This window comes from Bradyrhizobium sp. SZCCHNR1098, assembly GCF_032489375.1.
Classification (GTDB): Bacteria; Pseudomonadota; Alphaproteobacteria; order Rhizobiales; family Xanthobacteraceae; genus Bradyrhizobium.
The window spans coordinates 167224-281646 of sequence record NZ_JAUEXY010000010.1; the positions used below are offsets into that span (position 1 = coordinate 167224).

101 protein-coding genes, 2 tRNA genes and 1 pseudogene (2 of these 104 cut by a window edge) are annotated in these 114423 nt (G+C 65.8%); 61 read left to right on the plus strand and 43 right to left on the minus strand.

From position 1 onward, the window contains the following. The 4 genes from aroQ to tcuA form a co-directional block, all read right to left on the minus strand. A protein-coding gene (aroQ, locus tag QX135_RS21800) for a type II 3-dehydroquinate dehydratase (protein ID WP_315755619.1) crosses the window boundary here: on the minus strand, positions 1–465 show its 5' portion. Its footprint begins 15 nt before the window's first position; only the first 465 of its 480 coding nucleotides appear in the window; its start codon is at positions 463–465; its stop codon lies beyond the left edge, outside the window. 277 nt (positions 466–742) lie between these two features. Next, the gene (locus tag QX135_RS21805; RefSeq protein ID WP_315774629.1) at positions 743–1417 is read right to left on the minus strand and encodes a DUF1236 domain-containing protein; all 675 of its coding nucleotides are present in this window, start codon (positions 1415–1417) and stop codon (positions 743–745) included. A 183-nt stretch (positions 1418–1600) separates the two neighbouring features. Continuing rightward, positions 1601–2698: a tricarballylate utilization 4Fe-4S protein TcuB gene (gene tcuB, locus QX135_RS21810; protein WP_316234274.1), complete on the minus strand. Its 1098-nt coding sequence runs from the start codon at positions 2696–2698 to the stop codon at positions 1601–1603. Beyond that, the gene (gene tcuA / locus QX135_RS21815; protein ID WP_315772232.1) at positions 2685–4100 is read right to left on the minus strand and encodes an FAD-dependent tricarballylate dehydrogenase TcuA; all 1416 of its coding nucleotides are present in this window, start codon (positions 4098–4100) and stop codon (positions 2685–2687) included. The genes tcuB and tcuA overlap by 14 nt, the downstream gene beginning before the upstream one ends. A gap of 203 nt (positions 4101–4303) precedes the next feature. Between tcuA and QX135_RS21820 the strand changes: the two genes are divergently transcribed. Further along, a complete protein-coding gene (locus QX135_RS21820; RefSeq protein ID WP_315772230.1) occupies positions 4304–4975 on the plus strand; it encodes a GntR family transcriptional regulator in 672 nt (223 codons plus the stop codon). Between the two features lie 122 nt (positions 4976–5097). On the opposite strand, the gene QX135_RS21825 is transcribed toward QX135_RS21820, so the two are convergent. Next, positions 5098–5862: a DsbA family protein gene (locus QX135_RS21825; RefSeq protein WP_315772229.1), complete on the minus strand. Its 765-nt coding sequence runs from the start codon at positions 5860–5862 to the stop codon at positions 5098–5100. Positions 5863–5990: 128 nt separating this feature from the next. Beyond that, positions 5991–7385, minus strand: a complete 1395-nt coding sequence (locus QX135_RS21830) for a M48 family metalloprotease (protein ID WP_315772228.1) — start codon at positions 7383–7385, stop codon at positions 5991–5993. Positions 7386–7537: 152 nt separating this feature from the next. Here QX135_RS21830 and QX135_RS21835 point away from each other — a divergent pair, with 152 nt between their 5' ends. Beyond that, entirely contained in the window at positions 7538–8737 is a 1200-nt protein-coding gene (locus QX135_RS21835; protein WP_315755614.1) for a pyridoxal phosphate-dependent aminotransferase, read from the plus strand. A gap of 12 nt (positions 8738–8749) precedes the next feature. After that, a pseudogene (locus QX135_RS21840) lies at positions 8750–8938 on the plus strand (cation:dicarboxylate symporter family transporter); the annotation flags it as partial. Positions 8939–9010: 72 nt separating this feature from the next. Here the strand turns inward: QX135_RS21840 and QX135_RS21845 are convergent. Then, positions 9011–12244 carry an Rne/Rng family ribonuclease gene (locus QX135_RS21845; protein WP_316180107.1) on the minus strand — a complete coding sequence of 1078 codons (3234 nt, stop codon included), beginning with the start codon at positions 12242–12244 and terminating at the stop codon, positions 9011–9013. A gap of 806 nt (positions 12245–13050) precedes the next feature. Here QX135_RS21845 and QX135_RS21850 point away from each other — a divergent pair. The 5 genes from QX135_RS21850 (at position 13051) to QX135_RS21870 (ending at position 20264) form a co-directional block, all read left to right on the plus strand. Continuing rightward, positions 13051–14376, plus strand: a complete 1326-nt coding sequence (locus tag QX135_RS21850; RefSeq protein ID WP_316180105.1) for an N-acetylmuramoyl-L-alanine amidase — start codon at positions 13051–13053, stop codon at positions 14374–14376. Positions 14377–14606: 230 nt separating this feature from the next. Further along, a complete protein-coding gene (locus tag QX135_RS21855; RefSeq protein WP_316234275.1) occupies positions 14607–17114 on the plus strand; it encodes a penicillin-binding protein 1A in 2508 nt (835 codons plus the stop codon). A 117-nt stretch (positions 17115–17231) separates the two neighbouring features. Further along, positions 17232–18366, plus strand: a protein-coding gene (gene prfB / locus QX135_RS21860; RefSeq protein WP_316159861.1) for a peptide chain release factor 2 whose coding sequence is annotated in 2 segments (ribosomal slippage) — positions 17232–17300 and positions 17302–18366 — 1134 coding nt in all. Because the reading frame shifts where the segments join, the coding sequence is not laid out codon by codon here. A gap of 2 nt (positions 18367–18368) precedes the next feature. Then, the gene (locus QX135_RS21865) at positions 18369–19250 is read left to right on the plus strand and encodes an NAD(P)-dependent oxidoreductase (protein WP_316180191.1); all 882 of its coding nucleotides are present in this window, start codon (positions 18369–18371) and stop codon (positions 19248–19250) included. 111 nt (positions 19251–19361) lie between these two features. Then, on the plus strand, positions 19362–20264 hold the full coding sequence (locus QX135_RS21870; RefSeq protein WP_410052059.1) for a DMT family transporter: 903 nt from the start codon (positions 19362–19364) through the stop codon (positions 20262–20264). A gap of 15 nt (positions 20265–20279) precedes the next feature. Here QX135_RS21870 and upp read toward each other — a convergent pair whose 3' ends face one another. Next, positions 20280–20915 (minus strand): uracil phosphoribosyltransferase, encoded by a 636-nt coding sequence (upp, locus tag QX135_RS21875; protein ID WP_315737785.1) that lies wholly within the window; start codon positions 20913–20915, stop codon positions 20280–20282. A gap of 53 nt (positions 20916–20968) precedes the next feature. Next, positions 20969–22696: a cation:proton antiporter gene (locus QX135_RS21880; RefSeq protein ID WP_315755609.1), complete on the minus strand. Its 1728-nt coding sequence runs from the start codon at positions 22694–22696 to the stop codon at positions 20969–20971. 25 nt (positions 22697–22721) lie between these two features. Here QX135_RS21880 and QX135_RS21885 point away from each other — a divergent pair, with 25 nt between their 5' ends. Continuing rightward, a complete protein-coding gene (locus QX135_RS21885) occupies positions 22722–23276 on the plus strand; it encodes a DUF3124 domain-containing protein (RefSeq protein WP_315798532.1) in 555 nt (184 codons plus the stop codon). 12 nt (positions 23277–23288) lie between these two features. Here QX135_RS21885 and QX135_RS21890 read toward each other — a convergent pair whose 3' ends face one another. After that, the gene (locus tag QX135_RS21890) at positions 23289–25439 is read right to left on the minus strand and encodes a PAS domain-containing methyl-accepting chemotaxis protein (protein ID WP_316180099.1); all 2151 of its coding nucleotides are present in this window, start codon (positions 25437–25439) and stop codon (positions 23289–23291) included. Positions 25440–26212: 773 nt separating this feature from the next. Between QX135_RS21890 and QX135_RS21895 the strand changes: the two genes are divergently transcribed. Continuing rightward, on the plus strand, positions 26213–27460 hold the full coding sequence (locus QX135_RS21895; protein ID WP_316180097.1) for a LysM peptidoglycan-binding domain-containing protein: 1248 nt from the start codon (positions 26213–26215) through the stop codon (positions 27458–27460). Between the two features lie 207 nt (positions 27461–27667). On the opposite strand, the gene QX135_RS21900 is transcribed toward QX135_RS21895, so the two are convergent. Further along, a complete protein-coding gene (locus QX135_RS21900) occupies positions 27668–29107 on the minus strand; it encodes a PLP-dependent aminotransferase family protein (protein WP_316180095.1) in 1440 nt (479 codons plus the stop codon). A 107-nt stretch (positions 29108–29214) separates the two neighbouring features. Here QX135_RS21900 and QX135_RS21905 point away from each other — a divergent pair, with 107 nt between their 5' ends. Both QX135_RS21905 and QX135_RS21910 read left to right on the plus strand, forming a co-directional pair. After that, on the plus strand, positions 29215–30342 hold the full coding sequence (locus QX135_RS21905; protein WP_316180093.1) for a pyridoxal phosphate-dependent aminotransferase: 1128 nt from the start codon (positions 29215–29217) through the stop codon (positions 30340–30342). Between the two features lie 249 nt (positions 30343–30591). Continuing rightward, positions 30592–31758: a trans-sulfuration enzyme family protein gene (locus QX135_RS21910; protein ID WP_315737794.1), complete on the plus strand. Its 1167-nt coding sequence runs from the start codon at positions 30592–30594 to the stop codon at positions 31756–31758. Here QX135_RS21910 and QX135_RS21915 read toward each other — a convergent pair whose 3' ends face one another. After that, entirely contained in the window at positions 31759–33117 is a 1359-nt protein-coding gene (locus QX135_RS21915) for a peptidoglycan DD-metalloendopeptidase family protein (RefSeq protein ID WP_316180091.1), read from the minus strand. 105 nt (positions 33118–33222) lie between these two features. Continuing rightward, entirely contained in the window at positions 33223–33924 is a 702-nt protein-coding gene (locus QX135_RS21920; protein WP_316180089.1) for a peroxiredoxin, read from the minus strand. Positions 33925–34438: 514 nt separating this feature from the next. Here QX135_RS21920 and QX135_RS21925 point away from each other — a divergent pair. Continuing rightward, positions 34439–38149, plus strand: a complete 3711-nt coding sequence (locus QX135_RS21925) for a DUF3971 domain-containing protein (RefSeq protein WP_316180087.1) — start codon at positions 34439–34441, stop codon at positions 38147–38149. A gap of 52 nt (positions 38150–38201) precedes the next feature. Here the strand turns inward: QX135_RS21925 and QX135_RS21930 are convergent, their stop codons facing one another. The 3 genes from QX135_RS21930 to tyrS all read right to left on the minus strand — a co-directional run bounded on the left by QX135_RS21930 (position 38202) and on the right by tyrS (position 42617). Beyond that, positions 38202–39899, minus strand: coding sequence for a methyl-accepting chemotaxis protein (locus QX135_RS21930; protein WP_315737798.1), 1698 nt, complete (start codon positions 39897–39899; stop codon positions 38202–38204). Positions 39900–40048: 149 nt separating this feature from the next. Further along, on the minus strand, positions 40049–41308 hold the full coding sequence (locus QX135_RS21935) for an MFS transporter (RefSeq protein WP_316180085.1): 1260 nt from the start codon (positions 41306–41308) through the stop codon (positions 40049–40051). 55 nt (positions 41309–41363) lie between these two features. Next, positions 41364–42617 carry a tyrosine--tRNA ligase gene (gene tyrS / locus QX135_RS21940; RefSeq protein ID WP_315774653.1) on the minus strand — a complete coding sequence of 418 codons (1254 nt, stop codon included), beginning with the start codon at positions 42615–42617 and terminating at the stop codon, positions 41364–41366. A 193-nt stretch (positions 42618–42810) separates the two neighbouring features. Here tyrS and QX135_RS21945 point away from each other — a divergent pair, with 193 nt between their 5' ends. After that, positions 42811–43914 (plus strand): anhydro-N-acetylmuramic acid kinase, encoded by a 1104-nt coding sequence (locus tag QX135_RS21945; protein WP_315798539.1) that lies wholly within the window; start codon positions 42811–42813, stop codon positions 43912–43914. 81 nt (positions 43915–43995) lie between these two features. Next, positions 43996–44673 (plus strand): glutathione S-transferase family protein, encoded by a 678-nt coding sequence (locus QX135_RS21950; RefSeq protein ID WP_316180083.1) that lies wholly within the window; start codon positions 43996–43998, stop codon positions 44671–44673. A 323-nt stretch (positions 44674–44996) separates the two neighbouring features. Here QX135_RS21950 and QX135_RS21955 read toward each other — a convergent pair whose 3' ends face one another. After that, complete coding sequence (locus tag QX135_RS21955) at positions 44997–45644, minus strand: alpha/beta hydrolase (RefSeq protein WP_008971476.1); 648 nt, start codon at positions 45642–45644, stop codon at positions 44997–44999. A 318-nt stretch (positions 45645–45962) separates the two neighbouring features. Beyond that, entirely contained in the window at positions 45963–46754 is a 792-nt protein-coding gene (locus QX135_RS21960) for a LytTR family DNA-binding domain-containing protein (protein WP_316180081.1), read from the minus strand. Positions 46755–46926: 172 nt separating this feature from the next. Between QX135_RS21960 and QX135_RS21965 the strand changes: the two genes are divergently transcribed. From QX135_RS21965 to QX135_RS22000, 8 genes are all read left to right on the plus strand, one after another. Then, positions 46927–48090, plus strand: coding sequence for a cysteine desulfurase family protein (locus tag QX135_RS21965; protein WP_316180079.1), 1164 nt, complete (start codon positions 46927–46929; stop codon positions 48088–48090). A gap of 84 nt (positions 48091–48174) precedes the next feature. Next, complete coding sequence (gene sufB, locus QX135_RS21970; protein WP_315798542.1) at positions 48175–49671, plus strand: Fe-S cluster assembly protein SufB; 1497 nt, start codon at positions 48175–48177, stop codon at positions 49669–49671. A gap of 113 nt (positions 49672–49784) precedes the next feature. Beyond that, complete coding sequence (sufC, locus tag QX135_RS21975) at positions 49785–50537, plus strand: Fe-S cluster assembly ATPase SufC (protein WP_316180077.1); 753 nt, start codon at positions 49785–49787, stop codon at positions 50535–50537. A 22-nt stretch (positions 50538–50559) separates the two neighbouring features. Next, on the plus strand, positions 50560–51873 hold the full coding sequence (sufD, locus tag QX135_RS21980) for a Fe-S cluster assembly protein SufD (RefSeq protein ID WP_316180075.1): 1314 nt from the start codon (positions 50560–50562) through the stop codon (positions 51871–51873). Beyond that, positions 51870–53117 carry a cysteine desulfurase gene (locus tag QX135_RS21985; RefSeq protein ID WP_316180074.1) on the plus strand — a complete coding sequence of 416 codons (1248 nt, stop codon included), beginning with the start codon at positions 51870–51872 and terminating at the stop codon, positions 53115–53117. Before sufD ends, QX135_RS21985 begins: the two co-directional genes overlap by 4 nt. Next, the gene (locus QX135_RS21990) at positions 53114–53485 is read left to right on the plus strand and encodes an SUF system Fe-S cluster assembly protein (RefSeq protein WP_315737808.1); all 372 of its coding nucleotides are present in this window, start codon (positions 53114–53116) and stop codon (positions 53483–53485) included. The genes QX135_RS21985 and QX135_RS21990 overlap by 4 nt, the downstream gene beginning before the upstream one ends. A 61-nt stretch (positions 53486–53546) precedes the next feature. After that, the gene (locus tag QX135_RS21995; protein WP_315737809.1) at positions 53547–53948 is read left to right on the plus strand and encodes an iron-sulfur cluster assembly accessory protein; all 402 of its coding nucleotides are present in this window, start codon (positions 53547–53549) and stop codon (positions 53946–53948) included. Positions 53949–54065: 117 nt separating this feature from the next. Next, on the plus strand, positions 54066–54617 hold the full coding sequence (locus tag QX135_RS22000; RefSeq protein WP_315737810.1) for a TfoX/Sxy family protein: 552 nt from the start codon (positions 54066–54068) through the stop codon (positions 54615–54617). 34 nt (positions 54618–54651) lie between these two features. On the opposite strand, the gene QX135_RS22005 is transcribed toward QX135_RS22000, so the two are convergent. Then, positions 54652–55719 (minus strand): diguanylate cyclase, encoded by a 1068-nt coding sequence (locus tag QX135_RS22005; protein WP_315737811.1) that lies wholly within the window; start codon positions 55717–55719, stop codon positions 54652–54654. A gap of 348 nt (positions 55720–56067) precedes the next feature. Further along, positions 56068–57528, minus strand: a complete 1461-nt coding sequence (locus tag QX135_RS22010) for a DEAD/DEAH box helicase (RefSeq protein WP_315772208.1) — start codon at positions 57526–57528, stop codon at positions 56068–56070. Positions 57529–58012: 484 nt separating this feature from the next. Between QX135_RS22010 and QX135_RS22015 the strand changes: the two genes are divergently transcribed. Continuing rightward, positions 58013–59512, plus strand: coding sequence for a caspase domain-containing protein (locus tag QX135_RS22015; RefSeq protein ID WP_410053227.1), 1500 nt, complete (start codon positions 58013–58015; stop codon positions 59510–59512). An 8-nt stretch (positions 59513–59520) separates the two neighbouring features. Here the strand turns inward: QX135_RS22015 and QX135_RS22020 are convergent, their stop codons facing one another. The 4 genes from QX135_RS22020 to parE form a co-directional block, all read right to left on the minus strand. Beyond that, complete coding sequence (locus QX135_RS22020) at positions 59521–60288, minus strand: glucose 1-dehydrogenase (protein WP_315774660.1); 768 nt, start codon at positions 60286–60288, stop codon at positions 59521–59523. A gap of 28 nt (positions 60289–60316) precedes the next feature. Continuing rightward, positions 60317–60502 (minus strand): hypothetical protein, encoded by a 186-nt coding sequence (locus QX135_RS22025; RefSeq protein ID WP_315712631.1) that lies wholly within the window; start codon positions 60500–60502, stop codon positions 60317–60319. A 202-nt stretch (positions 60503–60704) separates the two neighbouring features. Beyond that, positions 60705–61478: a porin family protein gene (locus QX135_RS22030; protein WP_315755578.1), complete on the minus strand. Its 774-nt coding sequence runs from the start codon at positions 61476–61478 to the stop codon at positions 60705–60707. Positions 61479–61716: 238 nt separating this feature from the next. After that, positions 61717–63780 carry a DNA topoisomerase IV subunit B gene (parE, locus tag QX135_RS22035; protein ID WP_316234277.1) on the minus strand — a complete coding sequence of 688 codons (2064 nt, stop codon included), beginning with the start codon at positions 63778–63780 and terminating at the stop codon, positions 61717–61719. A 270-nt stretch (positions 63781–64050) separates the two neighbouring features. Between parE and QX135_RS22040 the strand changes: the two genes are divergently transcribed. The 10 genes from QX135_RS22040 to QX135_RS22085 all read left to right on the plus strand — a co-directional run bounded on the left by QX135_RS22040 (position 64051) and on the right by QX135_RS22085 (position 73942). After that, positions 64051–64581, plus strand: a complete 531-nt coding sequence (locus QX135_RS22040; protein ID WP_315737817.1) for a DedA family protein — start codon at positions 64051–64053, stop codon at positions 64579–64581. Positions 64582–64831: 250 nt separating this feature from the next. Next, a complete protein-coding gene (locus QX135_RS22045) occupies positions 64832–65497 on the plus strand; it encodes an FMN-binding negative transcriptional regulator (RefSeq protein WP_316234278.1) in 666 nt (221 codons plus the stop codon). Beyond that, positions 65494–66486, plus strand: a complete 993-nt coding sequence (argC, locus tag QX135_RS22050) for an N-acetyl-gamma-glutamyl-phosphate reductase (protein ID WP_316234279.1) — start codon at positions 65494–65496, stop codon at positions 66484–66486. Before QX135_RS22045 ends, argC begins: the two co-directional genes overlap by 4 nt. Positions 66487–66603: 117 nt before the next feature. Continuing rightward, the gene (locus QX135_RS22055) at positions 66604–67830 is read left to right on the plus strand and encodes a threonine ammonia-lyase (RefSeq protein ID WP_315811099.1); all 1227 of its coding nucleotides are present in this window, start codon (positions 66604–66606) and stop codon (positions 67828–67830) included. Positions 67831–68077: 247 nt separating this feature from the next. Further along, the gene (locus tag QX135_RS22060) at positions 68078–69337 is read left to right on the plus strand and encodes an extracellular solute-binding protein (RefSeq protein WP_315811098.1); all 1260 of its coding nucleotides are present in this window, start codon (positions 68078–68080) and stop codon (positions 69335–69337) included. 1 nt (position 69338) lies between these two features. Continuing rightward, a complete protein-coding gene (locus tag QX135_RS22065; RefSeq protein ID WP_315811097.1) occupies positions 69339–70280 on the plus strand; it encodes a sugar ABC transporter permease in 942 nt (313 codons plus the stop codon). Beyond that, positions 70273–71121 carry a carbohydrate ABC transporter permease gene (locus QX135_RS22070; RefSeq protein ID WP_315798550.1) on the plus strand — a complete coding sequence of 283 codons (849 nt, stop codon included), beginning with the start codon at positions 70273–70275 and terminating at the stop codon, positions 71119–71121. Before QX135_RS22065 ends, QX135_RS22070 begins: the two co-directional genes overlap by 8 nt. A 22-nt stretch (positions 71122–71143) precedes the next feature. Further along, positions 71144–72241, plus strand: a complete 1098-nt coding sequence (locus QX135_RS22075; RefSeq protein WP_315811096.1) for a Gfo/Idh/MocA family oxidoreductase — start codon at positions 71144–71146, stop codon at positions 72239–72241. A gap of 10 nt (positions 72242–72251) precedes the next feature. Beyond that, complete coding sequence (locus QX135_RS22080; protein WP_315712128.1) at positions 72252–72896, plus strand: ThuA domain-containing protein; 645 nt, start codon at positions 72252–72254, stop codon at positions 72894–72896. After that, on the plus strand, positions 72893–73942 hold the full coding sequence (locus QX135_RS22085) for a LacI family DNA-binding transcriptional regulator (protein WP_316234280.1): 1050 nt from the start codon (positions 72893–72895) through the stop codon (positions 73940–73942). The genes QX135_RS22080 and QX135_RS22085 overlap by 4 nt, the downstream gene beginning before the upstream one ends. 9 nt (positions 73943–73951) lie before the next feature. On the opposite strand, the gene QX135_RS22090 is transcribed toward QX135_RS22085, so the two are convergent. Beyond that, on the minus strand, positions 73952–74350 hold the full coding sequence (locus tag QX135_RS22090) for an MAPEG family protein (RefSeq protein WP_315737826.1): 399 nt from the start codon (positions 74348–74350) through the stop codon (positions 73952–73954). 73 nt (positions 74351–74423) lie between these two features. After that, positions 74424–76229 carry a class I poly(R)-hydroxyalkanoic acid synthase gene (locus QX135_RS22095; protein ID WP_315772192.1) on the minus strand — a complete coding sequence of 602 codons (1806 nt, stop codon included), beginning with the start codon at positions 76227–76229 and terminating at the stop codon, positions 74424–74426. A 369-nt stretch (positions 76230–76598) separates the two neighbouring features. Here QX135_RS22095 and QX135_RS32455 point away from each other — a divergent pair, with 369 nt between their 5' ends. The 5 genes from QX135_RS32455 (at position 76599) to QX135_RS22120 (ending at position 81650) form a co-directional block, all read left to right on the plus strand. Beyond that, positions 76599–76787 (plus strand): hypothetical protein, encoded by a 189-nt coding sequence (locus QX135_RS32455; protein ID WP_409997747.1) that lies wholly within the window; start codon positions 76599–76601, stop codon positions 76785–76787. A 234-nt stretch (positions 76788–77021) separates the two neighbouring features. Then, the gene (locus QX135_RS22105) at positions 77022–78242 is read left to right on the plus strand and encodes an LL-diaminopimelate aminotransferase (RefSeq protein ID WP_315737828.1); all 1221 of its coding nucleotides are present in this window, start codon (positions 77022–77024) and stop codon (positions 78240–78242) included. 39 nt (positions 78243–78281) lie between these two features. Then, positions 78282–79601, plus strand: a complete 1320-nt coding sequence (locus tag QX135_RS22110) for a homoserine dehydrogenase (protein ID WP_316180053.1) — start codon at positions 78282–78284, stop codon at positions 79599–79601. 204 nt (positions 79602–79805) lie between these two features. Continuing rightward, entirely contained in the window at positions 79806–80807 is a 1002-nt protein-coding gene (gene glpX, locus QX135_RS22115; protein WP_315737830.1) for a class II fructose-bisphosphatase, read from the plus strand. Positions 80808–80930: 123 nt separating this feature from the next. Next, on the plus strand, positions 80931–81650 hold the full coding sequence (locus QX135_RS22120; RefSeq protein WP_316180051.1) for a haloacid dehalogenase type II: 720 nt from the start codon (positions 80931–80933) through the stop codon (positions 81648–81650). Positions 81651–81660: 10 nt separating this feature from the next. Here QX135_RS22120 and QX135_RS22125 read toward each other — a convergent pair whose 3' ends face one another. After that, on the minus strand, positions 81661–82749 hold the full coding sequence (locus QX135_RS22125) for a methyl-accepting chemotaxis protein (RefSeq protein WP_315737832.1): 1089 nt from the start codon (positions 82747–82749) through the stop codon (positions 81661–81663). A gap of 309 nt (positions 82750–83058) precedes the next feature. Here QX135_RS22125 and recJ point away from each other — a divergent pair, with 309 nt between their 5' ends. The 3 genes from recJ to QX135_RS22140 all read left to right on the plus strand — a co-directional run bounded on the left by recJ (position 83059) and on the right by QX135_RS22140 (position 87674). Continuing rightward, entirely contained in the window at positions 83059–84900 is a 1842-nt protein-coding gene (gene recJ / locus QX135_RS22130) for a single-stranded-DNA-specific exonuclease RecJ (protein ID WP_315798556.1), read from the plus strand. 376 nt (positions 84901–85276) lie between these two features. Beyond that, complete coding sequence (locus tag QX135_RS22135) at positions 85277–86233, plus strand: IS481 family transposase (RefSeq protein WP_316234281.1); 957 nt, start codon at positions 85277–85279, stop codon at positions 86231–86233. Positions 86234–86666: 433 nt separating this feature from the next. Continuing rightward, positions 86667–87674 carry a serine hydrolase gene (locus QX135_RS22140; protein WP_315737834.1) on the plus strand — a complete coding sequence of 336 codons (1008 nt, stop codon included), beginning with the start codon at positions 86667–86669 and terminating at the stop codon, positions 87672–87674. Positions 87675–87795: 121 nt separating this feature from the next. Here the strand turns inward: QX135_RS22140 and QX135_RS22145 are convergent, their stop codons facing one another. Next, entirely contained in the window at positions 87796–88197 is a 402-nt protein-coding gene (locus tag QX135_RS22145) for a hypothetical protein (protein WP_315737835.1), read from the minus strand. Positions 88198–88492: 295 nt separating this feature from the next. On the opposite strand from QX135_RS22145, the gene QX135_RS22150 reads away from it, so the two are divergent. After that, complete coding sequence (locus QX135_RS22150; protein WP_315737836.1) at positions 88493–89284, plus strand: NYN domain-containing protein; 792 nt, start codon at positions 88493–88495, stop codon at positions 89282–89284. Between the two features lie 190 nt (positions 89285–89474). Here the strand turns inward: QX135_RS22150 and QX135_RS22155 are convergent, their stop codons facing one another. Together QX135_RS22155 and QX135_RS22160 are read right to left on the minus strand one after the other, a co-directional pair. Further along, positions 89475–90707, minus strand: a complete 1233-nt coding sequence (locus tag QX135_RS22155) for a lytic murein transglycosylase (RefSeq protein ID WP_316234282.1) — start codon at positions 90705–90707, stop codon at positions 89475–89477. Positions 90708–90765: 58 nt separating this feature from the next. Beyond that, positions 90766–91311 (minus strand): MarR family winged helix-turn-helix transcriptional regulator, encoded by a 546-nt coding sequence (locus tag QX135_RS22160; protein ID WP_316234283.1) that lies wholly within the window; start codon positions 91309–91311, stop codon positions 90766–90768. Between the two features lie 53 nt (positions 91312–91364). Here QX135_RS22160 and QX135_RS22165 point away from each other — a divergent pair, with 53 nt between their 5' ends. Together QX135_RS22165 and QX135_RS22170 are read left to right on the plus strand one after the other, a co-directional pair. Continuing rightward, positions 91365–91835 carry a carboxymuconolactone decarboxylase family protein gene (locus QX135_RS22165; RefSeq protein ID WP_315737839.1) on the plus strand — a complete coding sequence of 157 codons (471 nt, stop codon included), beginning with the start codon at positions 91365–91367 and terminating at the stop codon, positions 91833–91835. A gap of 59 nt (positions 91836–91894) precedes the next feature. After that, positions 91895–92077, plus strand: a complete 183-nt coding sequence (locus QX135_RS22170; protein WP_315737840.1) for a hypothetical protein — start codon at positions 91895–91897, stop codon at positions 92075–92077. 91 nt (positions 92078–92168) lie between these two features. Here the strand turns inward: QX135_RS22170 and QX135_RS22175 are convergent, their stop codons facing one another. The 3 genes from QX135_RS22175 to efp all read right to left on the minus strand — a co-directional run bounded on the left by QX135_RS22175 (position 92169) and on the right by efp (position 94717). Further along, positions 92169–92432, minus strand: coding sequence for a hypothetical protein (locus tag QX135_RS22175; protein ID WP_316230794.1), 264 nt, complete (start codon positions 92430–92432; stop codon positions 92169–92171). A 62-nt stretch (positions 92433–92494) separates the two neighbouring features. Beyond that, positions 92495–94111, minus strand: coding sequence for a M23 family peptidase (locus tag QX135_RS22180; protein ID WP_316234284.1), 1617 nt, complete (start codon positions 94109–94111; stop codon positions 92495–92497). Between the two features lie 39 nt (positions 94112–94150). Beyond that, a complete protein-coding gene (gene efp, locus QX135_RS22185; protein ID WP_315712097.1) occupies positions 94151–94717 on the minus strand; it encodes an elongation factor P in 567 nt (188 codons plus the stop codon). A 138-nt stretch (positions 94718–94855) separates the two neighbouring features. On the opposite strand from efp, the gene epmA reads away from it, so the two are divergent. From epmA to QX135_RS22200, 3 genes are read left to right on the plus strand one after another with little or no spacing between them, the layout of a single operon-like run. Beyond that, positions 94856–95905, plus strand: coding sequence for an EF-P lysine aminoacylase EpmA (gene epmA / locus QX135_RS22190; RefSeq protein ID WP_316234285.1), 1050 nt, complete (start codon positions 94856–94858; stop codon positions 95903–95905). Beyond that, positions 95902–96996 carry a lysine-2,3-aminomutase-like protein gene (locus QX135_RS22195; RefSeq protein ID WP_316234286.1) on the plus strand — a complete coding sequence of 365 codons (1095 nt, stop codon included), beginning with the start codon at positions 95902–95904 and terminating at the stop codon, positions 96994–96996. The genes epmA and QX135_RS22195 overlap by 4 nt, the downstream gene beginning before the upstream one ends. A 36-nt stretch (positions 96997–97032) precedes the next feature. Beyond that, on the plus strand, positions 97033–97290 hold the full coding sequence (locus tag QX135_RS22200; RefSeq protein WP_315737845.1) for a hypothetical protein: 258 nt from the start codon (positions 97033–97035) through the stop codon (positions 97288–97290). A gap of 48 nt (positions 97291–97338) precedes the next feature. On the opposite strand, the gene QX135_RS22205 is transcribed toward QX135_RS22200, so the two are convergent. The 3 genes from QX135_RS22205 to QX135_RS22215 all read right to left on the minus strand — a co-directional run bounded on the left by QX135_RS22205 (position 97339) and on the right by QX135_RS22215 (position 100399). Then, on the minus strand, positions 97339–98424 hold the full coding sequence (locus tag QX135_RS22205; protein ID WP_315737846.1) for a 3-deoxy-7-phosphoheptulonate synthase: 1086 nt from the start codon (positions 98422–98424) through the stop codon (positions 97339–97341). A gap of 230 nt (positions 98425–98654) precedes the next feature. Further along, positions 98655–99242 (minus strand): HdeD family acid-resistance protein, encoded by a 588-nt coding sequence (locus tag QX135_RS22210; RefSeq protein WP_315737847.1) that lies wholly within the window; start codon positions 99240–99242, stop codon positions 98655–98657. Between the two features lie 128 nt (positions 99243–99370). Then, complete coding sequence (locus tag QX135_RS22215) at positions 99371–100399, minus strand: PrsW family intramembrane metalloprotease (protein ID WP_315737848.1); 1029 nt, start codon at positions 100397–100399, stop codon at positions 99371–99373. A gap of 776 nt (positions 100400–101175) precedes the next feature. Here QX135_RS22215 and QX135_RS22220 point away from each other — a divergent pair. From QX135_RS22220 to QX135_RS22235, 4 genes are all read left to right on the plus strand, one after another. Beyond that, on the plus strand, positions 101176–102324 hold the full coding sequence (locus tag QX135_RS22220; RefSeq protein ID WP_315755545.1) for a PLP-dependent cysteine synthase family protein: 1149 nt from the start codon (positions 101176–101178) through the stop codon (positions 102322–102324). A 185-nt stretch (positions 102325–102509) separates the two neighbouring features. Further along, positions 102510–103739, plus strand: coding sequence for a 5-aminolevulinate synthase (gene hemA, locus QX135_RS22225; protein ID WP_315737850.1), 1230 nt, complete (start codon positions 102510–102512; stop codon positions 103737–103739). Positions 103740–103879: 140 nt separating this feature from the next. After that, a complete protein-coding gene (locus QX135_RS22230; RefSeq protein ID WP_315774681.1) occupies positions 103880–104458 on the plus strand; it encodes a hemerythrin domain-containing protein in 579 nt (192 codons plus the stop codon). A gap of 172 nt (positions 104459–104630) precedes the next feature. Next, positions 104631–104756 (plus strand): hypothetical protein, encoded by a 126-nt coding sequence (locus QX135_RS22235; protein ID WP_315737852.1) that lies wholly within the window; start codon positions 104631–104633, stop codon positions 104754–104756. Positions 104757–105037: 281 nt separating this feature from the next. Here QX135_RS22235 and QX135_RS22240 read toward each other — a convergent pair whose 3' ends face one another. Further along, the gene (locus QX135_RS22240; RefSeq protein WP_315737853.1) at positions 105038–105790 is read right to left on the minus strand and encodes a hypothetical protein; all 753 of its coding nucleotides are present in this window, start codon (positions 105788–105790) and stop codon (positions 105038–105040) included. A gap of 199 nt (positions 105791–105989) precedes the next feature. Between QX135_RS22240 and QX135_RS22245 the strand changes: the two genes are divergently transcribed. The 4 genes from QX135_RS22245 (at position 105990) to QX135_RS22260 (ending at position 107350) form a co-directional block, all read left to right on the plus strand. Further along, positions 105990–106322, plus strand: coding sequence for a Rieske 2Fe-2S domain-containing protein (locus QX135_RS22245; protein ID WP_315737854.1), 333 nt, complete (start codon positions 105990–105992; stop codon positions 106320–106322). Between the two features lie 214 nt (positions 106323–106536). Next, positions 106537–106611 (plus strand) — tRNA-Glu (locus QX135_RS22250). A 168-nt stretch (positions 106612–106779) separates the two neighbouring features. Beyond that, entirely contained in the window at positions 106780–107037 is a 258-nt protein-coding gene (locus tag QX135_RS22255) for a PilZ domain-containing protein (RefSeq protein ID WP_315712079.1), read from the plus strand. A gap of 43 nt (positions 107038–107080) precedes the next feature. Beyond that, complete coding sequence (locus tag QX135_RS22260) at positions 107081–107350, plus strand: porin (protein WP_316180042.1); 270 nt, start codon at positions 107081–107083, stop codon at positions 107348–107350. 5 nt (positions 107351–107355) lie between these two features. On the opposite strand, the gene QX135_RS22265 is transcribed toward QX135_RS22260, so the two are convergent. After that, entirely contained in the window at positions 107356–107997 is a 642-nt protein-coding gene (locus QX135_RS22265) for a glutathione S-transferase family protein (RefSeq protein WP_316180041.1), read from the minus strand. A 267-nt stretch (positions 107998–108264) separates the two neighbouring features. Further along, entirely contained in the window at positions 108265–108717 is a 453-nt protein-coding gene (locus QX135_RS22270) for a VOC family protein (RefSeq protein ID WP_315737857.1), read from the minus strand. Positions 108718–109308: 591 nt separating this feature from the next. Between QX135_RS22270 and QX135_RS22275 the strand changes: the two genes are divergently transcribed. Beyond that, on the plus strand, positions 109309–109611 hold the full coding sequence (locus tag QX135_RS22275) for an HU family DNA-binding protein (RefSeq protein ID WP_172109121.1): 303 nt from the start codon (positions 109309–109311) through the stop codon (positions 109609–109611). A gap of 468 nt (positions 109612–110079) precedes the next feature. Here the strand turns inward: QX135_RS22275 and QX135_RS22280 are convergent, their stop codons facing one another. Further along, positions 110080–110205 (minus strand): hypothetical protein, encoded by a 126-nt coding sequence (locus tag QX135_RS22280; RefSeq protein WP_316180038.1) that lies wholly within the window; start codon positions 110203–110205, stop codon positions 110080–110082. Between the two features lie 131 nt (positions 110206–110336). Between QX135_RS22280 and QX135_RS22285 the strand changes: the two genes are divergently transcribed. Continuing rightward, positions 110337–110621 (plus strand): hypothetical protein, encoded by a 285-nt coding sequence (locus QX135_RS22285; RefSeq protein ID WP_315737859.1) that lies wholly within the window; start codon positions 110337–110339, stop codon positions 110619–110621. A 62-nt stretch (positions 110622–110683) separates the two neighbouring features. On the opposite strand, the gene QX135_RS22290 is transcribed toward QX135_RS22285, so the two are convergent. Beyond that, positions 110684–110848: a hypothetical protein gene (locus QX135_RS22290; protein ID WP_315737860.1), complete on the minus strand. Its 165-nt coding sequence runs from the start codon at positions 110846–110848 to the stop codon at positions 110684–110686. 373 nt (positions 110849–111221) lie between these two features. On the opposite strand from QX135_RS22290, the gene QX135_RS22295 reads away from it, so the two are divergent. From QX135_RS22295 to QX135_RS22305, 3 genes are all read left to right on the plus strand, one after another. Beyond that, positions 111222–111983 carry an SIR2 family NAD-dependent protein deacylase gene (locus tag QX135_RS22295; protein WP_316180035.1) on the plus strand — a complete coding sequence of 254 codons (762 nt, stop codon included), beginning with the start codon at positions 111222–111224 and terminating at the stop codon, positions 111981–111983. 200 nt (positions 111984–112183) lie between these two features. After that, positions 112184–112837: a cold-shock protein gene (locus QX135_RS22300; RefSeq protein ID WP_315737862.1), complete on the plus strand. Its 654-nt coding sequence runs from the start codon at positions 112184–112186 to the stop codon at positions 112835–112837. A 162-nt stretch (positions 112838–112999) separates the two neighbouring features. Then, positions 113000–113076, plus strand: a tRNA-Pro gene (locus QX135_RS22305). A 316-nt stretch (positions 113077–113392) separates the two neighbouring features. On the opposite strand, the gene QX135_RS22310 is transcribed toward QX135_RS22305, so the two are convergent. Beyond that, positions 113393–114085: an ABC transporter ATP-binding protein gene (locus QX135_RS22310; protein WP_315774692.1), complete on the minus strand. Its 693-nt coding sequence runs from the start codon at positions 114083–114085 to the stop codon at positions 113393–113395. Next, positions 114082–114423 carry the 3' portion of an ABC transporter permease gene (locus QX135_RS22315; RefSeq protein ID WP_315737864.1) on the minus strand. 894 nt of this gene lie beyond the right edge of the window, so the window shows 342 of its 1236 coding nt (coding positions 895–1236); its start codon lies beyond the right edge, outside the window; it ends in the stop codon at positions 114082–114084. The genes QX135_RS22310 and QX135_RS22315 overlap by 4 nt, the downstream gene beginning before the upstream one ends.

The window sequence follows — 114423 nt, forward strand, 5'->3', positions numbered from 1 at the left end:
CGTATCGGCTTTGGCGCCGATCTTGGCGGCGAGGCCAGTGATCGCGAGCCGGTAGCCGTCGATGCCGAAGCCGCAGATCGAGGCAAACGCCGCCTTCGCGGTGAAAGAATGGTGCCGAAAGCTCTCGCGAGCGTGGATGTTGCTGATGTGCACTTCAACGGTGGGGATCTTCACCCCCATCAGCGCGTCATGCAGGGCAATGGAGGTATGAGAGTAGGCGCCGGCATTGAGGATGATTCCGACCACACCGCGGCTGCGGGCCTCATGGATGGAGTCGACCAGCACGCCCTCATGGTTGGACTGCCGGCACTCCGCCACCAGGCCGAAGCGGGCAGCCGTCTCGACGCAGAGCCGTTCCACGTCGGCGAGGGTGGCGTGGCCATAGGTCTCCGGCTCGCGGGTGCCCAACAGGTTGAGGTTGGGTCCGTTGAGGACATAGATCGTGTTGTGAGCGGCGTCGGCCATTCCCATCCCGGCGGTGTGGCGGCAGTGGGCGGCGTTATAGGTAACAAAGCCGCCAAGGGGAAGCCTTTCGGCAGCCAGGCCGGCCGTTCGAGGCTTGGTCCGTCACACGAAAAAACCGTCTTAAGTGTGCGAAATCGCTGATTAACCAGGTTTGTCCACCGGGCTGCACGGGTTGCGTGTGATCGCCCTTGCGTGCTCTTTGCGCAATAGATTGGCGCAATAGAATGGGGCGGGCATTGCTGCCCGCCCCATGTCCTCATCGCCTGCCTGGTCGGGATCAGGCGTCGAGAACTGCGACGATCTCGTGGGTGCGAGGATCGATTACGATGATCTGCTCACGAACCAGGATGAAGTCATATCCGCGCCATTCCGGATAGATCGTCACGACTTCGGCCGGGAGCCGGTGGAAGTGAACGTCGCGCGGCACCCGGGTCCCGACCGAGATGTTGAAGTTCACGTTGGTCACCGGCTCGACGCGCTGGCTGCGGATCACGCTGGTGATCTTGGTGCGCTGCTCGGTCGTGAGCTTGGCGCCGGCGCCGGCCAGTCCGGTGGTGGTCTGCGACCGGTCGCTGCCGGTCTTGGTTTCGGCGTTCGTGCTGGTGCCGCTCTTGCTGTCGCGGCTCTCGGCCTTCATGCTCTTGGAGCCCGCCTTGTCGCTCTCGGAGGTCGCGCCCTTGGCAGTCGGACCCTTCATGCCTTCCTCGGCGCGCTGGCCCTTGGTCGCACCAGACTTCTGATCCGACTGGCTGGAGCGCATGTCGGACGCGCCGCCGGCCGCAGGCGAGGCGCTGTCGCGATGCATCGTGCCGCCGGGCGCGTTCATGCCGCCGGCTGCGCCGCCGGACTGTCCAACTGCGCCGCCCGCACCGCCGGCGCTCTGCGCATGAGCAAAACCTGCACCCGCCAGGAGCGCGATTGCAGCAACTGATACCATCAAGCGATTGGTCATCCTCTATCCTCCTCGTATTGGCACTGCCCGCGCCGACAACGGCAGGAGGTAGGAGTCGTTCCGTGCGTCTCCGATCGTTCCGGAAAAATGTCGCAGATCGCAACTTTATGAACGGATGCTCAGGGTCATGAATGCTGCATGACGACGGCGATCAGTTGCGCGTTGACGGCGACCTCGCGCGAGCTACGCGCCGTGACGTTCGCGCGCGTAGCGGAGGAGCGCCAAGAATCGATAGAGGCCGTGCACGAACTTGCCATAGGGCATCGTGATGAAGATCGCGAACACCGCACCGAGATGGACCGCGAGCAGCACGCCCATCGTGCTGGTCTCGCGAAGCACGAGGAGAGCGAGTCCGGTCGCGCCGGTGAGGACGAGCATCGCCAAGAACGCGACATCCATGCCGCGGCTGCCGCCGTCCATCATCGCCGGCTCACGCCTGAGCTTGGCGGCGTAGAGTCCGAGCGGACCGACCACGATGCCGAATCCGCCGAGCGTGCCGAGCACGACGGGCAGATCCCACAACGGATAGGGCGCCTCGCGGTGCAGAAGATAGTGATAGAGCGTCGCGACGCTGGTCGATGCGAAGCAGAGCACGAAGCCCCAGAACGTCAGATGGTGATAGAACCGCCGGGTGTCGCGCGGCCGCTCATCCTCGTTGTAGCAGCCGACGCCGCCGCCATCGAGATAGCGCAGGCTGCCTGCGTCGCGAACGGCGCGCAGCAGTGGACGTGAGCGCGTCAGGGTCGAGCTCGGCTCGCCGATGTCATTCCAGAAGGCCCGAGCGCCCATGATGATGGCGATGATGGCCCACAGGAAGGCGGCGCCGAACAACAGCGCCATCGTGTTGTGAGGCATGAGCGCGTAGAACGATCCCGGGCCGTGCCGGCTTGCAAACAGCGCGGCGGGATCGTTGAAGGCCACGAAGCCGAGGACGAACGCGGCCATGCTGATGACCGCGATGAGCGATATGGCAAGGCCGTTGCGCCTGAACAGCGGCGCCAGCGCGGGCGGCCAGGCATAGTCGGCGTAGCTCTCGTGCCGCACCCGGGCCAGAACGGACGGGACGCGAACGTCGAATTCGTGCGGCGGCGAGAATTGGCAGTCGACGTAGCAGGCGCCGCAGGCATGGCAGAGATTGGCGAGATAGTTGAGGTCGCCGCCGGTGAAGGCGTGGCGCATCTCCATCGCCGGAAACACGGCGCAGAGGCCCTCGCAATAGCGGCAGGAATTGCAGATCGTCATCAGCCGATCCGCCTCGGTCAACGCCTCACTGCGCTGCATGTGTCGCTGCTCCCCGGCCCGCGATGCGGCCGAACACGCTGCCGATCGTCATGCCGATGCCCGCAGCATAGCCGCGGCCGAGCACGTTGCCGGCCATGATCTCGCCGGCGGCGTACATGTTGTCGGCTGGCCCGCCGGCCTTCATCATCATCCTTGCCGCTTGATCGACGCGCACGCCGAGGTAGGTGAAGGTGATGCCGGGCCGGACCGGATAGGCGTAGAAGGGCGCTGAATCGAGACGGCGCGCCCAATGCGATTTGGGCGGCGCCAAGTTCTCGGTGCGACAATCGTCCAGGATGTCGGGATTGAAGCTGCCGTCGCGCACCGATGCGTTGAATTGCGCGACGGTGGTGGTCAGCTTGTCGGGATCGAGGTCGAGCTTGCCGGCGAGCTCGGTGATGCTGGCCGCCTCGATCGCGGGGTAGAGCGATGGCATGAACAGGTTCGCCGATTTCGCGTCGAAGATGATGTAGGCAATCTGGTTCGGCTGGGTCGCGACCAGGCGGCCCCAGATGGCGTAACGCTTCGGCCAGACATCCTCGCCTTCGTCGTAGAATCGCTCAGCGTTGTTGTTGACGACGATGCCGAACACGACGCAGTCGAGCCGCGTGATGATGCCGCCGTCATATTTGGGCGCCCGCGCATCGATCGCCACCGCATGGCATTGGGTCGGGTCGCCGATACTGTCGACGCCGGCGCCGAGCAGCATGTCCAGCACCGCGCCGCGATTGTTAGGCGTGCCGCGGATCAGGAAGTTACGGGCGATCTCACCCCAGCCCTCGACCAGCTTGTCGATGTTGGATTCGAAGCCGCCCGCGGCCGCCACCAGCGCCTTGCCGCCGATGCGCATCCTGCCGTTGCCGTGCTGCACGATCGCCGCGCGGAAGCGGCCGTCGTCCATCTCCAGCCCCACCACCTCGGCCTCGTAGCGCACGTCGACGCCGAGGAGCTCGGCGGTGAGATACAGCGCATTGAGCATCGCCCGGCCGCCGCCCAGGAAGAACGAGTTGGTCCGTCCTAAGCTCAGCGTCCCGCCGAGCGAGGGCTGGAAACGCACGCCTTGTTCGACGATCCAGTCGAGCATGTCCTTGGACTCGCGGATCATCAGGCGCGCCAGTTGCTCGTTGGTCTGGCCTTCGGTGACGCGCAGGAGATCGTCCCAGAACTCGTCCTCGGTGTAGGGGCCGCTCAACGTCGCGGTCGCCGCGTCGTGGGCGCAGCGCATGTTGCGGGTGTGGCGCGTATTGCCGCCGCGATAGAACTTCGAGGCGGCCTCCAGCACGATGACTGAGGCCCCGGCTCGCCGTGCCGCAATGGCGGCGCAGAGGGCCGCGTTGCCGCCGCCGGCCACGACGACGTCGTAGGTCACGGGATGGTCGACGATATCGCTCTGATCAGTCATCGCAGGCCCTTGCGAACGCAAGGCGGCAGGCCCTGGATCGGCGTGCGTCCGCACAGCCACGCCATCGGCATGCCAGCCGTCGGCCTAGCGATGATGGACAGTGCTGAAGTGCCGGCTGCGGAGGCATGTGTTCGTATACTATTGTATACGAACACATGCAAGAGATACTGTTGTTCGGAACAAGGTTGTGAGACAGTGACCCCATGTCCTCGGAATCGCCATCGCTCACCATCGATCGTGACAACGTCTCTCTCGGCGAGGCGGTATTTCGTGCGCTGTGCCATGCGCTGGAGAACGGCCTCTATCGCTCCGGCGATCGACTGCGTGAGGACGAGGTCGCCCAGAAGCTGAACGTCAGCCGCACGCCGGTCCGTGAGGCCTTCGGCAAGCTGGTGGCCAAGGGGTGGGTGCAGCCGGCTGGTGGCCGCGGCCTGATCGTGCGAAGTCTCGACGAGAATGAAATCCTCGAGCTGTACGCGATGCGGGAGATTCTCGAAGGCGCTGCGGCCCGGCTCGCGGCACAGTATGCCGTGCCGGCCGAGATCGCGGCGCTGCGCGACATTCATGCGCGCTTCGTCAGCGGGGAGGGCGACGCCGTCGAGCTCGCGCGGCTGAATCGGCTGATGCACGGTGCGATCCAGCGCGCCGCGCGCAACCGCTATCTCGATGCCGCCCTCGAGGACATGCATGTGGCGACAGCGCTGCTGGGAACCACAACGTTTGCGGCCGAAGGACGTCAGGCAACGGCCGCGGCCGAGCATGGTGAGCTAATCGAGGCGATCGCGATCCGCGATCCCGATCGGGCCGAGGCGATTGCACGCGGCCACATCCGCGAGGCACTTCGAACCCGGCTCGGCATGAAGCTGACGGGATAGGCGAGGGCGGCGGCGCCACCGGTCTCTTGCTTCTTCACCGGCTCACGGCAAAAGCAGAAGGCCGGCTGATACAGCCGGCCTTCGATTGATCTCGTGATGGCGAGACGCTTTGACAGATATGCTCAGCAGCTCGCCTTGCCGCAGCGGGCCGTGCTGATCTTCTCGCGCAGGCCCTCGACGCCGACGGCGCCGATCACGACCTGCTTGCCGATCACGTAGCTCGGCGTGCCGTTCATGCCCATCTCCTCGGCGAGCTTGAAGTTCTCCTCGATCGTCGCCTTGGCCTCGGGGCTTGCCATGTCCTTCTCGACGCGGGCCATGTCGAGGCCGAGTTCCTTGGCCACCGCGAGCGCGTGGGCCTTGTCGGCCTGGCCGCGGCCGCCGAGCAGCTTCTGGTGGAAGTCGAGATATTTCTGCGGGGCCTGCATCCGAACGGCAACCGCGACCTGCGCGGCCTCGACGGAGCCCTGGCTCAGCACCGGAAATTCCTTGAGCACGACCTTCAGCTTCGGGTCGCTCTTCATCAGGTCCATCATGTCGGCCATCGCGCGCTTGCAGTAGCCGCAATTGTAATCGAAGAACTCGACGAAGGTGACGTCGCCATCCTTGTTGCCGAGCACGACACCGCGCGGCGAGTTGAAGATCGTCTCGGCGTTCTTGCTGATGCTGGCCTCGTGCTTGGCCGCCTCGGCCGCCGTCTGGCGCTTCTGCAGCTCGGCCATCGCCTCTTCGAGCACCTCGGGATGCGCGATCAGGTAGTTTCGAACGATCGTCTCGATCTCGCCACGCTGGCTGTCGGAGAAGCTCTCCGCCGACGCGAGCTGAGGCACGCCGCAGAGCGAGAGCGCGAGCAACATCGCGGGAATGAGCGTGCGGACTGACGGCATGAAGGAGGTCCTCTGGGTCAAATGATCGGGTCCTTGTCGATGGTCGTGATCGGTATCTCGATATTCTGGATCGGATGATAGCAGTAATTCAAAACTTCAACGGGCGCCAACCCCCGCTGTCCGACACACTACTGGCCGGAAAGCGGCTTTGCCGTGACGATGTCGTCGGCCTTGACCCAGCCCGGCGACCCCACCGCGAAGCGGGTTTTCGCACGCGAGGCAAGCTCGCGCGCCGTCTTGTTGTCGCCACGCAGGAAGGCGGCCTGCGCCGAGGCGAGATCCGCCTCCGCATAGTCGCCCTTGCGGCCATAGGCCATCGCGAGCTGGGAATAGCCGAGCGGTGCCTCGGATTCGCGCGCGACTGCCGCGCGCAGGATCGAGATCGCCTCGTCAGTGTAGGCTTTGTTCTCGGATGCCACCAAGGCCTGACCAAGTAACATCTCGATGAGCGGAGCGTTATTGGACAGGTGCACCGCCTTGCGCAGCGGGGCGATCGCCTCAGTGGGACGACCGCCCTCCAGCAGGGCCTGGCCACGGACCTCGTAGAAATAGGCGTTGTTGGGCTGCACCTGGATCAGGGCGTCGATCTGGCTCAGGGCGCTGCGCAGGTCGCCATGCAGGTAGGTGGAGATTGCCCTGGCGTAGCGGGCGGGCAGGCTGGTGTCCGACAAGGGATATCGCCGTGCCACCGTGTCCGGCCGTTCCATGAAGGCCGAGATCTTGGCCCGGACCATGTCGTGGCGGAGCTGCAGCGCGGGGTCGTCCTTCTTGTCCCAATAGGGGCTCTGGCGCGCGAGGCCCTCGAGCGCCTCGACGCGATCGGCCGGCATCGGATGTGATTGCAGATAGGGGTCGGCGCCACGTGCGGCGAACAGGCTCTCATTGGTGAAGCGCTTGAACGTCTCGTACATGCCCTTCGGCGATTGCGCTGCCGCAGTGAGGAATTTCACCCCCGCACGGTCGGCGTTCTCCTCCTGCTGGCGCTGATACGACAACAGCGAGCGGCGGATGACCTCGCCCGGCGCGGACAGCGTCGCGGCGCCGGCATTGGCGAGGCCGCTGCCGCCACCGCGCGCGCCGACGGCGAGGGCGCCGGCGCCGAGAATGGTGGCGATGATCATCTGGGTCTGGGCAGTGGCGAGCTGCTGGCGCAGCTTGGCGAGATGGCCGCCGGCGAGATGGCCGGTCTCGTGCGCGAGAACGCCGATCAGCTGGTTCGGATTTTCCGACTGAAGGATGGCGCCGTAATTGACGAAGATGCGGCGGCCGTCGGCAACGAACGCGTTGAAGGACGCATCGTTGATGATGACCATCTGGATGTTCTGCTTTTCGAGTCCGGCGACGCGCAGGATCGGCCGCGTATATTCACGCAGCAGCACCTCGGTCTCGGTGTCGCGCAGGATCGGCGGTCCCTTGCCTTGCTGCGCCGACGCAGGCGCGAGCGGCGCCAGCGTCACGGCCGCAGCGACGACCGCGGCAAGCCCGCCGGACAGTTTCTTGCGAAGCACGATACGGAGCGACATCAGGCGATCTTTGCAATTGGCGCGAGGCTCGAGACGGGCTATTGCCCACCAAACGGCGGAATGCGGCTCATCTGCGGCGAATGAGGCCCATGGGCTGACCTCGACCGGTTCACGGAGCGGGTCCGAACAGCCGGGGTCAATAGCAGATATCGATGGTGGATGCGACAGTGATACCGACATTGGAACAGCGGATCGCCAACCTGACGGCGCCGTCCGCGCGCAGCAATGTTCCGCCGTTCATGGTGATGGACGTGATGGCTGCGGCTGAGCGTATCGAGGCGGGCGGCGGACATGTCATCCACATGGAGGTCGGCCAACCTGCGGCGCCTGCGCCGCGAGCGGCCATCGCGGCCGCGCACGCTGCGCTCGATCAGGCACGCATCGATTACACCTCGGCGCTCGGCCTGCTGTCGCTGCGACAGCGAATCGCGCGGCACTATCGCGAGACGCACGCTTGCGAGATCGATCCGGCGCGGATCGTGATCACGACGGGATCCTCGGCCGGATTCATCCTGGCGTTCCTGGCGATGTTCGAGCCCGGCGATCGCGTGGCCGTGACCGTGCCTGGCTATCCGCCCTATCGCCACATCCTGACGGCGCTGGGCTGCGAGCCGGTGCTGATCGAGACCACGGCGGAGAACCGCCACGCCCTGACCGGCGAGGCGCTGCTTGCCGTTCATCGAAAGACGCCGCTGAAGGGCGTGCTGGTGGCAAGTCCCGCCAATCCGACCGGCACCATGATGTCGCGTGAGGCGCTGGGCGGTGTCATCGCAGCCGCACGCGACGCCGGCATCCGCTTCATCTCCGACGAGATCTATCATGGTCTGGACTACGCGTTTCCGGCGGTGACGGCGGCGGAGCTGTCGAGCGAGGCCCTGATCATCAACTCGTTCTCGAAGTACTTCTGCATGACCGGCTGGCGCATCGGCTGGATGGTGGTGCCGGATGCGCTGGCGCGGCCGATCGAGCGTCTGCAGCAGAACCTCGCGATTTCGGTTCCGACCCTGTCGCAGATCGCTGCGGAAGCGGCGTTCGACGGCCGGACCGAAATGGAGGCCATCAAGCACGGTTATCAGGAGAACCGCCGCATCCTGATCGAGGGTTTCCCGAAGGCCGGCCTGACCCGCTTTCTGCCCGCCGACGGCGCGTTCTACCTCTATGCCGACGTGTCCGACTTCACCTCCGACAGCTTCGACTTCGCCAAGCGGATGCTGGAGGAGACCCATGTTGCGGCCACGCCGGGCGTCGACTTCGATCCGATCCACGGCCGCAGCTTCGTGCGCTTTTCCTATGCGCGTTCGGCCGAGGACATGCGCGAGGCCGTCTCCCGGATCGCCCGCTGGCTCGCGTAGGGCGGGCAGGGCGTCGGCGCGCTGGGGCGCGGCGACATCCTGCAGGTGCTGCTGTTCGCGATCCCGTTCGGCTTCGCGCTGATGGCGCGCGGAGAGCGCAGTCAGCGGCCGCGGGACGTGATCGACGATACGTCGCATGCGGTGTTCGGCGTCATCGCCATCGTCATGAAGGCGGCGCCGATCGGCGCATTCCGCGCCATGGAAGAACGTCATATGAAAACGCCCGGCCATCTGGCCGGGCGTTTTGCATTGAAGCGTCGGAAAGCGGGGGGCTTACTGCCCGCCACCGAAACGGCGGGACCACCAGCCGGCCCGGCGGGGGGCCGCAGGGGACGAGGAATCGGTGGCCGCCGGCTCGGACGCAGCGACGTCGACAGTCGGAGCGGGCGCGCTGCTCTCGGCGACGTTGACGGCCGAAACCGCGCTCTCAGGCCTGGGCTCGGTGAGGAAGCTGACCTTCTCGCGAACCGTCGAGCGGCGCGGGGTCTTCTCGGATTCCGTCTTCGGAGCCTCGGTCTGCTGCACTTCGGGTTGTCGAGGAGCAGCCTGGGGCACGGGCACGGAGGCGTCAGCGATGGGCTCATCGGCCTCGGTTGCGGTCGCCGCATGGACCGGCGCCGCGGGTTCGGCCGGTTCTTCCTCGTCGTGGCGGGAAGCGCCATTGCCGTCGAAATCGGCCACGGCGGCTTCTGCCTCCGATGCCGAAGCCGGCGCGAGCTCGTCGCCGATTGACGCGGCGAGACCTTCTTCCGCGCCACCGCGCCGACGGCGACCGCCGCGGCGTCCACGCCGGCGCGGACGCCGCTCACCGCCAGGCTGATCCGTCTGCTCGCCTTGGGCGAACGCAGGCTGTTCCTCCGACTCGTCGTCTTCGACGTCGGAGTCCTCGGCTGACTGCTCGGCGGCAAGGCCCGGCTCTGCGGGCTGCAGTCCGGCCGTTCCTTCAGGCAGCGTGCCCTCGCGGGTCTCGCCGCCGCGGCCGCGCCGGCGCCGTCGCCGCTTGCGGCGCGCGCCGTCCCGCTCGCCGTCGGCAGCGCTGCCGTCGGCGGCGTCCTCGGACAGACCTTCGGTCTCCTCGGTCTCGACCTCGGATTCCGTCTCGATGTCGAACGTCTCCTCGTCGTCGAAGACTTCCTCGGCCACCAGCGGCGGCGCGGAGGCCTGCGCCGCGAGCAGCGCCTTGGCGGCCTCGAGCGTATGCACCTGCTCGCCGCGATCGATGATGAAGGATTGCTGGCCGCTCACAGTCGGATCGGCGATGACCGCGAGCGACACCTTGAAGCTGTTCTCAAGGTCGCGCAAATGGCCGCGCTTGTGGTTGAGCACGTAGAGCGCCACCTCAGTGCGGGTGCGGACCACGAGGTTGTGGGTCGCGCCCTTCATTAGCGTCTCTTCGAGGCTGCGCAAGAGCTGCAGCGCCACCGAGGATACCGAGCGCACGTGGCCGGTGCCGCCGCAATGCGCGCACGGCTCGGTCGAGCTTTCCAGCACGCTGGCGCGGATGCGCTGGCGCGACATCTCTAGCAGACCGAAATGCGAGATGCGGCCGACCTGGATGCGCGCGCGATCCTGCCGCAGGCAGTCCGACAGCTTGCGCTCGACGGAGCGGTTGTTGCGCTTCTCGTCCATGTCAATGAAGTCGATGACGATCAGCCCGGCGAGGTCGCGCAGCCGGAGCTGGCGCGCCACTTCCTCGGCGGCTTCCATATTGGTCTTGAGCGCGGTGTCCTCGATGTGATGCTCGCGCGTGGCGCGGCCGGAGTTCACGTCGATCGAGACCAGCGCCTCGGTCTGGTTGAGCACGATGTAGCCGCCCGAGCGCAGTTGCACGGTCGGCGAGAACATCGCGTCGAGCTGGCTTTCGACGCCCATGCGCGAGAACAGCGGCTGGCCGTCACGATACTGCTTCACCGCCCGGACGTTGGTCGGCATCAGCATCTTCATGAAGTCGTGCGCCTCGCGGTAACCGGCTTCGCCGGCCACCAGGATTTCGTCGATCTCCTTGTTATAGAGGTCGCGCAGCGAGCGCTTGATCAGCGAGCCTTCCTCGTAGACCAGGGTCGGGGCCTGCGACTTCAGGGTCATGTCGCGGACCGTTTCCCACAGCCGCAGCAGATATTCGAAGTCGCGCTTGATCTCGGGCTTGGTGCGGTTGGCGCCGGCGGTGCGCAGGATGACGCCCATGCCCTCGGGCACGTCGAGGTCCTGCACCACTTCCTTCAGCCGCGAGCGGTCCTGCGCCGAGGTGATCTTGCGGCTGATGCCGCCACCGCGCGCCGTGTTCGGCATCAGCACGGCGTAGCGGCCGGCCAGCGACAGATAGGTGGTCAGCGCGGCGCCCTTGTTGCCACGCTCCTCCTTCACGACCTGCACCAGCATCACCTGGCGGCGCTTGATGACCTCCTGGATCTTGTACTGGCGGCGCGGGCGGAAGGTGCGCTCAGGCACTTCTTCCAGCACGTCATCGCCGCCGACGGATTCAACGAGCTCTTCCTCGATCTCCTCGCCGTCGTCCTCGTCGTCCTCGTGGTCGCCGGACCCCGATTCGGCGCCGTTGTCGTCGCCCGGCACGATCGTGACGCCGTTGCCGTCATGCTCGGCTACGGGCGCGCCGTCATCGTGGTGATCATGTTCGTCGTGATCGTGATCGTGACGGTCATGGTCATGGTCATGGTCGTCATGGTCATGTTCGTCATGACCATGCTCGTCATGATCATGGCTTGCATGGTCATGTTCTTCGTCGTGCTCTTCCGCGGCGACAGCGGGACTGGCCGCCTCGGCAGAGGTCGCGTCGCCGTTCTGCGCGACCGCGGTGTCCGCGGCTTCGCCGGCGGGCTGTTCGGCAGCCGCCACACGGTCCTGCGCGGCGACGGCATCATGCGGCTCGTCGGCCTGGTCGCGCGATTCGTCGGCTGCACCGTGGTGAGCTTCGCCCGGCGCGTCCTGACCCTGAGCCTTGACCGGGCCCTCGGAGAAGCCCTGCGCCTCGCTGGGATCGGTCGCGTCGGCGTGCGGCCGATCGTCGTCCTGCGCATAGGCGTGGTGCTCATGCGCCTCGTGGTCGGCCTCATGCCCTTGGGTCTGGGCAGGGAGGCCTGCCTCGGCGGCCTCGACGATCTCGCTCTGAACCCGTTCGCCGCTGCCGCGGCGTCGCGAACTGCGGTGCCGGTTGCGGCGGCGATTGGAGCGGTTCTCGCTTTCCTCTTCGGCTTCGCGATGCGCGCGCTCCTCGGCCTCGATCAGAGCCTGCCGGTCGGCGACCGGGATCTGATAATAGTCCGGATGGATTTCGCTGAAGGCCAGGAAGCCGTGGCGGTTGCCGCCATACTCGACGAAGGCGGCCTGCAGCGAGGGCTCAACGCGGGTAACCTTGGCCAGGTAGATGTTGCCGCGGAGCTGCTTGCGTTGGGCCGTTTCGAAATCAAATTCCTCGACGCGGTTGCCGCGGACGACAACGACCCGGGTCTCTTCCGGGTGGGTAGCATCGATCAACATCTTGTTGGGCATATTGGAACTCTTGGAGGCGACGGGCGCGATTGGCCGCGAGCGCGTGGCGCGCTGTCGGATGACGCGACGGTCCACCTGATTCGGGGGTGAGGGGAAGGCCTAAACGCAGCTGGTCGCGCCGCGCCAACCCTGATGCCAGCGGGGCGATTGGCCGGGCAGGGGTCTGGCCCCGCATCGGCGCGGATCGTCCGCTGGTCATGGTTGGCAACTCAGTCTGGCGCATCAAGCGTCGGCCCGTCTGGAATACGTGGGCGGCAGCGGGTGCCGCCTTGCTCTGTTGCCGAAGGCCAGATTGCGCCGAAACGCTTGCCTGGATCGAATACCCACCCTGTCACGGGTGCGGTATCAGGCTATACCGTGTCTGACCTGGTGCCCGGGCGGTCTCTGCGAGGAGGCGCCTGACAGGCGCCACTCGGCTCGTGACCGGCTCTCCGTTGCGGCCGCGCGGGATCGCGCAGGCTTTGGTGGAGCGTCGGAAAGGCGCTGGAATCTCCGCCACGATCGAGGACCCGATACCGAGCACCCCGATCACGAAGCTTCCGGCGTTTCACCGGGAGGTTGAACGCGACACAACCGGCAGTAAGGATTAGCCTTCAGCCCTTCGTACATACGAGGAATGGTCAGGTCGCGCAAGCGAAGCGTCGCGGAACCGCAACAATCGGTGGCCTTTAACGAAAATGACAAAATTTGGCGGTTAACCCCTGGGATTGGTTGCGGTAAGACCATCCCGCGGAGGCATCGATTTGGCAGCTGGCCGGGCGAATTACCTTTCTTTGCTGGGATGCGCGTCGCTGTGCGTCACGCAAATGTTATGTGCGGCCGTCATTCCGGCCCGCGCCCAGAGCGGGCCGGTCGGCCAGGTGCCGCCTGCCGTGGTCGGGCCAGGGTTCCCGATCGCCACCGATGCGCGGGTCGCCGGCGATTCCCGACAGACCCGATTCGTGCTCGATCTCGACCGGACGGTGCCGTTTCGAGCCTTCCTGCTCAGCGAACCCTATCGCGTCGTCGTCGACCTGCCCCAGGTCAGCTTTCATCTGCCCACCGGAGCCGGGACCAGCGGCCGGGGTTTGGTGAAGGCGTTCCGCTATGGGATGGTGATGCCCGGTGGGTCCCGCATCGTGTTCGATCTCACCGGCCCGGCCCGAATCGCCAACTCCACGGTGCTTGATGCCGCCAACGGTCAGCCGCCGCGGCTGGTGCTCGAACTGGAGGAGGTCGACGAGGCGACCTTCGCCCGCGCCATCGGCAGCGACAGTCGTCTTGCCGCCAGGCCTGCCGATTCGAGTTCGGCGACGGCGTCGGTCGCTGTCGCAGGAAACCCTGCGCCGCCGGCAGTCCGGCCGCCGCCGACCACGGTTGCCATCGCCCCCCCTCCGACGGATGGCCCGCCGGACACCCGGCCCGTGATCGTGATCGACCCCGGTCATGGTGGCGTCGACTACGGCACACAGGGCGGGGAGGTGCCGGAGAAGAATCTGGTGCTCGCCTTCGGCCAGGCGCTGCGCGACCGGCTGGAACGGTCGGGCAAGTTCCGCGTGGTCATGACCCGCGACGACGACACCTTCATCCCGCTCGGAGACCGGGTCCGCATCGCCCAGAAGCAGTCGGCGGCGCTGTTCGTCTCCATCCACGCCGATGCGCTGCCGCGAGGTGAGGGCACTGCGCAGGGCGCGACCATCTACACGCTGTCCGACAAGGCGTCCGACGTCGAGGCGGAACGGCTGGCCGAGGCCGAGAACCGCGCCGACCAGATCGGCGGGGTCAATCTGACGGAGGAGCCGGCTGACGTGGCCGACATCCTGATCGATCTGGCCCGCCGGGAAACGCGGACGTTTTCCAACCGGTTCGCCCGTCTGCTGATGAACGACATGAAGACGGCGGTGCATATGCACAAGCGCCCGCTCAAATCGGCTGGTTTCCGCGTGCTCAAGGCGCCCGACGTGCCATCCGTGCTGGTCGAACTCGGCTATGTCTCCAATAAGGGCGATATGGGAAACTTGGTCTCCGACGCATGGCGGTCGCGCACGGCGGACGCAATGGCGCGGGCGATCGATGCCTTTCTGACCAAGCGCATCGCCAATGCGGGCCCCGACAGGCCGGACAAGCCGGGGCCGGTACGCGCAAAGCCCTAGTTTGGCCACAGCAACATCCCTATAAACGTGCTGCGAGGCACCCGGAATCAGTGAAGATTCCTTCTCGGCAGACTTGTGATAGGCTTGACCGCTGATAGGCTTGACCGTGCGTTTCTCTGGCATGGGTCACGCGGCATTGCAGCCGACCGTGTGATTTTTGGCGGTAGCGCCCGTGGGTGCGCCGCGTCCGAGCCGAGAGACGAAACAAGAGTTGGAACGGATATTCGCCGATGCGCTTTCTGGTGCGGTTTTTGGGCTTCCTGTTCGCGGCCGGTACCGTCTTGTTCCTGGTCGGTGTGGCAGCAGCGGCCGGCCTGATCTGGCATTTTTCCAAGGACCTGCCTGATTACTCCCAGCTGCAGGATTATGAGCCGCCGGTGATGACGCGCGTGCACGCGGCCGACGGCTCGCTGGTCGGTGAATATGCCCGGGAGCGTCGGCTGTACCTGCCGATCCAGGCGGTTCCCAAGCTCGTCATCAACGCCTTCCTCGCCGCCGAGGACAAGAACTTCTACGAGCATGGCGGCATCGACTTCACCGGCATGGCGCGCGCTGCCGTGGTCTACGCCCAGAACTTCGGCTCGAATCGCCGCCCGCAGGGTGCCTCGACGATCACGCAGCAGGTCGCCAAGAACTTCCTGCTGACCAACGAGGTGTCGTTCGCCCGCAAGATCAAGGAAGCGCTGCTGGCGATGCGCATCGAGCGCACCTACTCGAAGGACAAGATTCTCGAGCTCTATCTCAACGAGATCTATCTCGGCTCCGGCGCCTACGGCATCGCCGCGGCGTCGCTGGTCTATTTCGACAAGTCGGTCAACGAGCTGACGGTGGCCGAGGCCGCCTATCTGGCGGCTCTGCCGAAGATGCCGGGCAGCCTGCATCCGATCCGGAATCGCGACCGCGCCATCGAGCGCCGCAACTACGTCGTCGATCGTCTGCTTGAGAACGGCTGGATCAAGCAGGCCGACGCCGACAAGGCGCGCAAGGACCCGCTGACGATCGCGAGCCGCAACACCGGCGCCCACATCTTTGCAGGTGAATATTTCGCCGAGGAAGTGCGCCGTGACATCTTCGAGCGTTATGGCGAGAAGAAGCTCTACGAGGGCGGCCTGTCCGTCCGGACGACGCTCGATCCGAAGATCCAGGTCATGGCGCGCAAGGCCATGGTCGCCGGACTCGTGAGGTACGACCAGGAGCAGGGCTATCGCGGGCCTGTCTCCAAGCTCGATACTTCGGGCGACTGGGGCGTGAAGCTCGCGGACATCAAATCGCTCTCGGACATCTCACCGTGGCGGATGGCCGTGGTACTCGAGACCAGCGATCAGTCTGCCCGCATCGGCTTCCAGCCGCCGCGCGAGCTCGGCGGCGCCGTCAGCAAGGAGCGCCAGACTGGCCTGATCACGCTCGACGGCGTGAAATGGGCGCGGGCTGCGACGGCCAATGGCCGTGGCAAGGTGCCGACGTCGGTCGCCCAGGTGCTGCAGCCGGGCGACGTGATCTATGCGGATCCGCTGTACAAGGAAGGCAATCCGGTCGAAGGCCAGTATCGCCTCGAGCAACTGCCCGAAGTGTCCGGCGCGATGGTCGCCATGGATCCGAATACGGGCCGTGTGCTCGCGATGGTCGGCGGCTTCTCCTTCGACCAGAGCCAGTTCAACCGCGCAACGCAGGCCTACCGGCAGCCCGGATCGTCATTTAAGCCGATCGTCTATTCGTCAGCGCTCGACAACGGCTATACGCCGTCGACCCAGGTCGTCGACGCACCGATCGAGATCGACCAGGGGCAGGGTGGCCAGGTCTGGCGCCCCGAAAACTTTACCAACGGCAAGTATCTCGGGCCCACGACCTTGCGCAACGCGCTGCGCCTGTCGCTGAACACGGTGACCGTGCGTCTCGCGCAGGACGTCGGCATGCCGCTGATTTCCGAGTATGCCAAACGGTTCGGAGTCTATGACGAACTGCCGAATTACCTGTCCTACGCACTCGGTGCGGGCGAAACCACGGCCATGCGCATGGTCACGGCCTATTCGATGATGGCCAATGGCGGCCGCCGGGTGAAGCCGACGTTGATCGACCGGATCCAGGATCGCTACGGCCACACCATCTTCAAGCATGATGCCCGCGAGTGCCGCGGCTGCGACGCGCCGGACGGCTGGAAGAACCAGAGCGAGCCGCAACTGGTCGACCGCCGCGAGCAGGTGCTGGATTCGATGACCGCCTATCAGATCACCTCGATGCTCGAGGGTGTGGTGCAGGCGGGTACCGCAACCGTGCTCAGGGAGGTCGGCAAGCCGATCGCCGGCAAGACCGGCACCACCAACGAGGCCAAGGACGCATGGTTCGTCGGCTTCTCGCCGGACCTCGCCGTCGCGATCTACATGGGTTACGACAAGCCGCGGCCGCTCGGTAAGGGTAATGCTGCGACCGGCGGTCATCTGGCCGCGCCGATCGCAAAAGATTTCATGAAGCTCGCGCTGGCCGACAAGCCGGCCACGCCCTTCAAGATCCCGGCCGGCATCAAGCTGGTGCGTGTCGACGCCAAGACCGGCATGCGGGCGAGCCCGGGCGACGGCGGCCGTACCATCATGGAGGCGTTCAAGCCTGGTACGGCGCCGCCGGACAACTACTCGGTCATCGGTGTCGCCGACGCCGATGGACGTGTGATGCCGTCGCAGGGCGGCGGCCAGCTTGATGCGGGCAGCTTCATCATCCGTCCGGGTACCGGGAGCCTCTACTAGGCCGGCGAAACAGTGCTGGTGCGGTGCAGAGCGATTGCGCTTTGCGCCGAGCGCCGTTACATCCCCCAGTGAGAGATGATGCCGCGGCGCTTCGAGCCGTGGCCTGAAGAGAGCGACATGCGCGCCGAAATCGAGAAAATCGTAGAAGAGATCAAGCAGTCGGTCGGGCTGCTGAGGAGGCATCTTTGACGTCGAGACATCGACGGCAAGGCTCGCTGAGCTGAACAAGCTCGCCGAAGATCCCAATCTCTGGAACGACCCCCAAAAAGCTCAGCGGCTGATGCAGGAGCGGACCTCGCTGGAGGATTCGCTGACAGGCATTGGCAAGGTCGAGCGTGAGCTCAGCGACAACATCGAGATGATCGAGCTCGGCGAGGCCGAGAACGATCCGGGGGTCGTCACTGAAGCCGAGAATGCGCTCAAGGAGCTGAAGAGGGAGGTCGCGCGGCGCGAGCTCGAGGCGCTGCTGTCCGGCGAGGCCGACAAGTTCGACACCTATCTCGAGGTCCATGCCGGCGCTGGCGGCACCGAGAGCCAGGACTGGGCGCAGATGCTGCTGCGCATGTACACGCGCTGGGCCGAGACCCACGGCTTCAAGGTCGAGTATCTCGAAGAATCGCTGGGTGAAGAAGCCGGCATCAAGTCCGCGACCATCCAGATCTCCGGCCATAACGCCTATGGCTGGCTGAAGACGGAAGCCGGCGTGCATCGCCTGGTCCGAATCTCGCCGTTCGATTCGAATGCGCGGCGGCACACCTCGTTCTCTTCGGTGCAGATCTTCCCGGTCATCGACGACAGCATCAAGATCGACATCAAGGAGTCCGATGTCCGGGTCGACACGATGCGGTCGGGCGGCGCCGGCGGCCAGCACGTCAACAAGACCGAATCGGCGGTGCGGCTGACGCACATCCCGACCGGCGTTGCCGTGGTCTGTCAGGCCGGTCGCTCACAGCACAAGAACCGCGCTCAGGCCTGGGACATGCTGCGCGCGCGGCTCTACGAGATCGAGCTCAAGAAGCGCGAGGAGAAGGCGGCAGCCGATCAGGCAGCCAAGACCGAGATCGGCTGGGGTCACCAGATCCGTTCCTACGTGCTGCAGCCGTATCAGATGGTGAAGGATCTGCGCACCGGCGTGCAGACGTCCGACACCGCCGGCGTGCTCGACGGCGATCTCGACGAGTTCATGGCAGCGACCCTGGCGCAGCGCGCGTTCGGCACGACGCCAGGCGCTGCGATCGAGGACGTCGATTGAGCGTGGTGCGCGTTGCCTTCATCGGGCTCGGGCGCATGGGCCATGGCATGGCCGGTCGTTATCTCGACGCAGGCTATTCCGTCGCAGTCTGGAATCGCAGCCGGGCGAAGGCGGAGGATCTGATCGCGCGCGGCGCGCGCTGGTCGACCTCGCCAGCTGATGCGGCAATCGATGCCGATGCGGTCGTTACGATGGTGGCTGATGACGACGCCTCGCGCGCGGTGTGGCTCGGGCCGGATGGCGCCGCGGCCACCATGCGGGTCGGCACGATCGCGATCGAATGCTCGACCGTCTCGCGCGACCATGCGTTGCGCCTGTCGCGCGAGCTGGATGCGCGCGGCGTGACCTATCTCGACTGCCCGGTGACCGGGCTGCCCGACGCGGCCGCGAGCGGCAAGCTGACCTTGCTGGTCGGCGCCGACGCCGCCGATCTCGACCGCGCGCGGCCGTATCTGGCGCCGATCGGCTCGACCATTCGCCATTTCGGGCCCGTGGGCGCCGGGACAGTCTACAAGCTGATCAACAACCTGCTTGGCGCGATGCAGATCGCAGGTCTCGCCGAAGGCCTTGCGATCGCCGAGCAGGCCGGCCTCGACATGGGGCTCGTGCTGGAGGCGATCCAGGGCGGCGTCGCGGCGAGCCCGCAGGTTCTGCGCCACGCGCCGCGCATGATCGCGCGCAACTTTGCCGATGCCAGCTTCACGGCGGCGCTCCGTCACAAGGATGCAGCCTATGCGCTGCAGCTCGCCGAGGAGCTGCTTGGTGAGCGTCCCATCATGGCCCAGGCAGCCGTCGATGCCTATGCGCGGGCGAAGGCGGCGATGCCGGATGAGGACGAAGGCCGCATGATCGAGCTGGTCTCGCGGCCAAGAGATACGTGGTAGAGCGCGACGTCTGCGCCGACGGAAAGCGGGTGGACCTTGCTCCGCTTCATCTGCAACGTTCACGCGGACATTGAACAGCGGTTTGCGGTGATGACATCCCCGAACGACAGGATGGACACGCGGGATTGGTCGCTGCTTGGGCTGCTGTCGCTGCTCTGGAGCGGATCTTTCATCTTCAACGGCCTTGCCTTGAAGGAATTGCCGCCGCTGACGCTGGTGCTGCTGCGCATCGTGTTGGCGGCCGCGATCCTGCTGCCGCTGTTGCGACTGCGCGGGCTCGGCTTTCCCAAGGGGTTTGCCGGCTGGCGACCGTTCTTTGCCGTGGCGCTGTTCAACAATGTCGTGCCGTTCTGCCTGATCGTGATCGGCCAGACGTTCATCACCTCGGGCCTTGCCGCCGTCCTCAATGCGACGACGCCGCTGTTCACGATCGTGGTGATGGCAGCCGCGGGAGAGGAAAGGCTGTCGGCCCGGCGGGCAGCGGGTCTGGTTGTAGGCTTCATCGGCGTCGTGATCCTGCGAGGTGGGCCGGGGCTCGACGGCTCGGGAGGCGGCTACGGCATTCTGTTCGGTCTCGGCGCGTCCCTCAGCTACGGTATCGCCGCGCTGCTGGTGCGCCGCCATCTCGCCCATTCGCCGCCGCTTGCGACCGCCACCTTCCAGCTCTCGGCTTCCAGCGTGATGATGCTGGCCATCGCCGCTGTCGTCGACCAGCCATGGCGTCTTCCAATTCCCGGACTGCAGACCTGGCTCGCGGTCATCGGGCTTGCGGTGCTGTCGACGGCCTTCGCCTATATCGTGTTCTTCCAAATCCTGCGCCGCTCCGGTGCAACCAACGTGACGCTGGTGACGTTGTTGATCCCGTTGACGACCATCCTGCTCGGGTCGCTGGTGCTCGGCGAAAGCATCTCGTTGCGGGAGATCGGCGGTGCGCTGGTGATCGGGAGTGCGCTGCTGGTGATCGATGGTCGCATCTTCAGCGTCATTCGTCCTTCGCCGCGACCGTCCTGCTGAACCGCTCGCGCACGATCACTTCGTGCCGAACATCCGATCGCCAGCATCGCCGAGACCGGGCACGATGTAGGCGTGGTCGTTCAGCTTCTCGTCGATCGCGGCGGTCCAGATCGGAATGTCCGGATGCTCCTTCTCGAATTGCGCGATGCCCTCAGGTGCCGCCAGCAGGCAGACGAAGCGGATGTCGCGGGCGCCGCGCGCCTTCAGCAGCTCGGCCGCCGCGCAGGCCGAATTGCCGGTCGCCAGCATCGGGTCCATCAGGATCACGGTGCGGTCGGTCAGGTCCTGCGGCGCCTTGAAATAGTACTCGACGGCCTGCAGCGTCTTCGGGTCACGGTACAGGCCGATATGGGCGATGCGCGCGGACGGCATCAGCGCCAGCATGCCGTCGAGGAAGCCGACGCCGGCGCGCAGGATCGGCGCAAGCGTCAGCTTCTTGCCGGCGATCTTCGGCGCCTTCATCGGCGCGATCGGCGTTTCGATGTCGACCAGCTCGAGCGGCAGGTCGCGCGTGACCTCGTAGGCCAGCAGCATGCCGATCTCGTTCAACAGCTCACGGAAGCCCTTGGTCGAGCGGTCACGCTCGCGCATCAGCGAGAGCTTGTGCTGGACCAGCGGGTGATCGACGACGTGAACGTTCGTGTTTGCCATGCTTCAAGTCCAGCGGGATCGGAGATTCTGTGGAAGATGGATGCGCGCCGGCCTCATGGCAGCACCTCGCGGCGATCGGCGAGCATGGCCTCGGCCTCGTTGCGGCGCTCCGACAACAGCCCGGCGCTGGCGTCCTGGATCAGGTTGAGCAGAACCTGCGCATCGCTGAGCCTCGGCACCGTCACATAGTCGGCGCCGGCGTCGTAGAGATCATTGACGTCCGCGAGCAGGTCGGCGGTGGCGACGATCTTGGCCGTGGCATTGATGCTGCGGACGTGCCGCACCAGCTTCTCGTTGTTGGCGCCCTTGAGCAGCGAATCCGGGATGCTCAGGATGATCAGCTCGGCCTGGCCGACCCCCGCATGAACCAGCGTGTCGACATTGCTGATGTCGCCATAAGTCACCTGGATGCCGCGATCGGACAGGGTGCGAAACACCACCGGATTGAAATCGACCACGCCGATCTGCTCCAGCAGCGCCGGCTGGCTGCGCTCGATTTCGCTGAGGAGGGCGCTGGCGGTGCGGAAGAATCCGAGCAGCACGATCGGACGCCCGGCGCCGTGTCCGCCCTCGTGGCCGGCCTCGCCATCCTTGCTTGCATCGAGGTCGCGCAGACCGATCCGCTTGAGCAGCGGGATGCTTCGCCGCGCGATCGGATCGGAGCGGACGATGACGAAGGTCGAGAGCACCGCGAGCAGCACGAAGGCAAAGGACGCCGCGCTCGACGTGCCGTTCTTGAGGTGACCGGCGGCGGCTCCGGTCTGGATCACCACCAGCGAGAATTCGCTGATCTGGGCCAGGTTGAGCGCCGGCAGCAGGCTGGCGCGCAGGCCCTGCCGCATCATGTACAGCGGCGTGAACGTGGTGAGCAGCCGGCTCGCCACCGTGAACAGCGCGATCACCAGCGCCAGCCCGACAACGGACATCGTCGGGATCGGGATGGTCATGCCGAGCGCGACGAAGAACAGCGTGATGAAGAAATCGCGCAACGTCGTGACCTTGGCGGTGACGTCGAGCGCATAGGGGAAGGTCGATAGCGAGACGCCCGCGACCAGCGAGCCCATCTCGCGTGACAGGTGCAGCCTTTCTGCGATCTCGCCGATCAGGAAGCACCAGGCCAGCGCGCCGAGCAGGATCAGCTCCGGGGTACGCGCGATGCGATGGAACACCGGCGGCAAGACGTAGCGGCTGAGGAGCAGGGCGATCGCGACCAGCGTGCCGGCGCGGGCGAACGACAGCAGGATCACGCTGACATGGAGGTCGTCGAGGCTCGGCTGTACCGCCAGGAACAGGATCGCGAACACGTCCTGCAGCACGAGCACGCCGAGCGTGATGCGGCCGGGAAGGGTGTCGAGCTCGCGCTTCTCGTACAGCACCTTGACGATGATGACGGTCGAGGACAGCGCGCAGGCGACGCAGAGATAGAGTGCGTCGTAGCTCTCGGCGCCCATCCGCATGCCGATCGCGACGAAGAACAGGATGCCGAGCGCGGCGCCGCCGAGCAGCTGGACGCCGCCCGCGATGAGAATCACCGGGCCGGCGCGGATGATCTTCTTGAGGTCGATCTCGAGCCCGATCATGAACAGCATGAAGATCAGGCCGAGCTCCGAGATCACGGAAATCGACTCCTGGGACTTGACCCAGCCGGTGCCGAAGGGGCCAATGGCGAAGCCCGCGACCAGATAAGCGAGAATCGAGGGCTGGCGCCATTTATGCGCTGCCAGTCCAAGCACCCACGCAAACAGGATGCAGAGCGTGATGTCGCCGATCAGTTCATGCATGAAGCAACCCCCGGGGCGGCAACTTATGTCGTGCCGCCGCGCAAGGAAACCCGCAATCTGTCACATCCGGACCGGCGCATTCGCGCTGCTGCTCATCGCAGCTGCTGCGGTCGGCGCGGCGCAGGCCGCGGACGACGTGACCGCCGCTTTCGCGAGCTCGCTGACGCCAGTTCCGGCGGAGCCCGTCACGGTCACGGGCGCCGTCTATGTCCCCGTCTATTCCAGCGTCGCGATGACCCCGGGCCGGGTCCAGGCCGATTTCTCGGTGACGCTGAGCATCCACAACGCCTCCGAGCAGCGGCCGCTGATCGTCCGGCGCATCAACTATTACGATACGGCCGGCACGCTGGTGGAGGCGCATCTGCGCGAGCCCGTCGCCTTGAGGCCGTTCGCGACCGTCGAGGTCTTCGTGCCCATCAAGGACACCCGCGGTGGCACGGGCGCCAATTTCGTCATCGACTGGGCCGCGACCGGTGAGATCGCCGAGCCCGTCGTCGAGGCGCTGATGGTCGGCGGCATCGGCGCCGGCCATTACGCCTTCATCAGTCAGGGCCGCCCGATCCGGCTGACCGGGCGGTGAGCGCGGGGCGGCTCAGGCCGCCCGCACGTTGCTGAGGAATTTGTTGACCTCCTGCCGCAGCCGGTCGCTCTCCTGCGACAGCGACTGTGCCGCCGACAGCACGTTGCCCGAAGCAGAGCCGGTCTGCGAGGCGCCGCGCTGGACGTCGACGATGTTGGTATTGACCTCGGTGGTGCCGCGCGACGCCTCCTGGATGTTGCGCGAGATCTCCTGCGTCGCCGCGCCCTGCTGCTCGACGGCGGCGGCGATGGTCGAGGAGATTTCCGACAGCCGCTCGATCGTCGTGCTGATCTCCCGGATCGCCGACACCGATTCCTGCGTCGCCGCCTGGATGCCCGAGATCTGCTGGGCGATCTCACCGGTGGCCTTCGAGGTCTGCTCGGCGAGCGCCTTGACCTCGGACGCGACTACGGCGAAGCCGCGGCCGGCATCGCCGGCGCGCGCCGCCTCGATGGTGGCGTTCAGCGCCAGCAGGTTGGTCTGGCCGGCGATGGTGTTGATCAGCTCGACCACGTCGCCGATCCTCGCAGCTGCCTTCGAGAGCTCGTTGACGCGGTCGTTGGTGGTGCGCGCCTGATCGACGGCGCCGTTGGCGATGCGCGCCGATTCCTGCACCTGGCGGCTGATCTCGGTCACCGACGAAGTCAGTTCCTCGGTGGCCGAGGCGACCGACTGCACGTTCGTCGCGGCCTGCTCGGACGCGGCGGCCACGGTAGTGGCGAGCTCCTGCGAGCGCGTCGCGTTCGAGGTCAGCGTGCCGGCGGACGTCTCGAGCTGTGACGACGCCGAAGATACCGTCTGCACGATGCCGCCGATCGCGCTTTCGAATTCGCTGGCGAGCTTGTTCATTCCGGCCTTGCGCTTGACCTCGGCCGAGCGCTGCACAGCCTTCACTTCCTCGCTGTTGAAGCGGACGATCGCCTGCACGGTCTGCAGGTTGCGCAGCGCCTCGCCGAGCTCGTCGTCGCGCTCCACCGGGATGCGGTTGTCGAGCTTGCCCTGGCTGATGTTCTGCATCGCGTCGTTGAGCACCTTGAGCGGCCGCAGCACCGCGCGGATGCTCTGCAGGCTGAACGTAGCGCCGATTCCGATACCCGCCAGGATCATCACAGAAATGATCGCGAGCACCACCAGATATTGTCTCTCGGCCTCCTCGTAGAGCGTCTTGCCTTCCTTCACCTGGATCTGAACGAGCTTGTCGAGCTCGTGCTTGGCGGCCTCGAACAGATCATGCCCCTTGGTGGCGATATGCTGGCTCGCCTCGTCGAACTTGCCCTGCTCGAGCAGAGCCAATCCTGGCCTGATGCCTTCCTCCAGATAGGCCTTGCGCCTGATCGCGAAGGCATCGGCGACGATCTTCTCCTCCGGCGTCAGGTAGCTCGCCATGTAGTCGGCCCACACCTTGGTGATCCTGGCGCTGTTTCCGTCCACCAGCGCCCTGATGCCGTCGATCGGTTTTCCGGCCTTGCCGTTCGCCGCCGCGGACTGTTGCGACGACATGTTCTGCAAGGTGCGATCGTTGATCTCGAGCAATTGCGCCAGTGGAATCGTGCGATCCTCGTACAGCGACTTCATGGCGACGTTGGTGGAGCGGGTCGATAGCAGGCCGGCCGCGCCGATGATCAGCATGAATACGCCCAGCACCGCGGCCAAGGTCGTCAGGCGCGCCCTGAGTGTACCCGTGAACAGCGACAGGCGGTCGAACACCGAGCGGCGGCGGATGACGCCCGCGCTGATCGCGTAGCCCTGCGCCTTGTTCTGATTCAGCAGCCCGTAGACCTTCTCGGCCTCGGCGCGCTGCTCGGCCGGCAGCTTGGTGCGGATGGAGGTGTAGCCCGTGATCTCGCCATTCTCGCGGATCGCCGACGCGGTCGCCTGCACCCAGTAGAAGTCACCGTTCTTGCGGCGGTTCTTGACGGCGCCGGCCCACGGCTTGCCTTGCTTCAGCGTGTCCCAGAGGTTGGCGAATGCGGCCTCCGGCATGTCGGGATGACGGATGATGTTGTGCGGCTGGCCCGTCAGCTCGTCCGGCGTAAAGCCCGCGGCGTCGACGAACTGGTCGTTGAAATAGGTCAGCTTGCCCTTGAGATCGGTGCGCGAGACGATCAGCGTCTCGTCGGTGATCGGGTATTCGTTGGACGTGACGGGTAGATTCTTGCGCACGGATATGAACTCCAGCTGCCCAGTCGTATTCGGTGTCGGAATGCCAACCTTGGAACTAACAAGAGGCCCCAATCCGTTAAAGGTTGCGTAAAAGATGGGCACCGTAGGACTACGCGTTGTGCATTGCAGTGGGGCGGGAGCTGGGCACCGCCTCAAACAACCAGCAATTGATACCGCATGCGAAATGCCTCGTGACGCATAAGCGTCCGAGCTTTGGGCAGCGAGCCCTCGAAACGAGGGCGCAGGGAATGCCGGGTGAAGGCCTCACCCATGGCCCGCCTGCGAAAAAAATGCAGGCGGCAGGTACCACAGGCAAAGCCGTAGCCGGCATTCCCTGCGCAATGGCTTTAACAACTTATACGCGATCTCCCCGGGGACCGGGCTTTCTTGCCCCCGTCATCCGCGCCGTGACTCTATCGGCACCGGCACGAACTTAGCGCCAGCATCGGGGCGCCAGGACCACGCGACTTCGTCGTCCGCGAGCGGCCATGCCCGTCGTGCATCGCAGCCCACGTCCACCGCAGCCCGCCCCAACGTCCGTGACGACGCGTACGCCCCTCGCAACGAGGCGGGATGGGGAGATCATACATGATTTCTGGAAAAAAGAAACAACAAAAATAGCGTGGGGGTATTCGGCTAAAGGGATGATGCCGAGCATGGGCCCGTTCAGCCGAATGATGGCGTTTCGGCGAACATGGTGCTAAGAGCGAACCGAGCATCCTGCTGGCGGAGCCGTCGTCTCCGTGTTCGCCGCGAACAGGACGGAGCTACGCATGAGCACCGGAATCAGCCGAGGCGTGTTTTGGGCAGGCGGTTTCGTGGCCGCGCTCGCGGCGGGCGCTGCCGCGATCGTGCTGGCGCCTGGTATCGATCTCCACCTTTCGATCTTCCAGCGTGAGCCGTCGGCCGCAAGCCCGACGGATGCTGCAGCACCGCGAGCGGCGTCTGCCCCAGCGGCTCCGGGCCGCGCGGTGGTGGAGCAGGAGCCGGCAGAGCCGGGCGGCGCGAAGCAAGCTGCGGCCGCGCTGGCGACTGCCCGGCAACAGGCTAGCGGTCTGGCAGCGCTGTTGGCGCCGGTCGCGCCAGCCGCTCTCGACAGCGACGAGCCGTCGTTCGACGTGGTCAGCGTGGAGCCCTCGGGGGAGACCGTGGTCGCAGGCCGGGCCGCGCCCGGCGCGACCGTCGAACTGCTGCGCAACGGCGAGCCGCATGCGCAAACGGTTGCCGATCGATCGGGACAATTCTCCATGGTTCCGCCTCCCTTGCCGGCTGGAGCGTTCGACCTGACCCTGCGGTCACGGCAGCTCGACGGCCGCGAGGTGTCATCCAAGCAGAGCGTGGCCGTCGTGGTCGACGCCCGAAAGCAACCGCCTACGGTCGCGTTGATCGCGCCGGACCAGCCGACCCGCGTGCTGTCGAAGCCTGAGGGGGCGACGCCTCAGGCCGTGGCGATAGAGGCCGTGGACTTCGAGCCGAACGGAAATCTGCGCGTCAGTGGACGGGCCCGGCCCGGCGCGACGGTGCGGCTCTATCTCAACGATCGCCTGGTCAGCTCGGCCATTGCCGGTGCTGACGGTCGTCTCGCGGCGACCATCAAGGACGCCGCCTGGGGCAGCAAGGACCGGTTGCGGCTCGACGAGGTGGATGCCAAGTCGGGCACGGTTCAGGCCCGCGCGGAAGTGCCTTTGAATGTACCGGAGACGCTGACCACGGCCTCGCTGCCCGCGGCCGCCGGCCAGGGGAGCGCAGCCGCTCCCGCGAGCGCAAGCGCTCCAGGCGCGCGCACGCAGCTTGCGGCGGCATCGCCGGCCGACCTCAAGGACATGGCGGCATCACCCGCCCGCGGCGGTGGCGCCAGGACGATCACCGTGTCGCGCGGCGACAGTCTGTGGCACATCAGCCGGCGCCTGCTCGGCGAGGGCACGCGCTATGCGGTCATCTACCGTGCCAACCGCGAGCAGATCCGCCGGCCCGATCTGATCTATCCCGGCCAAGTGTTCGTGCTGCCGGCCAAGCGCTAGGCGGGGCTGAACTGACCGCTCGCGCAGATCCATGATTGAACCATCGCTGTCATCGTCCGCGAAGGCGGACGATCCAGTACGCCGAGACGTCGCGGTTCGCATCTTCTGCCGCGGAATACTGGATGCTCCGCTTTCGCGGAGCATGGCGAGGGTGGAGACGGCCAGACTTCCACCGCCCATCAATTGCCGGCTCTCAGGAAACGGTGTCTAGGCGAGCGGCTCATGAGCCAGCTCCCCCAGCCGTTCGACGCTGCGCTCGATGCGTGCGTCCCAGTCGTGGCTGCAGCTCAGCCGCAGGCAGTTGCGATAATCTGATGTCGCCGTGAACAGGCTGCCGGGCACGAAGCAGATGCGTTCGCGGATGGCGTGGTGATAAAGTGCGTCGGAATTGAAATCCGCGGGCAGCTCCAGCCAGAGCACGAAGCCGCCTCTGGGGTCGGTCATCCGCGTCTCCTTGGGGAAGCTGCGGTCGACAGTGCGGCGCATGCGGTCCATGTTGGCGGCGAACACCTTGCGGATGCGCCGCAGATGGGCGTCGTAGCCGCCGGAGCCGAGGAAATCCGCCATCGCCTTCTGCGGCAAGGCCGCGCCGCTCAGCGACAGCGCGAACTTCGCGGCAAGGATCTGATCGTGGCGGCGGTTGGAGGCGAGCCAGCCGATGCGATAGCCCGGCGCGATGGTCTTCGAGAACGAGCTGCACAGGATGATGTCGGCCTTCGGGGCGATCGCGGCGAATGGGCGCGGCCGGTCGTCGCCGAAGCTGATGTCGCCGTAGATGTCGTCCTCGATCAGCGGCACGCCGTGGCGCGTGAGCACGCGGATGATGGCGGCCTTGCTGGCATCGTCGGTGCGCGTGCCCAGCGGATTGTTGAAGCTCGAGGCGAGCAGGCAGGCGGCGACGCGGCGCGCGCCGAGCGCCTTGTCGAGCGCGGCGACGTCGACGCCACGGGTCGGATCGGTCGGCAGCTCCAGCGCGCGCAGGCCGCGGGCTTCGAGCACCTGGAGCAGGCCGAAATAGGTCGGGGATTCGATCGCGACCGCATCGCCCGGCCGGGTGGTGACGCTCAAGGCGATGTTCAGCGCCTCGGTGCAGCCGTTGGTGATGAGGACGCCATCGGGCGGCACGGCGTGGCCGAGGCGCAGTGCGCGCGCGGAGATCTGCGCGCGCAGCTCGGCATCGCCATGCGGATCGGCGTAGATGTTGTAGTGGCGGCCATGGACGCGGGCGCAGCGGGCGAGATGACGGTCGAGCCGCTCGGCGGCGAGCAGGCCGGCGCTCGGGAGGGCGCAGCCCAGCGGCGCATAGGTCGGGTCGCCGGCAAAGGCGAGCACGCTGAAGACGGGACTGGAGACGGCCACCACCGGGTTGGCGCGCTGCGGCGGCTGCGACGCGGTCGGCAGCGCGCGTTGCCGGTGGCTCCGCTGCGTGACGTAGAAGCCGGATTTCGGCCGGGCTTCGAGCACGCCGCGATCTTCCAGCAGGCGATAGGCCTGCACCGCCGTGGTCAGACTGACGCCGTGCTGGGCGGCGAAGGCGCGCACCGAGGGCGCGCGCATGCCCGGACGCAGGACGTTGTCGTCGACCAGCGCCGTGAGGTGGCCGGCGAGGGCTTCGTAGAGCGGCGAAGACGGGGTGCGCTGGTCCATACAGATCATCCAATCGCAAATCTGTACTGGTGGCAATCGGGCGTCTCTGTATCTGTCATCCCCAGTCCCCCGGGCGGTAGCTTGAGCGCATCACTCGGAGCTCAGCCATGCCGCACGTGCCCAGCCGTTTCCCGTACAACGACATCATCAGCTTGACCTCGCAGCCGGTCCGCTACGATCTCGCCGAGAGCATCGGCCCGGATCTTGGGCTTGACGAGCTGCTCGCGGACGGGCTCGGCGACGCGCTGACGGATGTTGTGCTGAGCTATGGTCCGACCGAAGGCCACCTCGAGCTGCGCGAGCTGATCGCCGCGCGACATGGTGTCGGCGCTGACGACGTCATCACCACCGTCGGCGCCATGCAGGCGCTGTTCCTGACGGCCTTCGTTCTCAGCGCGCCCGGCGCGGAGGTCGTGATCGGACGTCCTGCGTTTCCCAACGCGCGCAACGTGCTTGCGTCGGTGGGCCTGCGCGTTCTCGACCTGCCGCTGCATTTCGATGACGGCTATCGTCTCGATGTCGGCCGCCTGCGCTCGTTGCTGACGGCGCGGACGCGGCTGGTCAGCCTGGCCTCGCCGCAGAATCCGTCCGGCGTGGCGCTGTCCGATGCCGAGCTGCGCGAGGTGCTCGCGGCGATGGACGAGATCTGCCCCGATGCGTTCCTGCTGGTCGACGAGACCTATCGCGACGCCGTGCATGGCGAGGCGGAGCCGCGTCCGAGCGTCGTCGCGCTGGATCGGCGCATCATCAGCTGCGCGTCGTTCTCGAAATGCCATGGCGCGCCGGGCATCCGCACCGGATGGGTGATCACGCGGGACGAGGCGCTGCGCGCACAGCTCGTGCTCGGCAAGTTCAACACCACGATATCGAACTCGGTCGTCGATGAGGCGATCGCGCGATCGATCCTGCGGAATCTCGACGGGATCATGGGCGAGCGGCGCCGTCATCTTGCCGAGGGTCTGGCGCGCACCGCCGGCTTCGTTGCCGCCCATGCCCGCCTGCTCGAATGGATCAGGCCGGATGCGGGCGCGCTGTGCTGCATCAGGCTCAGGCGCGAGATGTTCGAGGACGCGGCGGTGGCGCGCTTTCATCGCGAGCTGGCCGAGCGCGAGACTCGCGTCGGTCCGGGATCGTGGTTCGGCGACGAGGCGCGGGTATTCCGTCTCGGCTTTGGCGTGCTCGCGTTGCCCGAACTCGACGAGGCGCTGCGGCGCGTCTCACAGGCGCTGAAATAGGCGTCCGTTATGGCGGTCGATCAGCCGTCATTGCGAGCGAAGCGAAGCAATCCAGGGCTGCGAGTGCGACTCTGGATTGCTTCGTCGCTTCGCTCCTCGCAATGACGGTGCCCCAAGATGACCTTTCGCCAAGCGGCGGGCCTCTTCTCAGTTGGATCGGTCACTCCCCAGTTTCGGTTATCGAAACCGACCCCCTGACCTCGCGCATTTGCGTTACGATGGCTGCACGCATTGTCTCACGAGGTGTCCATGCACGATCTCACCCGCTGCGTTCAGCATCCTGCCGTGTCGCATGACGGCTTCACGTCGCTGGCCGTTCCCACCTATCGCGCCTCGACCATCGTCTATGACGATCCGCAGGACTTTGCCGGGCGCGCCGCGCGCGGCCTCGACGGCTACACCTATGGCCTGCACGGCACGCCGACGACACGGACGCTGGAAGCGCAGATCACCGCGCTGCATGGCGGCGAGCGCACGGTGCTGGTGCCGTCCGGACAGGCCGCGGTCGCGATCACGATGCTCGCCGTGCTCAAGCCCGGCGACACCGTGCTGATCCCCGATCACGTCTATCCGCCGGTGCGGCATCTGTGCGCCAATTATCTCGCCTCGCGCGGCATCGCGCATCGCGTCTATGATCCGCTGATCGGCGCCGGGATCGCCGATCTCATCGACGCCAGCACCAAGCTGGTCTGGCTGGAGTCGCCGGGCTCGGGCACGATGGAGGTGCAGGACGTGCCGGCGATCGCGCGGGCCGCGCGGGCGCGGGGCGTGCTCACCGGTTGCGACAACACCTGGGCGAGCCCGCTGCTGTTCAAGCCGCTGGCGCATGGCGTCGATTTCGCAGTGGAGGCGCTGACCAAATATGTCGGCGGTCATTCCGACCTGCTGCTCGGCTCGATCACGGTTGGGGATCTCGGCCTGCGCAAAGCGCTGAAGGAGGTGCTCGGCGTGCTCGGCATCGGCGTCTCGCCGGACGAGGCGGCGCTGGCGCTGCGCGGCATCGAGACGATGGGCGTGCGCATGGCGCATTCCGGCCGGGTCGCGCGCGAGTTCGCCGAGCGCCTGCAGGCCGCGCCGGCGGTCGCGCGCGTGCTGCATCCGGCGCTGCCGTCCTGTCCCGGCCACGAGATCTTCGCGCGCGACTTCAAGGCCGCGAGCACGGTGTTCAGCCTGGTGATCAAGCCGGAGTTCACGGCGCGAATTAATCCGGCGCTCGGCCATGTCCGCCTGTTCGCGATCGGCGCCTCCTGGGGCGGCACCCACAGCCTGATCGCGCCGATGGATGTGGTCGCCGACCGCACGGTGCGGCCGTGGAATGCCGCGGAAGGATTGGTGCGGCTCAGCATCGGACTCGAGGAGCCGGGCGAACTGTGGGACGACCTGTCGCGCTTTCTGGATGCGCTGGTGGCGGGCTGATCAGCCAGCGCTCAACCTGATCCCCGCGCGCAAGAATTTCTGCGGGTCGACGGCTTCGCCGTCGATGCGGGTCTCGTAGTGCAGATGCGGGCCGGTCGAGCGGCCGGTCGAGCCGACCTCGCCGATGATGTCGCCGATCTTCACCTGCTGGCCGATCTTGACGTTGATCTCGGAGAGATGGCCGTAGCGGGTGGAGAGGCCGTTGCCGTGATCGACCTCGACCATGCGGCCATAGCCGCCGGCCCAGCCGGCATTGACCACCTTGCCGTTCGCGGTCACGCGAACCGGATCGCCGGTGGCAGCACGGAAGTCGAGCCCGGTATGCATCGCGGGACGGCCGAGGAACGGATCCGAGCGCACGCCGAAGCCGGAGGTGAACTCGACCTCGCCGATGACCGGCTTGCGATAGGGTACCAGCGACAGCGCGCGGTTCATCTTCTCGACCTGGGCGCGGGTGATGCTGATGCGGTAGAGCTGACGCTCGAACGGACCAGATTCGGCGCCGAGCTTGACCGGCACGAACGGGCCGCCCATGCCGCCCTTCGGCGCGGCCGCCTCGATCTGACCCATGTCGAGGCCGAGGTCGGTGATGACGCCGCGCATCCGCCGCAGCTTCGATTCCAGCGTCTCCTCGGCCGAGGACAGCATCGCGATCTGCCGCGCCTCGACCTGGTCGAGCGAGCGCGTCAGCCGCGTCAGCACGCTGTCGACGCCGGCGAGCTTGGTCGATGGGTTCGGCTGCGCATTCGCCATCACGGGGCTGCGCGATTCGAGCCGGGCCTCGCGATCCGGCGGCGCGGTGAAGATCACGGTGTCGCTGATCGGCGACGGTTTTGGCGCGGACGGCGCCGACTCGGTTGCCGCAGGTCCGCGCGCCGGCAGACGGATCGAGCCGGTCACGTCGGGCATGCTACCCAGCGCGGTGGCGCGGCCCTCGAGCGCGGTCTGGCGCTTCAGAATCTGGTCGAGCTTCTGGTCGAACTGTTCCTGGTCGAGCAGCTGGCGGCTGGTGGCGCGGTCGACCTTGGCGCGCAGCTCGGCGATGCGGTCCTCATAGGCGTATTGCATCTCGGCCTGGCGCGCGATCAGCCGAGTCAGCACATCGTCGCGGAAGGCGAAATAGGTCGCGGTCGCCGCCGACCAGAGGCCGAGCAGGCTGACGGTGCCGACCACGATCCAGAACACCACGGGGCCGATGCGAACCTGCTTGCCGGCATGGACCAGCGTGTAGTCGCTCTGCGATGCGGCCGCGACCTGCGCCGGATGGCTGACGGGTGCACGCCGATGGTGGTGGGCGTGCCCGCGATCATGAGGATGGTGCTGGGGATATTCGGCGTGATGGCCGGAACGATACGACATCGGCACTCCCGCGCCGGCCGGAGATCGTCATTCCAGCGGCGTCATTTACGGGAGCGATTTGACCCCTGCATGGTTAATTTTCCGCCAACGCCGTCAGGCGCATTCTCAGAGCGCGCGCGTCGCCGCCAGCACCGCATCGGCGTGGCCGTCGACCTTGACGTTGCGCCACACCTTGGCGACGCGGCCGTCGGCGCCGATCAGGATGGTGCTTCGGATGATGCCGAGAAACTTGCGGCCATAGAGCGACTTCTCGCCCCAGGCGCCGTAGGCCTCCAGCATCTCGTGCGTCTCGTCCGAGATCAGGGGCACGGCGAGATCGTGCTTGTCGCGGAAATTGTCCTGTGCCTTGACCGAATCGGCGGAGACGCCGAGCACGGCGGCGCCGGCGGTGGCGAAGTCCTTCGACAGGCGGGTGAAGTCGATCGCCTCCTTGGTGCAGCCGGGCGTATTGGCCTTGGGATAGAAGAACAGCACGAGCTTCCGGCCGGCATAGTCGGCCAGCGAAACGGTTCCGCCGCCATCGCGCGGCAGCTTGAAGGCGGGCGCCTTGGCGCCCTCGGCGAGGCCCGTTCCGGCCGCAGCCGGCGTCGCGGGCTTGGCCTTCGCCGCCCCGGTTTTGGTGGGCGCGGCTTTGGTCGTCGCGGCTTTGGTCGTCGCGGTCTTGGCGGAGGTCGTCTTGGCGGCTTTCGTCAATGCCGGTTTGGCCGTCTTCTTGGTCGCCTTCTTGGCCGCGGTGGCGAGCCGGTTCCCGTCAATCGCCCCGTAGGACGCCGGGTTGGAGGATTTCTTTTGTGATTCCTTTGACATACGCCTTCCTTTCGTCGCTTTCGGCGGCTCAAAAATGAAAGTATCTCGGTTCTTGTCCGGTGTCCCGGGATCGATCTGGCATCCGTGCTTCGCGGTGCGCAGGGGATCACGCCTCTTGCGATGAAGGGAAGATCATGGCTACCAGCAGGCGTGAGCACCAGCGCAGTCGAGCACAGTGCAATGACGACTCTCGTACCGTCCGGATCAGACGCTCCACCAAAAATTTCGTCCGGCGGTGGAGCGGCGCCGGTCCGCTGGCGCGAGCAGGTGGGCAAACCTGACGGCGGTGGGGTATGGTGACGGGGATTTCGCGCGTCGTCCGCGCCGCCGGCTTACCGCCGGCAGGCGTGTTGACAGCTCCCGCCGAAGCGTGACGGGATCATTGGGGGATCGGGCCCTGCCGGCAGTGAGCACGCGCGCTGCGTGAACGGGCGGGGCTACACCGGCGACCAACCTGGCCGAGGCCAGATTGGCACGAAATGTTTCGGACACGAGGGGCCGGCACCGAGAGGCAATGGCAAGACAGACATCACCCCACCGGCCCCATCTGCAAACGGACACCCAGGGCCAACAGTGGGATGAGGCCGACTGGGATGTGGCCGACCAGTACGAGGCCGCCGCCGAGCCCGACGAGAGGGCCGGGCAGCGCGGCCGCCGCCTGTTGTCGCGGTCCGATTCGGGCGAGAGCACCGGTCGATTCGGCGGATCGCGCCCGCGTGTGCCGGGCGGCCGCATGGTCAAGCGGGTCGTCGTCACCTTAGCATCGCTGATGCTGCTCGTGGGGCTCGGCTTCGCCGGCCTGTGGCTGCGGCTGGGTGCGGGCCCGATCAGCCTCGATCTGGCGACGCCGTGGCTCGCGGCGGCGATCGAGGACAATATCGGCCACGGCAACACTGTCGAGGTCGGCGGCACCCAGATCGAGCGCGCCGGCCGGATCCGGATCGCGGTCCGGATCCGCGACATCATCGTGCGCGATCAGGATCACGCCATCGTCGCCAGCGCGCCAAAGGCCGAGGTGCGGCTGTCCGGCGCTGCGCTGCTGATGGGCCAGCTGCGCGCCGAGAGCCTCAAGCTGGTCGACGCCGAGCTCGCGATCCGCATCACGCCGGACGGCACCGTCACCGTATCGACGGGTGAGACCAACAAGCCGCTGGCGACGGGCGTCGCCTCCAAGCGCGACGCCGGCCTGCCGCCGACATTCCCGCGGCCGGGACAGGCCGCGCCACCGCCCAATGCGCCGGGACCGCAGGCCGGCTCGCAGCCGTCAGCACCGACCACCTCGACTTTGCCTGCGACTGCCGCGCCGGCCGCGCCCCAGAACGGCCTGCTGGCCGGCCTCGACTGGCTCGACAGCCTCAGCCTGACCGGGCTCGATGGCCAGAACCTGAACGAGATCGGGTTGAAGAACGGCGTGCTGGTCGTCGACGACCAGCAGCGCGGCAACAAATGGACGTTCGAGAACATCAGCCTCAGCCTGCGCCGGCCGTCCGGCGGCGGGGTGGCGCTGAGCCTCGGCGAAGAGGGCGCCAAGCCGTGGCAGCTGCGCATTCTGGTCGGGCCGCAGGCCAACGGCGTGCGCACGGTCGACATCAAGGCTGACAAGGTCTCCACCAGCAACATCCTGCTGGCGATGCGCCTCAAGGATCTCACCTACATGGCGGACCTGCCCATGAGCGGCGAGATCAAGGGCGAGCTCGCGCGCGACGGGCTGCCGACCTATCTGCGCGGCAAGATCAACATCGGCGCGGGCAAGATCATCGACACCGATACGCCCGACTATCCGATGGCGATCGACTCCGCCGAGATCAGCATGGAATGGGACGCCGGGCGCCGCGTGCTGGTCGCGCCGTTGAAGGTGATCTCGGGCGCCAACCGCGTCACGCTCAACGCCAATATCGAGCCGCCGAACGACACCGCAAACGACTGGCGGCTGGGTCTCAACGGCGGCACCATTCTGCTCGGCGCCATCGAAAACGAGCCGCCGCTGATCTTCAACCGCATCTCGATCAACTTCCGCTTCGACACCGAGGGCAAGCGCGTGCTGCTGACGCAGGCCGAGGTGTCCAACGGCGAGATCGGCGTCGCCGGCACCGGCAGCGTCGAGTATGCCGGCGAGCCGCGGCTGAAGCTCGGCTTCGCGGCGACGCCGATGCCCGCGCTGGCGATGAAGCGGATCTGGCCGGCGCTGATCGTGCCGGAGGTGCGGGCCTGGATCATCGAGCGCATCGAACGCGGCTCGGTGCAGCGGATCGATGTCGCGGTCAACTCGCCGACGCGCAACCTGCCGCGCAAGGGGCCGCCGATTCCCGACGATGGTCTCGACGTCAACATCGTCGCCACCAATGTCACCGTGCATCCGGTCGACGGCCTGCCGTCGGTGCGCGATGCCGACGTGAAGGCGCATGTCACCGGCCGCACCGCGACGGTGACGATCGGGCAGGGCGTCGCGGATACTCCGGCCGGACGCAAGCTCAACTTCTCCGACGTCGTGTTCGAAGTGCCGGACATGGCGCCAAAGCCGTCGCCGTCGCGGGTACGCATGCGCGTCGAAGGTCAGGTCGCCGCTGCCGCCGAGATCCTCGCCTCCGACCGGCTCAACGATCTGTCGTCGATGCCGATCGATCCCAACCAGACCAAGGGAACGTTCCAGGCCAGCGTCAATCTCGCGATGCCGGTCAAGGGCGAACTGACCAAGGCCGACACCAGTTACGCGGTCACGGCCGATCTCAACGGCTTTGCCGCCGACAAGCTGGTGATGAACCAGAAGCTCGAGGCCAACACGCTCAAGATCGTGGCCAACACCGCCGGCTATCAGGTGAAGGGCGACGTCAAGATCAACGGCCAGCCGGCCACGCTCGACTATCGCAAGCCGACCGAGGGCGACGCCGACATCAAGATGCAGGCGATCCTCGACGATGCCAGCCGGGCCCGGCTCGGCATGGATCTGGGCACCGCGATCACCGGCAACGTGCCGCTCAAGCTCAATGGCAAGATTGCGGGCTCCAGCGATCGCGACAGCCGCATCGGCGTCGAGGCCGATCTGACCCAGCTCAAGCTCGACAACCTGCTGCCGGGCTGGGTGAAGAATCCGGGCAAATCGGGGAAGGCTACCTTCAACGTTGTCGCCAAGCAGCAATCGACACGCTTCGAGGACATCAGCATCGAAGGCGGCGGCGTCTCCATCAAGGGCTCGCTGGAAGTCGACCAGAACGGCGACCTGATGAACGCCAACTTTCCGATCTATTCGCCGTCGGAAGGCGACAAGACGCAGCTCAAGGCCGAGCGCGGCCAGGACGGCGTGTTGAAGCTGTCGATGCGTGGCGACGTGTTCGACGGCCGCGGCTTCCTGAAGTCGGCGATCTCGGGCACCAACAAGGACGCCGACAAGAACAAGGCGCGCTCGAACCTCGACTTCGACGCCGAGGTCAAGCTCGGCGCCGTCGCCGGCTTCAACGGCGAGGCGCTGCGCAGCGTCGACGTCAAGCTCTCCAGGCGCGGCGGTGCCTTCAAGAGCTTCAATCTCAGCGGAAAGGTCGGCCGCGACACGCCGGTGACGGCCGACCTGCGCATCGGCCGCGAGGCGCCCAGCGCCGATCCGCGGGCACGCCGCCAGGGCCGCGAGGTGATCTATCTGGTGACCAATGATGCCGGCGCGCTGCTGCGGTTCGCCGACACCTATTCCAAGATGGCAGGCGGCGAGCTGGAGCTTGCGATGGAACCGCCGACGGCCGACACCAGCCCCAAGGAGGGCCTGGCGATCGTTCGCAACTTCACCGTCAGGGGTGAGCAGGCGCTGGACCGCGCTGCCTCAGGCGCCGCACAGGGCGCCTCGCAAGGCATCGCCTTCACCATGCTGCGCGCGGAGTTCACGCGGCAGAACGGGCTGCTCTCGATCCGCGACGGCGTGGTCAAGGGACCGACGCTCGGCCTGACCATCGAAGGCAGCATCGACTACAACGTCAACCAGGTCCGGGCTTCGGGCACGATCGTGCCGTTGTACGGGCTGAACAACATGTTCAACCAGATCCCGATCGTCGGCCTGTTCCTTGGCGGCAGCAATGAGGGGCTGTTCGGCGTGACCTACGAGGTCGTCGGCACGCCGAGCCAGCCGGTGGTGCGCATCAATCCGATCTCGGCGATGCTGCCGGGCGTCACGCGCAAGATCATGGACTTCAACACCGGCAGGCAGCAATACCCGCCGGCGGAGCTGCCGCCGAACAATTGACGCTGCTGGCCGCGTCAGCGTTTGGCGACGCCATTGTGGCGGATCGAAGCGGTCAGGCGGCTCTGACGCCCGCAAGGAAGGTGTCGACCTCGCGGGAGAGCTGCTCGGCCTGCTTGGAGAGGTTGCCGGCGGCGATCAGCACGTGGCCGGCGGCGCTTCCGGTCTCATTGGCCGCCGTCGAGACGCCGCCGATGTTGGCGGTGACCTCGCGGGTGGCCTGCGCCGTCTGGGTGACGTTGCGCGCGATCTCCGCCGTGGCGGTTCCCTGCTCCTCGATCGCCGATCCGATCGTCGCGGCGATCGCCGACACCTCCTCGATGGTCAGGGTGATGCCGTCGAGCGCGCCGACCGCTTCCCTGGTCGCGTTCTGGATCTGGGCGATGCGGTCGCCGATCTCCTGCGTGGCCTGCGCGGTCTGGCTGGCCAGGCTCTTCACCTCCGCTGCGACTACGGCGAAGCCGCGGCCGGCTTCGCCGGCGCGCGCGGCCTCGATCGTGGCGTTGAGCGCCAGCAGGTTGGTCTGGCCCGCGATGCTGGAGATCAGCTCGGCAACGTGCTCGATCTGCTTGGCGCCGTCGGCCAGTGCGCGAACGATCCCGTCGGTGTGGCGCGCGCTTTCGACGGCGCGTCCGGTGACCTCGGCGGATTGGGCGACCTGACGGCTGATCTCGGTGATCGACGAGGTCAGCTCCTCCGCAGCGGTGGCGACCGTCTGCACGCGCGAGCTCGCTTCCGTCGCCGCGGAGCTGACGGCGGTGGCGCGCGCATTGGTGCTCTCTGCCGTGCCGGTCATCGATTTTGCCGTCGCCTCGAGCTCTCCGGCGCCGGACGCCATCAGGGCGACGAGCTGGCCGACGGAGGCATCGAAGCGGTCGGCCATCGCAATCAGCGCGTCGCGCTTGTCCGCTTCGCTACGCTGCTTGGATGCGGCCTGCTCCTGCTCCAGCATGCGCGCGGTGATCGCCGTCTTGCGCAGCACCTCCAAGGTCTCGGCCATGCGGCCGATCTCGTCGCCACGCTCGGTCTCGGCTACCGGCTGCTCGAGCCGCCCGCCGGCGATGTCCTGCATACGATCCTTCAGCCGATGCAGCCCGCCGACCACGTTGTGCGAGATGAGGAAGGACAGGAGGCCGAGCAGCACGAGCAGCGCCGCGCCGATCCCCGCGAGCCGCATCAGCAGTGCATAGACATCCGCCTCGATGTCGTCGACATAGAGCCCGTAGCTCATGACGATGTTCCACGGCGCGAAGCTGCGGACGAAGACGACCTTCCTGAGCGGCTCGGTCTGGCCGGGCCGGGGATAGAGATAGGACGTCGTGCTGCCTTCGGGTTTCTGCTGTGCAGCCTTGATCTGCGCATCGGCGATCATGACGCCGTTGGCGTCCTTGGTGCCGAGGATCTTGCCTTCCAGCTTCTCGTTGGCGGCGTTCAGAAGAAGCGCCGAATCGGACGCGTTGTAGGCGATCGGATATCCCTGGCCGTTGTTGAACGTCATCCGACGCGCAAGATAGCGGAACTTGTTCTTGGCCTCGTCCACCGACATCTTTCCTGCCGCGACCTCCGTCTGCAGCGTCTCCGCGAGGCCGTAGACGAGGTCGACCGCCGTATGCATCTGGGTGATGCGGTCCTCTAGCATGCGCGCGCGGCTGAGCCAACCGGAGACGGCCACGATCGCGATCACCGTTGCGATCGCAAGGATCACCATGCTTGCAAGCTTGGTGCGGAACTTCATGCGGCTGAGCAGTGTCACGGCGTCCTCTTCGTTGTTGTTGCCGGAACAACTATCATCAAGCTGCTTACTAATCATGAATGCGGCTCTGTCGAGCCGAGTCCACTATGTGGACTGACGCGGCAATCAGGCGCGTCCCAGCACATCGTGCGCGGATGGCCCGACCGCAACTACGTGCGGAGGGCAGGAACCACGAGGAACGGGATCATGCCGATGACGACGCTCACAAGCGCGAGCAGAATGACGGCATCGTAGCCGTGGGTGAGATCGTGGATGACGCCGCCGCTCCACGATCCCAGCGCGGATCCGAGCCCGCTGCCGATCGTGATGGTGCCGTAGATGGTGCCGAGCCGCTTGCCGCGGAAGATCTTCATCGCGGTGGCCGACAGGAGCGGTCCGCGCGAGCCGATCATGCTGCCGAAGCAGACGACGAAGCCGGTGAGCAGGAAGATGTTCGGCGAGAATTGCAACGCCCACAGCATCAGGATTCCTGCGATCGATACGGCGTAGGAGAACAGCACCGACGGCCGCCGGCCGATCAACCCATCGAGGGCCGAGACGCCGAGCATGCCGAACAGCAGCACCACGCCCGAGAAGCCCCAGGCGGTGGCGGCCTGCAGCGGCGCGAAGCCGGCGTCGATCAGATAGGCGACGACCTGCGGCGCGATCGCATACATGCCAACGGCGGTGAAGAAGAAAGTCGAGAACAACGCCCAGAAGGCGTGATGACGTAGCGCCCGCGACAAGGTCCAGGCATCGTCGGCGAGCTCGTCGGCGACGGGCCTGGTGATGTGGGGCGCGCCGGCGGCAAACAGCCGCCAGGGCAGCAGCGCCAGCGGCACCAGCAGAATGAAGGCGGCGGCGCCGAACGCCTGATATGTGCTGCGCCACCCGATCGCGTCGATCAGCAGTTGTGAGCCCGGCAGCAGGATCAGCACGCCGGCGCCGGTGGCGGAATAGATCATCGCCATCGCGGTCGGCAGCTTCTTGCCGAACCAGCGGCCCAGCAGGATCGAGTTGGGGACGTTGCCGATCAGCGCGATGCCGATGCCGACGCACAGGCCGATGCTGATCTGGAATTGCCACAGCGCCTGCGCGTGCGCGGCGGCCGTGAAGGCTGAACCAAGCAGCAGGAGGCCGAGCGCATAGACGGCGCGTGGTCCGGAGTGGTCGAACAGCCGCCCGATCAGCGGAGCGGCGAGGCCGCCGGCGAGCGCCGTCAGCGAATAGATCGAGACGACCTCGGAACGATCCCAGCCGAAGCTGTCGGAGATCGGCTTGAGAAAGACGGTGAAGCTTTCTCCCAGCCCGCGGCCGATCACCGACAGCGCAAAGCAGAGACCCAGCACCACGAACGCCATGCGCACTCGTGGTGGAGCTGTCGGGGTTTCCTCGGCTTGCGCAGGCTCTCGCGGCGCGCTGCTCGTCATGCCGTCAGGGAGCGCCTTTCGGCCTTCCCTGACAAGCAGGCAAAAACGAATGCGGCTATGCAGGCTTGACCAGCACGTGGCGCTTCTTGCCCAGCGACAGCTTGATCACGCCCTCGCTGGTCAGTGCAGCCGGCGTCAGCGCCATCTTCTCGTCGGTGACCGCAACGTCGTTGACGCGCAGGCCACCGCCCTTGATCTGTCGCCGCGCCTCGCCGTTGGAAGCCACGAGGCCGGCCTTGACGAAGGCGTTGAGCACGCCAAGGCCAGCGTCGAGCTCGGCCTGCGGCACCTCGACCGTCGGCAGGTTCTCGGCGATGGCGCCTTCCTCGAAGGTGCGGCGGGCGGTCTCGGCAGCGGTGCGCGCCGCCTCTTCGCCATGCAGCAAGGTGGTGGCCGCATCGGCCAGTGCCTTCTTGGCCTCGTTGATCTCGGCGCCCTGCAGTGCAGCGAGCTTCTCGATTTCGGACAGCGGCAGCGTGGTGAACAGCTTGAGGAACTTGACGACGTCGGCGTCCTCGGTGTTGCGCCAGTACTGCCAGAAATCATACGGGCTGCATTGGTCGGCATTGAGCCAGATCGCGCCCTGCGCGGTCTTGCCCATCTTGGCGCCGGACGCGGTGGTCAAGAGCGGCGTGGTCAGCGCGAACAGCTGCTCGGTGCCCATGCGGCGGCCGAGCTCGACGCCGTTGACGATGTTGCCCCACTGATCGGAGCCGCCCATCTGCAGCCGGCAGCCGGTGCGCCGCGCCAGCTCGACGAAGTCGTAGGCCTGGCAGACCATGTAGTTGAACTCGATGAAGCTCATCTCCTGCTCGCGCTCGAGCCGCAGCTTGACCGAGTCCATGGTCAGCATGCGGTTGACCGAGAAGTGCCGGCCGATGTCGCGCAGCATCTCGATCCATTTCAGCTGCGTCAGCCATTCGGCATTGTCGAGCATGATGGCGTCGGTGGCGCCATCGCCGTAGCGCAGCACCTTGGCAAACACGCCGCGGATCGACGCCTTGTTGGCCTCGATCTCCTCGACCGTGCGCATCGCGCGGGTCTCGTCCTTGCCGGAGGGATCGCCGACCATCGTCGTACCGCCGCCCATCAGGGTGATCGGCTTGTTCCCGGTCTGCTGCAGCCAGTACAGCATCATCATGGTCAGGAAGTTGCCGATGTGCAGCGAGCGTGCGGTGCAGTCGTAGCCGACATAGGCGGTCGCCTGGCCCTTGGCGGCGAGGGCATCCAGCCCCTCGAAATCCGAACACTGATGAATGAACCCGCGGCTCTGCAGCACGTTCAGGAAATCAGACTTGAAGCCAGTCATTGTCGGCGACTCTGAGCATTTGTTTACGGTATTGACCGCTTGTCGCGGGGACGTGCGGGAGGCACATGCCACGGATACGGGCGTTGTGGCATTATAAGATGCGCCGGGCTTGTACAAGCATGTGCACGGCCTGGGCGGGACCTCAAATCGGCCGTACTTGGCAAGCAGGGCAGGGTTTTTAGGTTCGACTGCAATGATTCTGACCGCACTTGGCCTCATGAGTGGCACCTCGCTCGACGGGGTGGACGTGGCCCTGATCGAGACCGATGGGCGGCAGATCAAGAGCCTCGGTCCCTCGGGCTACCGGGCCTATAGCGCCGCGGAGCGCAGCCTGCTGCGCGAGGCGCTCGCCGATGCGGTGCAGATCGAGCGGCGCGATGCGCGCCCCGGACGGGTGCGCGACGCCGAGCGCGTCGTGACGGTGGCGCATGCCGAGGCGGTCGCCGCGTTCCTGGCGCAGCACCGGCTCAAGCCCGAGGACATCGATATCATCGGCTTTCATGGCCAGACCGTGCTGCACCGCCCCGAACGCCGCCTGACCGTGCAGATCGGCGACGCGGCCGCGCTCGCCAAGTCCGTCCATATCCCGGTGATGCACGATTTCCGCGCTGCCGACGTCGATTTCGGCGGGCAGGGCGCGCCGTTCGTGCCGGTCTATCACCGCGCCCTGGCGCAATCGCTGTCGCGCGCGGGGCCGATCGCCGTCGTCAATATCGGCGGCGTCTCCAACATCACCTATATCGACGGCGACGACGTGCTGATCGCCTGCGACACCGGTCCCGGTAATGCGCTGCTCGACGACTTCATGCACCGGACCACGGGACAGGCATTCGATCAGGATGGCCGCGTGGCGGAGCAGGGCAACCCGGACGAGGCCTGGATCACCAGCGCGCTGGAAATGCCCTTTTTCGCGCTGCCGCCGCCGAAATCTCTCGACCGCAACGATTTTTCCGCGCTGAAGCTGGGCGATGTGAAGCCGGCGGACGGGGCCGCGACCCTGACGGCGTTCACGGCCGCAGCGATTGCCCGCATCATCCCGCTGCTGCCGAAGCCACCGGCGAGCTGGATCGTCTGCGGCGGCGGCGCCCGCAACCATACCATGATGCGGATGCTGCGCGAGCGTGTCGCGCCGGCGAGCGTCGAATCGGCCGATGCGCTGGGCTGGTCGGCGGACGCCATCGAGGCCCAGGCGTTCGGCTTCCTGGCCGTCCGCGGCATGAAGGGCCTGCCGCTGAGCTATCCCACCACCACCGGCGTGCCGTTTCCGATGACCGGCGGGGTGATTGCGCGCCCTTGATTCATGCAATTGCATTAACCTTGACAGTTCGATGCGTATGCATCTAGTTTGATGCATCTGCATCAAACTGCCGAGGATGTCATGGCGCCTGTCCTGAAGCTGATCAGCCACAAGCTCTGCCCCTTTGTGCAACGCGCCGTCATTGCGCTCACCGAGAAGGGCGTCGCATTCGAGCGGATCGACATCGATCTCGCCAACAAGCCCGACTGGTTCTTGAAGATCTCGCCGCTCGGCAAGGTGCCGGTGCTGGTGGTACCCTTGGGCCAGGGCGAAGTCGCGCTGTTCGAGAGCAACGTGATCTGCGAGTACATCGAGGACACGCAGCCGGCTGTGAGGCTGCATCCCGAGGACGCGCTGGTCCGCGCGCAGCATCGGGCCTGGATGGAGTTCGGCTCTGCGATCCTCGGCGATCTCTGGGGCCTGGAGACGACGCAGGATGCCGCATCGTTCGCCGCCAAGCGCGAGGCGCTGACGGCGAAGTTTGCTCGCGTCGAGGATGCGCTGGGCGAGGGGCCGTATTTTGCCGGCGCGCGTTTCAGCCTGGTCGACGCCGTGTTCGCGCCGATCTTCCGCTACTTCGATGTGTTCGATGCGTACGGTGATCTCGGCATCTTTGCGTCCACGCCGAAGGTTCGGGCGTGGCGCGATCAACTCGCGCAGCGGCCGAGCGTGAGGACGGCGGTCAGCGCCGACTATCCGCAGCTGCTGCGCGCGTTCCTCGCGCGGCACGATGCGTATTTGTTGAAGCAGGCGGCGTAGGGAGGCACGACGTTGTCATGGAAGGTGCCGGCTCCACTCGCAGCGTCATCGTCCGCGTAGGCGGACGATCGAGTATTCCGAGACGCCGGTGACGAACTGAGAGGCCGCGGCGTACTGGATCACCCGCCTGCGTGGGTGATGACGGCGGAGGATGTGGCGGCAGTTCGTAGTTCGTAGGGTGGGCAAAGCCGCAGGCGTGCCCACCATCGTCTCCGAGCCGCCAAATGAAGATGGTGGGCACGGCGCGTTGCGACCATCCGCGTTGACGGAGCGCGCCTTTGCCCACCCTATAGACCGAGGGCTTTGCAACGACGCGCGCGACCTCACCTCACATTGGCGAGGCGCATGTCGAGATAGGCGGTGATGGTTTCCATCAGCGGCTCGAGCTTGCCGTCGAAGAAGTGGTTGGCGCCGGGGATGACCTGCTGGTCGATCACGATGCCCTTCTGCGTCTTCAGCTTCTCGACCAGCGTATTGACGTCCTTGGGCGGCACCACCGCATCGCGCTCGCCGTGCACGATCAGGCCCGAGGACGGGCAGGGCGCCAGGAACGAGAAGTCGTAGAGGTTGGCGGGCGGCGCGATCGAGATGAAGCCCTCGACCTCCGGGCGACGCATCAGGAGCTGCATGCCGATCCAGGCGCCGAACGAGAAGCCGGCGACCCAGCAGGCGCGAGCCTCGGGGTTGATGGTCTGCGCCCAATCGAGCGCGGAGGCCGCATCGGACAGCTCGCCGGTGCCGTGATCGAACGAACCCTGGCTGCGGCCGACGCCGCGGAAATTGAAGCGCAGCACCGAGAAGCCGCGATGCGCGAAGGCATAGTAGCACTGGTACACGATCTGATGGTTCATCGTGCCGTGGAACTGCGGATGCGGATGCAGGATCATCGCGATCGGCGCGTTCTTCTGCTTCGCCGGATGGTAACGGCCTTCGAGGCGGCCGGCCGGACCGTTGAAGATGACTTCAGGCATCAGAGAATCCTTGGCAGAGCGTCGACCGACTTCGTCCGAGCTTCATCTGGCGCCTCGCCGACGAATTCCGCAGGAGAAGTGGTGATCGAGCGCCATCCGTTCGCTTGGACGGAGCAGCGCTGGCGTGACTGGAAGTTGGCCTTCTAGCATGGAGCGCGGGGCAAAAAGCAAGGATTTTCAACGCCCGGCAAGGCGGCTGCGGCAGGGATACAGACCGGGCCGCCGATACCGCGGCGGGGCGGAGCGGCCGCGGAACGTGATCCGAATGCGCCTGCAATTCGATGAAAATACTGGCGTTTTCGTCTGCAGCCCGGCCGTTCAGCGCAGCGACGCCGTGTGCTCCAGCTGCGCAACGGCGCTGCGATAGCGGCGGCTGCCCTGCACGGATTGTCCGCTGTCGAAGGTCAGGCCGAAATCGCCCGTTGGCAGGACCGAAAGCGCGGCGACCCGGGCCATGTTGACCAGCCGGCCGCGGTGGATGCGGACGAGCGCGAAGCGGGCGAGCTCGACCTCGGCGGCCGACAAGGTGCCGCGGATGAGATGCCGCCTGCCGTCGGCCATGGCATATTCAACGTAGTTGCCGGCCGCGGCCACCCACAGGATGTCGGCCGGCGAGATGCGGATGCGGCTCGGGCCGTCGCGCAGCCAGAGCGTGGCAGGGGCAGGAGGCTCGGATCGCCGTGTCGGCTCTCGGACAGCGCTCGCGCGATAGCCGTCGTACAGCCAGAGCGTGCCACCGATGAGCAGCGCCGTCATGACGTCCTTGCGGAACTCGTACACGATGGTGGCAAGGGAGAGCTGGAAGTCGTACGCGCCGCCCGCGGTCCACATCAGCAGCTTGCGCAGCGTCACCATGCCGATCATGTGAAGCGCAGAGAAGGCGACGACGGCGGCGACGGCGAGCGCGATATGACGTGCCATGGCGGCCGGGCCCAGCCGGATGGAACGAACGGTGGCGACCGGCAGCGGCGCCAGCAGGATGATGACGACAATGCTCGTCATTTCCCACAGCAACTGCTTTTCCAGATCGTAGGCCGCGCCCCGCCTGACGGCATCGTGGGCGGCGGAAAGGGCGTTGACGACGCCGATGCCGAGCGAGAGCCCGGCCATGATCGCGTAGAAGGTACGATCATTCGGACGCAGCATCGAGCCGACAAGCTTGTTCATGGCACCGGACCCGCTATCTCAATCTCGCGCCCGACGATATCACGCTGGCCGTCGCGCATCATCATGGCGCGGGCGAGCGATGGTCGTTCGTGCCCCGAGTTGATAAGAACGAGCCATGGCCGACAGGATCTATCTCGACTGGAATGCGACGACCCCGCTGCGACCGCAAGCGCGCGCGGCGATTCTCGCCGCCATGGATCTGGTCGGCAATCCCTCGTCGGTTCACGCCGAAGGCCGCAAGGCGCGGCGGCTGACGGAGGAGGCCCGCGAGGTGATCGCCCGGGGGCTCGGCACCGTCGCGCGCCGCGTGGTGTTCACCTCCGGCGGAACCGAGGCCAATGTGCTCGCCTTGAGCCCAGGCCTGCGCGCGCCGGCCGGCCCGGTCGAGCGGCTGCTGGTGTCTGCGGTCGAGCATTCCTCGGTGCTGGCCGGCGGCCGGTTCGCGCCATCAGTAGTGCAGACGATCCCGGTCGACTCCTCCGGCGTGGTCGATCTCGGCCGCCTGGAAGCCCTGCTCGTCGGCGGGCCGCCGGCGCTGGTGTCCGTCATGGCCGCCAACAATGAGACCGGGGGGCTTCAACCGGTTTCGAAAGTCGCCGAGATGGTGCACCAGGCGGGCGGCGTGCTGCACGTCGATTCGATCCAGGCATTCGGGAAAATACCCCTCGATATCAAGCAGATGGGCGCGGACCTTGTGACCATCTCTGCGCACAAGATCGGCGGACCCAAGGGGGTCGGCGCGCTGGTCCTGGGCGCCGGCGTGGAGGAGCCGATTCCGGTTCTCCGCGGTGGCGGCCAGGAGCGCGGTCGCCGGGCTGGAACCGAAAACGTGGCCGGAATTGCCGGATTTGGCGCCGCGGCCGGCGTTGCCCTGGCTTCGCGCGAGGTGGACCTGACCCGGATCACGGCGCTGCGCGACCGGCTGGAAGCGGGCCTTCGTCAGACCGCTGGCGTGACGGTATTTTCGTCCGAAACGGCGCGGCTTCCGAACACGACGCTGTTCACCGCACCGGGGCTCAAGGCCGAGACGGCCGTGATCGGCTTCGATCTCGAAGGGATCGCGGTGTCTTCCGGCTCGGCGTGTTCGTCCGGCAAGGTCCAGCCGTCCCATGTGCTGGAAGCGATGGGCGCCAGTTCCGCAGCGGCCCAGGGAGCGGTGCGCCTCAGTCTGGGCTGGTCCACCACGGAGGCGGAGGTCGATCGTTGCGTCCAGGCTTGGCGAAAGCTGTCATTGACCCTACTTAAAGGAGGCGACGAAACCGTGCTTGAGCGATTCTAAGGGCGTGATTTCGTCGAGGAAACGTCGTAAGACGGTTCCAGAAGATGTCCACCGCGGTCCTTGAAACCGCGAGCGGAGGATGGAATGCCAGCCGTACAAGAGACGGTCGACCGCGTCAGGCGGATCGACGTCGACCAATATCGCTATGGGTTCGAGACTGTCATCGAATCCGAGAAGGCTCCGAAGGGGCTTTCCGAAGACACCGTCCGCTTCATCTCGGGCAAGAAGAACGAGCCCGCCTGGATGCTCGAATGGCGCCTCGAGGCCTATCGCCGCTGGCTGACCATGACCGAGCCGACCTGGGCGCGCGTCGACTATCCCAAGATCGATTTCCAGGATCTCTACTACTACTCGGCGCCGAAGCCGAAGAAGCAGCTCTCCTCGATCGACGAGATCGATCCTGAGATACTGAAGACCTATGAGAAGCTCGGCATTCCCCTGCGCGAGGTTGCGATCCTCGAAGGCGTCGAGCCGGTGCCCGGTGCCGGCAGCCCCGAGACGCGCAAGATCGCGGTCGATGCCGTGTTCGATTCGGTGTCGGTCGCGACCACGTTCAAGGAGGAGCTGAGGAAGGCCGGCGTGATCTTCATGCCGATTTCGGAAGCCATCCGCGAGCATCCCGAGCTGGTACAGAAATATCTCGGCAGCGTGGTGCCGACCTCGGACAATTTCTATGCGACGCTGAATTCGGCGGTGTTCTCCGACGGTTCGTTCGTCTACGTGCCGCCGGGCGTGCGCTGCCCGATGGAGCTGTCGACCTACTTCCGCATCAACGAGCGCAACACCGGCCAGTTCGAGCGAACGCTGATCATCGCCGACAAGGGCGCCTACGTTTCCTATCTCGAGGGCTGCACCGCGCCGCAGCGCGACGAGAACCAGCTGCACGCGGCCGTGGTCGAGCTGGTCGCGCACGATGACGCCGAGATCAAGTACTCGACGGTGCAGAACTGGTATCCGGGCAATTCGGAAGGTGTCGGCGGCATCTACAATTTCGTCACCAAGCGTGGCGACTGCCGTGGAAACAATTCCAAGATCTCGTGGACCCAGGTCGAGACGGGATCGGCGATCACCTGGAAATATCCGAGCTGCATCCTGCGCGGCGACAATTCCCGTGGTGAATTCTATTCGATCGCGATCTCGAATGGCTATCAGCAGGTCGATAGCGGCACCAAGATGATCCATCTCGGCAAGAACACGACCAGCCGGATCATCTCCAAGGGCATCGCCGCAGGCCGCTCGCAGAACACCTATCGCGGCCTGGTGACGGCGCATCGCAAGGCGTCCAACGCGCGCAACTTCACCGCCTGCGATTCGCTGCTGATCGGCGACAAGTGCGGCGCGCACACCGTGCCCTATATCGAGGCCAAGAATTCCTCGGCCACTTTCGAGCACGAGGCGACGACGTCCAAGATCTCCGAGGACGTGCTGTTCTACTGCGTCCAGCGCGGCCTTTCGCAGGAGGAGGCGGTCGGCCTCGTCGTCAACGGCTTCGTCAAGGACGTGCTGCAGCAGCTGCCGATGGAGTTCGCGGTCGAGGCGCAGAAGCTGATCTCGATCAGCCTCGAAGGATCGGTCGGCTAAGACCACATGGGAGCGAGTCCGCGGCGCGGCCCGCTCTTGCTGACATCAACATCATCCGCCCTCGGACCCGATCGATCGGTTGCTCCAGGGCAAGCGTTGAGCGGAAACATATTATGGCACTACTCGAAATCAACAACCTGCAGGTCGGCGTCGAGGAGCGCGAGATTCTCCACGGCCTGACGCTTTCGATCGACGCCGGCAAGGTGCACGCCATCATGGGGCCGAACGGCTCCGGCAAGTCGACGCTGTCCCATGTCATCGCCGGCAAGCCGGGCTATGAGGTCACCGGCGGCGAGATCCTGTTCAAGGGCGAGGATCTCCTGGCGATGGCGCCGGACGAGCGCGCCGCCAAGGGCGTGTTCCTGGCGTTCCAGTATCCGGTCGAGATTCCAGGCGTCGCGACCATGACGTTCCTGCGCACCGCGCTCAACGCGCAGCGCAAGGCGCGCGGCGAGGAGGAGTATTCGACGCCGGATTTCCTCAGGAAGGTGCGCGAGATCTCGAAATCGCTCAGCATTCCGCAGGACATGCTCAAGCGCGGCGTCAATGTCGGCTTTTCCGGCGGCGAGAAGAAGCGCAACGAGGTGCTTCAGATGGCGCTGTTCCAGCCGTCGCTGTGCATCCTCGACGAGATGGATTCCGGTCTCGACATCGATGCCCTGCGCATCGCCGCCGACGGCGTCAACGCGCTGCGCTCGCCGGAGCGCTCGATGATCGTGATCACCCACTATCAGCGGCTGCTGAACTACATCGTGCCCGACGTCGTTCACGTGATGTCGAAGGGCCGCGTCGTGAAGAGCGGCGGCAAGGAGCTCGCGCTGGAGCTCGAGGCGTCCGGTTACGCCCAGTTCGAAGACGCGGCCTGATCGCTGCGTGAATGGATCTGTGATGAACGTAGCTTTGGTCAAGAACGACAGCGGTCCGGCGGCGAGCAGCTTGCTCTCTGCCGCTTTGGGCCGTCTGCCCGGCACCGGCAAGGTGGCTGATATCCGGCGCGAAGCCTTCGCGGCTTTCGAGCGCACCGGCCTGCCGCACCGTCGTATCGAGGAATGGAAGTACACCGATCTTCGTGTGCTGATGCGCGAGGTGCTGCCGCTGGCAGGCGCGCCGGACGCGGCGGCGCTGGCGCGGGCCAAAGCCGTGCTGGCTTCTGTTGCCGTCGACGGTGCTCGGAAGCTGGTGCTGGTCGACGGCGTGTTCGTGGCGGAGCTCTCGGATATTTCGGCCTCCGAGGATGGTGTCAAGGTTCACACGCTGCGCGAGGCGCTGCAGAGCGCCGGCAGCGAGCGGCTGCTGGAAACGACCGTCAACGATGCCATGGTCATCTTGAACGGGGCGCTTGCGACCGATGGTGTCCTGATCTCCGTGGCGGATGGTGCAAAGCTCTCGAACCCGCTGCAGATCATTCACATCGCGACAGCATCGCAAGCATCGCGTGCCAGCCGCTCGCATCTTTCGGTGGGGAACGGCGCGCAGGCGACTTTGGTCGAAAGCGCGATCGCAGCCGATGGTGCCTCAGGCTATCAGGCCAATGACGCCGTGGTCGTGTCCCTCGGTGATGACGCTGCGCTGTCCACCATTCGCCTGATGCGCGATGCCAGGGACGCCGTTAACATCACTTCAGCCAAGTACGAGGTCGGTGCGCGGTCGAAACTCAATATCTTCAACATGACAACAGGCGGCGCCGTCAGTCGTCTGCAGGGCTTCATTACTCTCAAGGGCGAAGGCAGCGAGCTGATCATCAACGGTGTCAACCTGCTGCGCGACAAGCAGCATGGCGACATGACCCTGGTTGTCGACCATGCGGTGCCCGGCTGCACCAGCCGCGAGAACTTCCGCGCCGTGCTCGACGATCGTGCCCACTCGGTATTCCAGGGCCGTATCATCGTGCGCCCCGACGCGCAGCAGACCGACGGCAAGATGATGACGCGGGCGCTGCTGTTGTCCGACGAGGCCGAGGCCGACAGCAAGCCGGAGCTCGAGATCTTCGCCGACGACGTCTCCTGCGGCCACGGCGCCACTGCCGGCGCGCTCGACGAAAGCCTGCTGTTCTATCTGCGCGCCCGCGGCCTGCCCGAGAAGCAGGCGCAGGCGCTGCTGATCCAGGCTTTCGTCGGTGAGGCGATCGAGGCGATCGAGGATGATGGCCTGCGCGAGCGCGTCATCGCCGCCGCCCAGGACTGGATGGAGGCGCGCGCATGAGCACGCATCCCGCTGTCTCAAACGGCTCCTACGACGTCGCGCGCATCCGCGAAGATTTTCCGGCGCTGGCGCTGCAGGTCTACGGCAAGTCGCTCGTCTATCTCGACAATGCGGCGTCGGCGCAGAAGCCGCGCGCCGTGCTCGACCGCATGACGCAGGCCTACACCAGCGAATACGCCAACGTGCATCGCGGCCTGCATTATCTCGCCAATGCCGCGACCGAAGCTTATGAGGGCGGCCGCGAGCGTGTCACGCGCTTCCTCAACGCGCGGCGCAGTGAAGAGATCATCTTCACCCGCAACGCGACCGAGGCGATCAACCTCGTCGCATCCTCCTGGGGCGGACCGAACATCGGTGAAGGCGACGAGATCGTGCTCTCGATCATGGAGCACCATTCCAACATCGTGCCGTGGCACTTCTTGCGCGAGCGCCAGGGCGCCGTGATCAAGTGGGCTCCGGTCGATGATGACGGCAACTTCCTGATCGACGAGTTCGAGAAGCTGCTGACGGGCAGGACCAAGCTGGTCGCGATCACGCAGATGTCGAACATGCTCGGCACGCTGGTCCCGGTGAAGGAGGTCGTGCGATCAGCGCATGCGCGCGGCATCCCTGTGCTGGTCGACGGCAGCCAGGCCGCCGTGCACCTCGCAATCGATGTCCAGGACATCGATTGCGACTTCTATGTCTTCACCGGCCACAAGCTGTACGGGCCGACCGGCATCGGCGTGCTCTACGCCAAGTACGACCACCTCGTTGCCATGCGCCCCTACAATGGCGGCGGTGAGATGATCCGCGAGGTCGCGCGCGACTGGGTCACTTATGGCGATCCGCCGCACAAATTCGAGGCCGGCACCCCGATGATTGTCGAGGCGGTCGGGCTGGGCGCCGCGATCGATTACGTCAATTCGGTCGGCAAGGAGCGCATCGCTGCGCACGAGCACGACCTGCTCACCTATGCCCAGGATCGGTTGCGCGAGATCAATTCGCTGCGGCTGATCGGCACCGCCAAGGGCAAGGGCCCGGTCATCTCGTTCGAGATGAAGGGCGCGCACGCGCACGACATCGCGACCGTGATCGATCGCCAGGGCGTCGCGGTGCGCGCGGGCACGCACTGCGTGATGCCGCTTTTGGAGAGATTCAACGTCACGGCGACCTGCAGGGCCTCGTTTGGCATGTACAATACGAGGGAAGAGGTCGATCAGCTTGCACAGGCATTGATCAAGGCGCGGGAATTGTTTGCATGACCGACACGGCCGACGTCAAAACTCAGACTGTCGAAACCCATTCGGCGCTGCCGCCGGAGGAGACCGAGCGGCTCTCCACCGAGATCATCGCGGCGCTGAAGACGGTGTTCGATCCGGAGATCCCGGCCGACATCTACGAACTCGGCCTGATCTACAAGGTCGACATCAAGGACGATCGCAGCGTCGACGTCCTGATGACGCTGACGACGCCGAACTGCCCGGCGGCCGGCGAGTTGCCGACCATGGTGGAAAACGCGATCGCCAGCGTTCCGGGGGTCGGCGTGGTCAATGTGAGCATCGTCTGGGAGCCGCAATGGACGCCGGACCGGATGAGCGACGAGGCCCGGCTCGTCCTGAACATGTGGTGAGACGAGCGGGCACGAAGTTTGAATAGTAAGGGCGGATCACATACCCCGCCGGGATGACGCCATGACCAGCACGACGAATTCGACAGCGCCTGTTGCCAAGCCCAAGCCGCGGCCCCGTCCGCAGGTGATGCGGCTCACCGATGCGGCGGCCAGGCGCATCCGTGAGCTCACTGATCGCGCCGAGTCCGAGATCATCGGATTGCGTGTCGGTGTCAAGAATGGCGGCTGCGCCGGTCAGTCCTACACGGTCGAATATGCCCATGATATCCGGCCGACCGACGAGGTCGTCGAGGACAAGGGTGTCAAGATCCTGGTCGATCCCAAGGCCGTGCTGTTCCTGCTCGGCACCGAGATGGACTATCAGGCCGACAAGATGCAGGCGCAGTTCGTGTTCAACAATCCGAACCAGATCAGCGCCTGCGGCTGCGGCGAGTCGGTTCAGCTCAAGCCGGCCGAGGTCTGATCGTCCGCTTTCAGCCAGGGCGGCACCGGAGCTGTCGCGTTCCGGACATTGACACGCGCCACCCTCTCGACCGAAAACTCCAGGCGAGCAACTGGGGCGTTGGCGAGAGCTGGTGCGATGGACCGCGAGTTTCTGATCGATCTGTTCGCCGGTTTCGGTCCGGTCACAATCCGGCGGATGTTCTCCGGCTTCGGCATCTCCGCCGACGGCATCAACTTCGCGCTTGCGCTGCGCAGCGGCCTTTATCTCCGTGCTGATGAAACCAGCTTTGCCAGGTTCGAGGAGGCCGGATCCAAGCCGTTCTCCTACGAGACCCGCGCGCGGACCATGACGGTGCGCTCGTATTGGCAAGTGCCGGCGCATCTGTTCGACGACTCCGACGAGTTCGCGATATGGGCCCGAGATGCGTTTGCAGCGGCGCAAAGAGCGGCCCTGAGCAAGCAGACCAGGAAGCGGGCGGCATCTCGCCGCGGGCGCGAGCAGGGTCCGGCACGTGGCGGGGTGCAGCCCGGTGCGACCAAGCCAGCGGCGAAAACGGCCAAGCCGGCCAAGACGCGGAAGGTCGCCAAGACGATCCGCAAAGCGCCCGCGGCAGGTCGCAAGACGCGCAGTGCGACAGCAGCGTCGGGCCGACAGAAATCCCGCACGCCATCATCGCGGACGCGTTGATGCTGCTGCCGGGGCAACGCCGGCACCGTCGCAGTCAGGCCACCCGACCTCGCGTCGTCGTCGCGTATTCGGGATCGTTCTCGCACACCACCTTGTTGCGCCCGTTGCGTTTGGCGGCATAGAGGCAGGCGTCGGCGCGTTCGATCAGCGTATCGGTATCGTCGCCGGCCCGCAGCAGCGACACGCCGACCGAGATCGTCACACGTCCCAGGATCTCCCCGGTCGACTTCTTCTTCAGCTCCTTCGCCGTCACGGCGCGGCGGATGTGATCGGCGACTGTCAGCGCGTGCTGCAGCGAGGTGTTCGGCAGCACGACGGCGAATTCCTCGCCGCCGTAGCGCGCCGCGATGTCCTGCCCCTTGATGGCGTGCTTCAGGGTCATTCCGACCAGGCGCAGCACCTGGTCTCCGGTGAGATGTCCGTAGGAATCGTTGAAGGACTTGAAATGGTCGATGTCGAACATCAGCAGCGACAGCGGCTGTTGGGTCGCTAGCCCCGATTGCACGGTCGTTTCGATCATCCGGTCGAAATATTTGCGATTGCCGAGGCCGGTGAGCGGATCGGTCAGGCTCTCGGCCCGGATCACCTCCAGGCTATGCTGCAGCCCGCTGATCTCGTCCTTCGACAGCGTCAGCCGCTCTTCGAGGATCCGGTTGGTCTCGCGCATCTGTCTGGTCGAATCGGTGAGCGCCTCGATGATGTCCACCAATTGCTCGCGGCTGGTCGCCGACGCGAGCCGCTGATCGGCGCCCGCGAGGCTCGCATCGTAGCTCGCCGTTCTGCCGAGAGCATCGGTGAGCATGTTCACCAAGTCGTCGATCTCGCCGACGACGCGCGCGCCGACCTTGTCGATGCGATCCGACGTCTTGAGCTGCGCGAGGTAGGAGTCGTACAGCTGATCGAGATCGGACTGCGACAGCTTGCCGTTGCGCGACAGCGTCTCGTTGATGATCTCGTTCAGCGGTGCGTTGTAGCCCGTCGCGTAGACGTACCAGACCTCGTAATTGCGCGGATTGGCCGAATGGCGAAGCGTTCTGATCTGGCTGAGCGCGACTTCGGCGAAGCCTATCGTGCGTTCGTGTTCGTCAAGCGCATTGACCACCACAGGTTCTCCCCAATCGCCCGCGTCGCCGTCGTCACAGCAATGAAATAAACAATGCCGGCCAAGCTAAAGGACGTTTGTGAACCAGGGGTAAATACGGCCGTAGAGTCCCGGATACGCCCAAGCCACGCATACGGGAACGTCACCTCATATGTTCAATAAGATACATATGACGCTTCTGGGAACTTGCTGAAGCGGGCTGGAGCTGTTCGCTCGGGTGTGCGCCTCGCTGATAGCTCAGCGCTGTCGTCGACTTAGGTCTCATGTCTGACGGAAGCGGCAGCTGATCTTTTTGCGGACGCGACGTTCCGGGCGACCGCATTTGGAACAGCCCGGAATCTTGCTTGCTCAGGGAAGCGGTGCCCTCACCGGGCGAAGCAGGAACGCCGGCAGATGTGAGTGATCAGCGGGCTCGTTGTCGAGGTCGCGCCGCGGCCGCCGCGCTTCATTGCGAGGCTGTTCGTTACGAGGCTGTTCCTTGCGAGCGCTCGGCGCGGCAGGCCGAGGAGAATTTGCCTGTGCGGCGCGCGGCGCTGCCGCCCGCGGCTCACGCTCGCGCGGGGCTGCATCACGCTCGCGAGGGGCCGCATCGCGCTCCCGCGCCTTGCCGCGGCTGCCGCGACGCGAGGCGTCACGCGGACGGCGCTCACGCGTGTCCTCGTCGCCCGAGGATTCCTGCACCTCGTAGTCGCCCTCGATCGTCGGAATGCCCTGTCCGATCAGCTTCTCGATGGCGACCATCGACTTCTGGTCGGCCGGGGCCACGATCGAGATTGCGGTGCCGGTCCGTCCGGCCCGGCCGGTGCGGCCGATGCGGTGAACGTAGTCGTCGGAATGATGCGGCACGTCGAAATTGAAGACGTGGCTGACTTCCGGAATGTCGAGGCCGCGTGCGGCGACGTCGGAGGCGACGAGCAAGGGCAGTTCGCCCTTGCGGAATTGATCGAGCGCGGCCGTGCGGGCCGACTGGTCCATGTCGCCGTGCAGGGCGCCGACGCTGAAGCCGTGCTTCTGCAGCGACTTGTGAACGATGGCGACGTCGCGCTTGCGGTTGCAGAAGATGATCGCGTTGTTGAGATCCTTGGCGTTCCGCAACAGCCTGCGCAGCACCTCGCGCTTCTGATGCGCCTCGCGTCCGGATGGGACCTGCAACTGGGTCACGGTGACGGCGGTCGTGGCCGGCTTGGAGACCTCGACCTTCTGCGGGTTGTGCAGGAAGGCTTCGGTGATGCGCCGGATTTCCGGCGGCATGGTTGCTGTGAAGAACAGCGTCTGGCGGGTGAAGGGGACGAGCTTGCAGATGCGCTCGATGTCCGGGATGAAGCCCATGTCGAGCATGCGATCGGCTTCGTCGATGACCAGGAGCTCGACCCCGGTGAGCAGCAATCCGCCGCGCTCGGTATGGTCGAGCAGGCGGCCCGGCGTGGCGATCAGCACGTCGACCCCGCGGGTCAGCTTGGCGTCCTGGTCGCCGAAGGAGACGCCGCCGATGAGGAGCGCGACATTGAGCTTCTGCCCGGCGCCATAGCGATCGAAATTCTCCTTGACCTGGGCGGCCAGCTCGCGGGTCGGCTCCAGGATCAGGGTGCGCGGCATTCGTGCGCGGGCGCGGCCCTTCTCGAGGATCGTGAGCATCGGCAGGACGAACGCGGCGGTCTTGCCGGTGCCGGTCTGGGCGATGCCGAGCACGTCGCGGCGCGCCAGGACGTGAGGAATCGCTTGTTCCTGAATGGGCGTGGGGGTGGTGTAACCGGTGGCCGCAACTGCAGCCAACACCTTGTCGGACAAGCCGAGATTGGAAAAAGACATCGAGCCTCTATGTCACGCGCCGATAGGCACGGGGCCTCTGTTCGACGCCGCCGTTAGGAATCGAGGGGTAAAAGGCTGTGGTCGCGCTCAACCCCGAAACGGCATGCTCTAAGGAAGCTGGGGGTTTTCTGACTAACGCCGACCCGCGGTCAATCTCTCAGGAATCGGATGCGATCCGGCCGCGCTGCTGCGGAAGATAGGGGCGAATCCTGCAAAGTCAATGGAAGAGGGGAACGAAGTACCGAAAAAGCTTAATGTTTTTGCATTATTTGCGGGCAACCTGTCGTCGAGCTGTCGTATTCGGCTGCTCCGAAGCTCTGGCCGGCCGTTGGCGGAAAGCGCTCTGGTCGAATTGTCGACGGAATTGCGGCGTGTGTTCGGCAGGGAGTTGGAGCGGCCCGCGGGCGCCTCGGAGATGAACCGGTGGCGGCGTGCCGCCGACTATCGATGGCGGCAGCCCACGCAATGAAGGCAGGGACGGACGATGAGATCGATGCGGACGTGGCTGGCGTGCGGGCTGGCGATGGCGGCGGTGGTTCTGGCGCCGGCCGCCGCGCATGCCGAGAAGCGCGTTGCGCTCGTGATCGGCAACAACGACTACCGCTACGTTCCGAAGCTGCAGAAGGCCGTCAACGACGCGCGCACGATGGGCGACACGCTGAAGCAGCTCGGCTTCAATGTCATGGTCGCGGAGAATCTCAGTCGCCAGCAGTTCAGCCAGACGCTGCTGGCGTTCGACAATTCCGTCGAGCCGGGCGACACGGCATTCTTCTTCTATGCCGGCCACGGCTTCGAGATTGCCGGTCAGAACTTCCTGCTGCCGACCGACGTGCCGGCGGCGACCGAAGGGCAGGAGGAGCTGGTGCGCGACGCCTCGATCCTCGCGGACCGCGTCATCGAGCGGCTGCAGAACAAGAAGGCGCGCACCTCGATCCTGGTGTTCGACGCCTGCCGCAACAATCCGTTCGAGCGCTCGGGCACCCGCGCGGTGGCGGGCGGGGGTGGCCTGGCCCCGATGACGCAGTTGCCCGAAGGCGTATTCTCGGTGTTCTCGGCCGGTCCGCGCCAGACCGCGCTCGATCGGCTCTCCAACGATGACGCCAATCCGAACTCGGTGTTCACGCGCACCTTCGCCAAGGAGCTGACGCAGCCCGGCGTCAATCTGGTGCAGGTCGCACAGCGCACCCGCCGTCTGGTCAGCGAACTCGCCGAGACCGTGCGGCACAAGCAGATTCCGGTCTATTTCGACCAGATGGTCGACGATGTGTTTCTCAACGGCATGGCGAAGGGCCCGGCCGCGGCCGACAAGCCGGCCGAGCCGCAGCCGAAGCTCGCGGCGCTGCCTCCCGTCTCTGCGCCACGCATCCCTCCGGGGAACGAAAGCTTGAACGCGCCGATCGCGATGTTCTCGCGCCACAATGGCGGCTGGACCGTCACGTTCTCGATCGCCGATCCGACGCTCGGTATTTCCTGGCGCATGGGTGAGGCAGGGGACTTTCGCGAGACCGGCTTCATGGACGTGCTCGATCCGCGCACGCGCAAGCGCATGCCCAATCCCTCGATCCAGCTGTCGGCGGATGCGCCCGCGGGCACCATCCAGGTCCGCTATGTCGATGCATCCGGCGAGATGCAGGGACCGTTCCCGATCCGCTTCGAGCCGGAGGCCGCGCTGGTGCGTGACCAGCGCAAGATCCTCGACATGACGGCGACGAGCTGGCTGTCGTTCCGCGAGTTCAACGGTCTCCTGGTCTACTACACGCACCTGATGTCGTATCGCTGCGCGATCCGCGAGGTCCGCATCGGCATCGACACGGCCGTGCCGGACAAGGTCCTGAACATGCCCGGCTGCGACATGCGCGATCCCATTGCGATTCCATCCAACGCCACGCCCTATTTGAAATTGCCGCCGGCGACGAAGTTCGTCTCGGTGGAGTTGACCTATCGCGACGGCAGCGTCTCCGAGATCAAGAGCTTTCGACGTTGAGGCCTCGGCTACGCCATGATCGAATAGCCGCCGTCGACGGGAATGGCTGTGCCGGTGACGAAGTCCGAGGCCGATGAGCTCAGAAACGTGGCGATGCCGGCGAAGTCGTCGATGTCGCCCCACCGTGCCGCGGGCGTGCGCGCCAGCACGCGGTCGTGCAGGCCGTCGATCTGGCTGCGCGCCGCGCGCGTCAGGTCGGTGTCGATCCAGCCCGGCAATATCGCGTTCACCTGGATGTTGTCGGGCGCCCAGGCGCAGGCACAGGCGCGCGTGTACTGCACGATTCCGCCTTTGCTGGCTGCATAGGCCGGCGCGAAGCTGGCGCCGAAGATCGACAGCATCGAGCCGATGTTGATGATCTTGCCGCCGCCGTTCGCCTTGAGGGCCGGGTAGGCGGCCTTCGAGCACAGGAAGGCGCTGGTGAGATTGGTGTCGATCACCTCCCGCCACTCCTCCAGCTCGAGCACGTGCGGCGGCTTGCGGATGCTCATGCCGGCATTGTTGATGAGGATGTCGATGCGACCGAGCTCGCCGGTCACGCGCGCGACCATGGCGGTGACGTCGTCCTTGTTGCTGACGTCGGCCGTGACGGCGATGGCGTTGACGCCGCGCGCCGCCAGATCGGCAACTGCCGCCTGCGACTTGGCTTCGTTGCGGCCGACCACGGCGATGTCAGCGCCGGCATCGGCAAGCCCGCGCGCCATTCCCAGGCCAATTCCGCCGTTGCCGCCCGTCACGATCGCAACCTTGCCCCTCAGGTCGAAACGGCCCGCCATGCCGTGTCTCCATTGTTGTTGTCGGAGATCAGCAGGTGCCCTGCCAGATCATCACCAGGCCGAGCGCACCCATGCCGACGCCGTAGCCTGCCCACTGCAGCTGGTTGATCATGAAGCTCGTCCGCGGCCATGCCACCACCCCGGTGCCCTGACCGACCCAGAGCAGGCCGATGGCGAGCAGAAGCAGGCCGCCGATCATCAGGAATTTCCGCATGGCCACTTCCTCCCTCATCGACCGCGTCACAGCATCGGAAACGCTGCTGCCGTCTTTTTTGTGAAATTTTGTGACGAGGAGGCTAGCGGCCGGCGCGGCAGATGACCAGCGGCTCCAGCCGCCAATATCCGAGCCAAAAACAAAAAGCCCCGGATCAACCGGGGCTTTTCGCAGAATTATTGAAAGACCGAGTGCGTTCGGCTCAGTACTTGACGACCGGGCCGGTCCAGTTGAAGCGGTAGACCAGCGAAGTGCTGATGGTCTGCACCCACGGCTTGAAGCTGACGGAGTCGGTCGTCACGAGGTTGCCGACGTCGGTACGGACCGCGATGTCCTTCCGGTCGTAATAGGCAGCGCGATATTCGGTCTTCATGAACCAGCCCGGCGCCGAGATGCCGAAGATGTTCAGGTTGTTCTCGACGCCGCCGCCGACGAACCAGCCATTGCGGTTGAACGAGTCGGTGTGGAAGCCGGACGCCGCGCCGGTGAGGGTGGTCAGGCCGGTGCCCGACCAGTGCGAGCCGGAGTAGCCGGCGTTGACGTAGGACAGCACGTTCGGCGCAACCAGGTAGCCGACGCGAGCGCCAGCGGCCCAGGCGGTTTCCATCTTGATCCGGCCGGTCAGGGCAGCGAACTGATCCTGCACGGTGCCACGCAGGCTGCCGAACTGGCCGTCAGCGAACACACCGAAGACCCAGGTCGGGTTGACCTGCCAGTCATAGCCCGCGCCGACGGTGCCGAACCAGCCGTCGCCGCCGACGCGCTGATCGATCGTCACCGGCACGCCGTTGAAGTTGGTGTGCGAGTCGGCATCCCAGATGCCGCCGCCGGCACCACCGAAGATGTAGAAGCCGGTCCAGCTCGGCGCCACCGGCATCATCGGAGCCTTCACATAGGGGCGAGCCGCCAGATCAGCAGCCGAAGCGGCACCCGTGATCGCAACCAGCGCAGTGGCAGCAAGCAAAAGCTTTTTCATTTTCAATTCCCCAAGATCGTCATGTCGCAGGTGCCGGGTTGCGGCGGCGATTCCCTCGCCAGATGTGCCCGAACTATAGCCGATTGGTGCCCAAAAGCTGTTGCCGGTTGACCACACCGGAGGGGAAAGTGCGGTGCGGGACGCCTTAGCTTTCTGTAAACAACTGAAACAGAAAGAGAAAAGCAGGCCCAGGCGAGCGAATGGAACCTGCAATCGAGGCGTGAAATCGGGTCAAAAGCTAGACGTCGAGCAGCTCGTCGCTGGCGAATTCGGCCTTTTCCGAAATGAAGGCGAAGCGGGCCTCTGCTTTGGTCCCCATCAGCCGCTCGACGGAGTCGGCGGTGCCGTCGCGATCCTCGGCCAGCAGAACCACGCGCAGCAGGGTGCGCTTGGCCGGATCCATGGTGGTTTCCTTGAGCTGTGCCGGCATCATCTCGCCGAGACCTTTGAAGCGGCCGATCTCGACCTTGGCGTTGGCATTGAACTCGCGCTTCAGGAGTTCGTCCCGATGGGCATCGTCGCGCGCGTAGAACGTCTTGCTGCCATGGGTGAGCCGGTAGAGCGGCGGCACGGCGAGGTAGAGATGCCCTTCGTCGATCAGCGGCCGCATCTGCCGGTAGAAGAAGGTGATCAGCAGCGAGGCGATGTGGGCGCCGTCGACGTCGGCGTCGGTCATGATGATGATGCGCTGGTAGCGCAGATCCTCTTCGCGATACGACGTGCCGGTGCCGGCGCCGATCGCCATCACGAGATCGGCGAGCTGGGCGTTGGCGGTCAGCTTGTCCTTGCCGGCCGAGGCCACGTTGAGGATCTTGCCGCGCAGCGGCAGCACGGCCTGCTTCTTGCGGTCGCGCGCCTGCTTGGCGCTGCCGCCGGCCGAATCGCCCTCGACGATGAACAGCTCGGAGCCTTCGGTGCCGGCGTCGGTGCAGTCGGCGAGCTTGCCGGGCAGGCGCAGCTTCTTGGTCGCGGTCTTGCGCGCCGTCTCCTTTTCCTGGCGGCGGCGGATGCGGTCCTCGGCGCGCTCGATGACGAAGTCGAGCAGGCGATTCGCCTGCACCGGGTTGCCGGACAGCCAGTGATCGAACGGGTCCTTGACGGCCTGCTCGACGATGCGCTGAGCCTCTGCGGTGGCGAGGCGGTCCTTGGTTTGGCCCTGGAATTCCGGCTCGCGCACGAACACCGAGAGCATGATGGCGGCGCCCGCCATGATGTCCTCGGAGGTGATGTTGGCCGAGCGCTTGCCCTGGCCGACGCGCTCGGCGTGGTCCTTCAGGCCACGCAGCAGCGCGCTGCGGATGCCGGATTCGTGCGTGCCGCCGTCGGGCGTCGGAATCGTGTTGCAATAGGAGGACAGGAATCCGTCGGCGTCCGCGGTCCAGGCGACCGCCCATTCGCAGCCGCCATGGCCACCGGTGCGGCCCGACTTGCCGGCGAAGATATCCGGATGGACCAGCGTGTCGGCATGGATCGCGGCGGCCAGATAGTCCTTCAGGCCGCCGGGGAAGTGGAAGGTCGCCTCGGGCTGAACGTCCTCGATGCCCTTCAGCAGCGACGGATCGCATTTCCAGCGGATCTCGACGCCGCCGAACAGATAGGCTTTCGAGCGCGCCATCTTGAACAGGCGCTGCGGCTTGAACGTCGCCTTGGCGCCGAAGATGGTTGGGTCGGGTTGGAAACGCACCCGTGTGCCGCGCCGGTTGGCGACCTTGCCGACCTCCTCGAGCTTGCCCTTCGGGTGGCCGCGCTCGAACACCATGCGGTAGAGCTTCTGGTTGCGGGCAACCTCAACCTCGAGCCGGGTCGACAGCGCGTTCACCACGGAGATGCCGACGCCGTGCAGGCCGCCCGAGGTCTCGTAGACCTTGGAATCGAACTTGCCGCCCGCGTGCAGGGTGCACATGATGATCTCGAGCGCCGACTTCTTCGGAAATTTGGGATGGGGATCAATCGGAATGCCGCGGCCGTTGTCGGTCACGGTGAGGAAGCCTTCGGCGTCGAGCTCGACTTCGATGAAGGTGGCGTGGCCGGCCAGCGCCTCGTCCATCGAGTTGTCGATGACCTCGGCGAACAGGTGGTGCAGCGCCTTCTCGTCGGTGCCGCCGATATACATGCCGGGGCGGCGCCGCACCGGCTCCAGGCCCTCGAGGACCTCGATGTCACGGGCAGTGTAATCGCCCTCGGCACCCGCAGAGCGGGCGGCTGGCTTGGCCGGAGCCTTGCCCTTTGCGGCGAACGCCGCCAACGGGTCCGTGACGCCCTTGGCCTTGGCTTTTGCAGCTGATTTCAACGGCTTACCCATGGAATCTGATGTTGCGTGTGCGCAAGATGGAACGAATCGTTGGGCCTGACTATGCCATGGACCGGCATAAAACAATGACCCGGGAAACAACGACGTTCACCGGCCCGCCACGTCTTGGCCGGTTCCGATCGCCGGATCGACGCTGTTCACGCGGTTCAGCCGGTTGTTGTGACTTGAAGTGGGCGGGTTCGGTGGCGTACCAGTCTGCGCCAGGGAACCGCGAAGGCCTTCAAGCACTTAAGCGCCGCGGAGCAGAAAGGCGTCGAGCAGATGGAAGATTTTGGCCGCGCGGTTGCCGACTTCGTGCGCGACCATCAGGCCTGGGCTGCTCCGATCGTCCTGCTGCTTGCCTTTGGCGAGTCCCTGGCCTTTGTCTCACTCCTGATTCCCGCCTGGGGCGCCCTGGTCGCGATCGGCGCCCTGATCGGCGCCACCGGGATCAGCTTCTGGCCGATATGGCTGGCCGGGGGCATCGGCGCCGCGCTCGGCGACTGGCTCTCCTATTGGTTCGGCTACCGCTACAAGGATCGTGTCGCCCAGATGTGGCCACTGTCGCGCTACCCGGAGATGCTTCCGCGCGGCGAGGCCTTCGTGCGCGATTGGGGCGTGCCGAGCATCTTCATCGGCCGGTTCTTCGGCCCGTTGCGTGCATCGGTGCCGCTGGCGGCGGGCATTTTCGAGATGCCCTACATGGTGTTCCAGATCGCCAACTTCGTGTCGGCGCTGGTGTGGTCGGCGGTGCTGCTGCTGTTCGGCGACATCATCGGGCGCATCATGGAATGGCTGTGGCATGCGGTCTGATGCCAGCCCTAAAAACGGGAACCGGGCCGACTTGCGAGCTTGACGCAGGAACCCGGCGGCCTTATACGCCTGCCCCCATGATCAACGCAGCGACCAACATGATCGCCGAAATGCGCCGTCGTACCCCTGCGGTACGGGCGATGATCTGCGTCTAGATCACAGCCCCTGCCGCCGGATCCGAATCCCGCGGCAGACTTTCTCCTTGCAGCGCGATTGATCAGGCGGCTCCTTCGTCCAGCAGGAGTTTCCGATGTACACGCCACCACCCTTCAAGCCCGATCGCGCCGCGAGCCTCGGCTTTGCAGACGCGCGCGGCTTCGGCACGGTGTGCGCGTCGGACGGCACCAAGCCGATCGCGTCCTCCGTGCCGTTTCATCTCGGGGCGCTCAACGACGGCACGCCGCAGGCGTTCTTCCACGTCGCCCGCGGCAATCCGCTGGCGGAGCTCGCCGACGGCGCGACGCCGTGGCTGCTCGCCGTCAACGGCGCCGATGCCTATGTGTCGGCCGACTGGTACGTCTCGCCCGATCAGGTGCCGACCTGGCTTTATCAGGCAGTACATCTGACCGGCCCGGCACGCATCCTGTCGGAGGCGGAGCTCGCAGAGCAGGTGGATGCGGTCAGTGCCAAGTTCGAGCAAAGGCTGTTGCCGAAAACGCCGTGGACCTCGGACAAGATGAGCGCTGGCCGGCTGGAGGCGATGCGCAAGGCGATCATCGGCATCGTGATGACGATCGACCAGGTCGAAGGCAGTTTCAAGCTCAACCAGCACAAGTCCGAAGCCGACTATGCGGCGGTCGCAACCCGGCTCGGCGAGCGGCCCGACATCGGCTCGCAACAGATATCGTCTCTCATGCGGCAGGCGCGGCCCCAGGCCTTTGCCGGCGAAACCCACCCCTCAAGGAGCGTGTCATGACCGTGATCGATAGCAACTTGCCGAAAGCTCACACCGCCTCCGGGGTTGCGGCGCGCGCCGTGTTCGTCGACGGCGGCTCGGGCACGACCGGCTTGGGAATCGCCGAGCGGCTCCGGCACCAGCCGGACATCGTCGTGAAGACGATCGCCGAGGACAAGCGCAAGGATCCAGCGGCCAAGCGGGCGCTGATGGCGGAGGTCGATCTCGTCATCCTCTGCCTGCCGGATGATGCGGCCAAGGAGACGGTGGCGCTGATCGACGGCATGGGAAATGCCGCGCCGAAGGTGCTGGACGCGTCGACCGCGTATCGGGTCGCGCCGGACTGGGCCTATGGCTTCCCTGAACTGGCCGCCGACCAGGCCGACAAGATCCGGAATGCACGGAAGGTCTCCAATCCCGGCTGCTATCCCACCGGCGGCATCGCGCTGCTGCGGCCGCTGGTCGATGCCGGCCTGCTGCCGCAGGACTATCCCGTCACGGTGAACGCGGTGAGCGGCTATTCCGGCGGCGGCAAGACGATGATCGCGGCCTTTGAGAATGGTACCGCGCCGAACTTCGAGCTGTACGGCCTCAGCCTCGAGCACAAGCATCTGCCCGAACTGCAGCTCTATTCGCGGCTGACCCGGCGGCCGATCTTCATTCCCTCGGTCGGCAACTACCGGCAGGGCATGCTGGTCTCCGTGCCGCTGCAGCTCGACACGCTGCCGGGCAAGCCGTCTGGCTCAGACCTGCAGGCCGCCCTGGCGGAGCACTATGCCGGCAGCAAATACGTTTCGGTGATGCCGCTCGATGGTGCGGCGGCCAAGAGCGGCCGGCTGGAGCCGGAGGCGCTCAACGAGACCAACAAGCTCGAGCTCTACGTCTTCGCCAGCGACAAGCATCACCAGGCCTTGCTGGTGGCGCGGCTCGACAATCTCGGCAAGGGCGCGTCGGGCGCGGCCGTGCAGAACATGCGGCTGATGCTCGGGCTGCCCGATCTCGGCAGCTGAGATCGATCTGGATCATCCGGTCGCGGAAGCGCCCGGCACGATCGGCAACATCATGCGACGGCCGGCGTTCCGCCGGCCGCGCTGTGCAACGACGCACGCTGAGGAATGGGCAGACCCATGACCCCCACCGATCTGAATGCGCTGGCCGTCACCGTGAGCGATGTGCGAGCCGCCGCGGCGACCATCCACGGCGCCGTACTCGCGACCGCCTGCAACCAGAGCCGGACGCTCGGCGAGATCTGCGGATGCAACATCTGGCTGAAATTCGAGAACCTGCAGTTCACGTCCTCGTTCAAGGAGCGCGGCGCGCTGAACCGGCTGAATGCGCTGTCCGCCGAGCAGCGCGAACGCGGCGTGATCGCGATGTCGGCCGGCAACCACGCGCAGGGCGTCGCTTACAACGCGCGGCGTCTCGGCATTCCCGCGACCATCGTGATGCCGGTGGGCACGCCGATGGTGAAGGTGGAGAACACCAGGCGGCACGGCGCCGAGGTCGTGATTTCCGGCGCCACCTTGGAGGAGGCGGGCGCGTTCGCCAGGGAGCATGGCGCGGCTCTCGGCATGACCATGATCCATCCTTACGACGATCCGCTGATCATCGCGGGGCAGGGCACGGTGGCGCTGGAGATGCTCGCGGTGGTCCCCGAGCTCGATACGCTCGTGGTGCCGATCGGCGGCGGCGGGCTGATCTCCGGCATGGCAGTCGCGGCGCGCGCGATCAAGCCGGGCTTGCGCATCGTCGGCGTTCAGGCCGAGCTCTATCCGTCGATGTACAACGCCATCCGCGGCAGTCAGCTGCCGATGCGCGGCGACACGCTCGCCGAGGGCATCGCGGTGAAATCGCCGGGCCGGATCACGACCGAGATCATCCGCCATCTCGTCGACGACATCCTGCTCGTCACCGAACCGCAGATCGAGCGGGCGCTCGCCACCCTGATCTCGATCGAGAAGACGGTCGTCGAAGGCGCCGGCGCGGCCGGTCTCGCTGCCGTGCTTGCGCACCCCGCGCAGTTTGCCGGATGCAATGTCGGGCTTGTGCTGAGCGGCGGCAACATCGACACCCGGCTGATCGCCTCGGTCCTCACCCGCGAACTGGCGCGCGAGGGGCGGCTGACGCAGCTGTCGATCGACATCGTCGATCGTCCCGGACAGCTTGCTGCCGTCTCCACATTGCTGGCGGACGCAGGCGCCAACATCATCGAGGTGTCGCACCAGCGCACGTTCTCCGACCTGCCGGCGAAGGCGACCTTGCTGGAGCTGGTGATCGAGACGCGCGACCAGGGGCATCTCAACGACGTGATGGCAAAACTGGTGGCCGCCGATTTCAAGGCGCGCTGCACCTGAGCGTCAGGCGATCTCCAGCAGATCCTTCGCGGTGCGGCAGACGTCCGCTCCGCATTTTCCAGGCGAAAGGCGCGTGCGGCTGCCCGCCGATTCTTGCTCAGCCCAATTAGCAATCTCTCTGTCTGCTCGTGAAGCTGTTCGCAAATGCGAACACGTTTGAGGTTTGCTCGGTCAGAATTTCAGTTGCGTACCTCAAAAAATGAGGACAGGATTACCGCAACAAAAAAGACGGTTGGGAGGATTTCTGATGAGACTGCTCGCGAAGCTGGGACTCGCCGCTGCCGCATGCCTGCTCTGGGCCAACGCCGCGAGCGCCGATACGACCGTGAAATGGCTGCATATCGAGGTCAATCCGGCCCAGGTGAAGATCTGGGAGGAGGTGGTCCGCGCCTATGAGGCGTCGCATCCGGGCGTCAAGATCGAGATGCAGTTCCTCGAGAACGAGGCCTACAAGGCCAAGCTGCCGACTATCCTGCAATCCAAGGACCGGCCGAACATCATCTACAGCTGGGCTGGCGGTGTCCTGAAGGCGCAGATCGAGGCTGGCGTGCTCGAGGACATCACTGAGCAGGTGAAAGGCTACAGCGACAGCGTGACTCCGGCGGCGCTCGCGGCATTCACCGACAGCGGCCACGTCTACGGCTTGCCGATCTCGCTGTCGCAGGTCGGCTTCGTCTGCAACAAGGAGCTGATGGCCAAGGCGAAGGTCGATCCCACGGCGATCAAGAGCTGGAACGATCTGCTGAGCGCCGTGAAGACGTTGAAGGCGGCCGGCGTGACCCCGATCGTGGTCGGCGGCGCCGACAAATGGCCGCTGCATTTCTACTGGACGCATCTTGCGGTGCGGATCGGCGGTAAGCCGGCATTCGACGCGGCGCTGCGTGGCGAGAATGGCGGCTTTGCCGGCGACACCTTCGTCAAATCAGGCGAGCTGTTCAAGCAGCTCGTCGATTTGCAGCCGTTCCAGAACGGCTTTCTTGGCTTCAAGAATCCGCAGGCGGTCGGTTATTTCGGCGATGGCAAGGCGGCGATGACGCTGGCGATCAGCTCGGTCTACAATCTCCAGCGCGCGCTCGCTGCCGATAAGGTCGGGTTGAGCGAGGACAAGATCTGCTGGTTCGATTTTCCCACCGTGGCCGGCGGCAAGGGCGCGCCGACTGATACGCTCGGCGGCATCACCGGCTGGCTGGTCACCAAGGGCTCGCCGAAGGAAGCGGTCGATTTCCTGAAGTACTTCATCTCGAAAGATGTGCAGACACGGCTGGCGGCAGGGAATTTCGTCATCCCGGTGGTGCAGGGCGCGGAGGCAGGCCTCAACAACTCCTTCATGAAGCTGATCGCCGCCAATCTGGCGAAATCGAACTATCACCAGAACTTTTATGACCAGAGCCTCGGCCCCTCGGTCGGTCGCGTCGTCAACGACGTCTCCGCGGAGATCGCGGGTGGCAGCATGAGCCCGCAGGACGCCGCCAAGGCGATCGAGGCGGCGCGGAAGCAGGGCAACTGACGTGGCAAGGCCATTCGCGGGCTCGCCGGCGATGGATGTGTCGCCGGCATCGCTCTCGTCACGCGCGGTGCGTGGCCCGAGCTGGGACGGCCGCTTCACCGTCCTGATCCTGTTCCTGCCGCCGGCGCTGCTGCTGTTCACGCTGTTCGTGGTGCTGCCGATCGGCGAGGCCGCCTGGTACTCGGGCTTCAATTGGAATGGGTTTGGCAGGCCGACCAACTGGATCGGCTTTGACAACTATCGCTTCGTGCTGGAGACACGGGCGTTCTGGCTCGCGCTTCGCAACAATGGTCTGATCGTCGCGGTCTCGCTTTGTGTCCAGCTACCGCTTGCGCTGACGCTGGCCTTGATGCTTGCGGAGCGGTTCCGCGGCGCAGTGGCGCTGCGGATGCTGTTCTTCATGCCCTATATCCTCGCCGAGATCGCGACCGGGCTGATCTTCAGCTTCGTCTATGACGGCGATTACGGCCTGGTCGCCTCGATCTGGCGCAGCTTTGGCGCCGACCCGCCGCATCTCCTGGCCTCGACCGACACGGCGATGCTGGCAGTGCTGATCGTGATCGTCTGGAAGTATTTCGGCTTCCACATGATGCTGTTCATCGCCGCGCTCCAGAGCATCGACAAGAGCCTGATCGAGGCCGCCCGGATCGACGGTGCGACGCGGTCGCAGAGCCTGCGCCACGTCGTCATTCCCTTGCTCCATCCGACGATCCGGCTCTCGGTGTTCTTCGCCATTGTCGGCTCGCTGCAGCTGTTCGACCTGGTCATGCCGCTGACGCGCGGAGGGCCCGCCGACTCCTCGAATACGATGGTGAGCTTTCTCTACAACAACGGCATCTCCCGCATGCGGGTCGGCTACGGCAGCGCCATCGGCGTCATCCTGTTCGTGATCTGCGTGACCTTTGCCTTCACCTACAAACGATGGTTCATGCGCGATGAATAGTGCCGAGGCCACCAGGGCGCCGTTCGATCCTGCCGTGCTGTTCAAGGCAGCGTTCCTCGCCATCGTCGCCATCTTCGTGCTGGTGCCGCTGCTTGCGACGCTGCTCGGTGGCTTCAAGTCGCTCGGGGAGCTGCGCGTCAACCCGTTCGGCCTGCCACAGCATTGGGAGTGGCAGAACTATGCCGACATCCTGTTCTCCGGGCGCTACTGGCAGCTGCTGCGCAATTCGCTGATCATCTCGACGCTGACGGTCGTCCTGACTCTTATCGTCGCCTCGATGGCGGCCTTCACCTTTGCCCATGTCCGATTCTACGGCAGCTCGATGCTCTTGAGCTATTTGACGCTCGGTCTGCTGTTTCCGGCGGCGACCGCGGTGTTGCCGCTGTTCATCAAGGTGCGCGATCTCGGGCTGCTCGACACCTATTTCGGCGTCGCACTGCCGCAGGTCGCCTTCAGCCTCGCCATGAGCGTGCTGCTGCTGCGCCGCTTCTTCAAGGACATCCCCTACGAGCTGCTCGAGGCCGCGCTGGTCGACGGCTGCAGCTATATAAAATTCTTCCGCTACGTGACGTTGCCATTGTCGCGCCCGATCCTGGCGACGGTCGGCACCATCACCTTCGTCAACAGCTGGAACGCCTATCTGCTGCCGCTCGTGATGCTCAACACCGATGCGCTGTATCCATGGCCGCTCGGCATCATGGTCTATCAGGGCGAGTATTCGTCCGAGTGGCACCTGATCCTCGCCTTCATCACCCTGACCATCCTGCCCACCATCATTCTGTTCCTCCTGGCGCAGAAGCACATCGTTGCTGGCCTGACATCGGGCGCGGTCAAGGGATGAACGGGACCTCACGGAGACCACAATGAGAAAAGTCGGCATCGGCATCATCGGCTGCGGCAACATCAGCACCGCCTATCTGAAGGCGGCCGAGCGCTTCCCCGTTCTGGACATCAAGGCGCTCGCCGACATGCGCAGCGACGCAGCCGAGCGACAGGGCGCAGCCTTCGGCCTGCCGGCGATGCGGGTCGATCAATTGCTGAAGCGCGATGACGTCGAGATCGTCATCAATCTCACCGTGCCGCTCGCCCATACCGACGTCAGTCTCGCCGTGCTGAATGCCGGCAAGCACGTGCATTCCGAGAAGCCGCTCGGAATCGACGTCGCGGAAGCCCGCAAGGTGATCGAGCTTGCCGCGCAGAAGAATCTGCGGGTCGGCTGCGCGCCCGACACGTTCCTTGGCGGCGGCCACCAGACCGCGCGCAAGCTGATCGACGACGGCGCGATCGGCACGCCTGTCGCGGGCAGCGCGTTCTTCGGCTGTCCCGGCCATGAGCGCTGGCATCCGGCGCCGGGCTTCTATTACCTGCGCGGCGGCGGGCCGATGCTCGACATGGGCCCGTACTACATCACCGATCTCGTGCAACTGCTCGGCCCGGTCGTGAGCGTCATGGGCTCCACGGCGCGCCCGCGATCAGAGCGCCTTGTCACCAGCCAACCGATGAACGGCACACTGATCCCGGTCGAGGTCGCGACCCACGTCGCGGGCACGCTGGAGTTCGAGAGCGGGGCGGTGGTCTCGGTCACGATGAGCTTCGACGTTCCGAAGCACCGGCACGCGCCCATCGAGATCTATGGCGCCGAGGGTAGCATGCTGGTGCCGGACCCCAACCGCTTCGGTGGAGAGGTCCAGGTCGCCAAGACCGGCGGCGACTGGCAGACGATGCCGTTGACGCATGGTCACGTCGACGGCGAGTTCCGCTCCATCGGCGTGGCCGATATGGCGACCGCGATCCTGAACGACCGGCCGCATCGGGCTAGCGGTGCGCTCGCCTTCCACGTGCTGGAGGTCATGGAGGCGTTCCAGACCTCCGCAAACGAAGGCCGGCGGGTCAGGATCGAGAGCCGCGTGGAGCGGCCGGCGATGTTGCCTGTTGGACGCGACACCGGACAGATCGACTGAGGACAGAGACATGCGCAAGGCAATGATTGTATGGGGCGGCTGGCCAGGACATGACCCCGATCTGTGCGCCTCGATGATCCGCGGCTGGCTGAAGGCGGAAGGCTTCGAGGTGCGGATCGAGACCACGACGGCCGCGTTCGCAGATCCTGCGATCCACGATCTGTCGCTAATCATTCCAATCTACACGATGTCCAAGATCGAGAAGGCGGAAGCGCTCAATCTCTGCGCGGCGGTGCGCAGCGGAGTCGGGCTCGCCGGCCATCATGGCGGCATGTGCGATGCCTTCCGCGATTCGGTCGACTACCAGTTCCTGTGCGGCGGGCAATGGGTCGCCCATCCCGGCAACATCATCGACTATCGGGTCGACTTGACCAGGCCGGACGATCCCATCATGAAGGGCCTGACAAGTTTCGAGCACCGTTCCGAGCAGTATTACATGCACGTCGATCCGGCCAACGAGGTGTTGGCGACCACGACCTTCACCGGCGAGCACGCCCCATGGATCGAGGGGGTGGTGATGCCGGTGGTCTGGAAGAAGCGTTACGGCGCGGGCAGGGTATTCTATTCTTCGCTCGGCCACCGCGCCTACGAGCTCGACGTGCCGGAGATCCGGACGTTGATGACCCGCGGCATGCTATGGGCGGCGCGCGAGTGACGGCTGACGCGAACCCGTTACCGGTCCGGGCCACGCTGGAGGACGTCGCGCGGACGGCGGGCGTGTCGCTCGCCACCGTCGACCGCGTCATCAACCGGCGCGAGGGCGTGCGTGCCAAGACCGTTGCCCGGGTGGAGGCCGCTGTTGCCAAGCTGGGTTATCGCGCCGACGTCGCAGCGGCACGGCTCGCGCGCGGCCAGAGCTTCCGCTTTGCCTTCGTGCTGCCGACCGGCGGCAACAGCTTCATGACCATCCTGACCGAGCAGGTCCAGCGCACGGCAGAGTGGCTGGCCGGTCAGCGCGGCTTCATCGATATCCTCCACGTCGACGTGTTCGATCCTGACGTGCTGGCCGGTGCGCTGGAGAACCTGTCGCCGGCCTATCAGGGCGTTGCGGTCATCGCGCTGGATCACCCCAGAGTGCGCGCCGCGATCGACGAGCTCACCGCGCGCGGCGTCGCGGTGGTGACCCTGGTCTCGGATGCCCCGAGCTCGCGCCGCCTGCACTATGTCGGCATCGACAACCCTGCCGCGGGACGGACGGCGGCCACGCTGATGGGGCGCTACCTCGGCGGCCGCGAGGGGACGGTTGCCGTGATCGCGGGATCATTGTCGTTGCGCGATCATGCCGAGCGGCAATTCGGCTTTCACCAGATCCTGTCCAGCGAGTACCCGAACCTGCTCGCGCTTCCGGCCATCGAGGGCCGCGATGAGAGCGAGCGCACGCAGGAGCTGACCGCCGCGCTGCTCGCCCGCCATCCGGATCTGCGCGGCATCTACTGCTGCGGCGCCGGCAACCGTGGCATCGCCGACGCGCTCGAGGCATCCGGCCGCGCCCGGGATGTGGTCTGGATCACCCATGAGCTGACCCAGCACACGCGGCGGTTCCTGGTCCGCGGAACGCTGGACGCCATCATCAACCAGGACCCCGGCCACGAGGCGCGCTCGGCGGCGCGCATTCTGCTCGCGCACTGCTCGGGGGAGCCGATCAGTCCAGACCAGGAGCGCATCCGCATCGATATCTTTCTGCGGGACAATCTGCCCTAGCAGATCGGCCTAGAGCCAGCCGAAGATGGCGAGCGCCAGGATGGCCTGGGCGATGAAGCCGACCACGAACGCCAGCGTCCGGAACACGGGCAGGCCGATCGCGTAGACGATGACGTGGGCCACCCGCGACCAGAAATAGACGGCGCAGGCGAGCACGGTCCATTTGGTCGAATAGTCGATCGCGTTGAGGATCAGCACCAGCGGCGCGAAGATCACGAGGTTCTCGACCGCATTGTCGTGCGCGAACATCAGCCGCGTTGCCCACGGCGCGTGCGGCTTGTCGTTGCGGGAGGGGTTGGCCATCGCGCCCGTGAGGCCGCGGACCTGGCAGCGGTTCAGGATGTAGGGAACCCACAGCAGGCCGGTCAGAATGACCGTGAGCGTCAGCCAGAACAGTTCGCGCGTCATCGAGATCCCCTCAACTGATTCCCGTCCCGTCCCGGCGGGACGGAGCGGTTATAGTCAATCGCGGCGGATCACGCTATGCGCGGACGCGGACATAGGAGCCCGGCGCATCCTCGAGCGGTGGATAGGCCTCGCTGCCGACGCCGCGCGCGGGAACCTCTTCCGGATCGAGCTGGCTCAGCCATTCGCGCCAGTCCGGCCACCAGGAGCCCTTGTGCTCCTGCGCGCCCTTGATCCAGTCCTTCAGCGAGATGTCGTGGATCTGGTCGTTGGTCCAGTACTGATACTTGCCGGAGGAGGGCGGGTTGACGACGCCGGCGATGTGGCCGGAGCCCGACAGCACGTACTTCACCGGCCCGCCGAAGAATTGCGAGCCGTACAGCACGGAGTCGGCCGGCGCGATGTGGTCCTCGCGGGTGGCGAGGTTGTAGACCGGCACCTTCACCTTGGAGAGATCCAGCAGCGTGTTATCCAGCACCATCGTGCCCTGCGTCAGCCGGTTCTCCAGATAGCAGTTGCGCAGGTAGTAGGAATGGTTCGCCGCCGACATCCGCGTGGCGTCCGAGTTCCAGTGCAGCAGGTCGAACGCCTGCGGCGCCTGGCCTTTCAGGTAATTGTTGACGACATAGGACCAGATCAGGTCGTTCGAACGCAGCATGTTGAAGGCCATCGCCATCTTGCTGCCCTCGAGCACGCCCGACGCCTGCATGTCGCGCTCCAGCGCCGAGATCTGGGTCTCGTCGACGAACACCAGCAGATCGCCGGCATGGGTGAAGTCGACCTGTGCGGCAAGGAACGTCGCCGAGGTCACGCGCTGGCGGCGCTTGTCGGCGAGCCAGGCGAGCGTGGTCGCGAGCATGGTGCCGCCGACACAGTAGCCGAGCGTGTGCACCTTCATCTCGCCCGTCACCTTCTCGATGACGTCCATCGCGGTGAGCGGGCCTTCCTTCATGTAGTCATCCCAGGTCTTGGTCCCAAGCTTTTTGTCGGGATTGACCCAGGAGATCACGAACACCGTGAGGCCCTGATCGACGCACCATTTGATGAAGGATTTCTCGGGGCGCAGATCGAGGATGTAGAACTTGTTGATCCAGGGCGGCACGATCAGCAGCGGCGTGCGCAGCACGTTCTCGGTCGTCGGCGCGTACTGGATCAACTGCATCATCTCGTTCTGGAAGATCACCTTGCCCGGCGTCGTCGCCATGTTGACGCCGACCTCGAGATTGCCCGGGTCGGACTGGCGGATCTTCAGCGAGCCCTTGCCGGCTTCGATGTCCTCCGCGAGCATCTGCATGCCGCGCACCAGATTGTCGCCGCTCGACGCCACCGTCTGCCGCAGCACCTCCGGATTGGTCAGGACGAAATTCGAGGGCGCCAGCGCATTGATGATCTGGTTGACGTAGAACTCGGCCTTCTTGCGCGTGTGCGGATCGAGGCCTTCGGCATTGTGGACCAGGTCCTGGGCCCACTGCGTCGTCAGCAGATAGGCCTGCATCACGAAATCGAAGAACTGGTTCGACTTCCATTCCGGATCGGCGAAGCGCTTGTCGCGCGGGGAGGGCGAAATGGCCGGGGGTGCGTCTTCGCCGGCGAGACGGCGCGAGGCCGAGCCCCACAAATCGAGATAGCCCTTGGCGATCTTGGTCTGGATGTCGCTGGCGCGCTCCTTGTCCGACAGCCAGTAGTCGGCGACGGCGGTGAAGGATTTGACGACCTCGGTCAATTCGGTCGGTGGCCGGTCCTGAACTTCGCCTGTCTCGCGCGGCTTCAGATAGGCCGAGAGCGCCTTGCCGCTGCTTTCCATGGCTTTCGCGATGTTCATCGCGAACGCTTCCGCATCGAATGTTTTTTCTGGATTGCTGCTGTTCTGAACGTCGGTCATGGCTCAATCACACTATCGCGTCGGGACCGTCTCGTCACCGCGCGAGATCAATAATCCGCGAGTTTGCGACAAATTCGATTTCTGATTGTTGCGTTGCGAAAAAATCTCTCGCTTCCGACATGTTGATCACGTAGCTGGATGAAATTCCTGTTCAAGCCGGTAACGTTTCGAGTGACAATTGGTTGTACTGCGGCAAAATGCGCCGCGCCGCGGTCGGACTGGGCACCGCTGACTGGAAGTTGGGGACCGAGGGACGTGCGCGTGGGGACGCAGGGGCGAGGCTGGAGGTCGGGACGGCGCGCCCTTGTTGCGGGGCTCGTTGTGTTCGGCGCGCTCGCGCTTGCCGGGTGCTCCAGTCCAATCGCGGACATGCCGTCGCTCGACGCGGATGCGGTCGCCCGACCCAAGGAGCCGGGCGGGTATCTGCCCGTCAACGACGTGCCGCGCGACCGCGATGCGCCGATCATTTCGCCGCAGGAGCGCGCCAAGATCGAAAAGGAGCTGCTCGCGGCGCGTGACCGCCAGGCTTCGGCGGGCACCACCACCAGGCCCAAATGATCGGCCAGGTGACCAAGGGCTGGGAGATCGGCCGCTCTGAGCGGCGTAATTGTCTGGCGTGGCGCGGCGGCCATGATAAAACACCGCCATCAACACCTCCGCGTGTCGTTGCCAGCCAAGCCGCGAGCCCGTGCTAAACTCCTGATCCAGCACCGGTTTCAATGCATGGCCCGCGTCGCCGCAGCGCCAGCTCTGCTGGCGAATCCGCCCCCGGTTGCCGGAGCCGAGAGACCCATGGAAGATTTCTATCGCATCCGCCGTCTGCCGCCTTACGTGTTCGAGCAGGTCAACCGGGCCAAGGCGGCCGCGCGGAACGCCGGGGCCGACATCATCGATCTCGGCATGGGCAATCCGGATCTGCCGGCGCCGCCGCACGTGCTGGAGAAGCTCAAGGAGACCCTCGGCAAGCCGCGGACCGACCGCTACTCGGCGTCGCGCGGCATCGTCGGCTTGCGCCGGGCGCAGGCGGCCTATTACGACCGCCGTTTCGGGGTGAAGCTCAATCCCGACACCCAGATCGTGGCGACGCTCGGCTCCAAGGAAGGCTTTGCCAACGTGGCGCAGGCGATCACCGCGCCGGGCGACGTCATTCTCTGTCCCAATCCGAGCTATCCGATCCACGCCTTCGGGTTCCTGATGGCGGGCGGCGTGATCCGCTCGGTGCCTTCGGAGCCGACGCCGCAGTTCTTCGAGGCGGCCGAGCGCGCGATCATTCATTCGATTCCGAAGCCGCTGGCGCTGATCGTCTGCTATCCGAGCAACCCGACCGCCTATGTCGCGAGCCTCGATTTCTATCGCGACCTCGTCGCATTCGCGAAGAAGCACGAGATCCTCATCCTGTCGGACCTCGCTTATGCCGAGGTGTATTTCGACGACAAGAACCCGCCGCCGTCGGTGCTGCAGGTGCCTGGCGCGATGGATGTCGCGGTCGAGTTCACCTCGATGTCGAAGACCTATTCGATGGCCGGCTGGCGCATGGGCTTTGCCGTCGGCAACGAGCGCATCATCGCAGCGCTCGCCCGCGTGAAATCGTATCTCGACTACGGCGCGTTCACCCCGGTGCAGGTCGCGGCCACGGCTGCCCTGAACGGTCCCGACGACTGCATCCGCGAGATGCGCGACGTCTATCGCAAGCGCCGCGACACGCTGGTCGAGGCGTTCGGCCGGGCCGGCTGGGAGATCCCGTCGCCTGAGGCCTCGATGTTCGCCTGGGCGCCTTTGCCGGAGAAGTTCAAGAGCCTCGGCAGCATGCAGTTCGCGACGCTCATGGTCGAGAAGTCCGGCGTGGCGGTGTCGCCGGGCGTCGGCTTCGGCGAGCATGGCGAGGGCTATGTCCGCATCGCGATGGTCGAGAACGAGCAGCGCATCCGGCAGGCCGCGCGCGGCGTCCGCCGCTTCCTTGAAAGCGGGATCGAAACGTTGCACAACGTCGTTCCCATCGCCAACCGGCGTTGAACCCTCCCGTATTTTCCTTTCGACAGGTTCTTTGATTCCATGGTCGCACCCCTGAGAGTGGGCATCGCGGGCCTCGGCACCGTGGGTGTCGAGGTCGTTCGTCTCATCGAGCGTCAGGGGCGCGTGCTCACCGAGCGGACGGGACGCCCGGTGAAGGTCGTTGCCGTGACGGCGCGGTCGAAGGCCAAGAAGCGCGGCATCGATCTGTCCGGGATCAAATGGGCCAAGGATCCGATCGCACTGGCTGGTGATCCCGAAATCGACTGCCTGGTCGAGCTGATGGGGGGCGCGGGTGATCCCGCGCTGTCGGCGATCGACACCGCGCTCAAGGCCGGCAAGTCGGTGGTGACCGCCAACAAGGCACTGATTGCGAAGCATGGCCTGAAGCTCGCCAGGGCGGCCGAGAAGCATGGTGGCGCGCTGAACTTCGAAGCGGCCGTCGGTGCCGCCATTCCGGTGATCAAGACCCTGCGCGAGGGGCTTGCCGGCACCGGCATCAACCGCGTCTATGGAATCCTGAATGGCACCTGCAACTACATCCTGACGCGGATGGAGCAGGAGGGGCTGTCGTTCGACGAGTGCCTCAAGGATGCCCAGCGCCTGGGCTATGCCGAGGCTGACCCGTCGTTCGACATCCACGGCCATGACACCGCACAGAAGCTTGCGATTCTGGCGAGCCTCGCCTTCGGCACCCAGGTGGCGCAGAACTCCGTCTATGTCGAAGGCATCTCCTCGATCGCGCCGGAGGACCTGCGCGCGGCCGCTGAGCTCGGCTACCGCGTCAAGCTGCTTGGCGTTGCCGTGCGCACCGCCAAGGGCATCGAGCAGCGGGTGCATCCGACGATGGTGCCGAAATCCTCCTCGATCGCCCAGGTCATGGGCGTGACCAACGCGGTCACGATCGACGGCGACGGTATCCCGCCGATCACGCTGGTCGGTCCGGGGGCAGGGGGCGCCGCCACGGCCTCCGCGGTCGTCGCCGACATCGCCGATGTCGCGCGCGGTATCCGCGCGGCGCCGTTCGGACGGCCGGTCGACAGGCTGCAGGCGACCGAGAAGGCGCCGATGGAGCGGCACGAGGGCGGCTACTACATCCGCTTGATGGCGCGCGACCATGCCGGCACGGCAGCGACCATCGCGACCCGGCTCGCCGAGCAGAAGATCTCGATCGAATCGATCGTGCAGCGCCATCCCAACGGCAGCGAGCCGGCGAAGACCGCCGGCAAGTCCGCGCCGGTCCCGGTGATCCTGATCACCTACGCGACCCACGAGGACGCCGTGCATCGCGCGCTCCAGGCGGTGCAGCGCGACAAGGTCATCAGCGGCAAGCCCCAGGTGATCCGGATCGAGAAGAACTAGCGCATGATGCACAGGGAACCGCTTGTCCCTGCTCAAACAAACGCGTGGCGTTTGGTATAGGTTCATGCTCAAACCAGGAGAGTAGACAGGCGGGGAACGGCCATTCGTGCCGACCGCCTGACCCGGCTGCCGCCCAGGGGGGCGGCGTGCGAGCGGTAGATTTTGATGGCGGATGTCCGCCGTGACGTCTTGAGGAGTTGACCGATGTCGACGCAGATTTCTGTCCCGCAACAATTGCTGCTCGAGCGCATCCTGACGCTGGAGCTGGTGCGCGTGACCGAACGGGCGGCGGTATCGGCGGCGCGGCTGCGCGGCCACGGCCAGGAGAAGCCGGCCGACCAGGCCGCCGTGGATGCGATGCGCCGCGAGCTCAACAAGCTGCCGATCGAAGGCACGGTCGTGATCGGGGAGGGTGAGCGCGACGAGGCGCCGATGCTCTATATCGGCGAGAAGGTCGGCCTCAATGCCGGCCCCAGGGTCGACATCGCGGTCGACCCGCTCGAGGGCACCACCCTGTGCGCCAAGAACATGCCCGGCGCGATCGCGACCATGGCGATGGCCGATGGCGGCACGCTCCTCCATGCTCCCGACGTCTACATGCAGAAGATCGCGGTCGGCCCGGGCTACGCCAAGGGCGTGGTCGACATCGACGCGACGCCTGCCGACAACGTCCGCCGGCTCGCCAAGGCCAAGGGCGTCGAGCCGGGCGCAATCACGGTGCTGGTGCTGGACCGCCCGCGCCATGCTGACATCATTCAGGGCGTGCGCTCGACCGGCGCTGCGGTACGCCTGATCACTGACGGCGACGTCGCCGGCGTGATCCACTGCGCCGATCCCGACAACACCGGTGTCGACATGTATCTCGGCACCGGCGGCGCGCCGGAGGGCGTGCTGGCCGCGGTGGCGCTGCGCTGCATCGGCGGCCAGATGCAGTGCCGCCTGATCCTCGACACCGAGGAGAAGCGCGAGCGCGCCCACAAGATGGGCGTCGGTGATCCCAAGATGATCTACGGCATCGAGGACATGGCCCGCGGCGACTGTCTGTTCGCGGCCACCGGCGTCACCACCGGCTCGCTGCTCTCCGGCGTCAAGTTCCGCAAGGACGGCGTCATCGAGACCGAGACCGTCGTGATGCGCTCGGTCACCGGCACGGTGCGCTACATCCGCGCCGAGCACCGCCAGCTGGCGAAATTCCACCTCGACTGATCCAGCGCAGTCGTTCCGGGGCACGCGGAGCGTGAACCCGGAATCTCGAGACCGTGGCGCGAGATTCCGGGTCTGCGCGCTGTGCGCGCATCCCGGAATGACGAAATTGGAGAGCGGCTCAGCATGTCCGATCTGTCCATGGTCAAGGCGCTGGTGTTCGACGTGTTCGGCACTGTCGTCGACTGGCGCACCAGCCTGATCAACGACTTTACCGCGTGGTCGAAGACCCGCGGCATCCAGGGTGACTGGACCGCGCTGGTCGATGGCTGGCGCGGGCTCTATGTCGGCTCGATGGACGAGGTCCGGAGGCATCCGGAGCGCGGCTACGTCATCCTCGACGTGCTGCACCGGCGCTCGCTGGAGACGCTGGTCGCGCAGCTCGGCATCACCGGCCTCACCGAAGCCGATCTCGATCATCTCACCCGCGGCTGGCACCGGCTGCATCCGTGGCCCGACAGTGTCGCCGGGCTGACCCGGTTGAAGTCCAAATACATCATCGCGCCGCTCTCCAACGGCAATGTCGCGCTGCTCACCAACATGGCGAAGTTTGCCGGGCTTCCTTGGGATCTCGTCCTGTCGGCCGAGCTGTTCGCGCACTACAAGCCCGATCCCGAGACCTATCTCGGTGCCGCACGTCTCCTTGGTCTTTCGCCCGCTGAGGTCATGATGGTCGCCGCGCACAACAATGATCTCGAGGCGGCGCAACGCTACGGCCTCAAGACCGCCTTCGTCGCTCGCCCCACCGAATACGGCCCGCTGCAGAGCCGCGACTTCGAGGCCACCGGCGCCTGGGACATCGTTGCCGATGATTTCGGCGGCATCGCCGACCGGCTCGGCTGCTGATCCTCCTGCCTCACGCACCCGACACGATCACGCCGTACCAGCCGAGACCCTTGTAGGTCTCGTAGCCGGGCGTCGCGTGGAACGCGACCATGCGCCCGGAGATGTCCTGATAGAAGCCGCTGCGTTTGCCATCGAGCTTCAGCGACACCCGCTCGCTGAGAATGCCCTGGCCGTCCGAGGACGCGATGACGCGCAGATTCGAATCCACCAGCAGCACGCGCGCCTTGTCGCTTTCGCTGACGCGGACGCCCTGCACGATCGCGCGCGCCTGAGCCTCCCAGTCGAAATGAATGGCGAGCACGCCGAGCGGCTTGCCATGGGCCTTGCCGTCCTCGCGGACCGAGGCGCAATAGGTCGCGACCTGGGCGTTGCCGAGCAGCGGCTGGCACTCGACGTCGCCGGCGACGTAGTCGTCGCCCGACCGCAGTCCGCGCGCCTCGCGAAACCATTTGGTGTCGGCGACGCTCTGGCCGACGACGTTGAAGCGGTCGGCGCGGCCGTTGGCGATCACCTTGCCGCTCGGATCGCACAGCCACAGATCGAGATAGACGGTGTAGGCCGACAGAATCACCGCGAGCCGATCGGAGACATGGGCGACGCGTGCGGCGTCTGGGTCCGCCGCGCAATCGACCACGGCCGAATCGGTCGCCCACCAGCGCACGTCGCAGGTCCGCTCGTAGAGATTGCGGTCGATCAGCTCGATCGCATTCAGCGCCAGATCGACCATGCGCTCGCCGCGCGCCCGCTCGGTCATGCGTTCGATCGAGCTCTTCAGATTGCCGGTGCGGGTCGTGAGCTGGCCTTCCAGCTCGCGCGCGATGGTCTCGACGAGCTGTCCGACGGCGCGGACCTCCTGGGCCACCACGGCGAAGCCCGCGCCCTGGGCGCCGACCCGCGAGCTCTCGATCAGCGCGTTCAGCGCCAGCATCTTCATCTGGTTGGTGATCTGCTGGATCGACTTGGTCTTCTCGCAGGCGATCTGATTGACCTCGCCGGTGAGCCGGGCGATCAGCGCCGAGACGTCGGTCTCGTCATCCTTGGGAGTCGTTTGTGCCGGAGCGGCGGAGGGCTGCGTCTTCAACTCGGGCGCGGTCAGCATCGGCAATGAACTCCATGTTGCCGCGCCTCCTGGTCGGCACGAAGAGGGCGGACAAATCGGATGTAATAATTGATTGAAATGTTACGGAGTTCGCCTAACGGCTGTTTAATGCACTCCATTGAACGCAGCTCGAATTTTAGGCAACCAGCCGTATATGGGCGGCATTTCCCTGATTTCCTGTGAGTTCCGCCAAGTTCTGGGACGATTCTGGTGGGTTTCATGGATGGAACCTGCTGAGGCAGGCCAGTTGCTGTAGATTCGACGGCGTCCGTTTCGAATCGCTGCGCTGCAAGCGAGGCCCCGCGCGTCATGGCACCATCCGCCCTTGCACTGCCCCTGAGCGCCCCGCAGGCGTTCCTGGGCGTGCGGCTGTCGCTGACCAACAAATTGTGGCGCGACCGGCTGGATGCGCGCGGCGCGGCGCGCGCGCTTGCGATGGTGCAGCGCTATCAACTGCCGGAGATGCTGGCCCGGGTTCTGGCGGGGCGTGAGGTCGAGCTCGATCAAGTCAACGACTTCCTCGATCCCACCATCCGCAAGCTGATGCCGGATCCGTTCACGGTGACGCAGATGGAGGCGGCGGCCGAGCGCATTGCCGACGCCGCGGTCAAGGGCGAGAAGGTCGCGATCTTCGGCGACTACGATGTCGACGGCGCAACCTCGGCGGCGCTGCTCGCCTGGCACCTGCGCCATTGCGGGCTCGATCCGCTGATCCACATTCCCGACCGCATCTTCGAAGGCTACGGCCCGAACGTCGACGCCATCCGCGCGCTCGCGGCCAAGGGCGCGACGCTGCTCGTGACGGTCGACTGCGGCACCACCAGCCTCGAGCCGCTGGCGGAGGCGCGGCGGCTCGGCATGTCCGTGGTGGTGATCGATCACCATCAATGCGGCGAGGACCTGCCCGAGGTTAACGCTCTGGTGAATCCGAACCGGCCCGACGATCTCTCCGGCCTCGGCTATCTCGCCGCGGTCGGCCTGACGCTGGTCACGCTGGTTGCGGTCAATCGCGAGCTGCGCGGCCGCGGCTTCTGGAGCAGCACGCGCCCGGAGCCGGATCTGCTCAGCATGCTGCATCACGTCGCGCTCGGCACCGTCGCCGACGTCGCGCCGCTGATCGCGCTCAACCGCGCGTTCGTCGCCAAGGGCCTGATCGCGATGCGCCGGCGCGACCATGTTGGGCACACCGCGCTGATGGATGTCGCCCGGCTCAACGGTCCGCCCGAAGCCTGGCATCTCGGCTTCATGCTGGGACCGCGCATCAATGCCGGCGGGCGCATCGGCCGCGCCGATCTCGGCGTGCGGCTGCTGTTGGAAAGCGACGTCTCCGAAGCCGCGCGCATCGCGGCCGAGCTCGACCGCCTCAACAGCGAGCGCCGCGTCATCGAGCAGCAGGCCGAAGCGCAGGCCGAGGCCGAGGCGCTGGCCTCGCTCGGCCTGGAGGACAAGGGCGCCGTCATCGTGACGGCGTCCGAAGGCTGGCATCCGGGCGTCGTGGGTCTCGTCGCCTCGCGGCTGAAGGAAAAGTTTGCCCGTCCGGCGTTTGCGATCGCGCTCGAGCCCGGCGGCATCGGCACCGGGTCGGGCCGTTCGATTCCCGGAGTCGATCTCGGCAAGGCCGTCCGCCATGCCGTGGAGCAGGGCATCCTGATGAAGGGCGGCGGGCACGCGATGGCCGCCGGCGTCACCTTGCGCAAGGAGCGGTTGGCCGAGTTTCGCGCCTTTCTCGAAAGCGCGCTCGCCGCCGACGTCGCCGACGCACGGCACGTCAACGAGATCCTGATCGACGGCGCCATCAGCGCGCGCGCCGCGACGCCGGAGCTGGTCGCGACCCTCAATCGCGCCGGTCCGTTCGGCAGCGGCAATCCCGAGCCGATCGTGGCGCTGCCATCGCATCAACTGGTCTATGCCGACGAGGTCGGGCAGGCGCATCTGAAGTTGCGCTTCAAGTCCGGTGACGGCGCCATGGTGAACGCCATCGCATTCCGCTCGGTTGGCCAGAAGCTCGGCAACGCGCTGGTTCAGCATCGCGGCCAGATCCTGCACGTCGCCGGCACGCTCACCGTCGACCGCTACCAGGGAGTCGAGCGCGTGCAACTGCGCGTGCTCGATGTCGCCGTGCCGGATCATGGACCGGCGATGATCAGGTAGCGGCCCCAACACCGCGCGGAGGCAGGGACGACAGCGGAGTGCGGGGGGCCGTCGCGTGATTACAGGGCAAGTCTTTGTAATCCCGCCGCGCATCTGCGCTCGAGTGATGCTGGATCAAGACCCTCATCAGAGAAGAGAGGGCGCAGGGAATGCCGGGTGAAGGCCTCACCCATGGCCCGCCTGCAAACAAAAAGCAGGCGGCAGTCACCACAGGCAAAGCCGTTTCAACCGGCATTCCCTGCGCGGAGGTCTTAACGCTTATACGCGATCTCCCCGGTGTTCGGCTTGATAGCTGTGGTCTTCCAGGAGGTTGTCCATCCGGTCTGAACCGAGGAAGCTGAGGTTGCGAAGCTTCAGTGTTCCAAGGAGAGACCAGATGGACGTCCACAAGAATGCGCCTATGACACCGAAAGGTCGAGAGACGATGGTGCGGAGTGTCGTTGAGGGTGGGCTGAGCTATGCTGAAGCTGCTTACCAGTACAATACGACGCCGAAGACCGTAGCCAAATGGGTGAAGCGGTTCCGCGAGGAAGGTGTCGAGGGATTGCTCGATCGCTCCTCCAGACCGCACTCATCGCCAGGCCAAACCACTGCTGCCACATGTACCGCTATCGAGGCTTTGCGCCGTCAGCGCCACACGGGCAAGCAGATTGCGGCTGAGGTTAAGGTGTCGCCGGCCACGGTCAGCCGCGTTCTGCGACGACTGGGGTTGAACCGAATCCGTGATCTGGAGCCGATCGAACCCGTGCGTCGCTATGAGCACGCTGCGCCGGGCGAGATGATCCATATCGATATCAAAAAGCTCGGCCGTTTCGCGCAAAGCGGCCATCGCGTCACCGGCAATCGGAACGGCTATAGTCATTGTCGCGGACTTGGCTGGGAGTACATGCATGTCTGCATCGATGACCACTCCCGTGTCGCCTTTTCACAGCTCAAGCCTGATCAGACCGCCGAGAGTGCTGTTGCGTTTCTCAAGGCCGCTGTCGCTCACTACAAGAGCTTGGGCGTTACCGTCACCCGCGTCATGACCGACAACGGTGGCTGCTATATCGGCTTCGATTTCGATAAGGCCTGCCGCGATATTGGTCTCAAGCATATCCGCACCAAGCCCTACACGCCCAGAACCAATGGCAAGGCTGAGCGCTTTATCCAGACAGCGCTCCGGGAGTGGGCCTATGCACACACCTATCCCACTTCCGATCAGCGCGCCGCGCAACTGCCCATCTGGCTGCACCAGTATAATTGGCACCGGCCTCACGGCGGCATAAACTCCCAGCCGCCTATCAGCAGACTCGGTTTAACCGAGGACAACCTCCTGAGGCTCCACAGATAGCCACCGTCGTCTCCGGGATCATCATCACCCAAAGACTTGGCGCCAGCATCGGGGCGCCAGGACCACGCGATTTCACGTCCGCAACCTGCCGTTCGTCCGCGCACATCGAGCACGCTGCGACACGATCGCGGCCACCGCATCCCATCCTCCAAGTTCGTGACGATCGCGAAGCGCCCCTCTCATGAGGACGGGACCGTCATATAATTTCCGATTTTCATAAGAATAGCAAGCGAAATCTTGCGCCTCCCAAAGCGGTTTCGGTCATCCGACTGACATCGGTGCGAGACATGACGTTCGCTTGCTGTGGCGTTGAGGAGCACGCGGCGACGGGACGTCGGTGTTGCAACCTGCCGCTCGTTCTTGCCAATTTGCCATCTTGGCGCACTGAGTCATCTTCGCGACGAGGGCGGCTGTCCGACAATGTGGGTGTTCGATGCAATATCTGTCTGGTGTCTTCGTGGTGCTGTTGCTGTGCTTGCCGTGGGCGCATGCCGAACCGGGCCTGCACTGGCAGACAGCAAACCCCAGCGAAAAGCCTTGGACCGCGGCGATTTCGCAGGAGGTTCAGCAGTTCGCCGACGCGCAGAAGCCGACGGCGATCATGGTGGTCAGAGACGACGAGATCATTGCGTCGTCGGGTGACATCGGCGCCAAGGTCAATATCCGGTCCGAGCGCAAAAGCCTCATCAGCGCCCTGTACGGCTTGGCGGTCGAGGAGGGCCGGATCAACCTCGACAGCACCCTTGCCGAACTTGCGATTGACGATCGTCCCGACGCCCTGTCGCCGACCGAGAAGACCGCGACGGTTCGCCAATTGTTGATGGCTCGTTCCGGCGTCTATCATCTCGCGGCCTACGAGACGCCGCGGATGAAGGACCTCCGGCCTGCCCGCGGAAGCCATCCGCCTGGCAGCTTCTGGTACTACAACAATTGGGATTTCAATGCGCTCGGCACGATCTATCGGCAATCCCTGGGCGACGTGTTCAAAAGCTTCGAGACGCGGATCGCGCGGCCGCTCGGCATGGAGGATTTTTCGACGAAGGATGGTCACTACCAGAAGGAGGACTCGTCCTCTCATCCCGCCTACGTGTTTCACATGAGCGCACGCGACCTCGCGCGGTTCGGCGTGCTCTATCTCAACGGCGGACGCTGGAACGGGACCCAGCTGATCCCGGCTCATTGGGTGACGGAATCGACGACGCGGCTGTCGGATACCGAGCAGCCTGAACGCGGCTATGGCTATCTCTGGTGGACGTACACGAAGGGCAGTCCGGGCGTCAGCGCCTTCTTGGCCAATGGCTATGGTGGGCAATTGGTCGTCGTCGTTCCGTCGAAGCGCCTGGTGCTGGTCGAGCTGGTCGATCTCGCCGTCAACCCGCATGGCGTCCGAACCCAGCGCGTCCTCGATCTCGTGAGCAGGATCAGCGCGTCGGTGCCGTGAGGAGCATGCGATGGCGATCGCGCTCGATCTGAGATCGGATCACGTCTCAGCAGGTGAGATCGAGCGTCCGTGGGATCGGGTCGCAGCGCGCGACACAGGGCTCCTCGACAACCGCGACAGCTCAGCGCCAGGACGGCTTCGGCAGATGATCGGGACTGAATTTCGGCGTCGGCCGGGGCGTTTGCGGAGGTGCGGCGTCGTCGGACGCCGAGAACAGCAGCAGCGCCTCGAACGGCACGTCGGGAGCTTCCGCGGCATAGCCGGAGCACGTGACGGGCGTGCCTCTGCAGCACCCTTCGAGGCTGAGCGTCAGCTCGTCGGGGCCGAACAGCGACGGCTGTCCCGGCGCGTGACGCTTCGTCTTGATGATGGCGGTAAACCGATCGCCATGCGTCTCGTAGCTGCCGGCATAGCTCAGCACGGTATCGCCGCCGCAGACCTTGCCGCCCACCAGCTCGACGATGCCGGTTCCCTGGCCTTTGGGGGTCCTGAACCAGGCCGAATAGGTGCCTTCCTTCATCATCTGCCGCAGATCCCATCGTTGGGTCGTCCGCATCGTTGTGCGAGGCAAATTAAGAGAAGGTGAAAACAACCGTCAGAACAGGCCTGGAACCCAAATTTGTTCGTGTACGAACGGAGGGAGCGTCAGCGGCCGGTCTCCGCACACCCAGCCAGCCGTGCCGCGACTCGCGGAGTGCCTGGTTGCGCATCCCGTGGTCTTGCCATTCGTCTCAAGAAAATCATTCGGCTGGATGTCGGCCCGCGTATAAGGGCGCGTATAAGGGAATGAGAACTGGGCCAACTTTGAGGACTATCCGATGCCGTCCGAACCTCGCTCGCCGCGTCTTGCCGTTCTGATCGATGCCGACAATGCCTCGGCCAAGATCGTGGACGGGCTGTTCGAGGAGATCGCCAAGATCGGCGAGGCGAGCGTGCGCCGGATCTATGGCGACTTCTCCAGCCCGCGCTCCAGGCCCTGGGCCGACACGCTCGCCAGACACGCCATCGTGCCGCAGCAGCAGTTCGCCTACACCACGGGAAAGAACGCCTCCGACATCACGCTGGTGATCGACGCGATGGACCTGCTGCACAGCGGACGGTTCGACGGCTTCTGCCTGGTGTCCTCGGACAGCGACTTCACCCGGCTCGCGGCGCGCATCCGCGAGCAGGGCATCGACGTGTTCGGCTTCGGCGAGCAGAAGACGCCGGAGAGCTTTCGGCAGGCCTGCCGCCGGTTCATCTACACCGAGAATTTGCGCAGCGACGCCGCGACCAGCAAGGACGCCGATACGGCTGCGGCACCCAAATCTCTTTTGCCCATCACCGCGGCGACGCCGATGATCAAGAACGTCATCACGCAGATGGAGAGCGAGGACGGCTGGGTCGCGCTCGGCGAGGTCGGCAAGCAGCTCTCCAACCTGGTCTCCGACTTCGATCCGCGCACCTATGGCTGCCGCAAGCTGAGCGATCTCGTGCGCAAGACCGGCGCGTTCGAGATCGAGGAGCAGCCGAAAGGCGGCTCGGTGCGCATCCGCGTCAGGGCGTCGAGCGCGTCGCAGCCCAAGGCGAAGGCGCCGAGGGGACACCGCGAGGCGGCGGCCAAGGCGTGACGCAAGCTGAGCGTCGCCGTTGCTCGCAACATGACGGACACGTAGGGTGAGCAAAGCAGCCGCCGAAGGCGGCAGCGTGCCCACCGTCGGGCGGCGTGCTCAGCGGTGAGGTGGTGGGCACGGCGCCACTACCAGCTCTCCGGTGGCGAGAGCACGGCCGCGCCTTTGCCGACCCTACATTTCTTCGCTGCTAGCCGCCCTGCCTGAGCTTCGCCAGCACCTTCAAGCCGCCATAGCCGTCGGCCGGCTGGAGGCCGGCCTTGGCCTGGAAGTCGCGGATCGCCTTCATGGTGTCGTTGCCGACGCGGCCGTCGGTGCCGCCGGTGTCGAAGCCGGCGGCCGTCAGGCGCTTCTGCATCTCCTGCACCTCGGCAAGCGTCAGCGCGCGCTCGGAGCCGGGGAAGGGCTGCAGGAACGGCGGGGCGCCCAGGATGCGGTCGCCGAGATGGCAGATCGCGAGCGCGTAGCTCATCGCCGGATTGTAGGACTTCACCGAATAGAAGTTCGGGCCGAGCAGAAAGGCGGGGCCGCCCGCGACCGGAATCCAGAGCTGCGCGGTGGCATTGGGCTGTGGGAATGGCTGGCCGTCGGCGCGGGTGATGCCGGCTGCCTGCCAGGCCGCGTAGCTGCGGCTGCCCGACATGTTGCCGGACGCGCGCACCTCGTAGCCCCAATGCTCGCCGCGGTGATACTTGCCGCGGTTGACGAGATAGCGCGCGGTCGAGCCGAGCGCGTCGTCCGGCTTGCCGAACGGGTTGATCTTGCCGTCGCCGTCATAGTCGAAGCCGACATTGAGCCACACTTCAGGCATCCATTGCGTGTGGCCCATCGCGCCAGCCCAGGAGCCGCGCATCTCCTCCGGCGTGCTCCAGCCGCGGTCGACGATTTTCAACGCGTTGGTGAGCTCGGTCTCCCAATAGGCCTTGCGGCGTGGCTCATTCCAGGCGAGCGCGGCGAGCGCCGGAAACACCGGGCGCATGTGATTCTGCTGCACCAGGGGATCGCCGAACGCGGACTCGACGCCCCATAGTGCGAGCAGCGTGCCGCGCTCGACGCCAAAGTCCTTCTCGATGCGCGCGAACAGCGACTCGTTCTTCTGCAGCGCGATCTTGCCGTTGATGACGCGCCAGTCGGAGACGCGACGGTTGATGTACTGCCAGAGCTGCTCCTTGAACTCCGGCTGGTTGCGCAACTCCTTGAACACGGTCATGTCGGGCTCGAGCCGCGCCATGACCCGGGTCCAGGTGGCCGGCGAGATGCCCTTGGCGAGCGCGCGGGCACGAAAGCCGTCGCGCCAGGCCTCGAACTCGGCCGGGGCAGCCGCTGCCGGCAGGGCGGGGCCGAGCAGCGCGGCGGCACCGATGCCGGAGCGGAGCAGGGCGCGGCGGGTCATCGTATCGGGCTGTGAATCGGACTGAGTCATGGAGGGCAGTCTACCCGCTGATGCGGGCCGGCGGCAAAGCCCGGAACGGGCGGAACTTTCACGCTTGGTGGAGCTCGGCGGCGATGCGGGCCAGCCAACGGCGGATGGTCGCGAGGTCCCGCTTGCTCAGGTCGCCGGCGAGTCGCCGCTCCAGCGCGCTGGCGCGGCGCCGGGCCTTGGCGAGCAGAGCGAGGCCGTGCCGGGTCAGGGTCCATTGCAGCGCCCGGCCGTGCACGGGATGCGGCGCTTTCTGGATGGCACCGTCGCGTTCGAGATTGCCGATGATGACGTTGACGGTCTGCGGCGTCAGCAGCGCGACGCGGGCGAGGTCGGCGCCGGACAGCCCGGGATAGGCTTTCAGCATCGTCAGCACCACGAATTGCGGATGGGTCAGGCCGGTGGCGATGAGCGCGCGGTCGAGCGACAGCCGCGCCGCGGCCTGTGCCTGGCGCAGCAAATAGGCGAGGTAGCCGTCCTCGCCGCGCTTGCCCTCGCCGGGCGATGGCGGGCGGGCCGCTGTCTTCGGCCGACGCGCGGGGCCGGCCTTTGCGGGGGCTGCCTTTCGCGACGCTCGCGAGGTCGTCAATTCCGGTGCCTTGCGCATATCATCAGAGCCCTGATAAGTTATCAGATATCTGATAACATGAGAGACAGACCATGTCACATGCGCGCAGCGAGTACACCACGTTCCGGAGCCAGGCGCCGGAGCTGTACGATGCCATCCTTGCGGTGAGTCAGCAGGCGGCCAAGGCCGGCCTCGACAAGCAACTGCTCGAGCTCGTCAAGATCAGGGCGTCGCAGATCAACGGTTGCGCGTTCTGCGTGCAGCATCACGTGCTGCTGGCCGAGAAGCTCGGCGTCTCCGCCGACAAGATCAATCTCGTCGTGGTATGGCGCGAGGCGCCGCAATTCTCGGCACGCGAGCGCGCGGCGCTGGCCTTCACCGAGGCGTTGACCACGCTGCAGGGCGGCGTCAGCGACGAGGTCTATGCGCAGGCCCGGGCGGAATTCTCGGAAACGGAGCTGGTGTTCCTGACGTCGGCGATCGGCGTGATCAATCTCTGGAATCGCTACGGCGTCGCGTTCCGCTGGACGCCGGCGGAGCGGCCGGCGCGGGCGGCGTCCTGAGTTGCCTGGAACCGCGGCACGGCCCGGCGGGTTATGCGCGGGAGGCAGAGGAGGCGCGCATGACCGGGACGGACGAACCGCTCAAGCCGGAGGATTTTCCGCTGGAAGCCGACAAGGAGCGCGTGCAGCGCCAGGACGGCAAGCCGATCGCCACGACCAAGAACAAGGCGATGGCGCAAGAGATTGCGGACCGCCTCAATGCCGAGGAGCATCGTCGCGAAGAGGACAAGTGGTCGGCGTGACTGTTGACTGTCTCCCCGTCTCGTATCTCGCTGAGAGTTGAGACAGATGCCGCTTGCAATCAGCTCGAACGAATAAGCGCGCGTGCCAGGCTCAAAACGGATTCGCCGGCTGCGCCGGCTTGGGGCCTTCCGGCTTCGGCTCGACCGCGAGGCTGGGGCCGGTCGGCATCACGCGCGCGCCGGCGGCGCGGGCGACCTGGCCGGTTGTCGAATGCCGTGCCGCCTCGGCGGACTTGATCTCCGGCGGATGCCAGCGGTCGCGCACCAGCATTGTCAGCGCCCCCACGCAGAGCAGCGCAATCGCGGCTGAAACGAGCGCCGGTCCGGCTCTGCGATGCGGGTTGGCTGTCATCATCTGCGATCCTCCGTGGCCAGACAACCCGGAGCGGTCGGCTCCGGTTCCGGGCCCGCCGGTGATCAGTTCCGGTCGCGCGCGGCGGCGGCGTCGGCCGCAGGTCCGAGCGGCGACGATCCGAGTGCCCCGGTGGTCGCCGGCGGCGACGCGGCGATCTCCTCCAGCCCGACCTCGCGGCCGCGGCCGCCGATCAGGCGCTCATAGGCTGTAATCAGCGTCACGTAGGGATTGACCCAGATCCAGCCATCGCGCGTGAACAGCTGGACGTCGAAATGCAGATGGCGCGTGGTGCCGTTGGGATGGTCGAGATAGTTCGAGACCACGCCGATCGGCTCGCCCTCGCGGAGGCTGCGGCCATTGAGCAGGCCGTCGGCATCCATCGCCGCGGGATTCATGTGCATGTAGCGGAAGCGGACGTGCTCGGTGCCGCTGTTGACCTGCACCGTCACGGCCTGCTGCCGGGTCGAGCGGATCACGACGCCGTCGCGCACGGCGAGCACGCGCTGCCGCCACGGGTTGCAGCCGTCGGCGCCGTCGCGGCGCACCGGGCAGGCGCCCGGCCTGAGATCCTGGCCCTGATGGCCGAAGCCGCTGGCGCACTGGCCGACGTTGAAGCTGCGCGCCTCGCAGAAATTGTCGCGCCAGGGATACTGGCTCCACGGCTGGTCGAATTTGTCGCTCGCGCGCCGGCGGCCGAACGACTGTGAATGCACATAGGCCGGCGCATCAAGAGGGTAGCGGATCTGGGAATAGACGGTGCGGTCGGCCCGCCCGCCCTGGCCGCGTCCGCCGCTGTTGGCGACGATGTCGCCAACAGGCCGATAGGTGAAATCGGCATCCAGCGTGACCGGGCGCTCGGCGGCGAGCGGCGCGATCTCCGGCGGGATGCGCGACGGCTGCCCGCCGGCGATGCGCAGTGCCTTGAGGAAGCGCTCGGCGATGGGATTGGCCTCGCGGCAGGCGAGCCGCCGCGGTCGCGGCGCGCTGTCGAGGCACTGGATCGAGACCACATAGGGCACGCCGAAGCGCGTGAAGGCGTAGCGGACATAGCCCTCGCGAATGAAGCGGCGCAGATCGGGATATTGCGCTGACAGCGCCTTGACGGCTTCGCCCTTGCCGCCGGCGGGATCGGCGACATCGTAGGTGAGGAGTGATCCGGTGATCTGGATCTCGACCGGTTTTGCGAAGACGCGCCACGGCAGGCCGGAGGTCACCTCCGGCGGCAGCGAGAACACCGCGTCGTAGCCGGACGGGCCGGCATCGAACAGGTCGGTCTGGAAGTCGGCCTGATAGCGCGGCAGGCCGCGCGCCGCGATGGCGGCGCTGCGGCGCGCAGCAAGATAGGACGTGGCGTCGAACGGCAGCAAAACGGGGACCGGACTGCGTCCGATCCCCGTGAAGATGGTCGAGGTCACGCCGTTGAGCTGGACCAGCGCGGGCCTGCGCCGCGCATCACCGGCCGAAACGCTGCTCCGGTACGCGGACAGAGCGAAGTCGGCGGCGACCTCAGGCGCCGCGTTGAGTTCGGAGCGGAGCTGGTCCAGCGCCGCGCGCCAGTCGGCGCGGTTGATGGTGAGGGCGGGCGGAGCAAAGTCATCGGCCGCGCGCGTCGTGGACGGCGCGGCCAGCGTGATGATCGCCGCCAGGGCGGCGATGAGTGTGATGACCCGTGCCCCCAAATCCCCCCGCGCCCCCCGGCGTCAGATCCTCGAGATGTCTCAGTCCTTGGCGCGCTCGCAGTAGGAGCCGTCCTCGGTCATGACGACGATGCGGGTGCCGACCGTGATGTGCGCCGGCACGCCGGTGCGAACGCCGTTGGAGAGCACCGCCGGCTTGTAGGACGACGACGCGGTCTGGCCCTTGGTGACCGGCTCGGTCTCGACGACCTCGAGCGTGACCCGCTGGGGCAGCGTGATCGCCACCGGGACCACGTCGTGCATCGACAGCTTGACCGTCATGTTCTCCTGGAGATAGGCGGCCTGGTTGCCGACCACGTCCTTCGGCACCTGGACCTGGTCGTAGGTCTCCGGGTTCATGAAGTGGAAGCCGTCGGCATCCTCGTAAAGATACGTGAAGTTGCGCTCCTCGATCGTCGCCTTCTCGACCTGGTCGGTGGTCTTGAAGCGCTCGGAGATCTTCACGCCGTCGCTGATTCGGCGCATTTCGATCTGGCTGACCGGAGTGCCCTTGCCGGGATGGATGTTCTCGGCGGTCACGACGACATAGAGCTTTCCATCTTGCTCAATGACGTTACCCTTGCGAATAGAGCTGGCGATGACTTTCAAAGCTGTTTTCCTGACACTGAAAAAGGGGCGCCGGACTGGGCCGGGGCGCCACGCGACGCGGAATGCGGTTTCGGGCGGCAACATACTGATTTTGTCCGGGGTTGCCAGTCTTTTGCGGCCCGAACGGGCGATCCCCTGATGTCCCGGGAGCCCGCGCCTTCGCCCTGGTGGTCGCCGCAGCGGCACGCCGACATCAGGCCGTTCCTGCTCGCCCGGGCCGCCATCATCCGCGCGCTGCGGGCCTGGTTCGACGAGCAGGGCTTTATTGAGGTGGAGACCGGCATCCTGCAGGTGTCGCCGGGCAACGAGACCCATCTGCACGCGCCGGGCACCGACCTGACGAGGCCGGACGGAACCCGCCATCGGCGGTATTTCCGAACGTCGCCGGAATTCGCCTGCAAGAAGCTGCTGGCGGCCGGCGAGCGGCGGATCTTCGAGTTTGCCCGCGTGTTCCGCGACCGCGAGCGCGGCGACCTGCATCTGCCGGAATTCACGATGCTGGAATGGTATCGGGCGGAGGCACCCTACGATGCGATCATGGCCGACACGGTCGTGGTGATCGCGCACGCGGCCCAGGCGACCGGAATCCGGCAGTTCGCCTTTCGCGGCCGCAGCGCCGATCCCTTCGCAGAGCCCGAGCTGCTGACGGTTGCCGGCGCGTTCGAGCGCCATGCAGGCATCGACCTGCTGGCGACCATCCGCGACGGCGCGGGCGACCGTGCGGCGCTGGCGCAGGCCGCCGCTGGCAAGATCCGGATCAGCGACGACGACACCTGGTCTGACCTGTTCAGCAAGGTGCTGGTCGAGCATGTCGAGCCGCATCTCGGGCAGGGACGTCTCACCGTGCTATATGAATATCCGGCGCCGGAGGCCGCGCTGGCGCGGGTGGCGGCGGACCAGCGCGTTGCCGAACGGTTCGAGGTCTACGCCTGCGGCGTCGAGCTCGCCAATGGCTTTGGCGAGCTCACCGACGCCGCCGAGCAGCGCCGCCGCTTCGAGCAGGAGATGGCCGAGAAGGAGCGGCGCTATGGCGAGCGCTATCCGCTCGACGAGGACTTCCTCGCCGCCGTGGCCGCGATGCCGCAGGCGAGCGGTGTGGCGCTTGGCTTCGACCGCCTGGTGATGCTGGCGGCCGGCGCCACGAGGATCGACCAGGTGGTATGGACGCCGCCGGCAGGTGAGCGATGAACAGGGTCGAACGTCCGACGACATTGCGCAGCGCCGAGGATCTCGTCGCGCAGGGATTGGCTGACGCGGCGGACCAGCCGGCGCTGGCGCGCGTGGCGCAGCGCTATGCGGTGGCGGTGACGACGCATCTCGCCGACCTGATCGACGCTGACGATCCGAATGATCCGATCGCGCGCCAGTTCGTGCCCAGCATGGACGAGCTGAAGGCGGCGCCCGGCGAGCGTGGCGATCCGATCGGCGACGACGCGCATGCGCCGGTGCCCGGCATCGTGCACCGCTATCCCGATCGCGTGCTGCTCAAGCTCGTGCATGTCTGCGCGGTGTATTGCCGTTTCTGTTTCCGCCGCGAGATGGTCGGGCCCGGCAAGGACAACGCGCTGTCGGAGGAGGCCTATCGCGCGGCGCTGGACTACATCCGCGCACATGACGAGGTCTGGGAGGTGATCCTCACCGGCGGCGATCCGCTGATGCTGTCGCCGCGGCGGCTGAAGGAGATCATGGCCGATCTCGCCGGCGTCGATCACGTCAGGATCATCCGTATCCACACCCGTTTGCCGGTCGCCGATCCCCAGCGCATCACGCCGGCGCTGGTCGAGGCGCTGAAGGTGCCGGGCGCCGCGACCTGGGTCGCGCTGCACGCCAATCATCCGCGCGAGCTCAGCCCTGCGGTTCAGGCGGCCTGCGCGCGGCTGATCGATGCCGGCATTCCCATGGTCAGCCAGTCGGTGCTGCTGCGCGGCGTCAATGACGATGCGGCGACCCTGGAGGCGCTGATGCGCGCCTTCGTCGAGATTCGCATCAAGCCGTATTACCTGCACCATGGCGACCTCGCGCCGGGCACGGCGCATCTGCGGACCACGCTGGCGCAAGGTCAGGCCCTGATCCGAACGCTGCGCGGCCGGGTGTCCGGCCTGTGCCAGCCCGACTACGTGCTCGACATTCCCGGCGGCTACGGCAAGGCGCCGGTGGGGCCGCAATACCTCACTGCCGATGAAACTGTTGAGCAGGATCATGCGGCAGGTGCGCAAACGCGCTATCGTGTGATTGACTATTGCGGCGAGGCGCACCTCTATCCGCCCGCCGCGGGATGAAGTGTCCTGCCGATTCCGCTGACACGGAGGAGCAACATGAAGAGACTTGCGATCGCGATGGGGCTCCTGATGGTCGTGACTGATGGCATCGCGCTGGCGCAGAGCGGCAGCGGCTCCTCCGCCGGCACCGGATCGAAGAGCGGCATGCCGCCGCAGGCGCCGGTCGGTCACCGCCAGGTCCGCCCGAGCGATTTGCCCAAGGCCGAGCAGGCCGAAGAAAATTCATTCAGCGGCATGACCAAGGAAGACCGCGAGCTCGATCGCAAGATCAAGGGCATCTGCCGCGGCTGCTGAGCGCGACCTGCGGCGCGCCCGACGCGCGCCGCTCATCGGTCGTGAGTGCTACGCCGAGCGCTCACGCGGCGAGTTGCGATGCGCCGCACGCCGGGCGGCGACGGCTTCGGCGAGCTGCTCCAGCACCTCCACCGTCGTGTCCCAGCCGATACAGCCGTCGGTGATGCTCTGGCCGTAGGTCAGCGCCACGCCCGGCTTCACGTCCTGCCGACCCGCCACGAGATGGCTCTCGATCATCACGCCCATGATGCGCTGCTCGCCTGCGGCAAGCTGGCGTCCGACGTCGGCGGCGACCAGCGGCTGGTTCTCCGGCTTCTTGCTCGAATTGGCGTGGCTGGTGTCGATCATCAGCCGCGCCGGCAGTCCGGACTTGATCAGCTCGGCCGAGGCCTGCTCGACATGGGCGGCGTCGTAATTGGGGCCGCTGCCGCCGCGCAGGATGATGTGGCAGTCCTCGTTACCGGTGGTCGCCGCGATGCCCGAGCGGCCGCCCTTGGTCACCGCCATGAAATGATGCGGATGAGCGGCCGATTTCACCGCGTCGGCGGCGATGCGGATGTTGCCGTCGGTGCCGTTCTTGAAGCCGACCGGGCACGACAGGCCTGAGGCCAGCTCGCGGTGGATCTGGCTCTCGGTGGTGCGCGCGCCGATCGCGGCCCAGGCCACGAGGTCCGCGATGTATTGCGGCGTCGTCATGTCGAGGAATTCGCATCCCGCCGGCAGGCCGAGATTGTTGACGGCGGACAGCACGCTGCGCGCGAGCCGCAGGCCCTTGTTGATGTCGAAGGAATTGTCCAGGCCGGGATCGTTGATCAGGCCTTTCCAGCCAACGGTGGTGCGCGGCTTCTCGAAATAGACCCGCATCACGATTTCGAGGCGGTCGGCGAGGCGCTCGCGCAAGGTGGCGAGGCGGCCGGCGTAGTCGATCGCCGCGTCGGGATCGTGGATGGAGCAGGGGCCGACGATGACCAGCAGGCGGTCGTCGCTGCCGGTCAGGATGGCGTGGATCGCGTTGCGCGCCGCCATCACCACACGGGTCGCGGTGAGGGTGCGGGGGATTTCACCCATCACCTCCGCCGGCAGGCTCAATTCCTTGATTTCCTTGATACGAAGATCGTCTGTGGTGCTCAGCATGGCGGGCTCCTGGGTGTCTTGATGGGCACCTGCCGGCAACAAAAAAGCCGCCAGGTTCTGGCGGCTCGTTCGGATATCTTGCTGCAATGTGTCAGATTGAGCGCGATCCTCCCGCCGCCAGCGAGCTGTCGTAGCTAAAGTACCAATAGAAGCTGGTGGCGGCGTTGATCATGGCCATCCTATAGCGGCCGCGCGGCCGCTTGTCATCCCGAAAATCGAGCCCCCCGGCGTCAGCCGTTGCGCGCGGCGAGCGCCATGCCGATCATCGACAGCCCGCCGAACAGCAGGTTGATGCCGACCAGCAGACCGATCGCCCACAACGCTGTGCCCGGCAGCCCGGAAATGATGATGCCGGCGATCGCGATGTCGACCACGCCCGAGATTGCCAGCCACGACCAGCGCCCGGACAGCTCGCGGCGGTGCTCCAGCGCATACATGATGGTGGCGACGCCCTCGGCGAGGAAATAGACGCCGATCACGATGGTCAGCGTTACCGTCCCTTGAACCGGCTGCGCCACCAGAATGATTCCGGCGATGATGGCGAGAACCGCCGACAACAGCGACCACCAGAAGCCCGGCATGCCGCGGGCCCAGAAGGTGAGCGCGAGCCCCGTGATGCCCGAGATCAGGAACATCCAGCCGAGGAAGATCGTTACCGCAAGGCTTGCCAGCGGGGTGAGGATCATCGCAAGCAGGCCGAGTACGGCGAGGAGGATGCCCTCGATCAGGAAGGCCTTCCAATGCGTGCGCACGGCTGCGCCCATTTGCGACCTCATGCGCTCGAGCTCGGGCGGAATCGTATCCTGCGGAAGGGTCATGATCGTCACTCCGGGCAAGGTCACGGGCTGGATGCCGCGTCCGCCTCCCACGCAGATGGTGAGGAACGACGGCCGGGACAAGCGCGTGATGCGCGTTTCGTTGCTCTGATGGCGCGGCGGGGCCGGGATTATGCCGTCGTCCGCATCCGGTTGCGGCCGAAAACATAGATCGTCGTCGTGACAATCAGAAGGGCCATGCCGACGATGATCGCGGTGAGGCCCAGCGGAACCAGAACGCCGGCGACGTTGCGGTCGGGGTTGAGCAGCCAATGCCGAATCGAGGTCAGCACGAATCCCAGCCCGACGAAGCCGGCGGCGCCGCCGAGCAGCAGCAGCGCCCACATCCTGCGCAGCTGGCTCAGTCTTGCCCGCGCCACCTCGGTGCGGGGCGTGTGGTGATGGGCGACCCGGCGCACCAGCCGTACGGCGAGGCCGATCGAGGAGAACCCGATCAGCACGCTGACGCCGCCGAGCCAGAGGCGCGCGGCGGTGTCGAGCGTCGACGCCCGCTGCAGCAACAGCAATGGATAGTCGAAGGCCGCATGCAGCATCACGGGAGCGGCCAGCACCAGCGCCCAGCTCGACAGCCGTGCCCCTTCGCGATTGTGGCGGTTGGCGCCGAGCGCCGTACTGGTGCGGGCGATCGCGAGATAGGCACCGGCAATGATGCCGAGCGCGCCGTGAAACGGCACGGTGAGCACGCTGCGCAGCACCGCCAACGAGCGCCACATCTCGGCATGCTGGACGAGGTAAGCGAGATTTTCATAGGCAGCAAAGCCGAGGCCTACGGCCGCGCCATAGAACACCGTGTCCATGGCGTTGCCGACCTGCCGGCGCCGCGACCATAGCGCGGCGATCACCGCGACCTTGGCGAGCTCTTCCGGCAAGGCGACGCCGAACAGGGCCCGGACCGCCTGGGCGATCCAGGGATTCTCCAATGTCAGCCCGACATGCTGGAACGGCATCCTGACAATGCCGAGCAGCAGCACGCTGGCTGCCCCGAGCAGGAAGGCGGTCCAGATCTTGAGCGGGGGGCCTGAATTGTCACCGGCGGCGACCACCAGCCAGAGGATCAGCAGCGCGGGAGCGATCGCCGCGGTGCCGATCACGGTCGCGAGGGCTTCGAGCAGGTTCATTTGCGATGGCAAGTAAGCCATGGTCTCCGATCATCCAATGCGGCGGAGCCGAACCGGCCCTCCACCGCCCGCGCGGGGGTGGATTTGACATCGGTCCGTGGCCGCACGGCAAGATCTACATGTCGGCAGAATGAGCCGCCCTTCAAGGGAAAGAACCGCGCCCTGGTGCTCGATTGGGGAGAGACCGTTGCAGGGCCGAGTGCAGCCGCGGTCGGCTGCCGCCCGGCTGGCCTCAACGGGGCCGGGAGGTTCTCGGCGCCGTCGCCTCGCCGCCGCGCACCGGGGCCTCCTGGCGCGGCTCGACCGGGGTCCAGGCGTCGGTGCGGGAGGTGGTTGGCGCCTGGGCGGTCGTCGGCGTTTCCACGCAGCTCAAGCGTGGCGTCGGGTCGGCCACACGCCGGCATTCCAGACCTTCAGCGAGAGCGGCCTGACTGATCGCGCACGCAACCAGAACAATCGAAAGAACTCTCATGGTGCCCCTCGGAGCAGGCGTGGCTCGCCCGTGATGCAGGCTCGACTCGGTCGTGCCGTTCGATGATGCCCAGCTTGGTCGCAAAAGCGTGCAAATATTTGACCATTCCCGCCGTCATTCAAAAGATTCTTCCGAAATTCACGTGTGCATTCCATGAGTTGCAAGCGATGCGAGCGTTTTCCGCTGATGCAAATGCGAAGCCGTTCGCTCCGTTGCGGCGCCAAGGCTCGGCGGCTGGCGCCGAACCGCTATTTGCCCCCAGCTTGCTCGGCATGGGCGGCCGGGCGGGCTTGATGTGGCGAAGGGATCATGGTCGGTTGCCGCGATGAATTCGCCGCCTTGGTCAGCTTCCGACAGAGCCCGTGGTCCACGCTATCGCCGTGGCTGGGTCGACGACGCCGTGGCGGCCATCGAGGCCGACCAGTGCCGGACCGCCGACACGCACTTGATCCGGCTGATCGTGCCCGCGCTCGCGGGCATCGACATCTACCTGAAGGACGAGTCGACCCATCCGACCGGGAGCCTCAAGCATCGGCTGGCCCGATCGCTGTTTCTCTATGCGTTGTGCAACGGCCACATCCGCGAAGGCACGCCCGTGGTCGAGGCCTCCTCCGGGTCGACAGCGGTATCGGAAGCCTATTTCGCGCAGATGATCGGCGTGCCGTTCTACGCGGTAATGCCGCGCACCACCTCGGCGGAGAAGATCGCCGCGATCACGCATTACGGCGGCAACTGCCATCTCATCGATGACGGCCGGTTTCTCTATGCCGAGGCGGCTGCGCTCGCGAGCCGGCTCGGCGGCCATTACATGGACCAGTTCACGTTCGCCGAACGTGCCACCGATTGGCGCGGCAACAACAACATCGCCGAGTCGATCTTCAACCAGCTGCAGGGCGAGCGCTGCCCGCTGCCGGAATGGATCGTGATGGGCGCGGGCACCGGCGGCACGTCGGCGACGATCGGCCGCTATCTGCGCTACCGCCGCCACCCGACGCGGCTGTGCGTCGCCGATGTCGAGCATTCCGCGTTCTTTGACGCCTTCTGCAACGGCGACAGCGCCCGGACGTGCGAACGGCCGTCGCTGATCGAGGGCGTCGGCCGTCCGCGCTGCGAGCCATCCTTCGTGCCGGGGGTCGTGGATCGCATGATGAAGGTGCCGGATGCCGCCTCCGTCGCGGCGATGAACGTGCTGACGCGGCGGCTGCGCCGGCCGGTCGGCGGCTCGACCGGGACCAATTTCCTGGCGCTGTGCCGGCTGGCGGCCGAGATGCGGCAGGATGGACAGAGCGGCTCACTGGTCACGCTGATCTGCGATTCCGGGGAGCGCTATCGCCAAACCTATTACGAGCCGCAATGGCTCTCCGCGCGCGGTCTCGACCCCGCGCCGTACGAGGCAGCTCTGTCTGCCTTCCTCGACACCGGTGCGCCGCTGCGGCTCGAGGTTGCCGATGCGGAGAACCCGCTGCGCGCCTGAACGCCTCCCGGGGGGCGTCGCGGACCGCGGCGAGCGGCATCCGGATGCCCGGCATCGTGCGCGATCCCTGATCTGGATCAACGAAGGACGCGCCGGATTGCGCTTTGGTCCGACCCCGAACAGGCCTCCAAGGGCGCGCCGGAACGCAGGTTCGGGACGCGGGCAGGGGAAGGACGGATCAGGTGATGAACTACGACAGCTATTTCGAGCGTGCCCTCGACCAGTTGCACCAGGAACGGCGCTATCGCGTCTTCGCCGATCTGGAGCGCCTCGCCGGCCGTTTCCCCCGCGCAATCTGGCATTCGCCGGAGGGGCCGAAGGACGTCGTGATCTGGTGCTCCAATGACTATCTCGGCATGGGCCAGCATCCGAAGGTGATCGGCGCCATGGTCGATGTCGCCGCGCGCATGGGCACCGGCGCCGGCGGCACCCGCAACATCGCCGGCACCAACCATCCGCTGATCGAGCTCGAGCGCGAGCTTGCCGATCTCCACGGCAAGGAAGCGGCGCTGGTGTTCACCTCGGGCTACGTCTCCAACGAGACCGGCATCTCGACCATCGCAAAACTGCTGCCGAACTGCCTGCTGCTGTCGGACGCGCTCAACCACAATTCGATGATCGAGGGTGTCCGCAAGGCCGGGAGCGAGAAGCAGGTCTGGCGGCATAACGACCTCGCCCATCTCGAGGAGCTGCTGCGGGCGGCCGATCCCGACCGGCCCAAGCTGATCGTCTGCGAGAGCCTGTATTCGATGGATGGGGATGTCGCGCCCTTGCACCGGATCTGCGATCTCGCCGAGCGTTATGGCGCGCTCACTTACGTCGACGAGGTCCATGCGGTCGGCATGTACGGCCCGCGCGGCGGCGGCATCGCCGAGCGCGACGGCGCGATGGCCCGCATCGACATCCTCGAAGGCACGCTCGCCAAGGCCTATGGCTGCCTCGGCGGCTACATCGCCGCCAATGCCAATCTGATCGACGCCGTCCGCTCCTATGCGCCGGGCTTCATCTTCACCACCGCCTTGCCGCCGCCGGTCTGCGCCGCCGCGACCGCCGCGATCCGCCACCTCAAGACCTCGCAGTGGGAGCGTGACCGGCACCAGGATCGGGCGGCCCGACTCAAGGCCGTGCTGAACGCCGCCGGGCTGCCGGTCATGCCGTCCGACACGCACATCGTGCCGGTGCATGTCGGCGATCCCGAGAAGTGCAAGACGGCGTCCGACCTGCTCTTGTCCGAGCACGGCATCTACATCCAGCCGATCAACTATCCGACCGTGCCGCGCGGCCTGGAGCGGCTGCGGATCACGCCATCGCCCTACCATGATGACGGCCTGATCGACGCCCTGGCCGAGGCGCTGGTCGACGTTTGGGACCGGCTCGGCCTTGCGCGGGCGCCGCAGGCGCTGGCCGCGGAGTGAGCCCGTCCCGCTGACCTATCACATCGGCCAGTCAGTTTGATCTGCCGCAATGCCGCCCGCGCTCGCGCGGGCGTAGTCTTTTGTGTTCAGGGAAAATGCCGGTTCGGCAGGGCCCGGCCGGCGCACAGGCGAGGGCGGCCATGGCTAGGATCATCGAAGCGCTGCTGCAGGAGCACGAGAATCTCGAGAAGCTTCTGTCGGTGCTCGAGCACGAATTGGAGCTGTTTGATCACAATCGGCGGCCGGACTACGACATCCTGCAAAGCATCATCGCCTATTTCGAGGACTATCCGCAGCGCTGTCATCATCCCAAGGAGGAGATGATCTTCGACAAGCTGCGCGAGCGCGACCCTGCCGCGGCCGCAGCCTATGGCGACGTCGACGACGAGCACGAGACCGAGGCGCGGCGGCTGCGCGGCTTTGCCGACGCCGTGAACGCGGTGCTGTCGGACCAGGAGATCCTGCGCGAAAGCTTTCATGCCGCCGTGCACCAGTTCATCGACAGCCAACGCGAGCATCTGCGCAAGGAGGAGACCCTGCTGTTTCCCGCGGCGCTGCGCACCCTGAGCGCGGAGGACTGGGCCGACATCGATGCCCGCATGTCCGACCGCAAGGACCCGCTGTTCGACGGCGACGTCGCCGAGAAGTTCCACAATCTCGAGCGGACCATCCTGCGCTGGGAACAGGAGGCGGAGCAGGCGCGCGCCACCGCCGGCTGATGGCGTTTTGCCCAATTGCGCCCCGTGGCTGGTGGACTATAGTTCCAGCCGGGGCAGGCACTCTTTCGCGGAGCTGGCTATGGCCGCTTTGAACACTGGGCTCGATCCGGTCCGAGGTTCGTCGAATGCAGGGGGAGGGGCAGACGCGGCCCGGACGCCTGCGCAGGTCCCGATGGCGCAGCAGAGTGCCTTTGGCAGCCACGGCTACGACATGTATCCCCAGGAGCTCGTCCGGCTGTCGGGCTGCCAGGAGCAGGCGCTGCGCCGTGAGACGAAGCGCACCTTGCAACTGAGCTGACGGTCTTGTCCGATCTCGCCGCTCGATGGTCCTCGCGCTGCTTCATGGCCGGAACGCAAACCCGGGATCATGGTTGTAGAGCTCAGGATCGTGGTTATTCCTCCGGTATACGTGCGTTAACCTGTCATTAACCAGATCGCGCGACCCTGTTCGCATATTCCCCAGGAATGCGACGGAACCGGACGGCCGGAGCCGGCAGTCGCGACAAGAGGCCGGCGGCGTAACGCCCGCCGGCCTTTTTGCGTGGGCGGGTCAGCTGGAATTGACACCGCACCCTTGCGTCAGTTGCGCCGCGCCAGCGAGCGCAGGAACCCCTGATATTCCTCATTCAATTCCATATCGACCGCGGGCGCGAGCCTCAGCAGGACATTGGCGATGAACGCCTGGTCGTTTCGCGGCTCCTCCAGCACCTCGCGCAGCACCGGGACGTTGTCCTCGATGTGATGCAGAAAGGCGACGCCTTTCTCCGCTGTCTCGGTCCAGCGCGCCCGCGTCCATTTCGCCAGAGGATACATGATCTCGTGGACGAAGTTCGACTTGCGCGCCTTCTCGAAGAAGCGCAGTCCGGCGCTCCAATATTCCTTGGCGCGCAGTGGCGGTGGCGGCAGATCGCCCGTCAGCATCTTCTTGCCGGCCTGGCCGACGAAATCGTCGAGCGTGGTCGGTGCATCGATCGTGGCGCGAAAGTGCCACAGCGCGAACGAGCCGGGAAAATCCTTGCCCATGCCGTCGAGCAAGGCGGTCTCGACCTTGTCGACCGCGGCCTTGTCGCCCTTCAGCGACGCCGTCATCGCGAAGGCGAACAGCGCGTCGTTGCCGACCTCGTGGACGCCGCCGTTCTGCAATTGCGCCGCCGACAATGCGGGTGTCTTGCCGTCTGCAGGCACCGTGGCCTCGCCGGCGCGCTGCGCCTTGATGAAGGCGGTGATCTCGAGCCAGCCCATGAGGTTGGCGATGAAGGCGTCGGGATCGACATGCACGATGGCGAGATTGAGCGGCTCCTTGCGTGTTCTCAGCTCGGTCATGTCGGTCATGTCGCACTCCGCCGCAACTCGCCGCCGAGCGGTCTGTCGCCTTTGCGACACGTCGGCTCGTTCGACCAGATCTGCAGGGCAGGCAGCAAGAAGGGTGCCACGGTCTTGTCGGGCTCGCGGGGTACAGCGCGGTCCGCGGAACGAGTTTTGCTCGTGGTCCTTCGATTGCGATGGTCGCAATGGAGCATGAGGCCAGCGAATGTTCACCCGCGTCTGCAAGGCCGACACCATCGACGAAGGTGGCATGCGCCTCGTCATCGCCGACGCCCAGCTCATCATCCTTGCCTGGCCCGACAATGGCGAGCTCAAGGCGTTCCAGGGCGTCTGCCCGCACACGGCGGCGCCGATGGAGGAGGCCGGCTTCGACGGCCGCGTCCTCAGTTGCCCCGTGCACAATTGGACGTGGGATGCTTTCACCGGTACGCCGCTCCACCCGCCGGAGAGCGCGCTGGCGCAATATCCGGTCAAGGTCGAGGAGGGCGTGGTCTACATCGACACGGACGGCATCTCCCCGCTGTTTGCGGCGCGTTGAGCATGGCCGGAGGAGCGCGGAAAGACCGCCAAGGGGTGGCTTGCCCGGCCGGCGAAACGCCTCTATACGTTCGGCGCGCGGCACGGAATCACCGTCGGTGGTTCAGCCGGCCTCGCAGATCATCGCCTCAAGCGGCTGATTTGCTGAAGGTTTTACCGAAACGTGCAAGCGGCGATGGCACCAGGGCCTCGTGCCCTCTGGCATCGTGCGTATTGCTCCCTTCGTCTATCGGTTAGGACGCCACCCTTTCACGGTGGAGAGAGCGGTTCGATTCCGCTAGGGAGCGCCACTCCGCGCCGGCTTTCCTTACCCATCCCCCGATCTCGAAATCCACGGTCCGCGTCGAGATGCGGTCGGCGTGAGGTCTGCGCTCATGCACCGCAGGCGAGTACGTGGTCCGGTCAACCGTCCATTAGGGTCCTTGCCGTACTGCAGCGGGCGAAGCAGGAGCAGGATGATGGCCGCGCCCAAGAAGCGGGAAGCCCGCAAATCGATGAAGCAGCCGGCGTGGATCACGCTGGATGGCGGGTTCGCCGTGCGCCATTGCCTGGTTCAGGACATTTCCAGCGCCGGCGCCAAGCTGACCCTGCAGGACGCGGCGGCGCTGCCGGCGACCATCCGGCTCGCCTTCGCGCGCGACGCAAGAACGGGCCGCCAGTGCCAGGTGGTGTGGCGCCGCGGCGCCTCGGTCGGCGTCAAGTTCATCGGCAAGTAGACGTCGCTGTCGCATCCCTGCGGCAGACGCGCTAACAAGCGGCATGTGTCGATCTCTCATCCTGGGCGCCATCGCGGCGCTGGCCGCCGTGACCGTGGCAACCGCCGGCTCGCCGGGATCATCGCTTCTTGCGCCATCGCTTCCCGCGCCGAAGGCGGCTGGACCCAACAAGGCGGCACCCCGTTCAGGCGCCGCCAGCAACAATCCCTGCGCGTCCTACGGTGCCAACTTCGTACGCGTCGAGGGAACCAATACCTGCGTGAAGGTCGGCGGAGCCCTGCGCGTCGAGATGGGCACCTCGACCAGCCGGTGAGGTGCTCACGACAGCGGCGGCGCGATGTGGCGGATGAAGGCCGGGCGTTGCGCGATCCGTCCGTACCAGCGCGCGAGGCTCGGCAGCTCCGGCTTGACGACACCTTCAACCCCGAACCAGCGCCGGGCATAGGCCCCGAGCGCGATGTCGGCGAGCGTGAAGCGCTCGGCCTCGACATGGCTGCGCGTGACCAGATGCGTGTCGAGGATGCGCCACATCGCCGCGGCGTCGTCGGCCGCCTTCTGCAAGGCGGCCATGTCGCGCTGCTCCGGCGGCGTTCGCACCAATCCCCAGAACAGCGGACGCTCGATCGGCTGCACCGTCGACAGCGTCCAGTCCAGCCAGCGCTCCACCGCGGCGCGGTGCCGCGGCGTCGTTGGATAAAGCGGCGTGCCATCGCCATAAGCGAGGCAGAGATAGCGCATGATCGCGTTGCTCTCCCACAGCACGAAATCGCCCTCGACCAGCGTCGGGATGCGGCCGTTCGGATTCATCGCGAGATAGTCTGCTTCGTTGTTGCGGCCGAACTGCATGCCCGCGTCGATACGGTCATAAGCGACATCGAGCTCGGCGAGACGCCACAGCACCTTCTGCACGTTCACCGAATTGGGGCGGCCCCAGATCGTCAGTCTGTTGTCGGCGGACACGTCCGGCTCCTGTCTGGGCGAGCGGCATTGCTAGCGCATGTTACGCAAAAAGCCCCGCTCGAAGCGGGGCTTTTCCGTCGAACGCGTCGTTCGCAGCGATCAGTGGCCGAAGAACAGCCACAGCAGAATGATCACCGGAATCGGCACGCCCAACAACCACAGTAGAATTCCTCGACCCATCTCGGCCTCCTCGAATCCTCTCCATCAATCGGAGCGACAACGCGAGGATGGCCTCGATGTTCCGGCAGGTGGACGAGTGCGAACGGCTCACCAATGTCCGGTGTTCGGCATCGACAGCCAGGGCTCGGCCGGCGCCTTCGGCTCGCCCTTCTGCAACAGCTCGATCGAGTGCAGATCGGGCGAGCGGATGAAGGCCATGTTGCCGTCGCGCGGCGGCCGGTTGATGGTAATGCCGAGCTTCATCAGCCGGTCGCAGGTGGCGTAGATGTCGTCGACCTCATAGGCGAGATGGCCGAAGAAGCGGTCCTCGCCATAGCTCTCCTCGTCCCAATTGTAGGTGAGCTCGACCAGCGGGGCGCCGCGCGTCGGCGGCAGGCTCTTCAGCAGGTGTTCATCTTCGGGTGCGCAGAGAAACACCAGTGTGAAGCGACCCTTGTCGTTGTCGATCCGGCGCACCTCCTTGAGGCCGAGCGCATCGGAATAGAATTTGAGCGCGGCGTCGAGATTGCGCACGCGCAGCATGGTGTGGAGATAACGCATCGTTTCTTCTCTCCCTGAACTCGAAGCGGATGCTCAACGGCCGCCTGCGGACGCCGATCCATAGCAGCAATTCGTTCGCCCGTGTATCGAGCCTGATGCTGCGGCGATGCCGGCTCGCGCGGATGTGCGGTGCGCGCGGCGACGCATTCGACGGGGCTGCGCGGTGTTGCGAGAGCCTCTCCGTATGCCAGCGAATCGCTGTTTTGGTAGTGATTCGCGGCAGAGATGAACGGGCGCGATGCGACCGCATGCAGGGATTTCAGCGTGTTTCGCCTGCAATGTGAGGCCAAAATCACGCAGGACCATCGAAAATGCCTGGAAATATAGGGGAAAATGAATCGCATGCTCCGTTCGATCGCCATCGCAGCTTGACTTCTGCGCGCTCCGTTGGAATTTTGGCGCCGCTGTGGGTGCTTCGGGGCCCCTTGAAATGCAGGAGAATCCCGAAAAATCGCGGGGTGATACGCCACCAGACGACTGAAGTCCCGGCTGTGCAATGCAGCCAGAATGCCCCGACCAGTCTGCGCAGCAATGCGCTGATAGCCGCGCAGTCGTCACGTCATTCACCGGTACCAATCACAAGGAGATACGATGGCTACCCAACTTTCCAAGTCGCAGCTGATCGAGAAGATTGCGACCTCGACCGAGCTGTCCAAGCGCGACGTCAAGAACGTCATGGAGACGCTCACCGACGTCGGCCACAAGGAGCTGAAGAAGAACGGCGTGTTCCTGGTGCCGGGCTTCGCCAAGTTCGTCGTGGTCAAGAAACCCGCCGTGAAGGCGCGCAAGGGCACCAACCCCTTCACCGGCGAAGAGATGATGTTCAAGGCCAAGCCGGCCCGCAAGATCGTGCGCGCGCGCCCGGTCAAGGCCGCCAAGGATGCGGTTGCCTGATCTGACCGTCAGCCACGGTCGTGATCACGTCAGAGGCCCCCTGAGAAGGGGGCCTCTTTCGTTGCGGAATGTGTAGGCTGCGGCGGGCCTGAGTGTTGCGTTCGCCGAAGCGCCGCCGGCGCGGATCGCGAAGTCTCGCGCGGGGAAAGCGGAAAACGACAGCAGCGCCAGCGCGACGGAATATCTTCGTCGCGTGGCGCCACCCTCGAACACTGGGCCCTGAAATCCCCAGTACTGATCTGTCTCGGCGTGCCGCAGGAAGGTTCAAGGGTTTTTCCCGGGAAGATTGACCGGCCCGTGCGGCCTCCGCCCGAGCGGGCAGCGTCGTCGCGCGCGCTGGGGAAAAGCTGGGGGATATTGCGCAGCAAGCCGTTGATCCGGGAGCCAAAAGACACAGGCTGGGAGCTGTGGACAGGCGTTGGATCGATTGTGGATGAGCCTCCGGCGTGATCGCCACGCGGCTCGGCGTCAGTCGCGGTCCAGATCCGCTCCGTCTTCCGTACCGGCCGCCTCGGTCCCGGGATGACGGAACGCAAGCACGACGAAGCCGCCATAGCCGATGATGTTGAATAGAAGTTCCAGCCAGGATGCCATCGCGGACTCCCCCTAGAGGGGTGAACGCATGACTAGCGTTACCGTTCCGCCGCGCGCGGGGGCGACCAGCCTGCAACCAATTCCCCCGCATCTGCGTTGTTTGGACGCATCGGAATTGGAGGACATCGATCATGAGAAAGGCATTGGCAGTTCTGGCGACCGCGGGTGCCGTCGCCGTCACCGCATTGGCGGCACCCGCGCCGGCACAGGCGCGCGGTCTTGGTCCGGGTCTCGCATTCGGCCTCGCGGCGGGCGCGCTGACCGCCGGCGCGATCGCGGCGTCGCATCCCTATTACTATGGTCCGGGCTACGACTACTATGACTACGGCCCGCGTTACGTCTACGCGCCCGGCCCGTATGCCTATTACGGCGGACCGTACTATCATCGCTACCACCACTGGCGTCATCACTGGTAGACGTCAGTCGTGAGAAGGAGAGCCCGGATGGCGAAAGCCTCCGGGCTCTCGTTTCATCCCTGCTATTCCGCGGCCTCGCCGCGCTGCGCCTTCTTCCACGCCGAGCGGGCATATTCCTCGCGTTCGCGCGCGAACTTCTCCTGGGTCGACTTGAACCGTGCAATCCTTGCGGTGATGTCGGCGCGCTCCTTCGCGCGGCGGTCGTCCTGCGTCTCGTTCTGCCTCACGGATCCTCTCTGCTCCGGTTGCTATCCGGCGAGCCTCGCCGTGAGACGCGTGACAAACTTCCTGGCGAATCGCTGGCGCGATGTGGATGTCCGATTGAGGCGTGATTGCGGACGCACGGCCCGGCTGCAGGCGGGCCGCGCGTTTTGCCGGGGACAGACCGCGGGAGGCGAGCAGCGCCAACGTCTTCAGGTAGACACGGAACAATCCGACTCGTTTTGCTTGTAGCCGCGTCGTTCACGGCCGGTTCCGGTGGAGACGGAGTGGCACGACGACGCAGCCGGGCCGGACACGCTTGGAGGCGGGAGCCAGTTTGTCGTGCTATGAAGGGAGGACAATGATGATGCGAGGTCTCATGGTTCGGGGCAGCCGCTGATGATTGCATCCGATCTGCACGACGGGGTGAATCGCCTGGGAGACATGATCGCTGCGGCGCGTGCGATCGTGCCCTTCACCGGCGCTGGACTATCGACCGAGACGGGCATTCCGGATTTCCGTTCTCCCGGCGGTCTATGGACGCGCAACCGGCCGATCCATTTCGACGAATTCGTCGCTAGCCAGGAGGCGCGGGACGAGGCTTGGCGGCGGCGCTTCGCGATGCAGGAGACGTTTGCCGCGGCGCGGCCCGGCCGCGGCCACCTGGCGCTTTCGTCGCTCTACCGTGCGGGGAAAATTCCGGCCGTCATCACTCAGAACATCGACAACCTGCACCAGGACTCCGGTTTCGCCCAGGATCACGTCATCGAACTGCACGGCAACACCACCTACGCGCGATGCATCGGATGCGGGCAGCGCTATGAGCTCAACTGGGTGCGCGAGCGCTTCGAGGCCGATGGTGCCGCGCCGGATTGTCCCGATTGCGCGGAGCCGGTGAAGGCGGCGACGGTATCCTTTGGTCAGTCGATGCCCGAGCATGAAATGCAGCGTGCCACCGAACTCGCGCAGCACTGCGATCTGTTCGTCGCGATCGGCTCATCGCTGGTTGTGTGGCCGGCCGCGGGCTTTCCATTGATGGCAAAGCGGGCTGGCGCGCAACTCGTGATCATCAACCGGGAACCGACCGATCAGGACGACGTTGCAGACCTTGTTATCCACCACGACATCGGCGAAGTACTCGGATCGTTCGTCCGTAATTGAACGGAAATTGATGCATTTTTGTCGGCATCTCTGTTCATATGCCTCACTGAAACCGATTTTTATCTATGCGCGGCACGAGGGAATGTTATCTTTGATTCGAGAGATTCGCGTGACTCATCGTGGGTATAGGTGGTGAGCACGTGTATGAGGGCGCCGTTGCAGGGGTGGCGGCTCACAATTCATATGTGAGGTCCGGGGTTATGGGGTCGGACGGATTTGAGTCCAAGAAGCTTGGGATGCCGGTCGTTGGTGTATCGACACCAACCCGGCTCGGGGCGGAATATCAAACCGGCGTCGCGCGCGACTCGGCAATCGATGCGATGACCGGTCTTGGCGAGAACCTCGTCGAAATCAGCGGTGTCATCAAATGGTTCGACGCCTCGAAGGGATACGGTTTCATCGTTCCCGACAATGGCTGGCCGGACGTGCTGCTGCACGTCACGGTGCTCAGGCGCGACGGCTACCAGACCGCCTATGAAGGTGCTCGCCTGGTGGTGGAGTGCGTGCAGCGCTCCAAGGGCTACCAGGCGTTCCGCATCGTCTCGATGGACGAGTCGACGGCGATCCATCCGGCGCAGATGCTGCCGCCGCGCACCCATGTGACGGTGACGCCGACCAGCGGGCTGGAGCGAGCCCAGGTCAAGTGGTTCAACCGGCTGCGCGGCTTCGGCTTCGTGACCTGCGGGGAAGGCAGCCCGGACATTTTCGTCCACATGGAGACCCTGCGCCGCTACGGCATGACCGAGTTGCGCCCCGGCCAATGGGTGCTGGTCCGCTACGGGCCAGGCTCCAAGGGCATGATGGCGGCCGAGATCCACCCCGAGACGGGCTCGCCGGCATTGTCCTCGCACTGAGCGGATGCTTCCTGCGACCACGGTATTTGACGGCCCCCTGGAACGGCGCTTCCTGGGGCCGTTTTCATGTCGGCTCCGCTTCACGGACCGGGCCGCGGTCTTGCTGCGGAGGCCGCGACCGTGTAGTGACGGGTCCTCCAGGACAATGGTCCTTGAGAACATCGGGGTATAGCGCAGCCTGGTAGCGCGGCAGTTTTGGGTACTGCAGGTCGTTGGTTCGAATCCAGCTGCCCCGACCATCTCCGCAGCGGCGCGGCTTTCTCAGGCGGGGCCTGATAGCTGGCGCGATACTCACGATAGCGAGAAAGATTTCGGCCAGGCCGCCAGCGCTCAATCGGCCGAGCGACCGCGAGCGCGGCTGGGCCGATAAAAAAATTCGGATGCTCCCGCAGCGGCAAAACCCGGGAGCATCCGAAGTGTGCGGGTGAATCCGGGGAAGGAACATCCGCTGGTCGTCAGCATCCTCTGAATCGAAATCTCGCGTCTTTGCGCTAAATCAAATCAGGCGCAGGAGGCCGTTCGCGCGTCGGCCGTGCCGAGGTCGCGGCGGGCCGATCAGCGCGCCAGCTCGTCCTGCGCCAGGCGGCCGTCGATGATGTGCACGCGCCGGTGCATCTGAGCGGCGAGGTTGAGATCGTGCGTGACCGCGACGACGGTCTTGCCGCGCAGCGTGACGAGATCGCGCAGGATGCCGAACACCTGCGCGGTCGCGGCGGTGTCGAGGCTGCCGGTCGGCTCATCGGCGAGGATCACCGGCGGATCGTTGGCGAGCGCGCGCGCCACCGCAACGCGCTGACGCTGGCCGCCGGACAATTTGTCCGGCGTCTTGCGCAGATGATCGGCGAGGCCGAGCGACGCCAGCAGCTCCTCGGCGCGCTGGGTGACGGCGCGCGGCGACAGCCGGGCCAGCGCGCGCATCGGCAGCGCGACGTTCTCGGTGATCGAGAATTCCGGCAGCAGGAAATGAAACTGGAAGACGAAGCCGAGCCGCGACAGTCGCACCTCGGCGCGCTCATCCTCGTTCATGCCCGTCGTCGAGCGGCCGTCGATCAGCACGTCGCCCTGGCTCGGCAGGTCGAGCAGGCCAAGCAGGTAGAGCAGGGAGGATTTTCCCGAGCCCGACGGTCCGGTGATGGCGATGAGCTCGCGCGGACGGATCACGAGATCGATGTCGGCCACCAGCGTCACCGGCACCTCGCCGGGCAGCACCTTCGTCACTTGCCGCGCCTCGATCAGGGGCGGGCTCACGTCGCGCCCCGGATGATGTCGACCGGATGCAACCGCGCCGCGGCCCGGGCCGGAAAGTAGCCGGCGACGGCGCTGGAGATCAGCGCGACCGCGCCCGCGAGCAGATAGTGCTTCAGCGAATACAGCACGGGCAGATGATTGTAGTCGGAAAACGGCGTCTTGAACTCGAGCGAGGCGAGCCCGCGGGTAAGCAGGTAGCCGAGCGCCCAGCCGAGGGCGGCACCGGTGAGGCCGATGAACAGCGCCTCGACGATGAAGATGGCGCGGACCGTGCGGTCGCGGAAGCCGAGCGACTTGAGGATGGCGATGTCGCGGGTCTTCTCGTGGGTGATGGTCGA

Excerpts from the sequence above, each read along its gene's own strand:
- QX135_RS22245 (WP_315737854.1), top strand. The coding sequence starts at position 105,990 with ATGTTCACCCGCGTCTGCAAGGCCGACACCATCGACGAAGGTGGCATG.
- QX135_RS22200 (WP_315737845.1), top strand. The coding sequence starts at position 97,033 with ATGAAGAGACTTGCGATCGCGATGGGGCTCCTGATGGTCGTGACTGAT.
- QX135_RS22090 (WP_315737826.1), bottom strand. The coding sequence starts at position 74,350 with ATGACGCGCGAACTGTTCTGGCTGACGCTCACGGTCATTCTGACCGGC.
- QX135_RS21905 (WP_316180093.1), top strand. The coding sequence starts at position 29,215 with ATGCCGCACGTGCCCAGCCGTTTCCCGTACAACGACATCATCAGCTTG.
- QX135_RS21920 (WP_316180089.1), bottom strand. The coding sequence starts at position 33,924 with ATGTCAAAGGAATCACAAAAGAAATCCTCCAACCCGGCGTCCTACGGG.
- QX135_RS21985 (WP_316180074.1), top strand. The coding sequence starts at position 51,870 with ATGAGCACGCATCCCGCTGTCTCAAACGGCTCCTACGACGTCGCGCGC.
- QX135_RS22240 (WP_315737853.1), bottom strand. The coding sequence starts at position 105,790 with ATGACCGACATGACCGAGCTGAGAACACGCAAGGAGCCGCTCAATCTC.
- QX135_RS22105 (WP_315737828.1), top strand. The coding sequence starts at position 77,022 with ATGGAAGATTTCTATCGCATCCGCCGTCTGCCGCCTTACGTGTTCGAG.
- QX135_RS22235 (WP_315737852.1), top strand. The coding sequence starts at position 104,631 with ATGGCGCAGCAGAGTGCCTTTGGCAGCCACGGCTACGACATGTATCCC.
- QX135_RS22010 (WP_315772208.1), bottom strand. The coding sequence starts at position 57,528 with ATGTCTTTTTCCAATCTCGGCTTGTCCGACAAGGTGTTGGCTGCAGTT.
- QX135_RS21935 (WP_316180085.1), bottom strand. The coding sequence starts at position 41,308 with ATGACGAGCAGCGCGCCGCGAGAGCCTGCGCAAGCCGAGGAAACCCCG.
- QX135_RS21825 (WP_315772229.1), bottom strand. The coding sequence starts at position 5,862 with ATGCCGTCAGTCCGCACGCTCATTCCCGCGATGTTGCTCGCGCTCTCG.
- QX135_RS21990 (WP_315737808.1), top strand. The coding sequence starts at position 53,114 with ATGACCGACACGGCCGACGTCAAAACTCAGACTGTCGAAACCCATTCG.
- QX135_RS22275 (WP_172109121.1), top strand. The coding sequence starts at position 109,309 with ATGGCTACCCAACTTTCCAAGTCGCAGCTGATCGAGAAGATTGCGACC.
- hemA (WP_315737850.1), top strand. The coding sequence starts at position 102,510 with ATGAACTACGACAGCTATTTCGAGCGTGCCCTCGACCAGTTGCACCAG.
- QX135_RS22140 (WP_315737834.1), top strand. The coding sequence starts at position 86,667 with ATGCAATATCTGTCTGGTGTCTTCGTGGTGCTGTTGCTGTGCTTGCCG.
- QX135_RS22300 (WP_315737862.1), top strand. The coding sequence starts at position 112,184 with ATGGGGTCGGACGGATTTGAGTCCAAGAAGCTTGGGATGCCGGTCGTT.
- parE (WP_316234277.1), bottom strand. The coding sequence starts at position 63,780 with ATGGGTAAGCCGTTGAAATCAGCTGCAAAAGCCAAGGCCAAGGGCGTC.
- QX135_RS22170 (WP_315737840.1), top strand. The coding sequence starts at position 91,895 with ATGACCGGGACGGACGAACCGCTCAAGCCGGAGGATTTTCCGCTGGAA.
- QX135_RS22095 (WP_315772192.1), bottom strand. The coding sequence starts at position 76,229 with ATGACCGACGTTCAGAACAGCAGCAATCCAGAAAAAACATTCGATGCG.
- QX135_RS21835 (WP_315755614.1), top strand. The coding sequence starts at position 7,538 with ATGGTGGATGCGACAGTGATACCGACATTGGAACAGCGGATCGCCAAC.
- QX135_RS22110 (WP_316180053.1), top strand. The coding sequence starts at position 78,282 with ATGGTCGCACCCCTGAGAGTGGGCATCGCGGGCCTCGGCACCGTGGGT.
- QX135_RS22205 (WP_315737846.1), bottom strand. The coding sequence starts at position 98,424 with ATGCTGAGCACCACAGACGATCTTCGTATCAAGGAAATCAAGGAATTG.
- tcuB (WP_316234274.1), bottom strand. The coding sequence starts at position 2,698 with ATGCAGCGCAGTGAGGCGTTGACCGAGGCGGATCGGCTGATGACGATC.
- QX135_RS22175 (WP_316230794.1), bottom strand. The coding sequence starts at position 92,432 with ATGATGACAGCCAACCCGCATCGCAGAGCCGGACCGGCGCTCGTTTCA.
- QX135_RS21880 (WP_315755609.1), bottom strand. The coding sequence starts at position 22,696 with ATGCATGAACTGATCGGCGACATCACGCTCTGCATCCTGTTTGCGTGG.
- QX135_RS21885 (WP_315798532.1), top strand. The coding sequence starts at position 22,722 with ATGTCGTGCCGCCGCGCAAGGAAACCCGCAATCTGTCACATCCGGACC.
- QX135_RS22135 (WP_316234281.1), top strand. The coding sequence starts at position 85,277 with ATGGACGTCCACAAGAATGCGCCTATGACACCGAAAGGTCGAGAGACG.
- QX135_RS21870 (WP_410052059.1), top strand. The coding sequence starts at position 19,362 with ATGGACACGCGGGATTGGTCGCTGCTTGGGCTGCTGTCGCTGCTCTGG.
- QX135_RS22195 (WP_316234286.1), top strand. The coding sequence starts at position 95,902 with ATGAACAGGGTCGAACGTCCGACGACATTGCGCAGCGCCGAGGATCTC.
- tcuA (WP_315772232.1), bottom strand. The coding sequence starts at position 4,100 with ATGACTGATCAGAGCGATATCGTCGACCATCCCGTGACCTACGACGTC.
- epmA (WP_316234285.1), top strand. The coding sequence starts at position 94,856 with ATGTCCCGGGAGCCCGCGCCTTCGCCCTGGTGGTCGCCGCAGCGGCAC.
- QX135_RS22080 (WP_315712128.1), top strand. The coding sequence starts at position 72,252 with ATGCGCAAGGCAATGATTGTATGGGGCGGCTGGCCAGGACATGACCCC.
- QX135_RS21950 (WP_316180083.1), top strand. The coding sequence starts at position 43,996 with ATGGCGCCTGTCCTGAAGCTGATCAGCCACAAGCTCTGCCCCTTTGTG.
- QX135_RS21945 (WP_315798539.1), top strand. The coding sequence starts at position 42,811 with ATGATTCTGACCGCACTTGGCCTCATGAGTGGCACCTCGCTCGACGGG.
- QX135_RS21955 (WP_008971476.1), bottom strand. The coding sequence starts at position 45,644 with ATGCCTGAAGTCATCTTCAACGGTCCGGCCGGCCGCCTCGAAGGCCGT.
- QX135_RS21910 (WP_315737794.1), top strand. The coding sequence starts at position 30,592 with ATGCACGATCTCACCCGCTGCGTTCAGCATCCTGCCGTGTCGCATGAC.
- upp (WP_315737785.1), bottom strand. The coding sequence starts at position 20,915 with ATGGCAAACACGAACGTTCACGTCGTCGATCACCCGCTGGTCCAGCAC.
- QX135_RS22045 (WP_316234278.1), top strand. The coding sequence starts at position 64,832 with ATGTACACGCCACCACCCTTCAAGCCCGATCGCGCCGCGAGCCTCGGC.
- QX135_RS22270 (WP_315737857.1), bottom strand. The coding sequence starts at position 108,717 with ATGCGTTATCTCCACACCATGCTGCGCGTGCGCAATCTCGACGCCGCG.
- QX135_RS22040 (WP_315737817.1), top strand. The coding sequence starts at position 64,051 with ATGGAAGATTTTGGCCGCGCGGTTGCCGACTTCGTGCGCGACCATCAG.
- sufC (WP_316180077.1), top strand. The coding sequence starts at position 49,785 with ATGGCACTACTCGAAATCAACAACCTGCAGGTCGGCGTCGAGGAGCGC.
- QX135_RS22060 (WP_315811098.1), top strand. The coding sequence starts at position 68,078 with ATGAGACTGCTCGCGAAGCTGGGACTCGCCGCTGCCGCATGCCTGCTC.
- QX135_RS22280 (WP_316180038.1), bottom strand. The coding sequence starts at position 110,205 with ATGGCATCCTGGCTGGAACTTCTATTCAACATCATCGGCTATGGCGGC.
- QX135_RS21830 (WP_315772228.1), bottom strand. The coding sequence starts at position 7,385 with ATGTCGCTCCGTATCGTGCTTCGCAAGAAACTGTCCGGCGGGCTTGCC.
- QX135_RS22120 (WP_316180051.1), top strand. The coding sequence starts at position 80,931 with ATGTCCGATCTGTCCATGGTCAAGGCGCTGGTGTTCGACGTGTTCGGC.
- glpX (WP_315737830.1), top strand. The coding sequence starts at position 79,806 with ATGTCGACGCAGATTTCTGTCCCGCAACAATTGCTGCTCGAGCGCATC.
- QX135_RS21845 (WP_316180107.1), bottom strand. The coding sequence starts at position 12,244 with ATGCCCAACAAGATGTTGATCGATGCTACCCACCCGGAAGAGACCCGG.
- QX135_RS22070 (WP_315798550.1), top strand. The coding sequence starts at position 70,273 with ATGAATAGTGCCGAGGCCACCAGGGCGCCGTTCGATCCTGCCGTGCTG.
- QX135_RS21965 (WP_316180079.1), top strand. The coding sequence starts at position 46,927 with ATGGCCGACAGGATCTATCTCGACTGGAATGCGACGACCCCGCTGCGA.
- argC (WP_316234279.1), top strand. The coding sequence starts at position 65,494 with ATGACCGTGATCGATAGCAACTTGCCGAAAGCTCACACCGCCTCCGGG.
- QX135_RS32455 (WP_409997747.1), top strand. The coding sequence starts at position 76,599 with ATGCCGTCGCTCGACGCGGATGCGGTCGCCCGACCCAAGGAGCCGGGC.
- QX135_RS22165 (WP_315737839.1), top strand. The coding sequence starts at position 91,365 with ATGTCACATGCGCGCAGCGAGTACACCACGTTCCGGAGCCAGGCGCCG.
- recJ (WP_315798556.1), top strand. The coding sequence starts at position 83,059 with ATGGCACCATCCGCCCTTGCACTGCCCCTGAGCGCCCCGCAGGCGTTC.
- QX135_RS21805 (WP_315774629.1), bottom strand. The coding sequence starts at position 1,417 with ATGACCAATCGCTTGATGGTATCAGTTGCTGCAATCGCGCTCCTGGCG.
- QX135_RS21995 (WP_315737809.1), top strand. The coding sequence starts at position 53,547 with ATGACCAGCACGACGAATTCGACAGCGCCTGTTGCCAAGCCCAAGCCG.
- QX135_RS22000 (WP_315737810.1), top strand. The coding sequence starts at position 54,066 with ATGGACCGCGAGTTTCTGATCGATCTGTTCGCCGGTTTCGGTCCGGTC.
- QX135_RS21900 (WP_316180095.1), bottom strand. The coding sequence starts at position 29,107 with ATGGACCAGCGCACCCCGTCTTCGCCGCTCTACGAAGCCCTCGCCGGC.
- QX135_RS22055 (WP_315811099.1), top strand. The coding sequence starts at position 66,604 with ATGACCCCCACCGATCTGAATGCGCTGGCCGTCACCGTGAGCGATGTG.
- QX135_RS21855 (WP_316234275.1), top strand. The coding sequence starts at position 14,607 with ATGCGCTTTCTGGTGCGGTTTTTGGGCTTCCTGTTCGCGGCCGGTACC.
- QX135_RS22210 (WP_315737847.1), bottom strand. The coding sequence starts at position 99,242 with ATGACCCTTCCGCAGGATACGATTCCGCCCGAGCTCGAGCGCATGAGG.
- QX135_RS22160 (WP_316234283.1), bottom strand. The coding sequence starts at position 91,311 with ATGCGCAAGGCACCGGAATTGACGACCTCGCGAGCGTCGCGAAAGGCA.
- QX135_RS22020 (WP_315774660.1), bottom strand. The coding sequence starts at position 60,288 with ATGGCGGGCCGTTTCGACCTGAGGGGCAAGGTTGCGATCGTGACGGGC.
- QX135_RS21960 (WP_316180081.1), bottom strand. The coding sequence starts at position 46,754 with ATGGCCGGGCTCTCGCTCGGCATCGGCGTCGTCAACGCCCTTTCCGCC.
- QX135_RS22025 (WP_315712631.1), bottom strand. The coding sequence starts at position 60,502 with ATGCGGAAATTCCTGATGATCGGCGGCCTGCTTCTGCTCGCCATCGGC.
- QX135_RS22015 (WP_410053227.1), top strand. The coding sequence starts at position 58,013 with ATGAGATCGATGCGGACGTGGCTGGCGTGCGGGCTGGCGATGGCGGCG.
- QX135_RS22220 (WP_315755545.1), top strand. The coding sequence starts at position 101,176 with ATGAATTCGCCGCCTTGGTCAGCTTCCGACAGAGCCCGTGGTCCACGC.
- QX135_RS22145 (WP_315737835.1), bottom strand. The coding sequence starts at position 88,197 with ATGATGAAGGAAGGCACCTATTCGGCCTGGTTCAGGACCCCCAAAGGC.
- QX135_RS21895 (WP_316180097.1), top strand. The coding sequence starts at position 26,213 with ATGAGCACCGGAATCAGCCGAGGCGTGTTTTGGGCAGGCGGTTTCGTG.
- QX135_RS22295 (WP_316180035.1), top strand. The coding sequence starts at position 111,222 with ATGATTGCATCCGATCTGCACGACGGGGTGAATCGCCTGGGAGACATG.
- QX135_RS21925 (WP_316180087.1), top strand. The coding sequence starts at position 34,439 with ATGGCAAGACAGACATCACCCCACCGGCCCCATCTGCAAACGGACACC.
- tyrS (WP_315774653.1), bottom strand. The coding sequence starts at position 42,617 with ATGACTGGCTTCAAGTCTGATTTCCTGAACGTGCTGCAGAGCCGCGGG.
- sufD (WP_316180075.1), top strand. The coding sequence starts at position 50,560 with ATGAACGTAGCTTTGGTCAAGAACGACAGCGGTCCGGCGGCGAGCAGC.
- QX135_RS22215 (WP_315737848.1), bottom strand. The coding sequence starts at position 100,399 with ATGGCTTACTTGCCATCGCAAATGAACCTGCTCGAAGCCCTCGCGACC.
- QX135_RS22255 (WP_315712079.1), top strand. The coding sequence starts at position 106,780 with ATGGCCGCGCCCAAGAAGCGGGAAGCCCGCAAATCGATGAAGCAGCCG.
- QX135_RS22260 (WP_316180042.1), top strand. The coding sequence starts at position 107,081 with ATGTGTCGATCTCTCATCCTGGGCGCCATCGCGGCGCTGGCCGCCGTG.
- QX135_RS21915 (WP_316180091.1), bottom strand. The coding sequence starts at position 33,117 with ATGTCGTATCGTTCCGGCCATCACGCCGAATATCCCCAGCACCATCCT.
- QX135_RS22230 (WP_315774681.1), top strand. The coding sequence starts at position 103,880 with ATGGCTAGGATCATCGAAGCGCTGCTGCAGGAGCACGAGAATCTCGAG.
- QX135_RS22075 (WP_315811096.1), top strand. The coding sequence starts at position 71,144 with ATGAGAAAAGTCGGCATCGGCATCATCGGCTGCGGCAACATCAGCACC.
- QX135_RS22155 (WP_316234282.1), bottom strand. The coding sequence starts at position 90,707 with ATGACTCAGTCCGATTCACAGCCCGATACGATGACCCGCCGCGCCCTG.
- QX135_RS22285 (WP_315737859.1), top strand. The coding sequence starts at position 110,337 with ATGAGAAAGGCATTGGCAGTTCTGGCGACCGCGGGTGCCGTCGCCGTC.
- QX135_RS22125 (WP_315737832.1), bottom strand. The coding sequence starts at position 82,749 with ATGCTGACCGCGCCCGAGTTGAAGACGCAGCCCTCCGCCGCTCCGGCA.
- QX135_RS21820 (WP_315772230.1), top strand. The coding sequence starts at position 4,304 with ATGTCCTCGGAATCGCCATCGCTCACCATCGATCGTGACAACGTCTCT.
- QX135_RS22030 (WP_315755578.1), bottom strand. The coding sequence starts at position 61,478 with ATGAAAAAGCTTTTGCTTGCTGCCACTGCGCTGGTTGCGATCACGGGT.
- QX135_RS22150 (WP_315737836.1), top strand. The coding sequence starts at position 88,493 with ATGCCGTCCGAACCTCGCTCGCCGCGTCTTGCCGTTCTGATCGATGCC.
- QX135_RS21850 (WP_316180105.1), top strand. The coding sequence starts at position 13,051 with ATGTTATGTGCGGCCGTCATTCCGGCCCGCGCCCAGAGCGGGCCGGTC.
- sufB (WP_315798542.1), top strand. The coding sequence starts at position 48,175 with ATGCCAGCCGTACAAGAGACGGTCGACCGCGTCAGGCGGATCGACGTC.